The 115,343-nt window shown below is 56.2% G+C and carries 115 protein-coding genes (2 of these 115 cut by a window edge); 99 read left to right on the top strand and 16 right to left on the bottom strand.

The window, feature by feature from the left end:
• The 13 genes from COHPA_RS22920 to glnA form a co-directional block, all read left to right on the top strand.
• Nucleotides 1-183, top strand: partial view of a S41 family peptidase gene (locus COHPA_RS22920; RefSeq protein WP_027084814.1) — the end only. It extends 1,248 nt beyond the left edge of the window; the window shows 183 of its 1,431 coding nt (coding positions 1,249-1,431); the start codon falls outside the window, past its left edge; it ends in the stop codon at nt 181-183.
• A gap of 25 nt (nt 184-208) precedes the next feature.
• A complete protein-coding gene (gene mutL / locus COHPA_RS0103500) occupies nt 209-2,185 on the top strand; it encodes a DNA mismatch repair endonuclease MutL (protein ID WP_027084813.1) in 1,977 nt (658 codons plus the stop codon).
• Nucleotides 2,185-2,961 carry a class I SAM-dependent methyltransferase gene (locus tag COHPA_RS0103495; protein WP_027084812.1) on the top strand — a complete coding sequence of 259 codons (777 nt, stop codon included), beginning with the start codon at nt 2,185-2,187 and terminating at the stop codon, nt 2,959-2,961. Before mutL ends, COHPA_RS0103495 begins: the two co-directional genes overlap by 1 nt.
• Nucleotides 2,954-3,943, top strand: a complete 990-nt coding sequence (miaA, locus tag COHPA_RS0103490; RefSeq protein ID WP_027084811.1) for a tRNA (adenosine(37)-N6)-dimethylallyltransferase MiaA — start codon at nt 2,954-2,956, stop codon at nt 3,941-3,943. Before COHPA_RS0103495 ends, miaA begins: the two co-directional genes overlap by 8 nt.
• 29 nt (nt 3,944-3,972) lie before the next feature.
• On the top strand, nt 3,973-4,215 hold the full coding sequence (gene hfq / locus COHPA_RS0103485; protein ID WP_027084810.1) for an RNA chaperone Hfq: 243 nt from the start codon (nt 3,973-3,975) through the stop codon (nt 4,213-4,215).
• Nucleotides 4,216-4,389: 174 nt separating this feature from the next.
• On the top strand, nt 4,390-6,867 hold the full coding sequence (locus COHPA_RS0103480) for a PBP1A family penicillin-binding protein (RefSeq protein ID WP_027084809.1): 2,478 nt from the start codon (nt 4,390-4,392) through the stop codon (nt 6,865-6,867).
• Nucleotides 6,868-7,006: 139 nt separating this feature from the next.
• Nucleotides 7,007-7,567 carry a ribonuclease FAU-1 family protein gene (locus COHPA_RS0103475; protein WP_027084808.1) on the top strand — a complete coding sequence of 187 codons (561 nt, stop codon included), beginning with the start codon at nt 7,007-7,009 and terminating at the stop codon, nt 7,565-7,567.
• Nucleotides 7,568-8,233, top strand: a complete 666-nt coding sequence (locus tag COHPA_RS0103470) for a YdcF family protein (RefSeq protein ID WP_027084807.1) — start codon at nt 7,568-7,570, stop codon at nt 8,231-8,233.
• Between the two features lie 72 nt (nt 8,234-8,305).
• Entirely contained in the window at nt 8,306-9,280 is a 975-nt protein-coding gene (locus COHPA_RS0103465; RefSeq protein ID WP_027084806.1) for an AAA family ATPase, read from the top strand.
• A gap of 27 nt (nt 9,281-9,307) precedes the next feature.
• Nucleotides 9,308-10,591 carry a GTPase HflX gene (gene hflX, locus COHPA_RS0103460; RefSeq protein WP_027084805.1) on the top strand — a complete coding sequence of 428 codons (1,284 nt, stop codon included), beginning with the start codon at nt 9,308-9,310 and terminating at the stop codon, nt 10,589-10,591.
• Nucleotides 10,592-10,625: 34 nt separating this feature from the next.
• A complete protein-coding gene (locus COHPA_RS0103455; RefSeq protein ID WP_027084804.1) occupies nt 10,626-11,894 on the top strand; it encodes a methionine gamma-lyase family protein in 1,269 nt (422 codons plus the stop codon).
• Between the two features lie 105 nt (nt 11,895-11,999).
• A complete protein-coding gene (locus tag COHPA_RS0103450; RefSeq protein ID WP_027084803.1) occupies nt 12,000-12,413 on the top strand; it encodes a MerR family transcriptional regulator in 414 nt (137 codons plus the stop codon).
• A 29-nt stretch (nt 12,414-12,442) separates the two neighbouring features.
• Nucleotides 12,443-13,771 carry a type I glutamate--ammonia ligase gene (glnA, locus tag COHPA_RS0103445; RefSeq protein WP_027084802.1) on the top strand — a complete coding sequence of 443 codons (1,329 nt, stop codon included), beginning with the start codon at nt 12,443-12,445 and terminating at the stop codon, nt 13,769-13,771.
• Between the two features lie 270 nt (nt 13,772-14,041).
• Here the strand turns inward: glnA and lexA are convergent, their stop codons facing one another.
• Nucleotides 14,042-14,665 (bottom strand): transcriptional repressor LexA, encoded by a 624-nt coding sequence (gene lexA / locus COHPA_RS0103440; protein WP_027084801.1) that lies wholly within the window; start codon nt 14,663-14,665, stop codon nt 14,042-14,044.
• A 161-nt stretch (nt 14,666-14,826) separates the two neighbouring features.
• On the opposite strand from lexA, the gene yneA reads away from it, so the two are divergent.
• The 4 genes from yneA to COHPA_RS0103420 all read left to right on the top strand — a co-directional run bounded on the left by yneA (nt 14,827) and on the right by COHPA_RS0103420 (nt 16,943).
• Entirely contained in the window at nt 14,827-15,243 is a 417-nt protein-coding gene (gene yneA / locus COHPA_RS0103435) for a cell division suppressor protein YneA (protein ID WP_027084800.1), read from the top strand.
• Between the two features lie 135 nt (nt 15,244-15,378).
• Nucleotides 15,379-15,564, top strand: a complete 186-nt coding sequence (locus COHPA_RS0103430; RefSeq protein WP_027084799.1) for a DUF896 domain-containing protein — start codon at nt 15,379-15,381, stop codon at nt 15,562-15,564.
• 46 nt (nt 15,565-15,610) lie between these two features.
• Complete coding sequence (locus tag COHPA_RS0103425; protein WP_027084798.1) at nt 15,611-16,132, top strand: PH domain-containing protein; 522 nt, start codon at nt 15,611-15,613, stop codon at nt 16,130-16,132.
• A gap of 13 nt (nt 16,133-16,145) precedes the next feature.
• A complete protein-coding gene (locus COHPA_RS0103420; protein ID WP_027084797.1) occupies nt 16,146-16,943 on the top strand; it encodes an HAD family hydrolase in 798 nt (265 codons plus the stop codon).
• Between the two features lie 310 nt (nt 16,944-17,253).
• Here COHPA_RS0103420 and COHPA_RS0103415 read toward each other — a convergent pair whose 3' ends face one another.
• Complete coding sequence (locus tag COHPA_RS0103415) at nt 17,254-17,793, bottom strand: 1,2-dihydroxy-3-keto-5-methylthiopentene dioxygenase (protein WP_027084796.1); 540 nt, start codon at nt 17,791-17,793, stop codon at nt 17,254-17,256.
• A gap of 145 nt (nt 17,794-17,938) precedes the next feature.
• Here COHPA_RS0103415 and metH point away from each other — a divergent pair, with 145 nt between their 5' ends.
• Nucleotides 17,939-21,391, top strand: a complete 3,453-nt coding sequence (metH, locus tag COHPA_RS0103410; protein ID WP_027084795.1) for a methionine synthase — start codon at nt 17,939-17,941, stop codon at nt 21,389-21,391.
• A 47-nt stretch (nt 21,392-21,438) separates the two neighbouring features.
• Here metH and tlp read toward each other — a convergent pair whose 3' ends face one another.
• Entirely contained in the window at nt 21,439-21,657 is a 219-nt protein-coding gene (tlp, locus tag COHPA_RS0103405) for a small acid-soluble spore protein Tlp (protein ID WP_027084794.1), read from the bottom strand.
• 269 nt (nt 21,658-21,926) lie between these two features.
• Here tlp and COHPA_RS0103400 point away from each other — a divergent pair, with 269 nt between their 5' ends.
• From COHPA_RS0103400 to COHPA_RS0103340, 13 genes are all read left to right on the top strand, one after another.
• On the top strand, nt 21,927-24,212 hold the full coding sequence (locus tag COHPA_RS0103400; protein WP_027084793.1) for a DEAD/DEAH box helicase: 2,286 nt from the start codon (nt 21,927-21,929) through the stop codon (nt 24,210-24,212).
• On the top strand, nt 24,209-25,564 hold the full coding sequence (locus COHPA_RS0103395) for a ribonuclease H-like domain-containing protein (protein WP_027084792.1): 1,356 nt from the start codon (nt 24,209-24,211) through the stop codon (nt 25,562-25,564). Before COHPA_RS0103400 ends, COHPA_RS0103395 begins: the two co-directional genes overlap by 4 nt.
• Nucleotides 25,565-25,592: 28 nt before the next feature.
• Nucleotides 25,593-26,438, top strand: coding sequence for an HAD-IIA family hydrolase (locus COHPA_RS0103390; RefSeq protein WP_027084791.1), 846 nt, complete (start codon nt 25,593-25,595; stop codon nt 26,436-26,438).
• A gap of 88 nt (nt 26,439-26,526) precedes the next feature.
• Nucleotides 26,527-27,345, top strand: coding sequence for an Fpg/Nei family DNA glycosylase (locus COHPA_RS0103385; protein ID WP_027084790.1), 819 nt, complete (start codon nt 26,527-26,529; stop codon nt 27,343-27,345).
• 5 nt (nt 27,346-27,350) lie between these two features.
• On the top strand, nt 27,351-28,196 hold the full coding sequence (locus COHPA_RS0103380) for a deoxyribonuclease IV (protein WP_027084789.1): 846 nt from the start codon (nt 27,351-27,353) through the stop codon (nt 28,194-28,196).
• The gene (locus COHPA_RS0103375; RefSeq protein ID WP_027084788.1) at nt 28,189-28,539 is read left to right on the top strand and encodes a cyclic-phosphate processing receiver domain-containing protein; all 351 of its coding nucleotides are present in this window, start codon (nt 28,189-28,191) and stop codon (nt 28,537-28,539) included. Before COHPA_RS0103380 ends, COHPA_RS0103375 begins: the two co-directional genes overlap by 8 nt.
• Nucleotides 28,532-28,861, top strand: a complete 330-nt coding sequence (locus tag COHPA_RS0103370; RefSeq protein ID WP_027084787.1) for a thioredoxin family protein — start codon at nt 28,532-28,534, stop codon at nt 28,859-28,861. Before COHPA_RS0103375 ends, COHPA_RS0103370 begins: the two co-directional genes overlap by 8 nt.
• Nucleotides 28,858-29,634, top strand: a complete 777-nt coding sequence (locus COHPA_RS0103365; RefSeq protein WP_027084786.1) for an ABC transporter ATP-binding protein — start codon at nt 28,858-28,860, stop codon at nt 29,632-29,634. Before COHPA_RS0103370 ends, COHPA_RS0103365 begins: the two co-directional genes overlap by 4 nt.
• A 2-nt stretch (nt 29,635-29,636) precedes the next feature.
• Nucleotides 29,637-30,662, top strand: a complete 1,026-nt coding sequence (locus COHPA_RS0103360; protein WP_027084785.1) for a 23S rRNA (cytidine(2498)-2'-O)-methyltransferase RlmM — start codon at nt 29,637-29,639, stop codon at nt 30,660-30,662.
• A 120-nt stretch (nt 30,663-30,782) separates the two neighbouring features.
• Nucleotides 30,783-32,396 carry a serine/threonine-protein kinase gene (locus COHPA_RS24175; RefSeq protein WP_027084784.1) on the top strand — a complete coding sequence of 538 codons (1,614 nt, stop codon included), beginning with the start codon at nt 30,783-30,785 and terminating at the stop codon, nt 32,394-32,396.
• 136 nt (nt 32,397-32,532) lie between these two features.
• Complete coding sequence (gene chrA, locus COHPA_RS0103350) at nt 32,533-33,723, top strand: chromate efflux transporter (protein ID WP_027084783.1); 1,191 nt, start codon at nt 32,533-32,535, stop codon at nt 33,721-33,723.
• Between the two features lie 12 nt (nt 33,724-33,735).
• On the top strand, nt 33,736-34,434 hold the full coding sequence (locus tag COHPA_RS0103345) for a response regulator transcription factor (RefSeq protein WP_027084782.1): 699 nt from the start codon (nt 33,736-33,738) through the stop codon (nt 34,432-34,434).
• Nucleotides 34,431-35,780: a sensor histidine kinase gene (locus COHPA_RS0103340; protein ID WP_027084781.1), complete on the top strand. Its 1,350-nt coding sequence runs from the start codon at nt 34,431-34,433 to the stop codon at nt 35,778-35,780. The genes COHPA_RS0103345 and COHPA_RS0103340 overlap by 4 nt, the downstream gene beginning before the upstream one ends.
• A 91-nt stretch (nt 35,781-35,871) precedes the next feature.
• Here the strand turns inward: COHPA_RS0103340 and COHPA_RS0103335 are convergent, their stop codons facing one another.
• Nucleotides 35,872-36,357, bottom strand: a complete 486-nt coding sequence (locus COHPA_RS0103335; RefSeq protein WP_027084780.1) for a C40 family peptidase — start codon at nt 36,355-36,357, stop codon at nt 35,872-35,874.
• Between the two features lie 281 nt (nt 36,358-36,638).
• On the opposite strand from COHPA_RS0103335, the gene COHPA_RS0103325 reads away from it, so the two are divergent.
• From COHPA_RS0103325 to COHPA_RS22910, 4 genes are read left to right on the top strand one after another with little or no spacing between them, the layout of a single operon-like run.
• Nucleotides 36,639-37,496 (top strand): carbon-nitrogen hydrolase family protein, encoded by an 858-nt coding sequence (locus tag COHPA_RS0103325; RefSeq protein ID WP_027084778.1) that lies wholly within the window; start codon nt 36,639-36,641, stop codon nt 37,494-37,496.
• A 24-nt stretch (nt 37,497-37,520) separates the two neighbouring features.
• A complete protein-coding gene (locus tag COHPA_RS0103320) occupies nt 37,521-38,180 on the top strand; it encodes a GNAT family N-acetyltransferase (protein WP_027084777.1) in 660 nt (219 codons plus the stop codon).
• Nucleotides 38,181-38,212: 32 nt separating this feature from the next.
• The gene (locus COHPA_RS0103315; RefSeq protein WP_027084776.1) at nt 38,213-38,884 is read left to right on the top strand and encodes a hypothetical protein; all 672 of its coding nucleotides are present in this window, start codon (nt 38,213-38,215) and stop codon (nt 38,882-38,884) included.
• A gap of 11 nt (nt 38,885-38,895) precedes the next feature.
• Nucleotides 38,896-39,669 (top strand): MBL fold metallo-hydrolase, encoded by a 774-nt coding sequence (locus COHPA_RS22910; protein ID WP_211237869.1) that lies wholly within the window; start codon nt 38,896-38,898, stop codon nt 39,667-39,669.
• Here the strand turns inward: COHPA_RS22910 and COHPA_RS0103305 are convergent.
• On the bottom strand, nt 39,666-40,328 hold the full coding sequence (locus tag COHPA_RS0103305; RefSeq protein WP_035119978.1) for a thiamine diphosphokinase: 663 nt from the start codon (nt 40,326-40,328) through the stop codon (nt 39,666-39,668). The two genes, COHPA_RS22910 and COHPA_RS0103305, sit on opposite strands and share 4 nt — an antisense overlap.
• A gap of 163 nt (nt 40,329-40,491) precedes the next feature.
• Between COHPA_RS0103305 and COHPA_RS0103300 the strand changes: the two genes are divergently transcribed.
• The 3 genes from COHPA_RS0103300 to COHPA_RS0103290 are packed head-to-tail and all read left to right on the top strand — an operon-like array spanning nt 40,492 to nt 42,120.
• Nucleotides 40,492-41,133, top strand: a complete 642-nt coding sequence (locus COHPA_RS0103300; RefSeq protein WP_027084773.1) for a trimeric intracellular cation channel family protein — start codon at nt 40,492-40,494, stop codon at nt 41,131-41,133.
• A complete protein-coding gene (locus tag COHPA_RS0103295; protein ID WP_027084772.1) occupies nt 41,130-41,624 on the top strand; it encodes a low molecular weight protein-tyrosine-phosphatase in 495 nt (164 codons plus the stop codon). The genes COHPA_RS0103300 and COHPA_RS0103295 overlap by 4 nt, the downstream gene beginning before the upstream one ends.
• Nucleotides 41,599-42,120, top strand: a complete 522-nt coding sequence (locus COHPA_RS0103290) for a hypothetical protein (RefSeq protein WP_027084771.1) — start codon at nt 41,599-41,601, stop codon at nt 42,118-42,120. The genes COHPA_RS0103295 and COHPA_RS0103290 overlap by 26 nt, the downstream gene beginning before the upstream one ends.
• 7 nt (nt 42,121-42,127) lie before the next feature.
• On the opposite strand, the gene COHPA_RS0103285 is transcribed toward COHPA_RS0103290, so the two are convergent.
• Nucleotides 42,128-42,880, bottom strand: a complete 753-nt coding sequence (locus tag COHPA_RS0103285) for an alpha/beta hydrolase (protein ID WP_027084770.1) — start codon at nt 42,878-42,880, stop codon at nt 42,128-42,130.
• 247 nt (nt 42,881-43,127) lie between these two features.
• Between COHPA_RS0103285 and pdhA the strand changes: the two genes are divergently transcribed.
• The 14 genes from pdhA (at nt 43,128) to COHPA_RS24155 (ending at nt 57,456) form a co-directional block, all read left to right on the top strand.
• Entirely contained in the window at nt 43,128-44,234 is a 1,107-nt protein-coding gene (pdhA, locus tag COHPA_RS0103280) for a pyruvate dehydrogenase (acetyl-transferring) E1 component subunit alpha (RefSeq protein WP_027084769.1), read from the top strand.
• A 27-nt stretch (nt 44,235-44,261) separates the two neighbouring features.
• Nucleotides 44,262-45,239, top strand: coding sequence for an alpha-ketoacid dehydrogenase subunit beta (locus tag COHPA_RS0103275; RefSeq protein WP_027084768.1), 978 nt, complete (start codon nt 44,262-44,264; stop codon nt 45,237-45,239).
• An 18-nt stretch (nt 45,240-45,257) separates the two neighbouring features.
• Nucleotides 45,258-46,580, top strand: a complete 1,323-nt coding sequence (locus COHPA_RS0103270) for a dihydrolipoamide acetyltransferase family protein (RefSeq protein ID WP_027084767.1) — start codon at nt 45,258-45,260, stop codon at nt 46,578-46,580.
• Between the two features lie 3 nt (nt 46,581-46,583).
• Nucleotides 46,584-48,005, top strand: coding sequence for a dihydrolipoyl dehydrogenase (gene lpdA / locus COHPA_RS0103265; protein WP_027084766.1), 1,422 nt, complete (start codon nt 46,584-46,586; stop codon nt 48,003-48,005).
• A gap of 102 nt (nt 48,006-48,107) precedes the next feature.
• A complete protein-coding gene (locus COHPA_RS0103260; RefSeq protein ID WP_027084765.1) occupies nt 48,108-48,626 on the top strand; it encodes an acyl-CoA thioesterase in 519 nt (172 codons plus the stop codon).
• Nucleotides 48,627-48,674: 48 nt separating this feature from the next.
• Complete coding sequence (locus COHPA_RS0103255) at nt 48,675-49,637, top strand: thymidylate synthase (protein WP_027084764.1); 963 nt, start codon at nt 48,675-48,677, stop codon at nt 49,635-49,637.
• 365 nt (nt 49,638-50,002) lie between these two features.
• The gene (locus COHPA_RS24170) at nt 50,003-51,622 is read left to right on the top strand and encodes a plastocyanin/azurin family copper-binding protein (RefSeq protein WP_027084763.1); all 1,620 of its coding nucleotides are present in this window, start codon (nt 50,003-50,005) and stop codon (nt 51,620-51,622) included.
• Entirely contained in the window at nt 51,619-52,293 is a 675-nt protein-coding gene (locus COHPA_RS24955; RefSeq protein ID WP_027084762.1) for a cupredoxin domain-containing protein, read from the top strand. The genes COHPA_RS24170 and COHPA_RS24955 overlap by 4 nt, the downstream gene beginning before the upstream one ends.
• An 81-nt stretch (nt 52,294-52,374) precedes the next feature.
• Nucleotides 52,375-52,941: an RNA polymerase sigma factor gene (locus tag COHPA_RS0103240; protein WP_027084761.1), complete on the top strand. Its 567-nt coding sequence runs from the start codon at nt 52,375-52,377 to the stop codon at nt 52,939-52,941.
• Between the two features lie 3 nt (nt 52,942-52,944).
• Nucleotides 52,945-53,730 (top strand): anti-sigma factor, encoded by a 786-nt coding sequence (locus COHPA_RS24160; RefSeq protein WP_027084760.1) that lies wholly within the window; start codon nt 52,945-52,947, stop codon nt 53,728-53,730.
• A gap of 109 nt (nt 53,731-53,839) precedes the next feature.
• The gene (locus tag COHPA_RS0103230; protein WP_027084759.1) at nt 53,840-54,322 is read left to right on the top strand and encodes a dihydrofolate reductase; all 483 of its coding nucleotides are present in this window, start codon (nt 53,840-53,842) and stop codon (nt 54,320-54,322) included.
• 106 nt (nt 54,323-54,428) lie between these two features.
• Nucleotides 54,429-55,919, top strand: coding sequence for a glutamate synthase subunit beta (locus COHPA_RS0103225; protein ID WP_027084758.1), 1,491 nt, complete (start codon nt 54,429-54,431; stop codon nt 55,917-55,919).
• Between the two features lie 98 nt (nt 55,920-56,017).
• Nucleotides 56,018-56,335: a hypothetical protein gene (locus tag COHPA_RS0103220; RefSeq protein WP_027084757.1), complete on the top strand. Its 318-nt coding sequence runs from the start codon at nt 56,018-56,020 to the stop codon at nt 56,333-56,335.
• 77 nt (nt 56,336-56,412) lie between these two features.
• Entirely contained in the window at nt 56,413-57,456 is a 1,044-nt protein-coding gene (locus tag COHPA_RS24155; RefSeq protein ID WP_027084756.1) for a glucosaminidase domain-containing protein, read from the top strand.
• On the opposite strand, the gene COHPA_RS0103210 is transcribed toward COHPA_RS24155, so the two are convergent.
• Nucleotides 57,457-58,191 (bottom strand): HAD family hydrolase, encoded by a 735-nt coding sequence (locus COHPA_RS0103210; protein ID WP_027084755.1) that lies wholly within the window; start codon nt 58,189-58,191, stop codon nt 57,457-57,459.
• Nucleotides 58,192-58,382: 191 nt separating this feature from the next.
• On the opposite strand from COHPA_RS0103210, the gene COHPA_RS25415 reads away from it, so the two are divergent.
• Nucleotides 58,383-58,520, top strand: coding sequence for a hypothetical protein (locus tag COHPA_RS25415; RefSeq protein WP_156926588.1), 138 nt, complete (start codon nt 58,383-58,385; stop codon nt 58,518-58,520).
• A gap of 31 nt (nt 58,521-58,551) precedes the next feature.
• On the opposite strand, the gene COHPA_RS0103195 is transcribed toward COHPA_RS25415, so the two are convergent.
• The gene (locus COHPA_RS0103195; protein WP_027084754.1) at nt 58,552-58,782 is read right to left on the bottom strand and encodes a hypothetical protein; all 231 of its coding nucleotides are present in this window, start codon (nt 58,780-58,782) and stop codon (nt 58,552-58,554) included.
• Between the two features lie 135 nt (nt 58,783-58,917).
• Between COHPA_RS0103195 and COHPA_RS0103190 the strand changes: the two genes are divergently transcribed.
• The gene (locus COHPA_RS0103190) at nt 58,918-59,646 is read left to right on the top strand and encodes a phosphonate ABC transporter ATP-binding protein (RefSeq protein WP_027084753.1); all 729 of its coding nucleotides are present in this window, start codon (nt 58,918-58,920) and stop codon (nt 59,644-59,646) included.
• A gap of 77 nt (nt 59,647-59,723) precedes the next feature.
• Here COHPA_RS0103190 and COHPA_RS26305 read toward each other — a convergent pair whose 3' ends face one another.
• Nucleotides 59,724-59,900: a DUF6254 family protein gene (locus tag COHPA_RS26305; RefSeq protein WP_169733242.1), complete on the bottom strand. Its 177-nt coding sequence runs from the start codon at nt 59,898-59,900 to the stop codon at nt 59,724-59,726.
• 44 nt (nt 59,901-59,944) lie between these two features.
• On the opposite strand from COHPA_RS26305, the gene COHPA_RS26400 reads away from it, so the two are divergent.
• Complete coding sequence (locus COHPA_RS26400; RefSeq protein WP_027084752.1) at nt 59,945-60,190, top strand: GNAT family N-acetyltransferase; 246 nt, start codon at nt 59,945-59,947, stop codon at nt 60,188-60,190.
• Complete coding sequence (locus COHPA_RS0103175; protein ID WP_027084751.1) at nt 60,187-60,858, top strand: MOSC domain-containing protein; 672 nt, start codon at nt 60,187-60,189, stop codon at nt 60,856-60,858. Before COHPA_RS26400 ends, COHPA_RS0103175 begins: the two co-directional genes overlap by 4 nt.
• Before the next feature lie 62 nt (nt 60,859-60,920).
• Here the strand turns inward: COHPA_RS0103175 and COHPA_RS0103170 are convergent, their stop codons facing one another.
• Nucleotides 60,921-63,938 carry an efflux RND transporter permease subunit gene (locus COHPA_RS0103170; RefSeq protein ID WP_027084750.1) on the bottom strand — a complete coding sequence of 1,006 codons (3,018 nt, stop codon included), beginning with the start codon at nt 63,936-63,938 and terminating at the stop codon, nt 60,921-60,923.
• 192 nt (nt 63,939-64,130) lie between these two features.
• Here COHPA_RS0103170 and COHPA_RS0103165 point away from each other — a divergent pair, with 192 nt between their 5' ends.
• The 4 genes from COHPA_RS0103165 to COHPA_RS0103150 all read left to right on the top strand — a co-directional run bounded on the left by COHPA_RS0103165 (nt 64,131) and on the right by COHPA_RS0103150 (nt 68,918).
• A complete protein-coding gene (locus COHPA_RS0103165; RefSeq protein ID WP_027084749.1) occupies nt 64,131-65,048 on the top strand; it encodes a polysaccharide deacetylase family protein in 918 nt (305 codons plus the stop codon).
• 143 nt (nt 65,049-65,191) lie between these two features.
• Nucleotides 65,192-66,196 carry a 2-oxoacid:acceptor oxidoreductase family protein gene (locus COHPA_RS0103160; protein ID WP_027084748.1) on the top strand — a complete coding sequence of 335 codons (1,005 nt, stop codon included), beginning with the start codon at nt 65,192-65,194 and terminating at the stop codon, nt 66,194-66,196.
• Nucleotides 66,197-66,289: 93 nt separating this feature from the next.
• Nucleotides 66,290-68,599: a thiamine pyrophosphate-dependent enzyme gene (locus COHPA_RS0103155; RefSeq protein ID WP_027084747.1), complete on the top strand. Its 2,310-nt coding sequence runs from the start codon at nt 66,290-66,292 to the stop codon at nt 68,597-68,599.
• Between the two features lie 25 nt (nt 68,600-68,624).
• Nucleotides 68,625-68,918, top strand: coding sequence for a hypothetical protein (locus tag COHPA_RS0103150; RefSeq protein ID WP_027084746.1), 294 nt, complete (start codon nt 68,625-68,627; stop codon nt 68,916-68,918).
• Nucleotides 68,919-68,965: 47 nt separating this feature from the next.
• Here the strand turns inward: COHPA_RS0103150 and COHPA_RS0103145 are convergent, their stop codons facing one another.
• On the bottom strand, nt 68,966-69,814 hold the full coding sequence (locus COHPA_RS0103145) for a serine hydrolase domain-containing protein (protein ID WP_027084745.1): 849 nt from the start codon (nt 69,812-69,814) through the stop codon (nt 68,966-68,968).
• A 116-nt stretch (nt 69,815-69,930) separates the two neighbouring features.
• Nucleotides 69,931-70,446 carry a hypothetical protein gene (locus COHPA_RS0103140; RefSeq protein ID WP_027084744.1) on the bottom strand — a complete coding sequence of 172 codons (516 nt, stop codon included), beginning with the start codon at nt 70,444-70,446 and terminating at the stop codon, nt 69,931-69,933.
• 180 nt (nt 70,447-70,626) lie between these two features.
• Between COHPA_RS0103140 and COHPA_RS0103135 the strand changes: the two genes are divergently transcribed.
• The 15 genes from COHPA_RS0103135 (at nt 70,627) to COHPA_RS0103065 (ending at nt 89,241) form a co-directional block, all read left to right on the top strand.
• Nucleotides 70,627-71,142, top strand: a complete 516-nt coding sequence (locus tag COHPA_RS0103135; protein ID WP_027084743.1) for a hypothetical protein — start codon at nt 70,627-70,629, stop codon at nt 71,140-71,142.
• An 89-nt stretch (nt 71,143-71,231) separates the two neighbouring features.
• Entirely contained in the window at nt 71,232-73,196 is a 1,965-nt protein-coding gene (locus COHPA_RS0103130; protein WP_027084742.1) for a tetratricopeptide repeat protein, read from the top strand.
• 38 nt (nt 73,197-73,234) lie between these two features.
• Nucleotides 73,235-74,221 carry a CobW family GTP-binding protein gene (locus tag COHPA_RS0103125; RefSeq protein WP_027084741.1) on the top strand — a complete coding sequence of 329 codons (987 nt, stop codon included), beginning with the start codon at nt 73,235-73,237 and terminating at the stop codon, nt 74,219-74,221.
• A 6-nt stretch (nt 74,222-74,227) separates the two neighbouring features.
• Entirely contained in the window at nt 74,228-74,665 is a 438-nt protein-coding gene (locus tag COHPA_RS25925; protein WP_027084740.1) for a GNAT family N-acetyltransferase, read from the top strand.
• A 127-nt stretch (nt 74,666-74,792) separates the two neighbouring features.
• On the top strand, nt 74,793-76,748 hold the full coding sequence (locus COHPA_RS0103115) for a stalk domain-containing protein (RefSeq protein ID WP_027084739.1): 1,956 nt from the start codon (nt 74,793-74,795) through the stop codon (nt 76,746-76,748).
• Nucleotides 76,749-76,834: 86 nt separating this feature from the next.
• Entirely contained in the window at nt 76,835-77,983 is a 1,149-nt protein-coding gene (locus COHPA_RS0103110; protein WP_027084738.1) for a metallophosphoesterase, read from the top strand.
• 153 nt (nt 77,984-78,136) lie between these two features.
• Nucleotides 78,137-79,108, top strand: coding sequence for a class II fructose-bisphosphatase (gene glpX / locus COHPA_RS0103105; protein ID WP_027084737.1), 972 nt, complete (start codon nt 78,137-78,139; stop codon nt 79,106-79,108).
• A gap of 608 nt (nt 79,109-79,716) precedes the next feature.
• Nucleotides 79,717-81,786, top strand: coding sequence for a bifunctional rhamnulose-1-phosphate aldolase/short-chain dehydrogenase (locus COHPA_RS0103100; protein WP_027084736.1), 2,070 nt, complete (start codon nt 79,717-79,719; stop codon nt 81,784-81,786).
• A 55-nt stretch (nt 81,787-81,841) separates the two neighbouring features.
• Nucleotides 81,842-83,110, top strand: a complete 1,269-nt coding sequence (gene rhaA, locus COHPA_RS0103095) for an L-rhamnose isomerase (protein WP_027084735.1) — start codon at nt 81,842-81,844, stop codon at nt 83,108-83,110.
• Between the two features lie 29 nt (nt 83,111-83,139).
• Nucleotides 83,140-84,612, top strand: coding sequence for a rhamnulokinase (locus tag COHPA_RS0103090; protein WP_027084734.1), 1,473 nt, complete (start codon nt 83,140-83,142; stop codon nt 84,610-84,612).
• An 18-nt stretch (nt 84,613-84,630) separates the two neighbouring features.
• Nucleotides 84,631-85,398: a DeoR/GlpR family DNA-binding transcription regulator gene (locus tag COHPA_RS0103085; RefSeq protein ID WP_027084733.1), complete on the top strand. Its 768-nt coding sequence runs from the start codon at nt 84,631-84,633 to the stop codon at nt 85,396-85,398.
• A gap of 97 nt (nt 85,399-85,495) precedes the next feature.
• Nucleotides 85,496-86,224 carry a (Fe-S)-binding protein gene (locus tag COHPA_RS0103080; protein WP_027084732.1) on the top strand — a complete coding sequence of 243 codons (729 nt, stop codon included), beginning with the start codon at nt 85,496-85,498 and terminating at the stop codon, nt 86,222-86,224.
• On the top strand, nt 86,221-87,747 hold the full coding sequence (locus tag COHPA_RS0103075) for a LutB/LldF family L-lactate oxidation iron-sulfur protein (protein ID WP_027084731.1): 1,527 nt from the start codon (nt 86,221-86,223) through the stop codon (nt 87,745-87,747). The genes COHPA_RS0103080 and COHPA_RS0103075 overlap by 4 nt, the downstream gene beginning before the upstream one ends.
• Nucleotides 87,740-88,498 carry a LutC/YkgG family protein gene (locus tag COHPA_RS0103070; protein ID WP_027084730.1) on the top strand — a complete coding sequence of 253 codons (759 nt, stop codon included), beginning with the start codon at nt 87,740-87,742 and terminating at the stop codon, nt 88,496-88,498. The genes COHPA_RS0103075 and COHPA_RS0103070 overlap by 8 nt, the downstream gene beginning before the upstream one ends.
• A gap of 35 nt (nt 88,499-88,533) precedes the next feature.
• Nucleotides 88,534-89,241 (top strand): FadR/GntR family transcriptional regulator, encoded by a 708-nt coding sequence (locus tag COHPA_RS0103065; RefSeq protein WP_027084729.1) that lies wholly within the window; start codon nt 88,534-88,536, stop codon nt 89,239-89,241.
• Nucleotides 89,242-89,566: 325 nt separating this feature from the next.
• Here the strand turns inward: COHPA_RS0103065 and COHPA_RS0103060 are convergent, their stop codons facing one another.
• A complete protein-coding gene (locus COHPA_RS0103060; protein ID WP_027084728.1) occupies nt 89,567-89,749 on the bottom strand; it encodes a hypothetical protein in 183 nt (60 codons plus the stop codon).
• Between the two features lie 117 nt (nt 89,750-89,866).
• Between COHPA_RS0103060 and COHPA_RS0103055 the strand changes: the two genes are divergently transcribed.
• From COHPA_RS0103055 to COHPA_RS0103005, 11 genes are all read left to right on the top strand, one after another.
• Entirely contained in the window at nt 89,867-91,681 is a 1,815-nt protein-coding gene (locus COHPA_RS0103055; RefSeq protein WP_027084727.1) for an ABC transporter substrate-binding protein, read from the top strand.
• A gap of 31 nt (nt 91,682-91,712) precedes the next feature.
• Nucleotides 91,713-93,935, top strand: a complete 2,223-nt coding sequence (locus COHPA_RS0103050; RefSeq protein ID WP_084760315.1) for a preprotein translocase subunit SecA — start codon at nt 91,713-91,715, stop codon at nt 93,933-93,935.
• A 24-nt stretch (nt 93,936-93,959) separates the two neighbouring features.
• On the top strand, nt 93,960-95,276 hold the full coding sequence (locus tag COHPA_RS0103045) for a deoxyguanosinetriphosphate triphosphohydrolase family protein (protein WP_027084725.1): 1,317 nt from the start codon (nt 93,960-93,962) through the stop codon (nt 95,274-95,276).
• A gap of 70 nt (nt 95,277-95,346) precedes the next feature.
• Entirely contained in the window at nt 95,347-95,700 is a 354-nt protein-coding gene (locus COHPA_RS0103040; RefSeq protein WP_027084724.1) for a MerR family transcriptional regulator, read from the top strand.
• Nucleotides 95,701-95,719: 19 nt separating this feature from the next.
• Nucleotides 95,720-96,031 carry a thioredoxin family protein gene (locus COHPA_RS0103035; RefSeq protein WP_027084723.1) on the top strand — a complete coding sequence of 104 codons (312 nt, stop codon included), beginning with the start codon at nt 95,720-95,722 and terminating at the stop codon, nt 96,029-96,031.
• A 133-nt stretch (nt 96,032-96,164) separates the two neighbouring features.
• Nucleotides 96,165-97,253 (top strand): MBL fold metallo-hydrolase, encoded by a 1,089-nt coding sequence (locus tag COHPA_RS0103030; RefSeq protein WP_027084722.1) that lies wholly within the window; start codon nt 96,165-96,167, stop codon nt 97,251-97,253.
• Nucleotides 97,254-97,302: 49 nt separating this feature from the next.
• The gene (locus COHPA_RS0103025) at nt 97,303-97,650 is read left to right on the top strand and encodes a metal-sensitive transcriptional regulator (RefSeq protein WP_027084721.1); all 348 of its coding nucleotides are present in this window, start codon (nt 97,303-97,305) and stop codon (nt 97,648-97,650) included.
• 17 nt (nt 97,651-97,667) lie between these two features.
• On the top strand, nt 97,668-97,868 hold the full coding sequence (locus tag COHPA_RS0103020) for a copper ion binding protein (protein WP_027084720.1): 201 nt from the start codon (nt 97,668-97,670) through the stop codon (nt 97,866-97,868).
• Nucleotides 97,869-98,265: 397 nt separating this feature from the next.
• A complete protein-coding gene (locus tag COHPA_RS0103015; protein WP_027084719.1) occupies nt 98,266-99,027 on the top strand; it encodes an SDR family NAD(P)-dependent oxidoreductase in 762 nt (253 codons plus the stop codon).
• A 26-nt stretch (nt 99,028-99,053) separates the two neighbouring features.
• Nucleotides 99,054-99,962: an aldo/keto reductase gene (locus tag COHPA_RS0103010; RefSeq protein WP_027084718.1), complete on the top strand. Its 909-nt coding sequence runs from the start codon at nt 99,054-99,056 to the stop codon at nt 99,960-99,962.
• 492 nt (nt 99,963-100,454) lie between these two features.
• Nucleotides 100,455-102,014 carry a family 10 glycosylhydrolase gene (locus tag COHPA_RS0103005; RefSeq protein ID WP_027084717.1) on the top strand — a complete coding sequence of 520 codons (1,560 nt, stop codon included), beginning with the start codon at nt 100,455-100,457 and terminating at the stop codon, nt 102,012-102,014.
• Here the strand turns inward: COHPA_RS0103005 and COHPA_RS0103000 are convergent.
• Complete coding sequence (locus tag COHPA_RS0103000; RefSeq protein WP_027084716.1) at nt 102,011-102,853, bottom strand: alpha/beta hydrolase; 843 nt, start codon at nt 102,851-102,853, stop codon at nt 102,011-102,013. The two genes, COHPA_RS0103005 and COHPA_RS0103000, sit on opposite strands and share 4 nt — an antisense overlap.
• Nucleotides 102,854-102,955: 102 nt before the next feature.
• On the opposite strand from COHPA_RS0103000, the gene msrA reads away from it, so the two are divergent.
• Nucleotides 102,956-103,930 carry a peptide-methionine (S)-S-oxide reductase MsrA gene (gene msrA, locus COHPA_RS0102995; protein WP_027084715.1) on the top strand — a complete coding sequence of 325 codons (975 nt, stop codon included), beginning with the start codon at nt 102,956-102,958 and terminating at the stop codon, nt 103,928-103,930.
• Here msrA and COHPA_RS0102990 read toward each other — a convergent pair whose 3' ends face one another.
• The gene (locus tag COHPA_RS0102990; RefSeq protein WP_027084714.1) at nt 103,931-104,833 is read right to left on the bottom strand and encodes a DNA-3-methyladenine glycosylase family protein; all 903 of its coding nucleotides are present in this window, start codon (nt 104,831-104,833) and stop codon (nt 103,931-103,933) included.
• 153 nt (nt 104,834-104,986) lie between these two features.
• Between COHPA_RS0102990 and COHPA_RS0102985 the strand changes: the two genes are divergently transcribed.
• The 6 genes from COHPA_RS0102985 (at nt 104,987) to COHPA_RS0102960 (ending at nt 109,503) form a co-directional block, all read left to right on the top strand.
• Entirely contained in the window at nt 104,987-105,577 is a 591-nt protein-coding gene (locus COHPA_RS0102985; RefSeq protein WP_027084713.1) for a bifunctional transcriptional activator/DNA repair enzyme AdaA, read from the top strand.
• A complete protein-coding gene (locus COHPA_RS0102980) occupies nt 105,552-106,076 on the top strand; it encodes a methylated-DNA--[protein]-cysteine S-methyltransferase (protein ID WP_027084712.1) in 525 nt (174 codons plus the stop codon). Before COHPA_RS0102985 ends, COHPA_RS0102980 begins: the two co-directional genes overlap by 26 nt.
• 262 nt (nt 106,077-106,338) lie before the next feature.
• A complete protein-coding gene (locus COHPA_RS0102975; protein ID WP_027084711.1) occupies nt 106,339-107,706 on the top strand; it encodes a hypothetical protein in 1,368 nt (455 codons plus the stop codon).
• Between the two features lie 12 nt (nt 107,707-107,718).
• Nucleotides 107,719-107,979 carry a hypothetical protein gene (locus tag COHPA_RS0102970; protein ID WP_027084710.1) on the top strand — a complete coding sequence of 87 codons (261 nt, stop codon included), beginning with the start codon at nt 107,719-107,721 and terminating at the stop codon, nt 107,977-107,979.
• 6 nt (nt 107,980-107,985) lie between these two features.
• On the top strand, nt 107,986-108,429 hold the full coding sequence (locus tag COHPA_RS24950) for an IS110 family transposase (RefSeq protein WP_084760312.1): 444 nt from the start codon (nt 107,986-107,988) through the stop codon (nt 108,427-108,429).
• Nucleotides 108,430-108,570: 141 nt separating this feature from the next.
• A complete protein-coding gene (locus COHPA_RS0102960) occupies nt 108,571-109,503 on the top strand; it encodes a manganese-dependent inorganic pyrophosphatase (protein WP_027084708.1) in 933 nt (310 codons plus the stop codon).
• 65 nt (nt 109,504-109,568) lie between these two features.
• On the opposite strand, the gene COHPA_RS24150 is transcribed toward COHPA_RS0102960, so the two are convergent.
• Nucleotides 109,569-110,420: a helix-turn-helix transcriptional regulator gene (locus COHPA_RS24150; RefSeq protein WP_169733241.1), complete on the bottom strand. Its 852-nt coding sequence runs from the start codon at nt 110,418-110,420 to the stop codon at nt 109,569-109,571.
• Nucleotides 110,421-110,781: 361 nt separating this feature from the next.
• Here COHPA_RS24150 and COHPA_RS0102950 point away from each other — a divergent pair, with 361 nt between their 5' ends.
• The 6 genes from COHPA_RS0102950 to COHPA_RS0102925 form a co-directional block, all read left to right on the top strand.
• A complete protein-coding gene (locus COHPA_RS0102950; protein ID WP_245590281.1) occupies nt 110,782-111,219 on the top strand; it encodes a VOC family protein in 438 nt (145 codons plus the stop codon).
• Between the two features lie 36 nt (nt 111,220-111,255).
• Entirely contained in the window at nt 111,256-112,614 is a 1,359-nt protein-coding gene (locus COHPA_RS0102945) for an ABC transporter substrate-binding protein (RefSeq protein WP_084760309.1), read from the top strand.
• A gap of 70 nt (nt 112,615-112,684) precedes the next feature.
• Nucleotides 112,685-113,566, top strand: coding sequence for a carbohydrate ABC transporter permease (locus COHPA_RS0102940; RefSeq protein ID WP_027084704.1), 882 nt, complete (start codon nt 112,685-112,687; stop codon nt 113,564-113,566).
• 1 nt (nt 113,567) lies between these two features.
• Nucleotides 113,568-114,353: a carbohydrate ABC transporter permease gene (locus tag COHPA_RS0102935; protein WP_027084703.1), complete on the top strand. Its 786-nt coding sequence runs from the start codon at nt 113,568-113,570 to the stop codon at nt 114,351-114,353.
• Nucleotides 114,354-114,376: 23 nt separating this feature from the next.
• The gene (locus COHPA_RS0102930) at nt 114,377-114,742 is read left to right on the top strand and encodes a tautomerase family protein (protein WP_027084702.1); all 366 of its coding nucleotides are present in this window, start codon (nt 114,377-114,379) and stop codon (nt 114,740-114,742) included.
• A 32-nt stretch (nt 114,743-114,774) separates the two neighbouring features.
• Nucleotides 114,775-115,343, top strand: the 5' portion of a protein-coding gene (locus COHPA_RS0102925; protein ID WP_027084701.1) for a Gfo/Idh/MocA family protein. The gene runs 517 nt beyond the window's last position; only the first 569 of its 1,086 coding nucleotides appear in the window; it begins with the start codon at nt 114,775-114,777; its stop codon lies beyond the right edge, outside the window.

The raw sequence follows: 115,343 nt of genomic DNA, 5'->3' as shown, positions 1-115,343 counted from the left end.
GCCGATCGGCATGTCTTCAAGCTGACCAAGGGTACGGAAGCGCGCACGCTGCCTTCCGACGATTCGCATCTTGTCGTGAAGAACGGCAGAACGCTGGTCGAAGTCGACTTTTTGAAACAATGGTATCCCGGACTCAAGTACTCGGTTAAAGACGAGACGTTAAAGCTGTCAAGCGCGGGATAACGAACGTGAAAAGGAGTGAGTCGGCATGGGCATCATTCGTCCCCTCGATGAACATTTGGCGAACCAAATCGCGGCGGGAGAGGTCGTCGAGCGGCCGGCTTCCGTCTTAAAGGAATTAATCGAGAACGCCGTCGACGCGGGCGCTTCCCGCATCGACGTATCCGCGGAAGAAGGCGGGCTGACGCTGCTTCGCGTCGCCGACGACGGGACGGGCATCGAAGCAGACGACATGCTCGTCGCGTTCCAGCGTCATGCGACAAGCAAGATTGCCACCGGCAAAGATTTGTTCCTAATCGCGACGCTCGGCTTTCGCGGCGAGGCGCTGCCCTCGATCGCGGCGGTCGCCAAGGTGAAATGCGTCAGCGCTACCGATAATAGCGGCCTTGGCCGTTGCGTGGAGATCGAAGGCGGCGCTCTCGTAACGGATAAAGAAATCAATGCGCCCAAGGGGACGGAGATGGTCGTCCGCGACCTGTTCTTCAACACGCCCGCGCGGCTCAAGTATATGAAGACGGTACAGACGGAGCTTGGGCATCTGTCCGACGTCGTCTACCGGCAGGCGCTTGCCCGTCCGGACATCGCGTTTACGTTCACCCATAACGGCAACTTGTTGCTGCGGACGCCGGGCAACGGCGATTTGCGGCAAGTCGTCGCCGCCATATACGGCACGGCTTCGGCCAAAGCGACGATCGCGCTGAGCGCCGAGCATCCGGACTATGCGCTGACGGGCGTAACCGCGCTCCCGTCCGAAACCCGCGCGAACCGCAATGCGGTAACCGTGCTCGTGAACGGACGCTACGTGCGCAGCCAAGCGGTCATGCAGCCGCTGCTGCAGGCCTACCACACGCTGCTGCCGCTGCATCGATATCCGCTGGCGGTTATTAGCCTGACGATGCATCCGACGCTCGTCGACGTGAACGTGCACCCGGCGAAGCTGGAAGTGCGCTTCAGCAAGGAGAGCGAGCTACGCGGGTTCGTCGAGCAAGCGGTGAAGGAAGCGCTCGGCGGCAAGACGCATATTCCTTCGGGAGCGAATACGAGGGCGGCGAAGCAGCCAAGCTGGGTGCAGGAGCAGATTCGCTTCCAGTTGCCTCCTTCCGAGGCAACCGAGGCAACCGAGGCATCCCGGGGATCGGAGGCTTCGGCGAACGCTCCCGACTTCGCGCGGGAAGCCGCGGCGGCAGTCGAGAATTCGCTCTCTCGCGATTCGCGCGTATCGGAGCAAAAGCCGAGCTACGGGAATAACAGCTTCGGCGGCATCAACTACGGCAGCGCCGGCAGCTACGCGAAGCCAAGCTCGCAGGCTTCGTCGTCTTACGCGACGCGTCCGTTCCCGACTTCCCAACAGCCGCCGGTACAAATTCCGGACAAAGTATGGGAAGCCGCTTTCGCCGCTCCGCCCGTGAAGCCGGAAACGCCGGCTTTCCCGGAATTGAGCTGGATCGGTCAGCTTCACGGCACGTACATCGTGGCACAGAACGAGAACGGCCTGTATTTGATCGACCAGCACGCGGCGCACGAACGGATACACTACGAATGGTATTACGATAAATTCGGCCGTCCCGAGGAAGCGAGCCAGGAGCTGCTGCTGCCGGTAACGCTGGAATTCGCGCCCGACGAATGCCTCGTGCTGCGAGGCAGACTTGCGGCGTTCGAAAGCGCAGGCGTATACTTGGAGGACTTCGGCGGCAATACGTTCATGATCCGCGCCGTACCGCATTGGTTCCCCGACGGGGACGAAGCGGCGGTCGTCAGGGAGATGGCCGAATGGGTGCTCAAGGAGAAGACGATCGATCTGAAGGCGCTCCGCGAGAAAGCGGCCATTCTGTGCTCCTGCAAAGCTTCGATCAAAGCGAACCAAGCGCAGACGCGCGAAGCCGGCGAGAAGCTGCTGGAACGGCTGGCGGCTTGCAGGCAGCCGTATACGTGCCCGCACGGTCGCCCGATCGTCGTCAGCTTCAGCGCGTACGAGTTGGAGAAAATGTTCAAGCGGGTGACGTAATGATCGTGACGACACCGGAGAACCCGGACGCGCAGGCGGTGGAGAGAGCCCGGGCAATCGCCGAAGAGTGGAGCGCCGCTTTCGTTCCTCGCCTACGGAATACGATCGCCAAGTTATCCCGCACGCACGGCAACGCGGAAGTCGCGGTCGTCGGCCCGAAGGAGATTAAGCTCGTTTCGCCGGATGCGCCTCCGTTCTTTTTCCACCCGAGCATGGCGATGATCCGGATTAAACGGCTCATGGCCGGAGAACCGGATTCCTTGATTGCCGTCAGCGAAGCCGCAAGCGGCGACGTCGTGCTCGACTGCACCGCCGGCTTCGGCTCGGATGCGCTCGTATTCAGCTATGCGGTCGGCAGGGCGGGAGAAGTGATTGCCCTTGAAGCTTCGCCCGTGCTGCATGGCATCGTCCGCGAAGGCTTATCGCTGTACGAGTCCGGGCTGCCGGACGTCGACCGGGCCATGCGGGCGATCCATGCCGTTAACGCCGATTATGAATCGTATTTGCGCCGGATGGCCGACAATAGCGTAGACATCGTCTATTTCGATCCGATGTTCGAACGGCCGATCGAGTCTTCGACCGCGCTCGCGCCGATCCGATCGCAAGCGCATATGGAACCGCTAACGCTTGATTCGGTTCGGGAGGCGGTTCGCGTCGCGCGCAAAGCCGTCGTGCTTAAAGACCACCGGGACAGCGGACAGTTCGCGCGGCTGGGCTTCAGCCTCGCGCGCAAGTCCTACTCCTCGGTTGCATACGGAGTGATTAAGATTGAATAGTAGGGACGCGGACGACCGTCCGCCGCTGCTCGTGCTTGTCGGTCCCACGGCGATCGGGAAAACCGCGCTCAGCCTCGAGCTTGCCAGGCGGTATAACGCCGAGATTATAAGCGGAGATTCGATGCAGGTGTATCGCCGCATGAATATCGGCACGGCGAAGCTGATGCCGGAGGAGCGGGAAGGAATTCCCCATCATCTGATCGACATTTGCGAGCCGGAGCATCCTTTTTCCGTATCCGAGTTCCAGAAGCTTTGCACGGAAGCGATACGGGATATTGCTTCGCGCGGCAAATTGCCGATGATCGTGGGCGGCACCGGCTTATACATCGAATCGGTCTGCTACGGCTTCGATTTTCAAGAGCACGGCGCCGACGAGGCATTCCGCGAGGAACAGCGGAGATACGCGGCCGAACATGGCAACGAAGCGTTGCATGAGAAGCTGGCAGCCGTCGATCCGGTTACCGCGGCGAAGTTGCATGCCAACGATCTCGGGCGAGTCGTGCGCGCGCTGGAGATCCGTCACGTGACGGGCCAACCGCTGTCCGAGCTGCAAGCCGGGGCGCGCGGCGACGAGAAGCGTTCGCCTTACCGGCTATGCATTATCGGGCTGACGATGGATCGCGCGGCGCTGTATCGTCGGGTCGAGCAACGCATCGACGCGATGCTGGAGGCGGGCTTGGTCGCGGAAGTCGGGAGCCTGCTCGATTCAGGGGTGCCTAGAGACGCCATCTCGATGCGGGGATTGGGTTATAAGGAGATCGCCGCTTATTTGGCGGGTGAGATGACTTACGAGACAGCCGTCGACGTGCTTAAACGGGATACGAGACATTTCGCGAAGCGTCAGCTTTCTTGGTTCCGACATATGAAGGCGCTCGAATGGGTCGATATCGACGACGCCGCAAAAAACAACGGACTTTTCGCGGCAACCTGTGCTATAATAGCAGGAAAGTTTCCAATGGACATTGAATATATTTCTTCATAAATATTTGTGGCGATGGGGGTTTTCCGCTAATGAACAAGTCCATCAATATCCAGGATACGTTTCTCAATCAACTTCGCAAAGACAGCATACCGGTAACGGTATACTTGACGAACGGCTTCCAAATTCGCGGCATCGTACGCGCGTTTGACAATTTTACCATCGTCATTGACAGTGAAGGACGCCAGCAAATGGTATATAAGCACGCGATCAGCACGTTCATGCCGCAGCGCAACGTTTCTCTCATGCAGCAGGACAACGCAACGGACAACTAAGCGATCCGCGCCCCCGAGATCGCCGACCGGCGAAACTTTTGCAAGGCGGAATACGTCTAACGGAATAGACCGGCACAGGAGCAACCCGCTAGCGGGTTGTTCTTTATTTAGGAATCATTTACGATGACCATACTTTAGAGAGAGAATGAGAAACGGAGCAAAGGGGAGAACAACATGAATCAGTCCGACGCGTTGGATAGCGCCGTACAGCGTACGAAAGCGAAGAACCCAAGGAACGGCAAAGGCCGAAAGAAAGGGAAGAGGCCTCCCGGAAGCAAGAAGAGAGCACTCATCTGGCTATTTTTCATCCTCTTGTTCGCGGTCGTGCTAGCGGTCGTAGGGTATTTGCTCGTCATCTTGAACGGCGAAAGAATATTGACGGCCAACATTAACAAGCTCAACTTGGATACGGCTTCCATCGTCGTCGACCGGAACGGCAAAGAGGTCGCAAAGCTATATGTTTCCGAAGGCAACCGCGAATTCGTGCCGATCGGCGAGATGCCGAAGCTGCTGACGGACGCGTTCGTGGCGACGGAAGACAAACGGTTCTACGAGCATAGCGGCATCGACCTGCTCGGCATCGGCCGCGCGCTCGTGAAAGACGTCATCGCCCGCAGCGCGGTCGAAGGCGCGAGCACGATCACGCAGCAGCTCGCCAAAAACCTGTTCCTGAACGCCGATAAGACGCTTTTCCGCAAAGGAACGGAAGCGTCGATCGCCTTGGCGCTCGAAAATCATAAAAGCAAAGACGAGATCCTGGAGCTGTACCTGAACAGGATCTACTTCGGCAAAGGCCAATACGGCGTGAAGACGGCGGCGAAGTATTACTTCAACGTCAGCGATCTCAACAAGCTGGAAATTTGGCAGATCGCCACGCTGGCCGGCATTCCGAAGGCGCCTAACGTGTACAACCCGCTCAGCAATCCGGAGAGATCGATGGAACGCCGCGCCGTCGTGCTGAAGCTGATGCTGGATCAAGGTCTCATTACCGAGAAGGAGCGGGACGCGGCCGCCAAAGTCGAGTTCAACCCGAAGAACGTGAAGGAGGCGAACGGCAAATACAGATCGTATCTCGATTATGTCATCGAAGAAGCGAAGGATAAAACCGGCTTGACCGAGGAGGAGCTGCGCAGCTCGGGATACACGATCAAGACGACGATCGACACGAAGGCGCAGACCGCGATGGAGACGGCGTTCGCGAACGACAGCCTGTTCGAGACAAGCAAAGACGGTACGAAGGCGCAAGCCGCGATGGTCATTATGGACCAACACGACGGCGCGATCGTTGCCATGCTCGGGGGACGCGATTACCAAGGCTACAATCGCGTGACCGAACGGCGGCAACCGGGGTCGGCGTTCAAACCGATCGCGGTGTACGGGCCGGCGATCGAGTCGGGCAAGTTCTTCCCGTGGAGCACGGTGCAGGACGTGAAGCAGTGCTTTAACGGCTATTGCCCGACGAACTCCAACGGCAAAAACAAATATCGCGGAGAAATTCCGATGAGCCTCGCGATCAAAGAATCGCGCAACGTATCGGCCGTCTGGCTACTGAACGAGATCGGCGTCAAGACCGGCACGGCTTTCGCGAACAATCTCGGCATTAAGCTCGAACCTGACGACCGCAACCTTGCGATGGCGCTCGGCGGATTGACGTACGGCGCGACGCCGTTGCAGATGGCCGGCGCGTATGCCGCGTTCGCCAACGGCGGCAAGCTGCAGGATCCTCATAGCGTGCTGTCGATTACGGACCGCTACGGCGATGAAGTCTACGTTTACAAAGCGCCGAAGGCGGAGCGGGTCATGTCCGAGACGACCGCTTATTATTTGACGGAACTGATGAAGGGCGTCGTGCAGAAAGGCGGCACGGGCGTGAACGCCGCGATCAGCGGGCGCACGGTAGCCGGGAAGACGGGGACGACGCAGAACCCGAACGGACCCGGCAACAGGGACATTTGGTTCGTCGGCTACACGCCGGAATGGACGGCGGCCGTCTGGACCGGATTCGACAAGACGGACGCCACTCACCATCTTTCCACGAGCAGCGGGGAGGCGGCGAAGATGTTCTCCGCGGTCATGTCCAAGGCGCTCGACGGGAAGAAGAAGCTGTCGTTCCCGGTTCCGGACAATTTGAAGGAGGAAGAGAAGCTGCCGGGCATCGACGGCTTGATGGCCGCATACTCGGAAACGACCCGCTCCGTTCATTTGGAATGGACGAAGGCGGAAGGCGAGGGCCTGACTTACAAAATTTATCGCAAGGAGGCGTCCGAAGCGGGTTTCGGCGAGCTTGGAGAGGTGCCGGACACCGTTCTCGACGACATGACGATCGAGCCCGGCAAGACGTATACGTATTACGTCACCGCCTATCAAGCGGCGAAGAAGCTGGAAAGCGAGCCGTCGGAGCAAGCGACGCTAGACATCCCGGCAGGCGAGGAGATCGTCACCCCGCCGCCGGCCGGCGAAGGAGGCGAGGGCGGGGAAGACGTTCCGCCGATCGAGACGCCGACAGAGTCGCCGGAAGTTCCGGGCAACGAAGGAGAAGACGGCGGCGGAATCGTTCCGCCCGTCGAATCGCCTCCGCCGAGCCCGGACGGAAGCCAAAGTCCGACGCCGGGCGACGTTCCGGCGAGCGCAACGCCGTCCGATAACCTGTAGAACGTAGACGATAAGACCTCGAACAGCCCGTGCGCGAAGGCTGATCGGGGTCTTTTTCATTCGGTAACGCTTGGTTGTCAAAGGTAAGATGTGTTAGACTCTGTATATGTTGGATTGAATGAAAGGATAGGCATTGCTTATGAAACGTAAATTTTCGGATCGAGCCAATTGGCGACGGATTTTGAAGAAGAGCTATGCCTGCATTCCCGTCGATGAGCCGCAGTTCAAAGGATTCGTTACGCTGTATCGCATACATGAGCTAAGGGACCCGCTATGGAAGGAATACAACGGACGCCGGATGTGCCTTGCGGATCGCGGATATTTGTGGATGCAGCATTTTCCGAAGGGCGAGCATTTCGTCGTGACGACGATGTTCAACGATCAAGGTCAAGTCGTGCAATGGTATATCGACATTTGCAAGACGCAAGGGCTGACGGATCAGCAAGTGCCGTGGTTCGACGACCTGTTCCTCGATATCGTCGTGCTGCCGAGCGGAGAGAAGCTGCTTCTGGACGAAGACGAGCTGGAGGAAGCGCTGGACGAGGGCCAGATTACGCCGCGCGATTCCGCCATGGCGCAGCGCACGGCCGCACGGCTGATGGAGCTGATCAACCAGAATAAGTTCCCTTATTTCGACATGAGCCTGAATCACAGACGTACGTTCTTGGACAAACTGGGCTGGGAGAAAGGAAACGGGTAAATGCGGAGGTTGACGGAAGAGGGGCCGCTGGCCTCTCGTTCTGCGAAATCGGGCTTATTGCGCTCTGCGTTCATTCGCCGCGCGCTGCGGGCCGTCTTCATTGGACTGGTGATCGCGGCGATTTGGTGCGGCGTGCTGTATACGAAGATCGTAACGTTCGACGGAACGCCCGAGGAAGCGCAAAGCACGCGCGCGGACGTCGGCATCGTGCTCGGCGCCGGCTTGTGGGGAGAGGAGCCGAGCCCGGCGCTGAAGGAACGGCTGGATTACGCGATCGAATTGTTCAATGCAGGCCTATACTCGCAAATCATCGTGACGGGCGGGCTGGGAACCCCGAATTCCCGGATCACGGACGCCGAAGGAGCGGCCGCGTACGTGATCGCCCGCGGGGTGCCGGAAGAGTCGGTTACGCTCGAGAAGAGCTCCCAAGATACTTACGAGAACTTGCTTTTTGCGCAGCGAATCATGCAGGAGCACGGATGGACGTCGGCCGCCATCGTCACCCACTGGTATCACGGCTCGAGAGCCGCGGATATGGCGCGTACGCTCGATTACGATCCCGTGCGCGTATTCACGATGGACACGAAAATGATGAACAGACGGTTTCACGAGGGCAGGGAAGTGCTTGCCTATACGAAGTGGTTCGTCCGCAAGCTGTTCCTATGACTAGGGGCTGAACATCGCGAATACAATGCTACTGCGGCTTAATCGTACGATAGCCAAGGTAGGGGGAGCGCGATGAACGCGAAAATAGGAACACACGGTGCCAAAGACGCCGCAGCCGCGGCCACACGTCCTTCTCGGCAAATTAACGTCGTTCTTCGCAACGCCGAGCCATCCGCGCACTCCGCGGGACCCGACGGAGCGATCGCGCACCGTTCGCTTCCGCAGACGGGGCCGTGGCTGGAATGGCAGAAAGAGCTGGACCGGATGATCGGTCTGGACAACGTTAAGGAATTGGTGTACGAAATTTACGCCCTGCTGCAGGTCGCGCAATATCGCGGGGAAGCGGGGCTTTCGGCGCCTTCGCAAGTGTACCATATGGTGTTCAAAGGAAATCCGGGCACGGGAAAAACGACGGTGGCGCGACTGATCGCCAAGCTGTTCCAAGGAATGGGGCTGCTGGCGAAAGGACATCTTGTGGAAGTGGAACGCGCCGACCTTGTAGGCGAGTATATCGGGCATACCGCGCTGAAGACCCGGGATCTCGTGAAGAAGGCGATCGGCGGCGTTCTGTTCATCGACGAGGCTTATAGCCTCGCCAGAGGCGGAGAGAAAGACTTCGGCAAAGAAGCGATCGACACGCTCGTGAAGGCGATGGAAGATCACAAAAATCAGTTCGTGCTCATACTGGCCGGCTACACGATGGAAACCGAGGCGTTCTTGATGACGAACCCCGGCTTGCCGTCGCGTTTTCCGATTCAGATCGAATTTCCCGATTATTCGATCGACCAGTTGACGCAGATCGCGGAAGGCATGATGAAGGAGCGGGAGTATACGCTGCTGCCGCAATCGCTGTCCAAGCTACGCCAATTGATCGTGGATGAGAAGAACGAATCGATCTATCATTTTAGCAACGCCAGGTTCGTACGCAACGTATTGGAGAGGGCGATCCGCAATCAGGCGGTGCGGCTGCTCGCGCAACACCCGAGCGGCTCGCCGGGACGGCAGGAGCTCATGTCCCTTAGACCCGAGGACATACGGAGCCTATGATCGAGCGCAGAAAGAAGGTTGTCCCGAATGAAAATGAACACCTACGATACGGAAGCCCAAGTCGCAGAGAAAGCGATACTGGTCAGTCTGGTGACGGACGAAGTAAAGCGTTCCGGCTCGGATCCGGAGCATTCCATGGCCGAGCTCGTGTCTTTGGCCGAGACTGCGGGGGTTGAAGTCATCGCCTCTATCATGCAGAACAAAGACGTTCCCGATTCCAAGTGGTTCGTCGGCAAAGGCAAGGCCCAGGAAATCAGGGAGATGGCCGAGCAGACCGATGCGACGACGGCGATATTCGACCAAGAGCTGTCCGGGGCGCAAGTGAGAAACCTGGAAGAAGCGCTGGATTTGAAAATCATCGACCGGACGCAGCTCATATTGGATATATTCGCAGGCCGCGCGAAGACTCGGGAAGGGATTCTTCAGGTTGAGCTGGCCCAGCTTACGTACTTGCTGCCGCGTCTGTCCGGCCATGGCGTAAATTTATCCCGGCTAGGGGGCGGAATCGGCACGAGAGGGCCAGGCGAGACGAAGCTGGAGATGGATCGCCGTCACATCCGCGACCGGATCAGCGAGCTTAAGCGCCAACTGGAAGCGGTCGTTCAGCATCGCGTTATCCATCGTGAACGCCGGCGCAAAACCGGCGTCATTCAGGTCGCGCTCGTCGGCTATACGAACGCAGGGAAGTCGACGCTGCTTCGTCAATTGACGGCCGCGGACGTTCTCGCGGAAGACAAACTGTTCGCGACTCTCGATCCGACTTCGCGGGGCTTAGCGTTGCCGAGCGGCAAAGAGGTCGTCTTGACGGACACGGTCGGCTTCATTCAGAATTTGCCGCATGATCTGGTCGCCGCGTTCCGCGCGACGCTCGAGGAAGCGAACGAAGCGGATTTGCTGCTGCATGTCGTCGACAGCTCTTCGCCGATGCGCGAGCGCCAGCAGAAGGTCGTCGAGGAAGTGCTGCAGGAGCTCGGAGCCGGCGGCAAACCGACGTTCACCGTGTACAACAAAATCGACCGGTGCGATCCGGAAGTTCTGGATCTTCTGCCGGGCGGTCCCGATATCGTTCGGATGAACGCCTTCTCGGAGGCTGATTTAACGCGGCTGCGCGAAGTCATCGAGGACCGGTTGCTCGGCGACGTGGCGCAGTTCCGGTTTCCGGCGTCCCGCGGCGATCTGGCCGCGCTCGCCTATCGCGTAGGCGAAGTCGTTTCCCAAGATACGGACGAGGAAGAACTGGTGCTCACCGTGAGAATCAATCCTGCGGATATGGAGATGCGCGGTCATGCGCTAACGGAGTATCGGATGTAAACGAAATCGTAAAGGCTGAAGGGGAAGTCAAGTCATGCGGGACGGCAAGCAACAACCATTCGAACAAGCATGGACGCAATGGGAGGAGGCGGCGGAGACGCAGGTCTCCGATCGATTCCGCCGAATCGACCGTATCGTCGAACGGAATCAAAGGAAAGTGATCGAGGCGTTTCAGAAACATAAAGTAAGCGATTTTCATTTTGCCGGGTCGACGGGGTACGGGTACAACGATCGCGGCCGCGAAGTACTCGATCTCGTCTACGCGGACGTCTTCGGGGCGGAGGCGGCGATCGTGCGGCCTCATCTCGTATCCGGCACGCATACGATCTCGGCGGCGCTGTTCGGCATGCTTCGTCCCGGGGACGAGCTCGTGTTCGTAACGGGCAAACCTTACGACACGCTCCATAAAGTGATCGGAAAGCCGGGCGACGGCACCGGATCGCTCGCTGATTGGGGCATTCAAGCGAAATTCGTTCCGCTGCTGAGCAATGGGGATATCGACTGGGACGGCGTGACGGCTGCGGTATCGGACCGCACGAAAGTTTTCGCGATTCAGCGTTCTCGGGGGTACGATTGGCGGCCGTCCTTCGCCGTCGGTCAGATCGGCGACATGGTCAGCCGTCTGAAGGATTTGCGTCCGCAAGCCGTCGTATTCGTCGACAACTGCTACGGCGAATTCACGGAGGAGACCGAACCGACGGAGGTCGGGGTCGATCTGATCGCTGGTTCGTTGATCAAGAATCCGGGCGGAGGCTTGGCTACGAGCGGCGGCTATATCGCCGGCAGGGCGGATCTCGTCGAGCTTGCGGCGTTCAGATTGACCGCCCCGGGAATCGGCGGGGAAGTCGGCGCGATGCTCGGAACGACGAGAGCGATCTATCAAGGGCTGTTCCTTGCCCCGCTGCTCGTGGGCCAAGCCGTCAAAGGCAGCGTGTTCGCTGCGGCGATCTTCGGCAATCTCGGTTTCGAGACGCATCCGAGGTGGGACGATCCGCGGACGGATCTCATACAAGCGATTCGCTTCGGCGACCCCGAGCCGCTCATCCACTTCGTGCAGGCGATTCAATCGGCTGCCGCGGTCGACGCGCACGTCGTGCCCGAGCCTTGGGACATGCCGGGGTACGAGCATCCCGTTATTATGGCGGCCGGAACGTTCATCCAAGGTGGCAGCTTGGAGCTGTCGGCCGACGCCCCGATCAGGGAGCCGTATATCGCATACATGCAAGGCGGACTAACGTATGCTCATGTGAAGTTTGCTGTACAGCGGGTTCTGTCGGATTTCCGCGAACGTGGATATTTATAAGAAACGGCCTATTAAAACCTTACATTCCTTGACATGTTTTTGCGACTTCGTTACAATGTAAGTGATTTCAAAAACATTAGTCAAACTCTGGAAGGTTGGTATTGAATGGGCGACGAGATTCGCAGGAATATGGCGCTGTTTCCGATCGGCATCGTGATGAAGCTGACCGATCTGACCGCCCGCCAAATCCGATATTACGAACAGCACGAACTCATTCAGCCCGCTCGCACGGACGGCAATCAACGTCTTTTTTCCTTTAATGACGTCGAACGTCTGATGGAGATCAAATCGTTGATCGAGAAGGGCGTTAATATCGCGGGGATCAAACAAGTCATGAATCCCGTCGGGCAGAATGAGAGCGACGCGACCGTTATTAACGAGCAATCGGAGGTTAAGCGACGCGAGATGTCCGATTCCCAGCTCCACCGCATGCTGAAGCAGCAGTTGATGGCAGGGAAGAGGCCAGGGCAAGTTTCGCTTATCCAAGGCGAACTATCGAGGTTTTTCAAAAACAAATAATGCGGCATATGCCATTATAGGAGGCAGTCATGGGCTACACTCGCGAGGATATTAAGCGGATTGCGAAAGAACAGAACGTTCGGTTCATCCGCCTTCAGTTCACGGATTTGCTCGGCACGATCAAGAACGTCGAAATTCCGGTAAGCCAGCTGGACAAGGCGCTCGATAACAAGATGATGTTCGACGGCTCCTCGATCGAGGGCTATGTGCGGATCGAAGAGTCCGACATGTACTTGTATCCGGACTTAGATACTTGGGTCGTATTCCCATGGGTTACGCAAGATCGCGTCGCCCGTCTGATTTGCGACGTGTACATGCCGGACGGCACCCCGTTCGCCGGCGATCCTCGCGGCATTCTGAAGCGCGCGCTGGCAGAAGCGGAGGAGATGGGCTTTACGTCGATGAACGTCGGTCCCGAGCCTGAATTTTTCCTGTTCCAGACCGACGATAAAGGCAATCCGACGACGGAGCTGAACGACCAAGGCGGATACTTCGACCTTGCTCCGACGGATCTCGGGGAGAACTGCCGCCGCGACATCGTGCTTATGCTCGAGGAGATGGGCTTCGAAATCGAAGCTTCCCACCACGAGACGGCTCCCGGCCAGCACGAGGTCGACTTCAAATACGCGGACGCAGTCAGAGCCGCTGACCAGATCCAGACGTTCAAGCTCGTCGTCAAGACGATCGCGCGTCAACACGGCTTGCATGCGACGTTCATGCCGAAGCCGCTGTTCGGAATGAACGGTTCGGGCATGCACTGTCATCAATCGCTGTTCCGCGGCAACGAGAACGCGTTCTACGATCCGAACGATAAGCTCGGCTTGAGCGCTACGGCTAGACAATACATGGCGGGAATCCTGAAGCATGCCCGCGGCTACGCGGCGATCACGAACCCGACGGTCAACTCGTACAAACGTCTCGTTCCCGGTTACGAAGCTCCATGCTACGTGGCATGGTCCGCAAGCAACCGCAGCCCGATGGTTCGCATACCGGCGTCCCGCGGTCTTAGCACGCGGATCGAAGCGCGCAACCCGGATCCTACGGCGAATCCGTACTTGGCGCTTGCCGTCATGCTCAAAGCAGGCTTGGACGGCATCGCGAACAAGCTGACGCCTCCGGCGCCGATCGATCGCAACATTTATGTGATGAGCGAAGAAGAGCGCATCGATTCGGGCATTCCGAGCTTGCCGGTCAACCTCCATGAAGCGCTCAACGAAATGCTTCGCGACGAAGTCGTTTGCGAGACGCTCGGCGATCACGCGCTCAGCCACTTTTATGAGCTTAAAGAGATCGAGTGGGATATGTACCGTACGCAAATCCACCAATGGGAACGCGATCAATATTTGACGATGTACTAATGGGAGATAGAAAGAAGCCAACCTTGTTTCGTCCTTGGGACGTGCAAGGTTGGCTTTTTTTGTGAGTCTAGCGAGCGATTCGCGCAATAGCGCGGTGTCATCGTGTTACTGAGGTAGAAGTAGCGGAAGATTGCGAAATAGTGCGGTGTCGTCGAGGTACAGAGGTAGAAGTAGCGGAAGATTGCGAAATAGCGCGGTGTCGTCGAGGTACTGCACATAAACACGCAAGTAAAAATCCCTTGCCGCGGCAAGGGATTCTTACTTGCATGTTTACATGAACGAACGAATCAATCCGATGACTTTGCCGAGGATGCTGACGTTCGGATAGCGAAGCGGCTGCATGCTCGCGTTCTCCGGTTGGAGGCGAATATGGTCGCGTTCCTTGTAGAACGTCTTGACGGTCGCTTCGTCGTCTTCGGTCATGGCGACGACGATGTCGCCGTTCGTGGCGCTAGGCTGCTGACGGACGATGACGTAGTCGCCGTCGTGGATGCCGGCTTCGATCATGCTGTCGCCTCTAACGGATAGCATGAACACCGGCTGGTCTCCGACCATCGTCGCCGGAAGAGGGAAGTACTCCTCGATGTTCTCCGTCGCGGTGATCGGCACGCCGGCCGTTACTTTGCCGACGAGCGGAATTTGGCGAACGGAGGAAGCGAGGCCGAACGAGGCTTCTTCGTCGTCTCCCAGAATCTCGATCGCGCGCGGCTTCGTCGGGTCGCGGCGGATCATCCCTTTCTTCTCCAGGCGATCCAGGTGACCGTGTACGGTGGAGCTGGAGGCTAAGCCGACGGCTTCGCCGATTTCGCGGACGGAAGGGGGGTACCCTTTGTCCCTGACTTCGTTCTTAATGAATTCTAAAATGGCATTTTGGCGATTGGACATCTTGGACACGCCAAGCCCTCCCTATGTATCAGCTCATGATGACAAATTATAACACAGAACTCGAGTTCGCACAAACATTCGTTCTACCGAACAAATGTTCCAAAATCTGTTGACAGGCACATATGTTCGTGTTATTCTCATATCAGAACAAATGTTTGGGGTGAGCGTTCATGGTACATACATGGGTATCCGGTAAATCTGCTCCTGCTTCTTTTCATTATACAATGACGGCTTCTTCGCAGCCTCGCTACGCTTCGAGATCGACGACGCAAGCGGCGTCTCGTTCGCATCGCGGATGGAAAGCGGCTCGTTCCTTATTTATCCTTGTTGCTTTTCTGATTCTGTTCAGCGGCCTGGCGTTCGCGCATACGTTCGCATCAAGCGAAGCGGGCACCCCGGCGAGCGCTGACGAGATCGTTGTTTCCGTTGACAGCGGCGATACGCTCTGGGAGCTTGCCGCAGAGTATAAGAAGGATCGTATGGATACGCGCGATGCGGTACATCTGCTCATGAAACGTAACGGGTTATCGTCTTCGTCCCTGCACACGGGTCAGGAGCTCATCTTGCCTGCGAATATGCTCCCATAAAGACATGCGAACAATATACGAACAACGCTAAGAGACCGGGGGTGCCCGGTCTCTTTTTATAGGTTTCGGTTTCTTGACAAGGCAATGCCGTTAATGTCAAAGTAGAGAAGGTATATTGAAAGGAGTGACAACGCCATGGAAAAGCTGATTCAAAGAATCAACGAATTAGCGCGCAAGAGCAAAGCCGAAGGCTTGACGGAAGCGGAAGTCGCAGAGCGCGATCAGTTGCGGAAGCAATATTTGACTACCTTTAAACAGAACTTCCGACAACAGCTTGATAGCATAGAATTCACGGACGAGAAACCAACGATTGTTCATTAAATAGATCGATGGATTGCCGCAGCCGAATCGACGAGGAGGAGCATGAATGTCCCGATCTTGGGAACGCAAGGTGCAGAAGAATACGACAGAAATCAACAAACGCCGTAAAAAAGAGGGCAAACGATCGATCTCAGAATCGTCCGCTCCGAAAGTCGATAAATTCAAGGGCCGTAACTACGTCGTCCCGGTACTCCTGCTATTGCTGGTCACGCTCTATTTGACGGTAGCAGCGCCTTGGCGCTCCGATTTCGAAACCGATCCAACGTTGTTCTGGGTAACGGTCGGCTGTTACGTTCTGCTAGCCGTATTTTACTTTTTGCGCCGTCCTTATTTGTCCGTTACGCGGGATACGATGGAAACCCGCAAACTAACCGGCTATAAGCAGCTTCGTCCGAGCGACATTCGGAAGATTTCGATACAGCCCGGTTACGTCGTGATCGAGACGATTAAAGGCGGCAACTGGGTATTTTCCAGACTGATGAACCGGTTCCCGATCCAACGGATGGCCGAGCGGCTGAAAGTTTACGCCGATCTGCACCACGTGGAGTGGGAAGAGAAGACGAAGTGAGGAGACCGTAAGAATGACGATCAAGGCCGTATTATTCGATTTGGACGATACGCTGTTATGGGATGACAGAAGCGTATCCGAAGCTTTCAGAAATACTTGCCAGTTAGCCGCGGATGAGACGGGACTTGACGTCGAGGCGTTGGAAGCGTCCGTCCGCAAAGAAGCTAGAGCGATCTACGAGAAGTACGAAACGTTCACCTTCACGCAAATGATCGGCATCAATCCGTTCGAAGCGCTGTGGGGCAATTTCAGGAAAGGCGAGCACGAGATGTTCCGCAAGCTGGAGCAACTCGCGCCGACATACCGCGATAACGCTTGGACAGCCGGACTCGCCGCTCTCGGTGTCGATAATCCTGCACTTGGCCGGAAATTGGCGGAATATTTTCCGGCGCAGCGCCGCAGCTTGCCTTACGTGTACGACGAAACCTTCTCCGTACTGGACGAGCTCCGCAAAGACTATAAGCTGTTGTTGCTGACGAACGGATCGCCGGATCTCCAGCAAGAGAAGCTGGACGGCATGCCTACGCTCATCCCGTACTTCGACGCGATCGTCATTTCCGGCGATTTCGGCGAAGGGAAGCCTTCTCCGCGCCTGTTCTCGCACGCGATGGAACGCATCGGCATAACGGCGGACGAAGGCGTTATGGTCGGCGACAAGCTGACGACGGATATTCTTGGCGCTAACGGTGTCGGCATGACGTCGATCTGGATCAACCGCCATGACGCGAAGCTGAGCGGCGACATCGTGCCGAAGCACGAGATCCGCAGCTTAACCGAGTTGCCGGATTTGATAAAACAGCTTAACCAATAACGACGATTCGACTGTTAATTGGAAAGATTAACGGCAATGATGGAAAATAACAACAAAACGATAGTTATTTATGCAAGATCATGCCGGTTGGCTTAATTTTGCTCCGAATAACTGCGATTTGTTGTTATTTTTGCGTTAACCGTGACTTATTCGAAAATAACTGCAAGTGGTTGTTATTCGTGCAATATCCGTGCAATATACGTATATATAGTCGTGCAATCGCGGCGACGTATCGGCGCAACAGCCAGCCATACCCAAAAAGACTTACAATTCGCAAACGCGAACTGTAAGTCTTTCCTTATTCTTTATCTTATTTCACGAAAGCAGGGTCGTCGTAGTTGTGAGCGATCCAGCCGGCAGGTTCGATGAAGAGGCGAACCGCGACGATCTGGCGGTTATCCATCAACGTAAAGAAGTGAGGATAGTTTTCCGGAACGGAAATAACGTCTCCGGCTTCGAGCTCGACATCGAAGTATCCGGTGTTGTCGTCGCCTTTGATAACGAAGATGCCGCGTCCCGCCGTAATGGCGCGAACTTCGTCTTCCGTGTGCGTGTGGACGTTCTCGAACTTTTTGAGCAGCTCTTCGAGATTAGGCGTCGCGTCCGAAAGCGCGATGACGTCCCACGTTTTGTAGCCGCGTCTGCCGGCAAGATCGCGAATTTCCGCGTCGAACGTGGAAAGGATCTCGCTCTTCTCGTCGTCGGACAGTACGAACTTTTCTTGGAGGCGAGCCGGGAGCTTGGACGCATCCCAGTGTTCGTATAGTACTTCGAACTTGTTCAGAAACTCGCGCACGTTCGCTTCGCCTTTAATGCGTTCGTTCGTGTTGCGGATACGAATTTCAGCCATGGTTAATTCCTCTTTTCCCAATAAGAATTATTGACTTAATTATAGAACATATTCCGACTCGTGTCGATGTGCATCTTTTCGTACCATCTCTATTCTGTTACTATAGAGTTTAATGATTTGACAGACGGGGGAAGCGATTATAAATATGACTTTAACGCATTCTAAACCTTCTCTGCAAGAGGAGCTAACCAAACGCATTCTCATACTCGACGGTGCGATGGGCACGATGATTCAGCAGGCGAATCTGACGGCGGAAGACTTCGGCGGCGAGGAGCTGGACGGATGCAATGAGCTGCTCGTGGTAACCCGGCCCGACGTGATCCGCGACATTCACGAAGCTTACTTGGCCGCGGGCTCCGACATTATCGAGACGAATACGTTCGGCGCGACGAGTGTCGTACTCCAAGAATACGACATCCCGGAGAGAGCAAGGGAGCTGAACCTTGCCGCGGCGAAGCTGGCGCGCGAAGCTTGCGATAAGTATTCTACGCCGGACAAGCCTAGATTCGTCGCGGGAGCGCTCGGACCTACGACCAAGACGTTGTCCGTGACCGGCGGCGTGACGTTCGACGGCCTCGTGGAGAGCTACCGCGAGCAAGTGATCGCTCTTGTCGAAGGCGGAGTCGACGCGATCCTTATCGAGACGAGCCAAGACACGCTGAACGTCAAAGCGGCAGGCATCGCCGTACGCCACGCGTTCGCGGAGACGGGAATCGATTTGCCGATCATGATCAGCGGCACGATCGAACCGATGGGGACGACGTTGGCCGGACAGAACATCGAGTCGTTCTACGTCTCGCTCGAGCATCTGAAGCCGATCTCGATCGGGCTTAACTGCGCGACGGGACCGGAGTTCATGCGCGATCATATCCGCACGTTGTCCGGCATCGCGAACATCGCGGTCAGTTGCTATCCGAACGCCGGCTTGCCGGACGAGAACGGCAACTATCATGAATCCCCGGATTCGCTGGCGAGAAAGCTGCGCGGGTTCGCGGATCAAGGCTGGCTGAACATCGTCGGCGGCTGCTGCGGCACGACGCCCGCGCATATCGCGGCGATGGCGGAAGCGATGAAGGAAGTGGCGCCGCGCAAGCCTGACGGTCAACATCCGCCGGCAGTCTCCGGCATCGATACCGTCTATATCGAGGAAGATAACCGCCCGATCATGATCGGGGAGCGGACGAACATCTCCGGATCGCGGAAGTTCAAGCGCCTGATCAAAGAGGAGAAGTTCGACGAAGCGTCTGAAATCGCCCGTTCCCAAGTGAAGGGCGGCGCGCAGATTATCGATATCAACCTGCAAGACACCGATATCGACGAAACTTACGCGGTCAACCAGTTCCTGCCGATGGTCGCGAAGAAGATCAAAGCTCCGCTTATGCTCGACTCCACCTACGACCATATCATCGAGCTCGGACTTAAATATTCGCAAGGCAAGGCGATCATTAATTCGATTAACCTTGAGGACGGCGAGTCGAAGTTCGAGAAAATCGTACCGCTCATTCATCAGTACGGCGCGTCGGTCGTGTGCATCCTGATCGACGAACGGGGACAAGCCGTGTCCCGCGAAGCGAAGATGGAAGTGGCTACGCGGTCGTACGAGCTGTTGACGGGCAAGTACGGCATGCAGCCGGAGGACATTATTTTCGACCCGAACATGTTCCCGATCGGCTCCGGCGACCCGCAGTATATCGGCTCTGCCGTGGAGACGATCGAAGGCATCCGGATGATCAAAGAGAAGTATCCGCTCGCGAAGACGATTCTCGGTCTCAGCAACATCTCGTTCGGCTTGCCGGACGCTGGCCGCGAGGTGCTGAACTCGGTTTATCTGTACCATTGCACGAAAGCGGGTCTCGACTACGCGATCGTGAACACGGAGAAGCTGGAGCGCTACGCCTCCATTCCGGAGGAGGAGCGAAAGCTGGCGGAAGCGCTCATCTACGATACGAACGACGATACGCTGGCGGCTTTCGTCGCGGCGTTCCGCGACAAGAAGGTCGAGAAGAAGGTCAAGGCGACGAACCTTTCGCTCGAGGAGCGGTTAGCAGGCTACGTCGTCGAGGGCTCCAAGGAAGGCTTGTTCGCGGACCTGGACGAAGCGCTGACGAAGTACGCTCCGCTCGATATTATCAACGGTCCGCTCATGTCCGGGATGGAAGAAGTAGGCCGCCTGTTCAACAATAACGAGCTGATCGTAGCCGAAGTGTTGCAGAGCGCCGAAGTGATGAAGGCGTCCGTCGCCCGCCTCGAGCCGCATATGGAGAAGAACGAGTCCGCCGTAAAAGGCACCATCATGCTCGCGACCGTCAAAGGCGACGTACATGATATCGGCAAAAACCTCGTCGAGATCATCCTTTCGAATAACGGTTATAAAATCGTCAACCTAGGCATCAAAGTGCCGCCGGAGCAAATTATCGAAGCCGCGAAAGCGGAGAAGCCGGATGCGATCGGCCTTTCCGGTCTGCTCGTCAAATCGGCTCAGCAGATGGTCGTAACGGCGCAAGACTTGCGCACGGCGGGCATCGACGTGCCGATCTTGGTCGGCGGAGCGGCGCTGACGCGCAAGTTTACGAAGACGCGAATCGCGCCGGAATACGAAGGCGTCGTCTTGTACGCGAAGGACGCGATGGACGGGCTCGATATCGCGAACAAGCTGGGCGATCCGGAGCATCGGGCGCGCATCGCGGACGAGCATTGGGCCGAGCAGAAAGCGCTGGCCGAGAAGCCGGAGACGCCGAAGGAGCTGCCGGAACAATCGCGCGCCCGCCGCTCGAATATTTCGCAGGACGCTCCGCTGTTCAAGGCGCCGGATTACGAACGGCATGTCATCCGCGATTATCCGTTAACCCATGTGAAGCCGTACGTCAACTTGCAAATGCTGCTCGGCCATCATCTAGGACTTAAAGGAAACGTCGAGGAGCTGCTCGCTTCAGGCGACGAACGCGCGGTCAAACTGAAAACGACGATCGACGACATTCTCGAGCAGTCCGAGCGGAACGGCTGGTTAAAGCCGCAGGCGATGTACCGGTTCTTCCCGGCGCAATCGGATGGCAACGATGTTCTGGTCTACGATCCGGCGGATACGTCCCGCGTGCTGCAGCGGTTCTCGTTCCCGCGTCAGCAGGTCGAGCCGTTCCTCTGCTTGGCGGACTTCCTGAAATCGGTCGAGAGCGGCGTCATGGACACGGTCGGATTCCTGGTCGTGACGGCAGGGCAAGGCGCTCGCGAGCAAGGCGAGAAGTGGAAGGAAAGCGGCGACTACTTGCGCTCCCACGCCATCATGGCGACCGCCCTTGAGGTGGCGGAGGGCCTGGCGGAACGCGTGCACCAGATCATGCGCGACAACTGGGGCTTCCCGGACCCGGCGGAGATGACGATGAAGCAGCGTTTCGGCGCGAGATACCAGGGCATTCGCGTGTCGTTCGGCTATCCGGCTTGCCCGAACCTCGAGGATCAAGGCCCGCTGTTCGAGCTCATGAAACCCGAGGATATCGGCGTAGAACTGACGGAAGGGTTCATGATGGAGCCCGAGGCATCCGTATCCGCGATGGTGTTCGCGCATCCGGAAGCCCAATACTTCAACGTAGAGAAGGCTTAAACGCCATAAACAACCCCGAAGGAATTTTCCTTCGGGGTTGTCGGCGCTTAATATTGATTTTTCTCGTCTAGGATTTCCTCTTGCATGCCTTGAACGGCTTGACGGCGGCGGGCGTTCTTGCCCTCCAGCTGCTGCTTTTCCGTATCGCCGAGCTCAACCGCGTGCTCGTCCAAGTAATGCTCCGTCTGGCTGATGTTTTCCATCGTATTTTCTCTAGCTTCTTGCAGCTTGTTTACGTTGTCGGAACGATCGTCCGGTTTGGCCATGTTCAGCTCTCCTTTTCATCCGTATCGGGCTGGTTGCCCGTCGAATAGGATGGCGCGATAGCAACTCGCCTATACGCGGAGCCGCTGAATTATTTTCCGGGAAAGCGCAGGTAACGACATGAATTGTCGCAAAATTTCGATTACGGATGAAACAATGTGTATCAAGCGAAGAGGAGGCGCTCCGGATGTCGAAAATCGCTTGTCGTTGCCGTTGCTGGGCGAACATATATTCTGTACAATAGAAGGAAACGATCGCAAGGAGCAATGCCATGAATCCGTTGACGGAACGAGCGGAGTCGGTGGAAGAATGGCTCGGCCTGCTGCGAAGCAAGCCCGAGCTGATGGAGAACGTCACGTATTGGCATACGCAGCCGGCGCGCCCTGCGCGAACGGTGCCGTTGCCGCCTAATATACATCCTAAGCTGGCCGAAGCGCTGCGGAGCAAAGGCATATCCGAGCTGTACACCCATCAAGCCGCGTCCTATCAAGCGGTCGCGGAAGGCCGCCACGTCGTCGCCGTTACGCCGACGGCATCGGGCAAGACGCTCTGCTACAATTTGCCCGTGCTGCAGACGCTGCTTCACGACGACAGCGCGCGGGCGCTATATCTATTTCCGACGAAGGCGCTGGCGCAGGATCAGGTAGCCGAGCTTCAGCAGCTCGCCGATCTGATGGAGGTCGACATCAAGACGCACACCTATGACGGGGATACGCCGCCGACCGTGCGGACGGCGATTCGCAACGCCGGCCACATCGTCGTGACGAACCCCGATATGCTGCATTCGGCGATCCTGCCTCACCATACGAAGTGGGTTAAGCTGTTCGAGAATATTAGGTACATTATTATAGACGAGCTGCATGCTTATCGCGGCGTGTTCGGCAGCCATGTCGCCAACGTCATTCGCCGTCTGCAACGGATTTGCAAGTTCTACGGCAGCAATCCGCAGTTTCTATGCGCCTCGGCCACCATCCGCAATCCTCGCGAGCATGCGGAGCGTTTGCTTGGCGCTTCGGTCGCGCTTATCGACGACAACGGCGCCCCGACGGGGGAGAAGCACATGGTGTTCTACAACCCTCCCGTCGTCAATCAGCAGCTCGGCATCCGCCGCAGCAGCGTGCTCGAATCGCAGAAGCTGGCCGCGCTCTTGCTCAAGAGCGGCATCCAGACGATCGTATTCGCGCGAAGCCGCGTGCGGGTCGAAATTCTGCTGACGTATTTGCAGGAACTGATTAAAGGCGAGCTCGGCAAGAAATCGATCCGCGGATATCGCGGCGGATATTTGCCCAAGCTGCGAAGAGAGATCGAGAAAGGGCTGCGAAGCGGGGAAATCCGCGGCGTCGTCAGCACGAACGCGTTAGAGCTCGGCATCGACATCGGTCAGTTGCAGGCTTGCGTGCTGAACGGCTACCCAGGTTCGATCGCGAGCACGTGGCAGCAGTCGGGCCGCGCCGGGCGCCGTCAAGGCAGCTCGGTCACGTTCCTGGTGGCGAGCAGCAATCCGCTCGATCAATATTTAATCCAGAATCCCGATTATTTCCTCGGCCGTCCGCCGGAGGAAGCGCGCATTCATCCCGATAATCTGCTCATTCTGCTCGATCATATCAAGTGCGCGGCATACGAGCTTCCTTTTGAAGAAGGCGATTCGTTCGGGGGCGAGAAGCTGACCGATCTGCTCGAATTTCTCGTCGAAGAGAAGGTGCTTCACCATGTCGGCAATCGCTGGTATTGGATGGAACAGGCTTTCCCCGCGCACAACATCTCGCTTCGGACGGCGGCGCAGGAGAACATCGTCATTATCGATATGACCGAGGGGCATAAAGTCATCGGCGAAGTCGATCGGTTCAGCGCGCCGACGCTCGTGCACGAAGAAGCGATCTACTTGCATGAGGGCGTGCAATACCAAGTCGAAAAGCTGGACTATCCCGAGAAGAAGGCTTATGTTCGCCAAGTAAACGTCGATTATTTCACGGACGCAAGCCTCGCGGTCGAGCTGAAAGTGCTGCACGTCGATCTCGAGACGAAGTCGGGACCGTTGGAACGGCATTTCGGGGAAGTTACGGTGATGGCGAAGCCGACGATTTTCAAGAAAATCCGGCTGCGCACCCACGAGAACATCGGCTCGGGACCGATTCATCTTCCGGAGGAGATTCTGCATACGAGCGGTTATTGGTTCTCGTTCTCCGAGGAGGAGTCGGCGAAACGCAGCGCGAACGACATGCAGATGGCGCTGCTCGGTCTCGCGAACGTGCTAATTCACCTCGCGCCGTTGCATCTGATGTGCGACCCGTTCGATATTCGCGTCGTGCCGCAGGTCAAGGCGACGCATACGAAGCGGCCGACGATCTACTTCTACGACCGTTATCCGGGCGGGATCGGGCTTAGTCAAAGACTGTACGAGATGCACGACGAATTGCTGGAGGAAGCGGAGCGGCTCATCGTCGGCTGCGGCTGTTTGAGCGGCTGTCCGGCGTGCGTCGGACCGATCGAAGAAGTCGGGTTGCTCGGCAAAACGCAAGCGCTGTCGTTATTGCGAGGCGCGAGGGCGGAAGCATGAGCGGGCTGAGGGAGCGGCTGGAGCGCCTTCGCGCGGCGGCTCAGGCTTCGGAGGCGGCTGAAGCCGCCCAGACGGCGGATGCCGAGGTTAAGGCTGAGACGGAAGCCGCGTCGCCGAGTTGCGCGGAACAGGCCGGGAGAACCGCTAGCAAGCTGCATCCGGCTTTTCGAGCGATCGGAGTCGAGGAAATCGAGAACGACGGCGGGAGCTTCCTGCTGCGCAGGCTTGCTTATCCTTTGCCTTATAGCCATGGCCGGTATGGACTCGAGGAACTGCAGCGCAGCGCGGGCTGGTTGGCACCGGTCGCCGCTAGGCAGAACCAGACGAGGGCGACGGCGCCGGTAGACGTAAGCAGGCTGCTCTTCTTGGATACGGAAACGACCGGGCTCGGCGTCGGGGCAGGCAACGTACCGTTCATGATCGGTTTCGGTTATTATGCGGACCAAGCTTTCATCGTCGAACAGACGCTGATCCGGCATCCCGGCGAAGAGCGTGCCATGCTGGAATATTTGCTGACGCACTTGAAGGACAAAGAGCATCTCGTTACTTATAACGGCAGGACGTTCGACTGGCCCGTGATCGTGAGCCGGTATATTATGAACGGCTGGCGCACGAGCGGGGCGGAGCCGGGGCATCTCGATTTTCTGCATCCTTCCCGAGCGCTGTGGCGCAAGACGTTAGCCTCCTGCAGGCTGGCGACGGTCGAGGAGGCCAGGCTTGGATTCGTCAGGGGCGAGGACGTGCCCGGATCGTTGGCTCCGGCCCTGTACGTTCAATTTCTGAATGACGGGAATCCCGAGCATCTTCACGGGGTTTATACGCATAACGAGAAGGACGTGCTGACGCTCGCCGCCCTGGCGGTGCACTTCGCGCAACTGCTTGAGGATCGACCGGGCACGGAGCCGCTTGACGACGAGGACGGCGAAGAGCTATACTGCACGGCGAGCTGGCTGGAGAAGCACGGGCAGGAGGAGCACGCGGAGCGGCTCTTCGCCCGTCTGGCCGATCGGCCGGATGCGGGCGAGCGAGCCTGGTGTCTGGCGCTGGCGACCAGATACAAAAAGCTGGGACGAATGGATCGTGCGGTGCCCCTGTGGGAAGCTGCCGTCGCATGCACGGAGTACGGCCTGTTGCCGAAGACGGACGCTTTCGTCGAGCTGGCGATGCACCACGAGCATCGGACGAAGGATTTAGGCCTGGCATTGGATTACGCCAAGCGCGCGCTGGCGATGCTCGGTCGCCGCGCCCGCATGAATCGCGCGAACGCCTCGCTAAGCGACGACAGAGAGAAGCTGCAACGCCGAATCGAGCGATTGGAAGCGAGAATCGGCCGAGCTGCGGAACGCGGATAACGGCGGATCGGGAGGAGAATCAACAAGATTGAAACCTACTATTGAAGCTGCGAGGCAGCTATTGAAGCCGGATGCCTTCTTATTCGATTTAGACGGTACGCTGTACCGCGGCAGCGAACGAATCGAGGGCGCCGACAGGCTGATCGAGAAGCTGGCTCGCTTGCGATTGCCATGCTGGTTCGTTACGAACAATTCGACGCGCACGCCGGAGGAGGTCGCGGAACATCTAAGGCATCTCGGCATCGACGCGGACAAGGGCCGCGTCGTCACGTCCGCCATGGCTGCAGCCTATTATGTAAAGAATCGTTATCCGAATGCCGATACATTCGTCATCGGGGAGCGCGGACTGCATGAAGCGCTTCGGGAAGCCGGCATGCGCATCTTACAGGATCGAGACGACAAGGCGAACGCGGAGATCGTCGTTCAAGGACTGGATCGGAATCTGACGTACGAACGATTGCGCCTAGGCATTAACCATCTGCTCGCCGGGGCGTCGTTCGTGCAGACGAATCCGGATCGGCTGCTGCCGATGGAAGGAAGCTTCCTCCCCGGTGCGGGTACGATCGGGGCCGCTCTCGAGGCGGCGACAGGCATAAAGCCGGTCGTGATCGGGAAGCCTTCTTCCATCTTAATGGATTACGCGCTAGAGCTCGCCGGCACGTCGTCCGAGCGCACTTGGGTGATCGGCGATAATCCGCACACGGACATCGCTGCGGGCAACAACGCGGGATGCCCGTCAATACTCGTGCTGACGGGGTATTGCAGCGCGGACAGCTGGCAACGGGAATGCGAATCGGCGGGCGCTAGTCCGCATGCCGTATGCGGCAATCTAGACGATTTGGAACAGCTGATCGACGGGATCAGCGCAAGCTAGCAGGGCATGAACGCCCGGCAGCCTTACACAGGGTGAGATCGTTCGAGCCCGACGAAGATTCGATTGTATCGAGGAGGAAGAAGCAACTATGCCGGAATGGCCGGAAATGGAGCATTATCGCACGCAGCTATCATCGCTTCTCGGCGGGAAAAGAATTACGGGTGTCGTCGTCAATCGCGAAGGATCGATTAACGAGCCGCCGGAAGCTTTCGCGAACGCGCTCGCGAACCGAACGATCCTATTCGTGGAACGAAGAGGCAAGCACCTGCTATTCCACCTCGACGACGGCAACCGGCTATTGCTTCATCTGATGCTTGGCGGTTGGTTGTACTACGGAACGGAAGCGAAGAAAGAAGACAGCCGCTTTCAAGTCATCATTCGGCTATTCGACGGCAACAGCTTGTATTTCGGAGGATTGCGTCTGGGCTATTTGCACCTTGTATCGGCCAAGTCGGCACTCGAACAGATGAAGCAGCTCGGACCCGAGCCGTTCGATCAGCGATTGACGCTTGAAGCGTTCCGCAAGCTGTTCTCGGGCAAGCGGGGCCGACTGAAGACGGCCTTGACCGACCAGAAGTTCATTGCCGGCATCGGCAACTGCTACAGCGACGAAATTTGCTTCGAAGCCAAGCTGCACCCGGCTAGATCGGTGCCGGATCTTGATGCCGCCGCAATCGAAAGGCTGTATGCCGCCATGCGTAAGGTGCTGATCGAAGCGAAGGAAGCGGGCGGATACATGGAACATCCTCTGACCGAGAACGACAACGTCACGGGCGGGTATAACTCGCGCTGCCTCGTCTACGATCGGGGAGGAGAACCATGCATCGTATGCGGACATGAGATTCAGCATGAAACGTTGTCAAGCCGTAAAATGTTCTACTGCCCGCAATGCCAAGGAACGGCTTAGACGCTATGCGCATCGGGAGCCATGTGAGCACGCGCGGCAGTTACGCTCAGGCGGCGGAAAGCGCAGCGGCGCTAGGCGCGGACGCGTTTCAGTATTTTCCCAAAAATCCCCGCATGCTTGCGCCGAAAGCTTACTCCGCGCAGGACGCGGAACGTTGCAGACGTTACTGCCGGGAGCGCGGAATCGTCTCGATCGCCCATGGCCCTTATCCCGTAAATCCGGCGGCAACCGGCGAAGCAAGCGAGCGCATGGTCGCGTGCACGCTGAACGATCTGGCCATCGCGGAAGCTTGCGGTTCGATTGGCGTCGTCGTTCATTTCGGCGTTCACAAAGGGAAGGAGCCGCTTGAGGGGTACCGAAATATAATAGAGTGGATCGATAAAGTCGCGTCCGCCTGGCAAGGGAAGGCGCTGATTTTATTGGAAAACCAAGCCGGCGATCACGGTCCGATGGGAACTACGCCCGAAGAATGGGTGCAAATTCGCTCGTTATGCATGGAACCGGAGAAAGTCGGATTCTGCCTCGATACTTGTCACCTGTTCGCCAGCGGCGTATGGAAAGCGGACGGCTGGCAAGCGTTCGTCGAACGCGCTAGGGAGCTGCGCATGTGGGATAGTTTGCGCGCCGTTCATTTGAACGATTCGCTCTATCCGCAGGGCTCGCGCAAAGACCGCCATGCTCCGATCGGAGCCGGATACATTGGCGAGACCGGGTTTAAGGAACTGCTAGCCACGCCCGAAATCAGGAAAGTGCCGTTATTTATGGAAACGCCTACAAGCGAAGGGAGAACTCACCGGGAGCAAATCGGGCTTGTACGGCGTCTGTCGAAGGAGGAAGAGACGGATGATTAACGTGTATTTGGACGACGTAAGACCTTGTCCGCGCGGATTCGTCGCTGCCAGATCGGCCGAAGAATGCTTGTTGCTCCTGTCGGATTGCGAAGTCGACGTTCTTTCGCTCGATTTCGAACTTGGGTACAATCAGCCTAACGGCTTATCCGTCGTGCAAGGCATGATCGCGGGCGGCTTCTACCCGCGCGAGGTATACGTGCATTCCTCCAGCTTAATGGGAAGAGCGCAGATGGTTTGCGCGCTGCGAGACGCGAATCCGCCCGGCGTCGTCATTCACGACGGTCCGATGCCGCAAGCCGTGCTTGAACGAGCGGCTTTATCGGGAGCGAAGCGGGATGCTTGAATGGGAGAACGGCGATTGGGAGCGGGCTTGGACGGACGAGCCGGGCCCGCTTGCGGTTTTCGTGCATACGCCGCTTTGCGGAACGTGCGCCCTTGCGAAGCGGATGCTTGCGGTCGTAGAGCAGATTAGACCGGATTTTCGGCTGTATGCGGCGAATTTGAACGCGATGCCGGGCATCGCCCAAACCTTCCGCATCGAAAGCGTGCCCTGTCTGCTCGTGAAGGGCAAAGACGGCGGATGGGCGAAGCAGTACCGCTTTCCATCCGTTACGGACATCGTGGACAGTCTGGATCAAGCGTATAGAGGGGAAACGTTGTTATGATAGAATTACGAAATCTTACGTTGCGGAGGGGCGACCGGGAAATATTGAGGGGCGTGGATTTGAGCGTGAAGCCCGGCGAGCATTGGACGTTGCTCGGACGTAACGGTTGCGGGAAAACGACCGTGCTCGAAATGATCAACGCCTACCTTTTTCCGACATCGGGAACGGTAGACGTGCTCGGGCATCGTTACGGAACGGTCGATGTCCGCGAAATCCGCAAGCAAATCGGCTATATCGGTCCTTCGCTCATGGAGAAGTTCACGCTTCGGGATCCCGTATGGGAGATCGTCGCGGGCGGCGCTTATGCTTTTCTGCGGATTTACGTGGACGTACCGGACGAAGTTCGCGAACGCGCCATGGGCGAGCTCGGTAAAGTCGGGCTAAGGCACATGGCGGAGCAATCTTTCGGCACGCTGTCCCAAGGCGAACGCAAGAAGGTGTTGCTCGCTCGCACGATGATGGCGAATCCGGAGCTTCTGATCTTGGACGAGCCTTGCGCGGGACTGGACCTGTTCGAGCGGGAAAAGTTTCTGGACGCGCTGACGAGGTTGACGACGAGCCGAATGTCGATGCTATACGTGACCCATCATATCGAGGAAATTATACCCGTATTTACGCACGTGGCGCTGATGGCGGAAGGAAAGATCATCGCATCGGGACCGAAGCGGGATGTGCTGACGGCAGAATGGCTGGAAGCTGCCTACGACGTTCCGTTAACCGTGACGTGGCGCCGCGAGCGGCCTTGGATTCAAGTCGGGAAGGAAGAGGAATAACATTGAATACGTATATCGGAACGGCGAATCCGGGGTTTGCTCCCTATGCGATGGAAGAGCTTCGCCGCCGGGTGCGCGGGACGAAAGTGTCGGGCATCGCGGCGGGAGAGACGTTCAGCTTCACGTCCGGAGATTATGAGCCGGAGCAATTATTGAAAGAGTTTCGCAGAGACGAGCCGGTGTTCCTGCGGCATCTGTTCCCCGTCGAAGCCGAGACGGATGTCAGCGGCGACGAGGAGTTGACGGCTGCCGTACTGCGGGATTATGCGGCGCAGCTAGCTGAGCGAGTACGCGGCAAGAAGGTCGCCATACAAGTCAGGAAGGCGCAAGACAGCCCGTTTCCTTTCGGCTCCGCGGAAGCTAGGGACGTCATGGCGGAAGTCGTTCGCGAGCTAGGGGGCGAAGTCGTCGCTCGGGAATCGGATTGGATCGTCTCCGTCTATTCTTCGCGCAAGAGGCTGTATGCGGGCTGCTCGACGCCAAAAGACAATTTGTCGGATTGGCCGGGGGGAGCGGTGCGTTTCCGCCGGGACGAAGCGCTGATCTCTCGCGCGGCGTTTAAGCTGCTGGAGGCGGAGAAGGCATTCGGGTTGCCGCTTGCCCGGTTCACGAATGCGCTGGATCTCGGAGCGGCGCCCGGAGGTTGGACGTCTGTGCTGCTCGAGCGGGGCATGAAGGTGACGGCGGTCGACCCGGCCGAGATGGACGAGTCGCTCGCGCTCCATCCGAGACTGAGACATATTCGGAAGAATGCCGCAGAGCTGAATTTCGCGCCGGGAACGTTCGATTTGCTCGTCTGCGACATGAGCTGGGATCCGTATCATACGTGCCGGATCGTGTCGGGCTTATCGTCCGCGCTCTCCGCCGGCGGCTCGGGCATTATCACGCTGAAGCTCATGTACCGCAAGCCGTTCCAAAGCATCCAGGACTTGACCGAGGCGTATTCGGAGCATTTCGAAATTCGCAAGGTCAAGCAGTTGTTCCACAACCGCGAAGAGGTTACAATGTGGGTAAGGCGGAAGCCGTAATCGCATAAGTTGAACGGGAAAGCATCCCGCACCGAAGCGTGCCTAGAAATAGGCGTTACGCTTGACGTGCGGGATTTTTTGTTGGGTTCCGTTATCAAAGTCATGGGGAGGCGTGTTCATATGGAATCGGTCGGATTGCTTGGAACGGGGGAGTTATTCGCGGGTCGGTACCGCGTCGGGATGCAGATCGGCAAAGGCGGCATGGGGAGAGTCTATCTTGCCGAGGATATGCGGCTGAACGGGAAGCAAGTCGCGCTTAAGCTGACGAAACCGCTTCCGGAGGAAAGGGATGCGTTCGTGTCGGAGGCGAGGCTCATGTGCGGCTTGTCGCATCCGCATCTGCCGGCCATCGTCGATTATTATCCGCCGGATGCGGACGGGCTTGCTTGCATCGTTATGGACTATATCGCCGGAGATACGCTGGCCGAACGGTTCGAACGCTTCGGCTTGAGGCTGCCCTTCCGACTCGTGCTGAAATACCTCATACAGCTATGCGACGTGCTTGCTTATTTGCATGCTCAGTCTCCGCCGATCGTCTTCCGGGACTTGAAGCCGTCCAACGTGCTGATCGATCGGAACGATCAAGCGGTGCTCGTTGACTTCGGCATCGCCCGGCGGTTTCGTCCCGGCGAGACATCCGATACGTTGCAGCTCGGCACGCCGGGTTTCGCGGCGCCCGAGCAGCTTCGGGGCGAGCAGTCCGACTCGCGGACCGATCTGTACGCGTTGGGGGCGTTAGCTTATTTCCTGTTGTCCGGCGGCCGCTTCGCCATGCGGCATAGCGGAAGCATGCGCTCGGCGTTGCAGGGAGACGTGCCGGGAACGTTCATCGTCCAGTTGGAACGGTTGCTGTCTTCGGATCTGAATAAGCGGCCTCAATCGGCGGGACAGCTTCGAGAAGAATTAATGATCATCGGGCCGCAGGTCGGTAAGGATTACCGACCTGCGGAGACGCCCTATCCCGGCAATAGCGAACTTTCGCAAGGCGAGGAAAGCGTCATCGTCGTCGCGGTCGCGTCGGCTTACCCCGGCGGCGGGGCGACTTTCACCGCTCATGCCGCATCGGCGGCTTTGAATCGCGCCGGATTATCTCATGCGCTAGTCGAATGCCCCGGCATCATCGAAGATGCGGAGCTTTATACGTTGCTCGACGGGGAGAAGCGCATGCCGAAAGTTGCCGTCTTCGCGGACGCGTCCGGCATACAACCATCGGCGCCAGCCTGGCGGGAGGGATCGGCTGCTTATTATCCGATCGATCCGAGCAACCAGAGTGCCGGACAAGAGCCGGGTTCCGCATTCTCTCAGTGGCTTCGCAAACTTGGCGTGCCGATCGTGCTGCTCGACGTGTCCAGCCGATGGACGGACGCCAAGACGCAAGATTGGCTGCGCGATACGGCTGACCGTATCTGGATGGTAGCGGACTGCCTCCCGACGAAATGGACGAGGCTCAGGCAGCAAGCATGCATCTCGTTGCAGGCCGCAGGGGGCAAGGAAGGAAGGCGGCAGGTCGCATTCGATTGGATCGCCAACCGCGATCAGTCTTTCCCAGGGCGTAAAGCTTGGTTGGAGCTGTTCCCCGCGATGCCGGCCGCGTTGGTACCGCAAGTAGACAGCGGAGCCATGCTTGCTGCGCTATGGAGAGGACAGGGTTTGTCCGAAGATCGGAGCATCGCTCAACCTCTTGACGCATCGCTCAAGAGGCTATTGGTCGCGTTAGTGAAGTCGATCGGCTAACCCCGTCGCGTTTTTCGCAACTTTGACAGTCGTGGTACAATAAAGGGGTAACCGTCTTGTACGAAAAGTCGTACAAAGCGGCGCAACATACGCCGCGATATTGTCGTCAGTCGCTGTAGACAAGGGAGAGCACAAGATGGCTGGGAGCCTCTATCGTCCGCTCGAAGCGGGGTTAACCGCGCTGAAGCTCGGGTTGACTTCGTTCGGCGGCCCCGTCGCGCATATCGGATATTTCCGGCGCGAGTTCGTTGACCGCAAAGGCTGGCTTTCCAACGAGTCATTCGCGGAATTGACGGCGTTATGCCAGTTTCTTCCCGGACCGGCCAGCAGTCAGCTAGGGATTGCCGTCGGAATTAGACGGGCAGGCCTGCTTGGCGGGGTCGCCGCATGGCTGGGCTTTACGATCCCTTCGGCGCTATTGTTGATCCTATTCGCCCTTTCCATGAACAACAACGACTTCGCCGATGCCGGATGGCTTCACGGTCTGAAGCTGGCGGCCGTGGCCGTCGTCGCGCAGGCGGTATGGAGCATGGGACGCACGCTAACGCCTGACCGAACCCGAATCTCGATGGCCGCCCTTACCGCCGTTATCGCATTAACGTGGCCGGGCGCGCTCGGACAGATCGTGCCGCTGCTGCTTTGCGGGGTCGTCGGGGCTTATTTCATCCAACCTCAACCTTTAGCGGACGAGCATCATTCGCCGGATAGCGGCATGAGGCCGACGCCTGCGGTTATATGCTTGCTTCTATTCATCGTCCTACTCGGTGCTTTGCCTGTTCTGGCTTCATGGCATCCTAGTATGATGGCGCAGCTCGCGGATATCGGTTACCGTACCGGATCGCTCGTCTTCGGCGGCGGACACGTCGTTCTGCCGATGTTGCACGAAGAGACGGTTCCGCAAGGCATCTTGAACGAGCAGCAGTTTCTGGCCGGTTACGGCGCCGCGCAAGCGGTGCCAGGCCCTTTGTTCACGTTCGCGGCTTATATTGGGGCCGTATCCGCGCCTGGAGGCGAAGGCGTTCTCCGCGCGGTCGTCATGCTCTTATTCATTTTTTTGCCGTCCTTTCTTCTTGTCGCGGGCGTATTGCCGTTCTGGTCCAAGCTTCGCGCGCATCGCCGTACGCGGGCAGTCGTCGCGGGTGTTAATGCGGCGGTCGTCGGCGTGTTGCTTGCCGCACTGTACACGCCCGTATTTACAAGCACGGTTGAGGGCGCAACGGACTTTACGTTCGTCATCATCGGTTTCGTCATGCTTTCGAGCTGGCGTTGCCCGCCGTGGTTAATCGTTCTGCTAGCAGCCGTCTGCGGCTGGATCGTATATTCGTGAGGTGAACGCAAGATGAACAACGAGAAAATATTAATCATTGAAGACGAGGATTCGATCGCGAGAATATTGCAACTGGAACTGGAGCATGAAAGCTATACCGTCGGGCGCGCTGCCGACGGCCGCACCGGTCTCGAGATGGCCGTCAGCGGCGAATGGAGCCTCATTCTGCTCGACGTCATGCTTCCCGAGCTCAACGGAATCGAGGTTCTGCGCCGTCTGCGACAGAACGACCGCGCGGTGCCCGTGATCCTGCTGACGGCAAGGGACACGGTTCCGGACAAAGTAAGCGGATTCGAACATGGAGCGAACGATTATATTACTAAGCCTTTCGCGATGGAAGAGCTGCTCGCCCGCGTCAGAAACCTGCTGCGTATTTTCCAGGCTTCCCGCGAAGGGGAGAACGAGGACGTCATCAAAATCGGCGATTTGACTATCGAGCTGCTAACGCGCAAAGTGTACCGCAAAGACGTTTCCATCGATCTGACCCCGAGGGAATTCGAGCTGCTCCTTTACTTGGCGCGTCATAAAAACACGGAAAAGACGAGAGACGAGATTTTATCGGACGTGTGGGGTTATGAATATATCGGGGATACGAACGTCGTGGACGTCTATATCCGTTACTTGCGCCAGAAGATGGACAAAGGATACCGCCATAAGCTGCTGCACACGGTGCGCGGCGTAGGCTACATGCTGAAGGAGCCGGATGCATGACACTGCGGTCGCGGTTTACGCTATTCACCGTTTTCTGGTTAATCTTCATCCTGATTCTGTACAACATCTTCGTTTATTTCTTCGTCATTCGCGTTACGACGCGCGGCGAACTTGCTCTCATGACGAATAAGACGGACCTCGTCCTGGATTCGATTCGCCAGAAGAACATGCGCGGGCTGGATGATCCGAAGGTGCTTATCGATCTGTATAACGCGAACGAGATGATGCGGATCGTAACGGCGGACGGACAAGTCGTCAATCAGATCGGCGATAGAGAACTGCTTTCGCAACCTGCGATCGCCAGCTCGTCCATGATGTCCGAAACGCGCCAGATCAATGGACAACGGATTATTTATTTGACCGTTCCGCTATTCGATCAAGGACATTTCATCGGGACGATCGAGGCGGCCCGCAGACTTACGGTGCTGGACAGCTATTTGCAAATTCTTGTCGGCGCGCTAAGCGTAACGAGCATCGGAGCGGTCGTGTTCGCGATATTCGGTACGCTATGGTTCACGTCGCGATTAACGGGGCCGATCGGTCAGATGGTGCAGACGATGCGGGAAATCGACCGAAGCGGCAAGCTGCAGGTCGTGAAGCTAAGCGGAAGGGAAGAATCCGTCGAGCTTCAGCAGCTCGTTCGTGCGTTCAACCAAATGATCGAACGGCTGGATCGAACGATCGAGCATCAGAAGCACTTCGTGGCCGACGCTTCCCACGAGCTCAAGACGCCGCTGACGGTCATTTCCAGCTATGCGGATATGCTGAAGCGTTGGGGCAGAGACAACGCCGAGGTGCGCGACGAGGCGATCGAAGCGATCTCGAAGGAAACGCAGCGGCTGCAGAACCTTATCCGGTCGATGCTGACGCTCGCCGAAGCGGAGCAGGACGCTTGGCTCAAGATGGACAGATTCGACGTGTACGGCGTTATCCGCGAGCTGTCCGAGACGCTCGGCACGACGTTCCAACGGGAAATCCGCGTTCATTCGGACGGCAACGTCAAGATGCGCGGGGACAAGGATAAAATCCGCCAGTTGCTTCTCATTCTGATCGACAATGCGATCAAATACAGCAAGGAACCGATCGACGTCCGCGTACGAGCGGCGAAATCCTCCGTCAAGATCGAAGTGACGGATTACGGGATCGGCGTTCCCGAGTACGAAATTCCTTACTTGTTCGAGCGTTTCTACCGCGTGGACGACGCGCGCCGACGCACGACGGGCGGCAGCGGTCTCGGTTTGTCCATCGCGAAGAAGATCATCGATATGCACGAGGGCAAAGTCGACGTGTACAGCAAGCCGGGCAACGGAACGACGATCTCGATCCAGTTGCCCCGCAACCGGTGACAACAACATAGAACGCAAACAAAAACCGGCATTTCGGATTTCCCGAATTTGCCGGTTTTTTCGTGCAACATTGCGCGCAGACTAGACGTTATTAAAGTACGCGACGGGCGGTAACGTAGTGAGCCTTCCAGTAGCTGGAGTTGATGCTCGAATAGGTGACGCCAGGCGCTCCGTACGTGTGAAGCATCTTGCCTTTGCCGGTATAAACGCCGACGTGGCCGATTTTCTTGCCCGTGCGTTTCGTAGAGAAAAAGACGAGGTCGCCTTTTTTCAGATTGGACTTCGATACGCGGTAACCTTTTTTAGCCTGGTCGCTGGAGACGCGAGGCAGCTTAATGCCGTATTTGCCGTAAATATATTGAGTAAAGCTAGAACAGTCGAAAGTGGAAGTTCTGCCGGACGGCGAGCCGAAGCGGTACTTGACTCCGAGATATTTATTGCCCAGGCTGACGATTTTGTCTGCTTTCGTAGCCGCCGCCGCTGGCTGAGCTTGTCCAATCGCGATGCCGGTAAATCCAATTACCGCGCCAAGGCTGACCGTAAGTACTTTACGAATGAGCGTATGTTGAAGATTCATGTTGGAATCCCTCCGTATAGTGAGTTTCGTGTCGCTTGCTCAACCGAGTATAGCAAACTCGAAGTTTCCTAACGTTTCCCAAAGAGAGAAAAAAAAGCGTGAACAGGGCATTCGAAGCCCTTTCTTAAAAAACGATGAGAAAATTCTCATAACCGAGCAGGGCGCCGCGTACGCCGCCAGCTCGGTGTTTTTGACGTTGCCGGCGACCGCGACGCTTGCTGAACGTCTACCATGTAGCTAAGATAATGAGAGATACGCGTAGCAGAAAGGAAGTTCACCCGATGAAAATGAGAGTATCAGCCGTTCAGTTTCAACTGCAGGATTGCGAGACGTTCGCCGAATTTGCGGAGCAAGCGACCCACTACGTTCGCAACGCCTCGGAATACGGCTCGGAATTCGTACTGTTCCCCGAGTTCGTAACGACGCCGCTGCTCGCGATCGGCGACGTAGACGGGAAAGGTCAATCGATCGGCATGCTTTCCGACCATACGGATTCTTATATCGCGCTGTTCAGCGGATTGGCGAAAAGCTACGGCGTCTATATCATCGGCGGCACCCATGTGACGAGAAAAGGCGACCGGCTTCGAAACTCCGCTTTCCTATTCGCTCCGGACGGTACCTATAAGACGCAAGATAAGCTGCATATTACGCCGACGGAGAAAGAAGCGTGGAACGTAGAGCCGGGCGAAGGCGTAGAAGTGTTCGATACTCCTTTCGGAACGATCGGCTTGTTGACTTGCTACGACATCGAATTTCCGGAAATCGTTCGAATGGTGCGGGCGAAGGGCGCGGACGTCATTTTCTGTCCGTCTTGCACGGACGATCGTCACGGTTTCTACCGCGTTCGTTATTGCTGTCATGCCCGGGCCGTCGAGAACCAAGTGTACATCGTGACGACCGGCACGGTCGGTTCGCTGCGCAAAGTCGACTTCATGAGAGCGAATTACGGACAAGCGGCGGTCATTACGCCGAACGATATTCCTTTTCCGCCGCGCGGCATCCTGTGCGAAGGGGAGATCAACGCGGATATGCTAATCACCGCCGATTTGGATTTGTCGCTGCTGGAGGACGTCCGTAAGGCCGGCTCCGTGACGACATGGCGAGACCGTCGAACCGATCTGTATACGGATTGGAAATAAGCGAGTAGGGGAGGCCGCTGCCGCATGCGGAAAACGATCAAAGCGACGGACGGGACGACGATGCGCACGGTTATGATTCGTAACTACGAAGCGTCGGATTTCGGGAAGTTAATCGATTTGCAGGCCGAATGCTTTCCGCCGCCGTATCCGTCCGAGCTTTGGTGGAACGAAGCTCAGTTAACGGAACACGTTACGAGGTTTCCGGACGGAGCGATCTGCGCCGAGATCGACGGAAGAATCGTCGGCTCGATGACGGCGCTGCGCATCCGTCTTGAGGAGTACGAACGGCATGATTGGTCGACGATTTCCGATAATGGATATATTAGAACTCATCAGCCTGACGGAGAAACGTTGTATGTCATCGATCTTTGCGTGTCGCCGGCCTTTCGCCGATTCGGGTTGGGTAAATGGCTCATGCAGTCGATGTACGAGACGGTTGTCCATTTGGGATGCGACAGGCTGCTAGGCGGCGGCCGCATGCCCGGATACGGAGCGTTGTCGGACCGCATGACGGCCGAGGAATACTTGGAGCAGGTCGTGCAAGGCAAGCGGAAGGACCCGGTCATTACGTTCCTGCTGCGCTGCGGGAGGATGCCGGCCGGCGTCGTGCCGAACTACTTGGAAGACGAGCAGTCCGCCGACTACGCGGCGTTGATGGAATGGCGCAACCCGTTCAAACGATAGGGAAACGGTAATATATAGAGGAGGATATTGGAATGGAGTACGTTCGTGTCAAATCGATCGAAGACCCGAATTTCGCGGCGATGCACGGGATGATGACGAAGATTTTCCCGCCGGAGGAAGTGCTGGCGTACGAGTTATGGAAGGAGCCGATCGCCGATCCGTCGATTCATGTCTACGTGGCGATCGAAGGGGGAGAGGTTGTCGGCGCGACCGAGTACCGGTATTATCCGGAATTGCGCGTCGCGATGACGGATTTCACCATCATCAGCGCATTAAGCAAAGGGATCGGGAGATTCCTGTTCGTGGAGCGGCAGAAGGACTTGGTTCGCCTGCAAGCCGCTTCGGGTTCGGTGGCGCACGGTATGTTCGCAGAGATCTATAACCCGCAAGCGACGGCAAGCCATTCGTTCGGCGAAGTGCTCGCGATGCATCCGGCGGTACGCCGCGAAGTGCTGTCCCACTTAGGCTATCGCAAGCTGGACATCACCTACGTTCACCCTTCTTGGGATCACGAGGGCAAAGCGGTTACGGGGCTCGACTTGGGCTTCTTGCCGGCCGACCATGCTACGACGCACATTCCTGCTTCTCTCGTTACCGCGTTCTTGAAAACCTATTACGAGGTGCTGCCGAATAAGCCGAAGGAATGGCTGAATATGATCGCGGAGCTCGAGACGCGAAGCGATATTGAGCTCATGCCGCTATAAGAGGAGATACGATGCGGATAACGGTGCTAGGTAACGGCGATTCCATGGGAACGCCCAGGGTGTACTGCGAGTGCGACGTCTGCATGGAAGCAAGATCGTCGGGGGCTAACAGGCGGTATCGTTCTGCCGTGTGGCTGGAGGAGGATACCCTGCCGCCTCTGCTTCTGGATTGCGGGCCGGACTGGAGGACCCAGATGGAGCGGCTTCGCGCGCGTCGCGTCGAGCATGCGCTCATAACGCATGCGCATATGGACCATATCGCCGGACTTACCGATTGGGCCGACAGCTGCAGATGGCTTGGCGAACCGGCGACGTTATATGCGCCGGAAGAGGTGCTCGCGTTAATCCGCAGCAGATATCCATGGGTAGAGACGCAGCTCGAGCTGGTCGCGAACGACGAAGGGATGGACTACGGACAGTGGGCCATCCGAACGTGGAAAGTGAACCACGGCAAGAACGGATACTCCTATGCGTATCGATTCGACCATAAGTCGAGCGGCAAAGCGTGGGCCTATTGCTCGGACGCGATCAACATGTCCGACGAGCAGATCGAGCCTTTGAAAGGTCTTGATCTGCTCTTCCTCGGGACGAGCTTCGCGGAGGAGCCGTATCCGATGGAGACGAGATCGGTATACGATATGAAGGAAGGAGTCGGGCTCGCGGAGCGGATCAAGCCGAAGAACGTCGTATTTACCCATTTGTCGCATGACGTTGACGCGCGAACGGTTTATCCGCTCCCGCCGTACATCAAGCTTGCCGAAACCGGGATGGTCATCGAGCTTTAGTCCCGGCTGCGGATAACGAGCATAAGCCCGCCGCCGATCGTAATCGTACCTGTCGCCGCGACCAGGACGTTGCTGACGCCGATCGATTGGCCGAGCTTGATCGCGGCGTCGCGAAGCGGGTAACGGAAGCCTTCCAGCGTTACTCCCGTCACGGTCTCTGACAACGGAAGCAGCGAGACGTTCTCGTATCGCGAATCCTCGGCGATCCGCATCGCGGCCTTATTCGTACATAATCGAATTTCATTTTGCTCGTCGATCAAGCGCAGGCTGCATTCCAGCTCCTGCGCTTGTTTGAGCAGATGGACGTTGGCGAGGGTATGATCGAATCTCGTACCGAGAGCGCCGATCATATCGATGTCGCGGAATCCTCGGCTTACGGCTTCGCGGAGCGCAAGCTCCGTGTCCGTCCAGTCTTTGTCCACGGCGTCGAACGACAGAAGCTCGTCCGAAAATTCGCGAACGAGATCCAATCCCCCCTGCGTAACCGAGTCGAAGTCCCCGACGGCAAGCTTCATGCGAAATCCGTTCGAGGCAACGAATTCGGCTCCGCGATCGGCTCCGATGATACAATCATAGGTCGCGAGCAGAGCGGAGGCCCATTCCCCGAGCCTGCCTCCGGACACGATTAAGACACGCGGGTGCGGTTGTTGTACGGACACTTGATGACATCCTTTTCTATTCGGGATAAAAATGCGGAACATTTCCTTTAATCCTCTCAGTATAACGGTAAAAAGAGCGTTGCGGAACAGCCGGACCTGCCGCTACAATGAGAGAGGATTGTCATCAATCGACATCGATCGGGATTATCGGAGGTTATCGGCATTGGAATGGGACGTCTTTCATATTTTCAGCTTGATCGGAACGATCGCATTCGCCGTCAGCGGCGCGATCGTCGCCATGGAAGAGGAGTATGACATTCTCGGCGTATTCGTATTGGGCCTCGTAACCGCGTTCGGCGGCGGCGTTATACGAAATCTTCTCATCGGCGTTCCGGTAACGACGCTATGGAGCCAAGGGCTGTTCCTGAAGACGGCGGGCATCGCCATTCTCATCGTGTTTCTATTGCCGATTCATTGGATTCATCATTGGAAAAGAGGCGAAGCGTTCTTCGACGCGATCGGCTTGGCCGCGTTCGCGATTCAAGGCGCATTGTACGCCGTTCAAGAGCATTTGCCGCTTAGCGCGGTGATGGTCGCCGCGATGCTGACCGGAATCGGCGGCGGGATGGTGCGGGACGTCATGGCCGGCCGCAAGCCGCTTGTGCTGCGCGACGAAATTTACGCCGTTTGGGCGTTGTTGGCGGGACTCGCGATCGGTCTTTTCGATTTGCTGCTCGCCTGGGAATTATTCGCTCTGTTTACGGTCGTCGTGTTGTTCAGGATGCTATCCGTCTATTATAAATGGAAGCTGCCTCGTCGGTCGTTGCACGGGGCGCAATCGAAAGATGTTGGAGGGCAAGCATGAGTTATTCCGTACTATTCGTCTGCTTAGGCAACATATGCCGTTCTCCGATGGCGGAAGCGGTATTCAAGGATCTGGTGCTTCGCGAGGGGTTGGGTGACCGGATCGCGGTCGATTCCGCCGGAACGGGCGACTGGCACGTCGGTCATCCTCCTCACGAGGGGACCCGCAAACTGCTGGATCGCAACGGAATCTCCTATGCGGGCATGAAGGCGCGGCAGATCGCCAAAGCGGATGGAGACCGGTTCGATATGATCGTGGCGATGGATACCCGCAACGAGCGCGATATTCGCGGCGTGCTGGGGGCGTCGCCGAAATCGGAAGTGATCCGGTTTCTATCGCTGATGCCGGAGCAAGGGCTCGCGGACGTGCCCGATCCGTATTACACCGGCAACTTCGACGAGGTTTACGAGCTTGTGAAGGAAGGTTGCGCGAGATTGCTCGCGGTCGTTAAGGAGAGAATGGCGCATGCGGGACATTCCGATGAAGGATAAGCCGAACGCGCCGCTGCCGCTTAGCTTCGCGCGAATGCGGCTTGTGAACGAGGAAGAGTTGACGAGGCGGATCGAAGCCGTGACCACGTTGAACGAGAAGAACGGAGAGTTGTACCGGATCGTCAAAGACGCGGAAACCGGCGAGCATTACTTGCATTACGCGGCGTTGCATTTGAACGTGGCAGGCGGCGGAGCGGAGGAGCATTATCATCATTTGCTCCCCGTGCCTCACGACGAGGTCATCGCGATGGCGCTCGGAGCGCCATGGCCGGAATATCCGTCGCAATGGGAAACCGCCTACTTGCGCAACGGACCGCATGGCGGATTCGTCTGGTACGATCCGGACGGCGCAAGTCTGGACGAGGCGGCTTACGAGGAAGCCGCCGCCATGCTCAAGGAGCAGTTGCTCGCGTTCCGCCGCGGTGGTTCGCATACCGAGGAAGATATTCGACGTTTGTTCGAGTCCATAGAGCGCAAGCTCCCGCCCTCGGTATAATCGAGGGTTATCCGAATACCGCAGGCGACGGCCCGAGAAAGGCGCCGAGCGCTTCCGGTATTTCTTTTTGCCAAAAACCCCATTTATGCTCTCCGTCTTTCTCCGAGTAGATGAGCTTGGCTCCTTTGGCAAGCAGCAGCTCGCGAGCGGTTCGGTTCAAGGATACGAAATCGAACACGCCGCGATCGGTCTCGTATGCCGTTTCCTGCAAGCCTACCGTCATCCATAAGCGCAGCGGTTCAAGCGGCCCGGCCAGTCTCAGCTGTTCGATCGACGAGCCGTAGAAAGCGCCGGAGAAGCTGACGATTTGATGGAACAGCTTCGGATACCGAAGGGCTATCGAGAGAGAGACCGTGCCGCCTAAAGAATCGCCGGCCAGCAAGCGCTGCTCCGGCACGTCGCGAACCGGATAGCGCGATTCCACCCACGGGATCATTTCCTCCGCGAAAAACCGCACATAGGCCTCATGCCGATCGCCGTCCGGGGCGTATTCGTTCGTGCGGCGCGTTTTGTCGACATCGACCCCAACGATTATGAACGGCTCCCATCCTTCTTCGATGATCAGGCGTTGGGCTTGCGTCGCGATTCGGCCGAAATTGAAGAAATCTTCGCCGTCCTGGCAGTAAACGACAGGATAACTGATCCACTCTTGAAAGCCCGGAGGCAAATAAACGCGCAAAGACCGGGTTTGCTCCGGCAGTAATCGGCTTGGCATATCGTGTCTAACGATCGTTCTTCGGAATAACGGGTTGTCGCTCATGGAACGAACCTCCTTGGCAGGTATGGGATAACACGGGCTTGGGTAAACCAATTGAAGACTGACTAAGAACGGAGTGTACTATTGTGTTATACAAATTTCATCACCCTGTTATATAAACATAATTGTCAATGAAGCTATATAAATAAAGGATTTTTGGACATTTTCTTTGACCAAATAGGTTAAACAGGGATATAATAATTCTATAACAGAAAGCCCTCTTCCACAATTCAAGATGAGGTGAACCTTAATGAGCAAAGTATCATTGGAAACGCCGGCGAACCAAACTGCCGGTCATGCAGCGCACGAAGTAAGGTCGGATAATGTCGTTCCGTTGCAAGTATTGTCTCCGGAAGGGGAAGTCGTCAACGCGGAGCGTATGCCGAAGCTGTCCGACGACCAATTGAAAGAAATCATGTACCGCATGGTGTTCACCCGCACGTGGGATGATCGCGCCGTTAACTTGGGCCGCCAAGGCCGCCTAGGCTTCTATGCGCCGGTGTCCGGTCAAGAAGCGACGATGGTAGGAAGCGAATACGCCCTCTCCAAAGAAGACTTTATCGCTCCGGGCTACCGCGACATGCCGCAGATCGTCTGGCACGGTCTGCCGCTGTACCAAGCTTTCCTGTATTCCCGCGGTCACCAGCACGGCGGTCAAATCCCGGAAGGCGTTAACGTTCTTATGCCGCAAATCATTATCGGCGCGCAAATTCTGCACGCTACCGGCGTGGCGATGGCGTTCAAGCTGAAAGGCGAGAAGCGCGTTGCGATTACTTATACCGGCGACGGCGGCTCGTCCGAAGGCGACTTCTACGAAGGCCTTAACTTCGCGGGTTCGTTCAAGCTCCCGGTTATTTATTTCGTGCAAAACAACGGTTACGCGATCACGACCCCGTACGCGAAGCAAACCGGCGCGCAATCGATCGCCCACAAGGCGCTCGCTGCGGGTATCCGCGGCCTTCAAGTCGACGGCATGGACGTGCTTGCCGTAATTTCCGCCGTGCAAGAAGCGGCCGAGATCGCGCGTAACGGCGGCGGCGCGACGCTGATCGAAGGTTTGACGTACCGTTTCCGTCCTCACTCGATGGCAGACGATACGACGAAGTACCGCACGAAGGAAGAGGAAGCGGAGTGGAGCCCTAGAGATCCGCTCGTCCGTTTCGGCAAGTATTTGGAGAAAAAAGGGCTTTGGACGGATGAAGATACGGCGCGCGTCAAAGAGGAAGCGAAGAACGCGGTGAACGAGCACATCAAGAAAGCCGAACAAACGGAGAAAATGACCGTGAACGGCCTGATCGATTCGATGTTCGAACATACGCCTCCGCATCTCGAAGAGCAAAAAGCCGATTTCCAATAAATCGTAAGACGGGAGAGTAGACACAGCATGGCTCAGATGAATATGAAAGAAGCGATCCGCGACGCGATTCGCGTCGAGCTGAAGAACGATCCTAACGTCATCGTGTTCGGGGAAGACGTCGGCAAAGTAGGCGGCGTATTTCGCGCGACGGAAGGTCTACAGGCCGAATTCGGCGAAACCCGCGTATTCGACACGCCGCTGGCGGAATCCGCGATCGGCGGACTTGCGGTCGGTCTTGGCATTCAAGGCTTCCGTCCCGTGGCGGAAATCCAGTTCGTCGGCTTCATCTTCGAAGCGATGGACCAAATGTTCATTCAAGCGGCGCGCATGAGATACCGTTCCGGCGGCCGTTACAACTCTCCGATCGTATTCCGTACGCCGTTCGGCGGCGGCGTTAAAGCGGCGGAGCTTCATACCGACTCCTTGGAAGGCCTTGCAATCCAGACGCCGGGCATCAAAGTCGTCGTTCCTTCCAACCCTTACGACGCGAAAGGCCTTCTCGTATCGGCGATTCGCGACAACGACCCTGTATTTTTCATGGAGCATTTGAACTTGTACCATGCATTCCGCGACGAAGTGCCCGAAGATGCTTACACGGTGCCGATCGGCAAAGCGAAAGTCGTTCGCGAAGGCAAAGACGTAACGATCATCGCATACGGCCTGATGGTTCATACGGCGGTTAAAGCCGCGGAAGAGCTCGAGAAGAGCGGCGTATCCGCCGAAGTTATCGACCTTCGCACGCTGCTTCCGCTCGATATCGATACGATCGTCGCTTCGATCCAGAAGACGAACCGCGCGATCGTCGTGCAGGAAGCTCAGAAAACTTCCGGCGCGGCTGCGGAAATTATCGCGCAAATCAACGAGAAAGCGATTCTGCATCTGGAAGCGCCGGTTCTCCGTTGTGCAGGTCCGGATACGGTATATCCGTTCGCGCAGATCGAAGACGCTTGGTTGCCTACGACGGCGCGCATCGTGAAAACCGTTAATCAAGTGCTGCAGTTCTAATCGGAGGAGGAATGCCAGATGGCTAGATTTGAATATCGGTTCCCCGAGCTGGGCGAAGGACTGCATGAAGGCGAAATCGTCAAGATGCACATCGCGCCGGGCCAAACGGTGACGGACGAAGATATCATCATGGAAGTTCAAAACGATAAAGCGATCGTTGAAGTGCCGTGCCCGGTAAACGGCAAAGTAACCGAAGTCCGCGCGAAAGACGGACAGGTTATGCATGTCGGCGACATCGTTGCGATTATCGAAGCGGAAGGCGACGTTCCGGAGCAAGCGCCGTCGGCCGATAGCCATGCGCAAGCCGAAGGCGGCGCGTCCGGCAATAGCGCGGTAGGCGGCGCGGATACGAAAGGCCAGCCTGCCCAAGAAGCAACGGCTGCCCCTGCGGCAGCAGCTCCGGCTGCTCCTGCGGGCAACGCCAACGTGCTGGCAACGCCAAGCGTGCGCAAGCTTGCTCGCGAGAAAGGCGTCAACATCGCGCAAGTAGCAGGTACAGGCAAGAACGGACGCATTACCCGCGAGGACGTGCTCGGCTTTACGGGCGCCGCTCCTGCTGCGGCTGCAACGTCTGCTGAAGCTCCTGTAGCGGCGGCGACGGCTGCGCCTGCGGCGAAAGCTGCCGGACCTGTCGGTCAGGGCGTAGAAGAGCGCGTTCCGTTCAAGGGCATCCGCAAGGCGATCGCGAACGCGATGGTCAAGTCGGTATATACCGCGCCTCACGTTACGCTCATGGACGAAGTGGACGTATCAGGCCTTGTCGCGCTTCGCAACCGCGCGAAGCCGATCGCCGAGAAGAAAGGCGTCAAGCTGACGTACTTGCCGTTCATCGTCAAGGCGCTCGTAGCGGCTTGCCGCGAGTTCCCGGTCATGAACGCCATGATCGACGAAGCGGCTAACGAGATCGTCTATAAGAAGTACTACAACATCGGCATCGCGACGGATACGGACAACGGTCTGATCGTTCCGGTCATCTTCGACGCCGACCGCAAGAACGTATGGTCCGTGGCGAACGAGATCCGCGATCTCGCCGTGCGCGGCCGCGACGGCAAGTTATCCGCGGGCGAGCTCAAAGGCAGCACGATTTCGATCACGAATATCGGCTCGGCGGGCGGCATGTTCTTCACGCCGGTCATCAACTTCCCTGAAGTCGCGATTCTCGGCACCGGCCGCATTACGGAGAAGGCGGTCGTCAAGAACGGCGAGATCGTGGCCGCTCCGGTGATGGCATTGTCCCTAAGTTTCGACCATCGCATCATCGACGGCGCGACGGCTCAGAACTTCATGAACTACATCAAACAGCTGCTGGCAGATCCAGAGCTGCTCGTAATGGAGGTTTAACCCATGGTAGTAGGAGATGCATCCCTCGATATCGATTTGCTCGTCATCGGCGCCGGCCCCGGCGGTTACGTAGCCGCGATTCGCGCCGCTCAGCTCGGGCAGAAAGTCATGATCGCGGATAAGGGCAAGTTCGGCGGCGTCTGCTTGAACGTCGGCTGTATTCCTTCCAAGGCGCTCATTAACGCCGCGCACCACTACGAAGCGATGCAGCATGCGGACGAATACGGATTGTCGGCAGAGAACGTCAAAGTCGACTTTACGAAAGTACAAGCCTATAAGTCGTCGGTCGTGAACAAAATGACCGGCGGCGTCGAAATGCTGCTGAAGGCGAACAAGGTTCAAATGTTCAACGGCGAGGTCATGTTCATCAACCAGAACGAAGCCCGCCTGTTCAACGACCAAGAAGCGCCTCGCTACCGCTTCAAGAACTGCATCATCGCGACGGGCTCCCGCCCGATCGAGCTGAAGCCGTTCCCGTTCGGCGGCCGCATCCTGTCCTCGACAGAAGCGCTGTCGCTGAATGAAGTGCCGAAGAGCCTCGTCGTCATCGGCGGCGGCTACATCGGTGCCGAGCTTGGCCAAATGTACTCGAAATTCGGCACGAAGGTCACGATCCTTGAGGGCGCGGACACGATCATGCCTGGCTTCGACAAAGACATGAGCCAGCTCGTCGTGAAGAAGATGAAGAAGAACAACGTCGAGATCGTTAACGGCGCGCTTGCCAAAGGCGCTACGCAGACGGACAAAGACGTTACCGTAACGTACGAAGTCGGCGGCGAAGAGAAGTCGGTAACGGCGGACTACCTGCTCGTTACCGTTGGCCGCCGTCCGAACACGGACGGAGAGCTTGGCCTCGACCTGATCGGCGTCAAAGTCGGCGAGCGCGGCCTGATCGAAGTCGACGACCAATGCCGTACGAACATCCCGAACATCTACGCGATCGGCGATATCGTTCCAGGCGCTGCGCTGGCGCACAAAGCTTCCTACGAAGCGAAAGTCGCTGCGGAAGCGATCGCGGGACTGCCGTCCAAAGTCGATTACAAATGCATCCCTGCCGTGGCCTTCTCCGATCCGGAATGCGCAAGCGTCGGATACACCGAGAACGAAGCGAAAGACAAAGGCTATAAAGCGAAATCGAGCAAGTTCCCGTTCGGCGGCAACGGCCGCGCGGTTACGCTCGGCGGCGCGGACGGCTTCATGAAGCTCATCCACGACGAGGATACCGGCCTCGTGCTCGGCGCGCAAATCGCCGGCGTCGAAGCGTCCAACATGATCGCGGAGCTTGGGCTTGCGATCGAGATGGGCGCGACGATCGAGGACATCGCGCTGACGATCCATGCGCATCCTACGCTCGGCGAGATCACGATGGATACGGCGGAGCTCGCGATGGGCCATCCGATCCACACGATGGCGCCTAAAAAATAACCTATTCTTTACCATGCACCTTCCGTGGCGCGGCGATATCGTCGTCAGCGCTTCGGGAGGTGCATATTTTTATACGGAGCCGATGAAGGAGAGTGGAGCGCGATGGATGAACAGACGAATGCGATACCGGTCAGCCAGTCCCGGTCGATCATGACGGAGCTCGTGTTTCCTACGGATACGAATCACCACGGCACGATGTTCGGCGGAACGGTCATGAAGTACATCGATAAGATATCCGCGATCGCGGCGATCCGTCACTGCCGCAAACCGGTCGTGACGGCATCGACGGACAGCCTGGATTTCGTGTCCCCGATCCGGATGGGGGAAGCCGTCGAGCTGGAAGCGTTCGTCACTTGGACGCACCGCAGTTCGATGGAGGTGTACGTCGTCGTCCGCGCGGAAAATTTGTTCACGGGCGAGCGGCGCGTGACCGTTACGGCGTTCTCCACGTTCGTGGCTTTGAACGAGGACGGCAAGCCAACGCCGGTTCCGCCGGTTCAGCCCGAGAACGAGCAGGAGCGCAAGCTGGCGAGCAGCGCGCCTGAGCGCCACGCGCTGCGGATGAAGCGGCGGCACGAACGATTTGCTTCCGCGGAATCGACAGATTCTCGGACCGAATGATAGAATAAGACGTGTTGATCGGGAACATCGAGCGGAGGTACTTGGACGATGAGCGCTAATGAAACGGCTTATTTGAATTTATTGAAACATGTGAAGCAGCACGGGGCAGTGAAGCAGGATCGGACGGGAACGGGGACGATATCCGTATTCGGCTACCAGATGAGATTCGATCTCGAAGAAGGCTTTCCGCTGCTTACGACTAAGCGGGTTCCTTTCCGGCTCATTGCCAGCGAGCTGTTATGGTTCATTAAGGGAGACACGAACATTCGGTATCTGTTGCGGCATAACAATAACATCTGGAACGAATGGGCGTTCAAGAAGTGGGTGGAAAGCGCCGAATACAAGGGACCCGATATGACGAACTTCGGCCTTCGGTCGCAGACCGATCCGGAGTTTAACGCGGAGTACTTGGAGCAGGAGCAGATTTTCAAAAAGCTCGTGCTGGAAGACGACCGATTCGCGAGCGAATACGGGGATTTAGGCAACGTGTACGGCAAGCAGTGGAGACGATGGACAACGTCCCGGGGCGATACGATCGACCAGTTGAAGAACGTGATCGATGAGATTAAGAGAAATCCCGATTCGAGGCGCTTGATCGTAACGGCCTGGTCGCCGGAGGATGCGACGCCTCAGCGTTCGGCGCTGCCGCCATGCCATACGCTGTTTCAGTTTTACGTGGCTAACGGCAAGCTGTCGTGCCAGTTGTATCAGAGAAGCGGGGATATATTCCTCGGGATTCCGTTCAACATCGCCAGTTACAGCTTGTTGACGCATATGATCGCGCAGGAATGCGGGCTCGGCGTCGGGGATTTCGTGCATACGATCGGCGACGCGCACATTTATTCGAACCATCTGGAGCAGATCGACACGCAACTGGCCAGAGACGTCAGGCCGTTGCCGACCTTGAAGCTTAACCCTGCAATCCAGTCTATTTTCGATTACGACGTTGAAGATTTATCGGTTGAAGGGTACGACCCGCACCCGGCGATTAAAGCGCCTGTTGCCGTATAATACAGACCTTTTACAGATGGCGGCACAGATTCCTGTGCCGCCATTCGGCGTTCTGAGTGACTGCCGATATCACACAACTGCAAACATGCAGTAATAAAATGCTGAATTTGTTATCGAGGCAGGAATAGATGCGAAACTGCATGTATGAGGTCAGTATTTCGCCATTCAGGGCAAACGCTCAAGTAATAGCTGTACTTATGTAGGCGTGCCGGTTGATCTTCGCTGAGCAAATGGAATGCCTGCACTTATGCAGGCGTCTATGCTAACTTAGAAATTTCCGCTTTTTTCCTCAGCCGCTCAAACCGAAAAGCCCAATCCTTCGTTTCCTATAAGGAATGACAAGACGGAAGGAGATCGGTTAACGGATGAAGAGAAGGAGCAGGCTGTTATTGACGGTTGTGCTCGCGGCAAGCCTACTGACCCTCCCATGGACCGCGCAGGCGGAAGAGGCGCTCCCGAGCGGCGAAACCGCAGGGCCGGCGATCGTTCATGCGTCGGATCTCGCGGCGCAGTTAGGCGTGCTTGTCGGGGATGGCCAGGGCGTCACTGACGCTTACTCGGCGAAATCGACAACGAGAATTCAAGCGGCGATTTTATATTTGCGGTTGATAGGCAAGGAGCATGAAGCGCACGCTTATACCGGAACGGATACGTTCTTAGACGCGTCGTCCGCTGGAAAAGCGAACGCGCCGGCATTGGCGTACTTGAGGAATCATCCCGAATACGGTTGGAACGGAACGGGCGGCAACCGATTCGAGCCTGCGGCGCTCGTCACGTCCCAGCAGCTGTATAAGGTCATGCTGGAAGCGCTAGGGTATAAGGCGGGCGCGGATTTCGCCTACGACGATGCGCTTGCCTTCGCGGCGGCCAGAGGCTTATACCGCGCTGCTGACGCTTCGCCGTTCACGAACGCGGACCTTGCCGTCGCGTTGATCGAAGCGCTGCAAGCGACGGTCAAGGGCGGCGGAAAGACGTTGGCCTCTCAGCTCGCGGAGCTGAAAGTGATTCCTGCGGGAGCGGCGGATAAGCTGAGCGGCAATCGCATCGATATCGCCGAAGCGGCAGACGGCACGGCTTATTTGACGGACGGACAAGGTAGGGCGCTGTATCTATTCGCGACCGACACCGTCGATCCGGACTCATGCCAAGGCCAATGTCTCGCGAACTGGCCGATTGCGTACTCGGATAACGTTTTGTTGGCTAACGGTTTGGAACGTTCGGATTTCGGTTCGTTCACGCGTTCGGACGGTAAGCGTCAGTTAACGTACAAAGGTTGGCCTTTGTACTATTTCGCTAAAGACACGATGGCGGGAGACCTGAACGGCGAAGGCATGGGCGGCGTTTGGTTTTCCATCAAGCAGCCGTTCTATACGATCGGTTTGGGTACGGACGCGAAGCTTGGCAACTATTTGGTCGACAGCCAAGGGAACACGCTGTATTATTTTGACAAAGACCCGGTCGGCGCAAGCGTTTGTACGGGTAGTTGCCTAGAGAACTGGCCTGCGTTCCACGCGGACGCCATTCAAGTTCCGAAAGCTCTCAACGCGAGCGACTTCAGCGAAATCACGAGGGAAGACGGCACGAAACAGACGATGTTCAGAGGCTATCCGCTGTACTATTTCGTCAATGACGCGAAGCGCGGCGACTTGAACGGGCAAGCGGTTAACGGCGTATGGTTCGTCGTCGATCCGTCCGGATTCGAGGGGACGACGACAGGGCTTGACCAATCGGCTAAGGTCACCATCGAGATGAAGGATTACAAATTCCAATCGGCCGACATTACGGTTAAAGCGGGCACGACGATCGAATTCATCAATCGGGATGCCGATATGAAGCACAACGCCGTCGCGGTGGACGGAGCATTCGAGACTCCGTTGCTGGATGAAGGGGAATCCGCCGCGATCACGCTGACGAAGCCGGGCGTCTATGAATATTTCTGCGAGCCTCATAAATCGTTCATGAAAGGGAAGATAACCGTACAATGAAACGACTGACCTCCAAGGGATTCGCGGCGATACTGGTCGCAGCGTTGCTTCTGGCTCTGGCGGCATGCGGTTCCAACAATGACAATGAACCTGCTGCGGCGCCAAGCGCAAGGGCTTCGGATACACCAGTAAGCAGCGACGTCTCGGCATCTCCGACGGAACAATCGTCAGCTTCCCCGGCAGCTTCTCCATCGGCCGAACCGTCCGCATCCGCCAGCGCCTCGCATGAAGAGGAGCACGAGGCGGAACAGGAAGCCGAATCGACTCCGTCCGCGGAACCTTCATCATCGCCGAAGCCGGTTCAACCAGCGTCGCCGAAGCCGTCGGCATCCGCATCCGCATCCGCATCCGCAGAAGCCTCTGAAGGAGCAACGGCTACGCCGTCCGCTTCACAGGATGACGATGCGGACCAAGCGCAAGAAGTCGTCGTAGAGATCAAGGGCTTCGCCTTCTCCCCCGCGGAAATCACGATTAAGAAGGGGCAGACGGTCACGTTCGTCAATCGCGATAAAGTGAAGCATAACGCCGTGGCTGATGACGGTTCGTTCGAAACCGTTCTGCTAGGCCAAGAGGAGTCCGCGACGGTAACGTTCGACGAGACAGGGGCGTTCGGGTATTATTGCATGCCGCATCCGAATATGAGGGGTACGATCACAGTTACGGAAGATTAATCGTTGGCGGGCGGGGAGCTGAATCCCTGCCCGCCTGTTTCGCTTTTGCCTGGAGAGAAGAGGAACAAGGAGAAGGTGCATATGCCTATACCGTCCGATGCGGAGTTGATGAGACAAATCCGCGAGCAACGCAAAGACGCGCTCGAGCTGCTGTACGATCGATACGTCCGGCTTGTCTACTCGTTCGCGCGCAAAGCCTGCGGCGACGAATCGCTGGCGCGAGAAGTCGTTCAGCTCGTGTTCACGCGCCTCTGGACGACGCGGGCGGAATTCGACGCGGGCCGAGGCGCGTTCTCGAATTGGCTCGTCACCGTGACGAGGAATATCGCCATCGATGTCATGCGCCGAGAGCGGCGTCACAGGCAGACGGTATCCATCGACGAATGGACCGGGAGTAACAGCGAAGATGAGCCGGGCAATCCGGAAGCCGCGGCGTTGCGCAGATCCGCGCAATCGGAACTCGCAAGAGCATCGCGGGCGTTAAGCCAAGCGCAACAGCGCGTTATCGAGCTTCTCTATTGGAAAGGATTCACGCTTCAAGAGATTGCGGAAATGGGCCATGAACCGTTGGGAACGGTCAAAAACAGGCTTCATCAAGCGCTAAAGACGCTGCGCAGACAACTCCAAGGCTTGAGGGAGGAACAGTGAACCATGAATAGTCCGGATACGAATCCTTGCGAAGGATTAATCGATTATATAGCAGGCTGCAGCTCCGACGTAGAGCGCAAACGGTTCGAGAAGCATATGGCTGCCTGCGCGGCTTGCAGGGAAGAAGCGGGCATATGGCGCGACATAGGGGAGAGCGAGGCCGGCAACATGGATTTGATCGAGCCGCCGGCGGACTTGAAAGACGAAGTGCTAGGTTCTTTGCTGCGGGATATGGAGACGGATACGTCATCCTTGATCGGTTCGCGCAAGCCGAAGCAAATGCTGAAGAAAATAAGCATTTACGCGACGAGCGCGGCGCTCATTGCGTTCGTGTTCTTCGCGGGCTGGTTCAGCGCGATCTCCTTGGATGCCGAGAATCGTTCCGCGGAAGTATCCGCGGCCCCGATGCCGGCGACGATCGATACGTTATATCGCCTAACCGCGGTAGAAGAGTCAGGCAAGTTCGAAGGTCGATCGCGCGCTTACGGCGTTGCTTGTAAGGTCAATTCCGGCCGACAGGAGCAACTCGTCGTCTATGTGTTCGATTCCCCGGAAACGCAAGGCACCGAAGCCTATCAGGTATGGCTGTGGAATAAAGGCGAAAGAAGAAGCGCGGGTACGTTCAAAGTAGATTCGACCGGCATCGGCATCATGACGTTGTCGCTCGCGGACACGTCCGACCCGTTCGACGCGATCGGCGTCACGCTGGAACCGGACAACGCTTCGACATCGCCGAGAGGGCCCAAAATGTTCGGGTCCGATCAGGCGGACGAGCCGGAGAAAGCCTAATATTGGAAAGGGGTCGGCCAATAATGTTCGGGTAGGCAACCCTAAATAGGTGTGATATGATAAGGAATAACGATTTTCTAAACCTATTTCCGAACTTGAGAGGTATCCGATGTCGGTAACGCTTATTGCAGCTGTCGCTTCCAACGGCATTATTGGGAACAATAATGAATTGATATGGCGACTGCCTGCGGATATGGCTTTTTTCACTCGCAACACGCTAGGCAAGCCGGTGCTGATGGGGCGCAAAACGTTCGAATCGCTTAAGCGTCCGCTTAGGGACCGCACGAACATTATCGTGTCGAGAACGATGAAGGAGGCTCCCGAAGGCTGCGAGTTGGCGCGGTCGGTTGACGAAGCGCTGGCGAAATACCGCGATTCCGAGCTCATGGTCATCGGAGGAGCGGAAATCTACGCCCTGACGCTGGACGTCGCGGATCGGCTGCTGCTGACGGAGATCGATCAAGCTTTCGCGGGAGACACGTATTTTCCTCCATATGATCGGTCGCAATGGAAGCTCGTATCTCGTACGCCAGGCGTACAGGATGAGCGGAATCTGCTGCCGTATTCGTTCTGCGTATACGAGCGCGCCTAGCGGAATGATGCAAATTAATCGTCGTAAAGTCCATTCTTGCATATGACCCGATTTGATAGGATGATCTATTATTAGCGCGTAACTCACGGCAGATGGAGGAAATGTGATGTCGACACCTACGGGATTCATGGAATATAAACGGGAACTTCCGAGCGATCGCGATCCTCTGGAGCGCATCAAGGACTGGAAGGAGTTCCACCGGATGCTCTCCGACGAGCAGCTTAGAACGCAAGGCGCGCGCTGCATGGATTGCGGAACCCCTTATTGCCATACCGGGATGGAGCTTTCGGGCAACGCTTCCGGATGTCCGATCAACAATCTGATTCCGGAATGGAACAACCTCGTCTATCGCGGTCTTTGGAAGGAAGCTTACGAGCGCCTGAGCAAGACGAACAACTTCCCCGAGTTTACGGGGAGAGTATGTCCGGCCCCGTGCGAGGGCTCTTGTACCGTCGGTCTGATCGGCGATGCCGTAACGATCAAGACGATCGAGCAAGCGATTATCGACCGCGCTTTCGAGGAAGGCTGGGTCGTACCGGAGGTTCCTAAGAACCGGACCGGCAAGAAAGTCGCGGTCGTCGGTTCGGGACCTGCCGGCCTCGCGACCGCAGCGCAATTGAACAAAGCGGGCCATACCGTCACCGTATTCGAGAGAGCGGACCGCATCGGCGGATTGCTGACGTACGGCATACCGACGATGAAGCTTGAGAAACACATCGTGCAACGTCGCGTCGATCTGCTGGCTGCCGAAGGCGTCAAGTTCGTTACGAATACCGAGATCGGCAAGGACATCTCCGCTCGCGAGCTGCAAGAGCAGTACGACGCGGTCGTCCTGTGCGGCGGCGCGACGAAAGCGCGTCCGATCGGCAACGTCGATGGACATCAGCTCAAAGGCATCATCCCGGCGATGGACTATTTGAACAGCACGATCAAGAGCTATCTCGATAACGGGCTGCAGGAAGGCACGTATATTTCGGGCAAAGACAAGCACGTCATCGTGATCGGCGGCGGGGATACGGGGACCGACTGCGTCGCTACCGCCCTTCGTCACGGCTGCGCCAGCGTTACCCAATTCGGCACGCACGCCAAGTCGCCTCTGGAGCGCGACCCGCTCAACAATCCTTGGCCGGAGTATCCTAACGTATATACGCTGGATTATGCCCACGAGGAAGCGAAAGCTCTCTACGGCGAAGATCCTCGCGCATTCTCCGTGCTGACGAAGAAGTTCGTCGGCGACGAGAACGGTAACGTGAAGGAATTGCATACCGTGCAAATCCGCCGCTACGTGGACGAGCAGGGACGCAAAATTTACGAAGAAATTCCGGGCACCGAGAAAGTATGGCCTGCGGATCTTGTTCTCGTAGCCGTCGGCTTCGAAGGACCGGAACGCACGATCATCGACGAGCTCGGCTTGGAAACCGACCGCAGCTCGAACGTTAAAGCTCGTTACGGTAAATACAACACGAACATCGATAAAGTGTTCGCCGCCGGCGACATGAGACGCGGACAAAGCTTGATCGTATGGGCGATCAATGAAGGCCGCGAGGCCGCTCGCGAAGTCGATCGCTTCTTGATGGGAAGCACGATGCTTCCTTAACGAACGGCATATCGATAGAGAGGTTGTTCCCGCGCATCTGGGAACGGCCTCTCTTTTGCGTTAAGATGTAAGGGGCAATAGTCGAAGGAGGATTATAGATGATTCGATACGGAGATGAACGATGGACCGAACTTCGATTCGCGAAGTTCGAATATACGGCGGAACGCCGCGATACGCAGTGGGTGGACGTTGAGCTCAAAGTCGAGACGAGCGAGCAGACGCCGCTGCCGACCGACGTGATCGATTTCTCGATTCTGGCCGTCTGTACCCATAACGGACATCCGATTCAGCTCGTCGCCATGGAAGAAGGCTGCGACAGCGAATATCAGTTGACCGATAGCGAGAAGGAACAGATCGAAGCGTTCGTTCGCAGCCCGGACGTACAAGCTGCCATTCGCGGTGCCGTTCTTGCTTAATCGCCAGTACCCCAAATCTTTCCTCTGTGTTACACTGATGGCATCAAGAGCGATGTCGCCGGGGAGGAGGGGGAGCTTTGAGCAACGCAGATTTGCTAACGCCGAGCGACGTGAACGTCATTCGGCGATACGTCCGGACCAAATATGCTCCCTTACCCGGCAACCGGCAAGCGGAGATCGTGGCGGATGCGATCAAGCGCACGCTGAGGCAGAGGCTGCCCGAGCTGCCCGCCGAACTGAATAATCAGCTAATCAACGAGCTGATCGCTCGCTGTCTGGTGAAAGAGCAGCGAGTCGTGAAGGCCGACGATGTTCTCGATATATGTACGGAGCTTGAGGCGAACGGACATTTCGAAGCGGATCGGCACTTGGATTCGGTCGTTCATTGGGTGAACGAACGCGTGCCCGGGCGGTGGACCGCAGAGCAGTTGGAATCGCGGCTGTCGAGAAGCAGAGGACTTGCCCTCGCGGCTGTTCCGGTTGAATCGACGGTTGACGCGGAACCATCGCAGACGCACTCGCGACGATTGATTACAGCGGCAGGAGCCTCTTTGACAGCGCTTGCAATCGTCGGTGCGATCACGATCGGAGTGCTCGGTCGCGGGGAGCAAGCCGCACGGGAACCGAGTTCGACGCCTAACGCGGCGCCTGTTCCGCAACAAGTCGAGGTCGTCGTCCGCGACGTCGGTTTGCCGGAATTTCTTCAATATACGGACATTAACGCGCCCGCGGTTAAGAGCTTCCTGGAGAAGAGGGACGCGCTGCTGGCCGAAGAGCCGTATTTCGGCGCGATCGTGGCGAGCGCGAAGAAGCATGGCATTCACCCGCTTCTGATGCTAGCCATTACGGGCCAAGAGCAAGGCTTTGTCCCGAGAACGAACAAAAACGCCAAACGGATCGCGAACAATCCGTTTAACGTTTTTCATAGCTGGCAAGATTATAATACGAGCATTCAGGATTCGTCGGACATCGCGGCCAAGCTGCTTGCGAAGCTGGCGGCCAAGCGGCCGGAAGGAGCCGACGCCTTCGATTGGTTCAACAAGACGTACGCCGAGGACGATCAATGGGCGAAAGGCGTGCGAACGCTGTTCGCTCAGTTGAGCGCGGCGGAGCGCTCGTAATTAGTTACCGTCCAAGTAGTTATGAATGGTCGGGGGCACTTGCGGCAACTCGGTCAGCGTGAAGAAAGCGCCTTTGGGCGTCGCGTCGATCGGAACGAGATTATACTTCCATTCTCCGTCTTGCTTCAAATAGACGGCATGAATGCCGCATTTCAAAGCCGGCAGGACGTCCGTACGAACGGAGTTGCCGATCATCCACGTCTGACTGCGATCGAATCCGCCATCGGATAAGATTTGCTCTAATGTCGACGTGTTTTTGTGCATGCGGACATAAATTCGATCCTCGAAGAAACGATCGAGCTTCAAGCTGTCGATCTTCCTGCGTTGAATGGCGTGATCCCCGCCAGTGTATAGATGCAGCTCGTGGCCGCGATCGGCGAGCGCGAACAACGTCTCCTCCATCATCGGATACGGCTCCACATCTAGCTCGAACACGCTGCTCCCCAGCTTCCAAAGCTTCTCTTCTTCCATCGCGGAAGTGGCTCGCCCCGTCAAGTGCGAGAAGTATCTGTACGTATCGACGAACGATTGCGGAAAGTGCTCGCTTTGGAAGCCGACCACGTGCACTCCCGCAATATCGATTTCGGTATGCTTTTTCATAATGCTGTCGCGGCTAATGCCCGCGGATGAAAACCAGGTGGTCATCTCGTCGGCGAATTGCTCGAGAATAAAATGAAAGTATTTGTTGCAGTAGACGAGCGTGTCGTCCAGGTCGAATAAGAGGCGTTGGCTCATGGCTCAATCTCCTTACGCTGCTGCGATGTCCGGCCTGTTTAATATAACCTTCGAAAGTAAAGCCAGGTCGGCGATAGAATGAAACGTGGATTAAATTTCATTATCTCTCTCCGGCACGGGTTTGTAAATGACGGGAATAAGGAAAGCTATGAAGAAACCCCTCGCGAAGGCGAAGGGCGGGAGGTGAATGTATGCCTAAAAATAAAAGTACCACGATCGACGATCAAAGGAACAACGCGCGGTTCAAAGACCGGGAGCAATCGATCAAGTTAAGCAAGATGGCACGCTATCCGGCCAGCTTGAACGGAATCAATAAAAATTTACCATAACCCCGCGAATCTGCCATCTTGACGTTAATGTCTAAGCGTACTTAGCGATCTTCTCCGTTAAGTTGCGCTTGATGCGGCTAAGACGCTGGCGAACATAGAAGTCGTAACTGCCCCCGCTTAACTCGCGGGGGTTCATTGTGTTACCGGTGTCGTTATCGATGATGACGAGCTTGCCGTCGTCGAAAAATTTGAAGGTCAAGTCTATGGACGGCCGTGTTCCTCTCGGAGATTCCACGTAACGGAGATGTTCGCAATTCACCATCCGTCATCCCACCTTTATTAGGATATGCCGGAACGTATGTTCCTATCCTTATTATAGCAAACATTTGTTCGTATGGAAAGCTTTTCTGTAATGCAATACACTAGATTTATATTGGACAGAAGGAGCACGGCGTTCATGATCGTCATTTCAGGCTTAACACGTAAAATTCCCGAGGGCAAAACGATTCTGAATCAAATCAGCGCCCGTCTGGAACCAGCTACTTTTATAGCAGTCGTAGGCGCGAGCGGCAGCGGCAAATCGGCGCTGCTCAAGGCGCTTGCGCTGCGGGAGCATTGGACGGCCGGCGAATACAAAGTTGACGGCAAGGATTTGATGAAAGCAGGATGGCTGGCGCGGATGAAATTTCGCAGGAACGTCGCTTATATCGAGCAGAAGCCTCTGTTGCTGGAGAATAAGAGCGCGCTCAAGAACGTTCTGATCGGCGTAGCCGGACAGACGCCGCTATGGCGCAGGATGATCGGTTCCGTCAGAAGCGACGATTACATGGGCGGCATGGAGATGCTGGAAGCGGTAGGACTGATCGATCTCGCGAAACAGAAGGTGGATAAGATGAGCGGAGGAGAACGCCAGCGGATCGCGATCGCCAGATCGCTCGTCCATGGCGCGCAGTTGGTGCTGACCGACGAGCCGGTGTCCGGACTCGATCCGCACTCCTCGGAAGAGATGATGCGCACGCTCAAGAAGCTTTGCGCGGAGAAAGGAACGACGATCGTCGCCGCGCTGCACCGGTTAGAGCTTGCAGAGAAATTCGCGGATGAAATCTGGGGCATGCAAGACGGCCGTATCGTGCTGCAGGTGAAGGGCAGAAGGCTGACGGCTGCGGAGAAGCTTAGCATTACGTAAGCGATAAAGAATCGCGGGCATATCGCCTTGCAGCGCTTGACCGAAGCTGCGCTGCAAGTGCGACATCGAATGCAGGCTTATTCGTTCGCAGGGTTGGTTTCAATATTGCCGTTGGTTTCAATATTGCCGTTGGTTTCAATATTGCCGTTGGTTTCGTTCGCCAGGTCGTGAAGAGAAGTTATTTTACCATGGATTTGGCTTTGCTGCTTGCGGCTTTTCCAAGCGCTTTCGCGGCGCCTCTTGGATCTGGTCATCGAATCGCTCCTTTCCGTTCGGATGATGGCGGTTCGACCTTATCGTGGCGCTATGGCTTTGGCTTTATACGTCGATCACACGGGGATGGAAGAGTTGTCAATCCAATGAGGAACATCGCGATCGCGGTATCGGCAAAGCGCTTATCGAACGATTGACGGATAGAGCGAAGCAAGCGGGCTGTAGACGAATCGAATTGGATTCGGGATTTCATCGCGAACAGGCGCATCGAACGTATGAACACGTCGGTTTCGACAAGCGAGCGTTTCTATTTTCAAAGGAGATCGTATGAGCGAATTAATTAAGACTGCGGAATATCCTGTCATCTCCGTCAACGTCGGAGTCGCGCGGCGCGGAGAGTATAAAGGGAAAGAACAACGATCGGGCATCTACAAGACGTCTATCGACGGGCCGGTTCGGTTAGGAAAGCTTGGCCTCGCCGGCGACGAACAGGCCGATCTCGTCTTCCACGGCGGACCGGATAAAGCGGTCTGCGTCTACTTGCACAATCATTATCCGCATTGGGAGCAGGTGCTCGGACGCTCGCTCCCTTACGGATCGTTCGGGGAAAATTTTACCGCGGCGGACTTGATGGAAGACGAAGTTTGCATCGGAGATACGTTCGCTATTGGCAGCGCCGTCGTGCAAGTCAGCCAGCCAAGGCAACCTTGCTGGAAGCTTGCCATGAGGTGGGGGCTGGACGCGTTGCCGTTGCTCGTTACCGAGAGCGGGGCGACGGGCTTCTACTTCCGTACCGTTACGGAAGGGGAAGTGCGTCCCGGCGATACCCTGCGCCTAATCGAGAGGCACCCGGCACGGTTTACGGTAGCGGAAGCGAATCGGATCATGCATCGCGATAAACGCGACGCGAAAGGCATTCGCTCGCTGCTGGCGATCGACGCGCTTTCCGAAAGCTGGGTGGCGACGTTGACGGCACGATTGGAGAAGATCAAGGGATAAAAGGAAGGACCTTCAAGCCGGGCGGCTGCGCCGATCGCTTGAAGGTCCTTTTGCATGGTCGCTTATTCCGCCAATTCGGCTGCCGTTTCGGACTTGGCCGCAGCGGATCTGGGCTTTGAAAGGCGTCGCTTGCGGTGCGTTAAGCTGAAGAGTACCGGAACGATAATGAGCGTGAGCAGCGTCGACGTCGACAAACCGCCGATAACGACGACGGCGAGCGCGCGGGAGACTAGGCCGACTTCGGAAGACAACGCGAGCGGGAACAGCGCGCCGATCGTCGCGATCGCAGTCATTAGAATCGGTCGAATACGGGTGGCTCCGGCTTCGAGCAACGCGGCATCGCGGTCCATGCCTTGCTTCAAGTTGCTGCGCACGCGCTCGAGCAATACGATCGCATTCGTTACGACGATGCCGTTAAGCATGAGCAGACCGATCATGGCCGGCATGCCCACGGGCTCCCCGACGATCCACAGTCCGGCAAGCGCTCCGATCAGAGAGAACGGAATCGAGAATAAGATGACGAACGGCGTCAACCACTCTCCGAACGACAGCAGCATGACCAGGTAGACGAGGAAGATGCTGATGCCCAGCGCAAGCCCCATATTGACGAACCCGTCGTTCATTTCTTTGGAAGCGCCGAGCGATTCCCATGTGACGCCGTCAGGCAGGTTCAGCGCGTCCAGCTTGCTTTCGACGGTCGCGATAACGCCTCCGGTATTCGAATCCGTGAAGGTGCCGTTAATTTGCAAATATTCTTTTTGGTTCAGACGCATGATCGAGGAAGGGTTCAGCTTCCGTTCCCAGCTTCCGACGTCGCCGAGACGTACGGGCTGCTGGGCCAGGTTCGTCACCTTGATATCGTTCAGCGATTCGATTGGAGCGGGCTGTTCGGGCGATGCTCCGGTTCGCAACTTAATGTCGGCGCTGCGACCGTCCAGCAGGGCGGTGCCGAGCGTCTCGCCGCCGATCGCGCGGTTGACCGCTTGGGCGACCAGCGCGTTGTTCAACCCGGCGTTAGCCAGCTTGCGGTCGTCTGCGACGAATTGGACCTCCGGCTTTTCGCTCGAGCCGGTATGGTGAACATCTTCCAGTCCCTCGACGTCCTGGATCGCTTCGACCATCATCTGTGCACCCAGGCGTATGGATTCGCTGTCCGGGCCGTTGACGGTAATCATTAGTTCATTGCTGCCGATGCCTTGTTGTCCGGTGAGCGTAATCGTCTTGGCTCCTTGGATGTGCTTGAGCTCTTCGCGAATCGTTCTTTCGAACGCCTCCGAATCGCCGGCGCTCTCGTCAAGCTCAAAGCTAAGGTTGGCGTTCTGGCTCCGCGCCTCGGTCGCCATATCATGAACGGGATGCTGCCTGATCCGCTCCTCGATATCCGCCACGACTTTGTTCGTCGCTTGCAGATTGACGCCTTCTTCCATCGTTACGTCTATCGAAAAGTCGCGGGTAGGCTCCGCCGGCAGGAAGTTGAAGCCAAGCTGACCGGTGACGAGAATCGCCATGCTGCCGATCAACAGAACGAACGCCAGCAGCAGCGTAAGCAGACGATGCGTCAGCGACCAGCTTAACATGCGGCGATAAGCGCGCTGAAGCGCGTTCTCTTGCTGTTCCTTATGCCTCACTTTCAATAAGCTAAGCTTCGACAGCAGAGGGACGACCGTGACCGCTACGAGGAGCGAGAAGAGCAGGGAGACGACGATTGTCCAAGCGAGCGGACGGAAAAACGCGCCTACGATGCCCGGAACGAATGCCATCGGCAGGAATACCGCTACCGTCGTCAACGTCGAAGACGTAATCGCCCGCGACACTTCGTTCGTCGCGTCCTCGACGAGCTGGTCGTCGCGCTGCGTCGTCTTGCGGACGCGCCGGAAAATATTCTCGATGACGACGATCGAATCGTCAACGACGCGTCCGATCGCGACGGCTATACCGGCGAGGGTCATGATGTTAAGCGAGTAATCGAGCTGCTTCAACACGAGCATGGAAGCGATCATCGAAAGCGGGATCGAGATAATCGCGATCAGCGTGGATCTGAAGTTGCGCAGGAACAGCAGCGTGACGAGCATGGCCATGCACGCTCCCAGCAGCACTTCGCGGAGCATGGAATCGACGGATTGCTCGATTTCTTCGGTGCGGTCGGTTGTAATTTTCTTGCTAATGCCCGCAGGCAAAGCAAGCTCATTCTCCGCGTCGATCAATTCGTCCACGAGCTTTACGCTGTCGTAGCCGCCTCTTCCGACGACCGAGATGAACACGGCCGGTTGCCCGTTCATGCGGACTTGTTCGTCTTCGTCTTGTTCATACTCGATATCGGCAATCGCGGAAAGCGGAATGCCGCCTTGCGCGGTCGGAATGAGCAGCGACTTGAGTTCGGCAAGCGAATCGACAGTGCCGCCGACGCGGATCGGCAACCGCTCCCGATCGGTGTCCCAGTTGCCGATCGGAACGGACAACTGAGCGGACGTTACGGCTAGCTTCACTTGATCCGCGTCGAGTCCATGCCGGAGCATATCCGCATCGCGAAGCGAGATTATCGCCGTGTCGTCGACGACGCCGTCCGTATCGATGCGGTCGATGCCGTCGACGCCCCGGTACGCGGGCAGCAACTGATCCTTGACGAACGCTTGGACCGCCGATTGTTCGCTTCCCCAGACGCCGACGGCGTACACGTCGCCGTCCAGTCGATCTTTATAGTAGTCGATTACTTTGGCGGATGCCGGCAGGCTGACTTTGCCGACGGCGGAGCGGGCGTTAACCTCCGCTTCGTCCATCTCATAGCCCATCTCGAAATTCATCGTCGCCAGGAAATAATTCGTTCCGGCGGTTACGTACAAGTTCTCCAGCCGGTCGAGGCGGTTCAGTTCGGCTTCGAGGTCTTTGCCGAAAGTATCCATGACTTGCGTAGGCGATGCGCCGGGATACGCGATTTCCACGGTTAAATACGGAATGTCGACCGCAGGGTATTTCTCCTTTTTCATGCTGCTCATGGCGTATAGCCCGCTGCCGATCATGATCGCGACGATCAGTAACAGCGCTATGCCGTTGTTCATGCTGAATCGAACCCAATATTTCATCTTCTTTATGCTCCTTCTATCTCACTCTGTCCTTTATTATATATAGATTGGGAAGTTACGGAAAAGCGGTCTGCGGAATGGTTCTGCCTTAGACTTAAGTCTAGGTATAAATTGGCAACGGGGCTGTCCAACCGGCTTCCGTCAATGTCGGCGTCACTCCGTCATATAGTGAATGGAAGGAGGCGAGCGTCAATGAATACGGCAACCCAATTGGGCTATGGGAGCGGCGATCGACTGTTGATCGTCAATGCGGATGACTTCGGCCTTTGCAAAAGCACGAACGACGGCATATTGCTTCTATTAGAGGAAAATGCGATCAGTTCGACGACGATCATGATGACGTGTCCTTGGTCCGAGGACGCGGCGGCTTCATACGCCCTGCGGACGCCCTCCGGGGATATCGGGGTTCATTGGACGTTGACGAGCGAATGGAACGGGTATCGTTGGGGACCGCTATGCCGCACGCAGCCGGCCAACACGCTATCGGGCAGGAACGGTTGGTTTCCGGCGACGGTCGGGGAGTTCGAGAAAGCCGCCGCTCCCGAGCAGGTGCGGGCGGAGCTGATCGCGCAGACGGAAGCGGCGCTCGCGATGGGCCTTCCCATTACCCATGCGGATAACCATATGGGCAGCTTATATGGAATTCATACGGGCCAGGACCTGCTGCCCGTCGTCTTCGACGTTTGCGCGATGTACGGATTGCCTTTTCGTCTGCCGCGACAATTGCAGCCTGCCTTGGGAAGGAAGATTCCGAAGGAATTGGAGCGTCGGGCGAGACAACGCGTGAGACAGGCGGAGGATAACGGAATCGTGCTGCCCGACTATCTAACCGGGTTGGAGTTTCATCGCAATAGCGACGAGACGTACGATACGATGAAAGCGGCCGGCATCGAGATGCTTCGCGGGCTGCTGCCCGGCGTAACCGAATGGATCAGCCATCCGTCGCACGTGACGGAGGAGCTTCGCTCCTTTCACGGCGAACCGGACAAACGCGGCATGGAGCTTGCGTTCTGGCGCGATCCGGATGTGAGAGCCGTCCTCGACGAGGAGAAGATTCTGCTGATCGGCTGGAACGAGCTTAAGCGTTTGCAGTCCAGTTTGTCATTTTAAGATGTATCGGGGCGTCATGAGCCCGAATTTGGCCAGAGAGGCAGGAATTGCGCAAATTATCGCGAATATATTAATATTTGCAATCTACGAAATAGTCTGACTCTTTATGTGCCACTACACGCGAAAGGGGATTTCAATGCGCCATGGTCATGCTGCCGAAGGTAAATGAGCTTGGGTTTTTCGAAATTCGTCTGGAATCAATCGGTGGGCTTGGAGCAAACTTGGCCGGCAAAATGCTGGCCGAGGCAGGCGTTATGGGCATAGGACTGAACGGCGTCAGCTTCAGCTCTTACGGCTCGGAGAAGAAAGGCTCGGCCGTTAAGGCGCACATCCGGTTCTGCGACACGAACGCGCTAATCCGCGATACGTCTCCGGTCGAGAGGCCGCACGTCATCGGAATTTTCCACGAGAACCTGTCGAAGACGATCAACGTCATCTCCGGCATGTACGAGGACACGATCGTGCTCGTCAATTCGAAGAAATCGCCGGAGCAGCTCAAGGAGCAGCTCAAGCTGAAGGCGGGAATCATCGCAGTCGTCGATGCGACCGGCATCGCGATGGACGAGAACAACCGCGTGAACATGGCGATGCTAGGCGGATTATTCCGCTTGTGCGATTTCCTGGACGCCGAATTCATGAAAGGCGTCGTCCGCAAGTCGCTAGAGAAGAAATACCCGGGCGCGGTTCAGCCGGCCCTGAATACATTCCAGCGCGGTTATGACGAAATGAAGTTTCAGTCGTTCGCATTGTCCGAAGGAGATGCGATGCCCAGCTATGTCCGGATGGATACGCCGGTGCTCGGTTACGAGACGCAGCCGATCGGCGGCATGATTACGAACCCGGGCAACAGCATCCTGAAGGATCTTAGCATCTCGCGCGCGGGCATGATGCCTCACTTCGCGGATGACAAATGCATTCATTGCGCCGCCTGCGACAACGTCTGCCCGGACTTCTGCTTCGTATGGGAGGAGTTGCCCGACAAGAAAGGCCGACCGCAGATGTTTTTGCAAGGAATCGATTATCAATATTGCAAAGGCTGTTTGAAGTGCGTACAAGCGTGTCCGACCGAGGCGTTGTCCAGCGAGCGGGAAGCGGAAGGCTACGCCGACGAGCATCGCGTTCCGCACAAGTTTCAGTTGGCCCAGTAGTTCCGGCGCCAGGTCGATAGACCGATAGATCGATAGAAAGAGCATGGAGCATTCCGATACTACGAGAAGAACGATAGGAAGGTGGAGTCTGCAATGGCGATCGACATTCGCAAGGAGACGGGCCCGTCCGGAACCGTCGAGCAACGCATCGTCTACGAATCAGGCAATGAGATGGCAGCTTATGCCGCACACCAGATCAACTATCACATCATGGGATATTTCCCGATCTCTCCCTCTACGGAAGTCGCGCAATTTCTTGATCTGATGAAGGCGAACGGCCAGCACGACATCGTGCTTATTCCGGCCGACGGCGAACACGGCTCCGCCGGGGTTTGCTACGGAGCTTCGACGGCGGGCGGACGCGTATTCAACGCCACGAGCGCCAACGGTTATTTATACATGCTGGAGCAGATGCCGGTGCAATCGGGCACGCGGTTCCCGATGGTCATGAACCTCGTCTGCCGCTCGGTGTCCGGGCCGCTCGACATTCACGGCGACCATTCGGATTTGTATTTCGCGCTCAACACGGGCTGGCCGATCATCATGTGCCGCGATCCGCAATCGGTATACGACATGAACATCATCGCGCTGAAGCTGGCGGAGGATCCGGAAGTTCGCTTGCCGGTGCTCGTCGCGCAGGACGGCTATTTCACGAGCCATCAGAAGCGCCGCGTCATGACGTTCGCGAAGCGGGAAGACGTACAGAAGTTCATCGGCGAGAAACCGCCGGAAGGCTTCAAACACGTGCTTGACCGGAACAACCCGATTACGGTCGGTCCGTACATGAACGAGCCGGACTATATCAATAACTGCTACCAGCAAAGCATGGCGATGTATCGCGCAGAAGCGGTGTACGACCGCATTCGCCAAGAATACGCAGTGCTTACGGGACGCGACTATCCGATCCTGGAACTGTACCGGATGGAAGACGCCGAAGTGGCGGTATTCCTGCTGAACTCGTCTTCGGAGATCATTAAGGACGTCGTGGACCAATTGCGCGCGAAAGGCGTGAAGGCGGGAAGCATCTCTCCGAACATTATCCGTCCGTTCCCGGCGAAGCAGATCGCGGAAGCGCTCAAGAACGTCAAAGCGGTGACGGTCGGCGACCGAGCCGATGCTTACGGCGGCCACGGCGGCAACATGTCGCTTGAAATCCGGGCGGCGCTGCAGCAATACGGCAACCATTCGACGATGGTGATCAGCCGGATTTACGGCCTCGGCGGCAAAGATTTCTATGCCGAAGACGGTCTCGCCTTATTCGAATTCGCGATCGAAGCAGTCGGGAAAGGATACGTCGAGAAGCCTTACGATTACCACGGGCATTCGCCGGGCGATCCGAACAAGGCGCCGAAACGCGTGCTCGAGCCGATGAAGTACGAGGACGTGAAGACGGGACTCATTACCGTTACGCCGGATGAGGAGACGGGCAAAGTGAACGTCCGCATTCCGCCGCTTCGCGCTTTGACGAAGAAAGCGAAACGGATCGCTCCGGGCCATGGCGCTTGCCCGGGCTGCGGGATTTTCTCCGGGTTGGAGCTGTTCTTTAAGGGCATCGAGGGAGATATCGTCGCCTTGTTCCATACCGGCTGCGCGATGGTCGTCACGACGGGGTATCCGTACTCCGCGCACAAAGCGACCTACATCCACAATCTGTTCCAGAACGGCGCGGCCACGTTGTCCGGCGTCGTCGAGATGTTCCACGAGCGCAAGCGTCGCGGAGAACTCGATCACCTCGGCTTGCAAGACGACTTTACGTTCGTCATGATTACCGGCGACGGCGGCATGGACATCGGCATGGGTCCGGCGATCGGCGCGGCGCTTCGCAACCACCGCATGATCATCCTTGAGTACGACAACGAAGGTTACATGAACACCGGCGCGCAGTTGTCCTATTCCACGCCGATGGGCCATCGCACGTCGACCTCGAACGTAGGCAAGCATCAAGGCGGCAAAGTGTTCCACCATAAGGACACGGCGCAAATCATGGCGGCAACGAACATTCCGTACGTCTTTACCGGCAGCGAAGCGAGCCCGCAGGACCTCGTGCGCAAAGCGGCGAAGGCGCAATGGTACGCGCAGAACGTAGGCATGGTGTACGGCAAAATCTTGATCACTTGCCCGCTCAACTGGCTGTCCGAGGATAAAGACGGCGCGACGATCATCGATTACGCGGTCAACACCTGCTTCTTCCCGCTTTACGAAGTGGAAAGAGGCGTCACGACGATTACGTACAATCCGGAAGAGAAGGGCAAGCGCGTTCCCGTCGGCGATTGGCTGAAGCTGATGGGCAAGACGAAGCACTTGTCCAAGCCGGAATACGCCGAGACGCTGCGCGAGTTCGAGCACGAGATCGAGCGCCGCTGGAACATGCTGAAGGCGAAGCACGATAACCCTTACCTATAAGAAGTCAGATCGGCGGGATTCGCATATGCCATTCGTCATGAAACATCGCGCAAGCGGAACGATATTGTCTTACGTTCAGCGCAACGGCTACTCGCTCGCCTATTACGGCGTTCGGTTATGGGACGACTCGCCCGACCCCGCGCAAATGTCCGAGGCGCTTGCGGAAGCCGGCGTCTCCGCGACGGACGAAGGAGGAAGGCTTGGCGAGTGGGAGCCGCTGTCGCTGACGGAGCACGAAGCGAAGATGGCGAACGTGAAGCTGCGCAACGATCCGTCGCGCATCGTCTACTACAGGGACGGCGCGATTGAAGCGAAGTGAGTGCTAACCGAATAACCCCCGTTGCTCAGTGCAACGGGGGTTTCGCGTTATACGTCCATCATTTCGCGGAACAGGCGCATCGGAAGGAACGTCGATTTATACAGCGTACTGGCGAACGTGACGACCAATTCCAAATCCGGCACGACGAATATGTATTGGCCGCCGTATCCCATCGCGAAGTAAATGCGAGGGCAAACAGGATTGCGGCGCTCGTCCGTCATGACCCACCAATGCGAGGCGTAGGAGCCAATGTGGTCGTACGTATGATGACGGGGCTCCGTCGTCGCTTCGATCCAGGCGGAAGGGACGAGCTGTTTGCCGTTCCACTGGCCGTTCCGAAGCGCAAGCAACCCGAGTTTCGCGAGATCCGGTCCGACGACTTCGAGTCCGAAACCGCCGATGACGATGTTGTTCGAATCCGCGTACCACCGATAGCGCTCGATGCCGAGCGGATGAAACAAGTGTTGCTCCGCGTAAGCTGACGTCGTGAGGCCGGTCGCCTGCTGCAATATCGCGCTTAGCAGGTGGGAGCTGCCCGAATCGTAAGCCATTCGGGTTCCGGGTTTGTGGGTCATCGGCCGATCGAAGATAAAGCGTACCCAGTCCATGCTGTTGATCATCGGGAACGGCCGGCCGCCCCAATCTCCCATCTCGGGCCACTCCCAACCGGGTGCCATCGTCAGCAGATGCTCGAGCGTGACGTCGGCCTTGTCCGAATGACGGACTTCCGGGAAGTAATCGGCGATCGGCTGGCGAATGCTTGCGATTTCGCCCCGTTCGACGGCGATTCCGATCAGGAGGGAGACGACGCTTTTCGTGACGGAATTGATTTTGTGCAGTTTATGGGCCGACTGATTGTTCCGCGCGTAGGAGAGTAACGTTCTCCCGTGCTGCACGATTTGGCAATGATCGATTTTGTGCCGGGTTAATCGTTGCTCGAACGCTGTCAGCGCAGCTTCGTCGAATCGCTTAGCTGTCGTTATAGCGGCTCGCTCCGTTCTTGTCTAGAGATCTATGAAGTGCTGGGGAAGAACGATTGTTCCGCGCTGCCGCGCACGGCTAAGCAGTGCGTGATCCGTTGCAGGCGCAACAACTCGTTCGGCTTTAATTCTCGTTGAAAATATCCGTATAAATACGCGGCCTCGATGAAAGAGAGTCCCGGATAACAGACGACTTGCCCAGTGGAATAAGGATTGTCGATCAGCACTTGCCATTCGCCGTTGCGCTCGGCGGCGGGAATCGCGGCTATGGCTTCGTTTTTGGCGCGATAGATGCCTTCGAATTCGTCCCATAGCTCGTCGAACGACGGACTGAACCGCGCCGGGTCGGGGAATAGCCCGCGCCCTCTCGCAAGCAAGCGGCCATAAAGTTCGATCCGAGTTTCGTCGTACTGACGCAATCCTTCACGGAACTGCTCCGCGAACGCGTAAAAAGCGAAATAGCCGGAGGCGTTCATCTCGTCCCGGAACAGACGCTCAGACTCCGGGGACTCGATCTGCGTATAATACGCAAAAGACAACTGTGGCATAAGGCGACACCCCTAATCGACGAGAAATATGGTGCGCAATCTTCGAATATTATACCCCAAAGGACGGTCGTTCGTCCCATCATCGTTGTTCGCAAGTACGGCGACAGCCGTCGGCGCATGTGATATAATGAAAGCCAGTCAAACGGCTTCGCGATGTATTATGGGAGGGAATTGCTTAAGATGAGTCGGCGTTTTGTCATCGAGGCGGTCATGATCGCCATCTATGGGCAACTGCTTCTGCCGAAACGGCCAGTCGAATATAGAATTCCATATACGACGGTAATGGAGCTTTACGATATGAAAGACAGTCCGGAACCGGTCATGCCGGAGAAGGACGACGATGCGCACGTGAAGCAGAAAATCGGGGAAATGATCGCGTTCTTCGAGGACCCGTTCAACAAGAAGAAGCTGGAGCGGGCGCTCATCGCGCCATGGAGGGAAAGTCCTCCGTTGCCGATCAACGAGAACGTAACGTTCGTCGTCGTGAACACGTCGGAGAATATGCAGTTCGGGGAAGTATTCGATCCGATCGAGACGGAAGTCATCCTGCTCGCTCAGAGAATGGAAAGCCCGATTCTGACCGATCAGATCGAGTTTCAGGATAAAGTCATTCAGAACGGCATTTCGGTTCAACTGTTCGATATCGACGATTTCGAATTCGCGATCGAGGAAGCAGCCGAGACGTCCGAGAGATAGGAACTCTTTCAGAAGCTGCCGAATCGTTCGGCAGCTTTTGCTTACGGTTACGGGAGTATCTATACGACGCCGACAAGGAGGGGATGCGCATGTTCAGAAGATGGTCCCGGAGAATGGCGAAGAAGCTGCATCGGCAACAAAGGCTGAAGCAAGCGCTCGTATGGTACGAAAGATGGGGCACCGCCTCCATGACGGAGGAGGAACAGATCGAGTACGCCGGGCTGCTTCACGATACCGGGCACTCCGATCAAGCGCTCGTCGTCCTCGGCAAGCTGTTAAGCGCAAGAGAAAACCCGCAGGCTTACGAACGCCGCGCCCACATCTACAATGAGCTCGGCCAGGAGCATCAGGCGATATCCGATCTGAACGCGGCTATTCGCCTTGACCCTAGTCCTTATCTCTATTGGTATACGAGGGCGATCACGCATCATGATCTCGGACAATACGACCAAGCTATTCGCGATTTCGAGGAAGCGCTCCTGCGCCGGGAAGATTCTAGAGCCTCGACGTTCTACGAGCTTGGCAACGTCCATATGAAGCTCGGCCATTACGCCGAGGCGGAGCGCTGCTATCGTCAGGCTTCGCGCGATCCGAACCGGGCGATACCGCATTATTATTATCGGCAAGCGCAGGCGCTGGAGAAGCTGGAGCGTACCGACGAAGCGCTGGCGACGCTGCGGGCGGGAATTGACATGCTGGAGCAGTGGGAGAAGCTAGCCGATCAGGGCGCAGCGCTCATGAAGACCCGCACGAACTATTCCCATGCGGCGGTCGCCAGCTTCATTCAAGGCGCGAAAGCCGAATTCGGCTTTCGCTTGTTCGAATCCCGGCTGCTTGAACTGAACGGGCAGCCCGAGGATGCGTTAGCTTCGATCGAGCAAGCGCTGCTCGTTCACCCGGCTGCCCCGGAGCTGTTGCTCAAGCAGGCGAGCCTGAACCGCATGCTAAGCCGTTATGCGGAAGCGGAGTCGCAGTTGCGGAAGCTCGAAGAAGCTCATCCGCATTGGTTGCCCGCGTCCATGGAGCTTAGCTCGACCTATCGGATGCAGGGCAAGCTGCAGGAGGCGATTCGGACGCTGATTAGGGCAAGGGCTCAAGTACCGGATAACCGCGTCGTCCAATATTGGCTCGCGGACGTCTACCGGGAAGCCGGTATGTCCGAGGACGCCCGGACGTTAAGCCGGGATCTGACGGAGCGGGAACCGGACGATCCGCTGAATTGGAAGCAGCGAGCGGAACTGGCTATCGACGCGGATCAGTACGGGGAAGCCGATGAAGCTTACACGAAAGCGCTCGAGCTGGAGCAATCCGCCGAATTTTATATGCGCAGAAGCTTCGCCCGTTACATGGCGGACCGCCATGAAGAAGCGATGATGGATATCCAATCGGCGATCGCGCTGGATGAACGTCTCGCTCAGGAGAGCCGAACAAGCTTTGCGCTCGGCGAGCTGTACGTCGGCATGGAGAACTGGGAGCTCGCCGAAGCCTCCTATACGCGCGCTCTCGCCTTGGAGCCCGATAATCCGCAAATCTACGAGCGGAGAGCCAGGTGCCGGTTCGCCTCCGGCAAGCTTGCCGAAGCGTTGGAGGATTGCAACCGCGGACTGCAGATCGATCTGAACAACCCGCGGTTAACGTGGTTCCGAGGCTTTATCCATTTCCGCCTCGAAGACTTGGATTCGGCGCTCGCGGACTCCCGGGTCTATGCCCAGCTCGTACCCGACGATCCGCAGGGGCATTATAACCTAGGCGTCGTCTATAATCAGTTGGATCGGCACGACGATGCGATCGCTTCTTTCACGAAGGCGATCGAGATGAACCCGTTCGAGCCTCAACCGTATTTGGAACGCGCATCGCTCTGGTATCATCATTCGTTCGACAGGGGGCGCGCGGCGCACGATCTGGCGCAATGGCTTTTGTACGCCGGCGGAGAGAAAGAAGAGAGCGACCGGTTCGCGCTGCTGAACGATCTCCGCGGGTTCGACGACGAGATGAGAGAGCGGGCGAAAACGTATTTTCTCGATTCTTACGGCAGTACCCGATATCTTTCTTGACGATTACGATGAATGCGAGCAGACAGAAGGAGCTATTCATGAACGAGAACATCGTGCCGGTATCGATTCTGACCGGATTCCTAGGCAGCGGCAAAACGACGCTGCTCAATAAACTCGTCTCGGACGCGAAGGAGCGGGGACTCAAAATCGCCGTTCTCCTGAACGAAGTCGGCGAAGCGAACGTGGAAGCCGAGTTAATCGGCGGAGACGTTCCGATGGCGGAAATGCTCGGCGGCTGCATCTGTTGCCAGCTCAAAGGCGATGTCGCCATGGAGCTCGTGCGCATCGTGCGGGAACACCGGCCGGACGTCGTCTGGATCGAGTCTACGGGCATCGCGCAGCCGCTCGACATTATGGACGGCGTTGCCGAAGCCTCGTTGTACGAGCGCGCGGCGCTTCGCGACATCGTTACCGTCGTGGACGCCCGCCATCTGCTGGATCGCGTCCGCGTCGGCGCGGGCCGAACGCTGAGACTGATGGTCGATCAAATACGCGCGGCGAGCGTGCTCGTCTTGAACAAGACGGATTTAATCGGTCCCGCGGAGCAAGAGGAGCTATTAGAAGCGCTGAAGGATTGGAACGCCAACGCTCCCGTCATTCCAGCGGTTAGGGCGGACGTCGACGCCAAGCTTCTCTATAGCGGCGAGGACCGGGTTCGCCATAGCGAGATAGACGAAGCGCATACGTGCGATGAGCATTGTTCGCATGGTCGCCATTTCCGCGAGCACTCGCACGACCATGTCAACGCTTTAACGTACTATCTGAGCAAGCCGATCGACAGCAGGGCGTTCGAGGCTTTGCTCGCGGGGCTGCCCGAAGGCGTATACCGGGCCAAAGGAATCGTTACTTTCTCGGATACGACGGGTCAGTTCCTGTTCCAATACGCGTACAAGGCAACCGACTTTATGCGAATTACGCCGCAGAAGCCGGTCCATGACGTGGCTGTCTTTATCGGGGAAGGCTTCGCGGAGAGCGAATTGATCAAACAACTGGATCAGCTTGTACATCATGAAGAGAAGGCGTGAAGCGAGATGAAAGTGATGCGAATAACGACAGAAGAGATGCTTCGCCGAGCGCTTGCGATTCGAATGACCGTATTCGTGGACGAGCAAGGGGTACCTGCCGACTTGGAGAAGGACGAGTACGACGCGACTCCGGAAGCGGGAAGACATCATCTGCTTACCGTGGACGGACAAGCCATTGCGACCGGCCGTTGGAAAACGTACGAGCCCGGCGTCGCCAAAATGCAAAGAATCGCGGTATTGAAGTCCTACAGAGGCAGGGGATACGGTTCTAAGCTGCTGGAATCGATGGAAGACGACGCGAAAGCGAGCGGCTACCATTCTTCGCTGCTCGACGCTCAGTGTTCCGCCGAAGCTTTCTATCGGAAGCTAGGATACGACACGGTGTCGGACGAACCTTTCCTGGACGCGGGAATATTGCACGTACGGATGCTCAAAAAGCTGTAATCGCTCCGGTACGAGCGCCGGGGCTTTTTAGCGCGGCCATTTCGTCGAATCTCGCAACTTTGCGACGAATAAACGCGTTAATAGAGTTAACTTCAATGACAAAAGACAAACATGACGGGGACTAAGCATGAACCATATCATTCGAAAAGTTACGCTAGCCGTACTCATCCTACTTATGGCGCCCGCGCCGATTTTCGCCGAACCAAGCCCTACGGGACAAGAACTAATCATTTTGAAGCGCGGAACGAATGTCATCATCCATAATGGCGTTAAAGTCGCGGCAGCTCAGCCGCTCGTCGTCAAGAAAGGCGTGACCTACATTGCCGCGAAGTCGATCGCCAAGGAGCTGTACGGCACGATTACGTACGAAGCGGCATCCAAGCAGTATATTATTCAGCAGGACGCGACCAAGCTCGGCTTCGTTGTCAACGATCGCCATTATCGGTTGAACGGAGTGAAGAAGACCGGTATCGGAGCTCCATACTTAGAAAAAGGGACATTAATGGTTCCGCTGAAAACGGTGGCGAACAGCTTCGGCATCGAGTTGACCGACGTTCCTTCCGCGAAGCGGATCGAGTTGAATTGGAGCATGAAGCCGGTAGCCAAGTTCAGCGTGTCGGACACGAATCCTTACGCGACGCAGACGGAAATCGCCTATAAGGACGAAGCATTCCATCCTCGGGGCTACGCGATCGTGGAAGAAAAGTGGGAGAATCAATACGCGATATTCGATAAGCAAGGCAGCTATACGGTCACCCGTCGCGTGAAGGACGAGAAAGGCGTGTGGAGCGATCCTTATTCGGTCGTTGTTAACGTGAAACCGCCGAACGAGCCGCCGACAGCCATGTTCGCCCTGTTGAAGGGTGCCTACAAGATCGGCGAGTATATCGCGTATTCGGATCGCTCTACGGACGATGAGAACGCGATCGCCAGCCGAGCGTGGACGAACAAGCAGGACGGCTTTTTCCAGCCGGGCGAAAAGACGATTACGCTTCGCGTAACGGATGTTCACGGCGCGACGAGCGAATACTCCAAGACGATTACGATCTTGGACGAAATCGCGTACACGAAGACGGAATTCGACCTGCTGCATACGCCGATCGGCGCTAAACTAACGCTGGACGGAGCAGGCGTGCTTGAGTATAGAATGCTCGATTATCGCTTTACCGATGGAAGTCAATCCACGCTTGTCGTCGACGATAGCCCGGAATCTATCGTAGAGGAAGGGATTTATTACGAGGCGGATCATTTGTCCGGCTACGTCAGGTTTCTCGTGCACAAACAGAATAAACGTTCGACGCCGGCGAAAATTTACGTGATCGCGACGAATACGAGCGCAGCAACCGCTAACGTCACGATGGGTCCGATCGGCATCGGCGGTCCTCATCGGTATGTGTACGTTGCGGGCAAAGCGTCTGTCGGCAAATATTTGGAAGCCAGGAAGTCCGGTCAATCATCGCTTCTTACGATCCCGGCGGGCGAGAGCCGCATTGTATTCCCGGAAATTAGCGCTAAAACGCTTGAGCCGGGACAGGTGTTCTCGAGTTACGCGGACTTGAATTCCGACCAACCGATAAAACTGCGGTTCGTTGCCGTCGACGCTGGCAAGGACGTATTCTCGTCGTTGCCGTCGCTTGCCGTCATGCAGGCGAACGGACATATCCGAGGAACGTTCGAACGAGCTTTCAGAACGATTGAAGTAGATGAACCGCTAGGGGACCAAAGAGCTAGAATGTTATTCGGAGACAACATGATCGATCCTTGGCTGAAGGGAGTCGATCAGGTGGGAGGTTATTCGACATACGACGACGGCAATTACGGCGTCGTCTATTCGATCCGGCTGAATCACGTCCTGCCGAATACGGTGATCGCGATCAATCCGCGAGGCGGGTTTTACGCGGGAGCGTTCGATGTCAACGGCAAAGTGATCTATACGACGACGAATACGGTACTGAACAATTCCAACGAGGCTTCGGTGCTTCATCGGACGGGACTTGACCCGGAGACGGTGACGATTACTTTCACGCCGGCGCCGGGCAGCAATCTGCCTATTAATCTACTATTTCTTCCGATAAAAGAGTAACCGAATACGAGAACTGACGCTTATCTGTGCTATAATATTTGCAGATTATGGTTGCTAAATGATAAATGGCAGGGAGCACGCGGCCGATGGCTTTTCATCCTCGTTTTATCGTCATTTTGTCGCTTGTATTATCGGCATTCGCCGCGTTGAATCTGTTTATCGGATGGAATGCGACGGAATGGTTGGATGCAACGGATTTGCCGTATTCTCCCGGATGGTTCTGGTCGGTTTTGTTCGTGATCGCCTTCGCTTACGTCGTTGCGAGGTTCAAGCTGCCTAAGGCGCTAGCGCCCATCGGACGTCTGCTCAAAATCGTCGGTTCGTACTATATTTTTCTGTTCGAGATGGCCGTAATCTTTGCTTTGGTCGCCGATGTTGCGGGTCTCGCGGTTTATGCGGCAGGCGCCAACGTCGATGCGTACGTCAAGGGTGCAGGCGCCGTCGTTATCGTCCTGTTCGTCCTGCTGCTCGCGGTCGGTACGCGCAACGCGTTCTCGCCGGTCGTTCGCCAGTACGAGCTCGAGATCGACAAAGCAGGCGGCGCGGCGAAGTCGTGGACGATCGCGGTCGCTTCGGACATCCATCTCGGCAACGTGATCGGCAATCGCCATTTGCGAAAGCTGGTCGAAAGAGTAGATGCGATGAACCCGGATTTGATCTTGCTTCCCGGCGACGTGATCGACGATTCGATCGAGCCGTTCCTGCGCAACGACATGAGCAAGACGCTCGGAAGGCTTCGGGCAAAGCATGGCGTGTACGCCGTGCTGGGCAACCATGAGTATTACGGCGGCCATATTCCCGAATATATCGAGGAAATGAGCAAGGTCGGCATACGCGTCATACAGGACGAGACGGAGGAAATCGCCGATTCGCTCTATATCGTCGGCCGCAAGGACAAGACGGCCGAATCGCCGCGGCTCGGAGGACGTAAGGCGGTTGCCGAGCTCGTAGAGGGATTGGACCATACGAAGCCGATCATCCTGCTGGACCACCAGCCGACGATGTTCCAGCAAGCCGCCGACGCCGGGGTGGATCTCATGTTGAGCGGGCATACGCATCGCGGGCAATTCGCGCCGAACCATTGGATCACGAGAAGGGTTTTCGAGCTGGATTGGGGCTATATGCGCAAACATGCGATGCACGTGATCGTCTCCTCGGGCTTCGGGTTATGGGGGCCGCCGATCCGCGTCGGAAGCAGGTCTGAAATCATCCAAGTGACTTTGAACTTCAAATAAATGGAAGAATCTCTCGGCAAAGCACCGGGGGATTTTTTTGTTGTTCGCTCTTAATTAGACACATTAAATAAGGCGAAAATCATTTATATATTGTGTCATAAATAAATATATGATATACAATAAAGATATTAGCGATCCGAATGGGGGATTCTCATGGAGAGGGAATTGGCTTTGGAAATCGTTCGCGTAACCGAGCTGGCGGCACTGGCTTCCGCGCCATGGATGGGCAGAGGGGATAAGATCAACGCGGACGGAGCCGCGACGAATGCGATGCGCAGAATGTTCGATTCGGTCGAAATCCGCGGGGAAGTCGTCATCGGGGAAGGGGAGATGGACGAGGCTCCGATGCTGTATATCGGCGAACGTCTCGGCAACGGCAATGGTCCGGACGTCGACGTTGCTGTCGATCCGCTTGAAGGGACGGAGATCGTGGCGAGAGGATTGAACAACGCGATGTCCGTCATTGCCGTCGCAAGCAAAGGTAACCTGCTTCACGCTCCGGACATGTATATGGAGAAGCTCGCGGTCGGACCCGCGCTCGTCGGCAGGCTGAAGCTCACCGATCCGTTAGAGCTTACGCTTGCGCGGGCAGCGGAAATATTGGATAAGCAGGTGCCCGAACTGACCGTTATGATCCTGGATCGGATCAGGCACGAATCGGTCGTGAAGACGCTGAGGAAAGCCGGGGTAAGGATTAAATTCCTGTCCGACGGCGACGTGGCAGGGGCGATGGCGCCCGCGTTCGCGGAAACCGGCATCGATCTGTACGTCGGTTCGGGGGGAGCGCCGGAAGGGGTGCTCGCCGCCGCCGCTCTGAAATGCCTGGGCGGGGAAATCCAAGGCCGGCTCATGCCGTCCGACGCGAGGGAATACGCCAGATGCATTCGAATGGGCATCGAGGATCCGTACAAAGTGCTTACGATGGAGGATATGGTCGGCAGCGACGACGTTATATTCGTCGCGACGGGCGTCACGCCGGGCGAATTTCTCGGCGGCGTGCGCTACCTGCAGGGCGATCGCGCGGAGACGCACTCGATCGTCATGCGCGCGAAGACGCGCACGATTCGCCGCATCACGGCGTTGCATTACTTGCCGAATAAGGCTCTGCTGCAGCAGTCGGTGTAAGGCGCGGTCTAATGCCAGTTCCGCTTAGGCGGGACTGGTTTTTTATGTTCGATTTTTCATGCAAACTATCCGTACTAAACAATCTCATATGACACTTTGTACGGTATTTCATGTAAATAATCAGCACCGTACAACCTCATAAGACTTTTGAACGGATTTATCACAGGTAATCGCCACTGAGGTGGAAAGAAAGACCTGCAATGATGCAGTTTGCGAGCTTGGTAAATCGCGTTAAATGACCCTTCCTGCAAGTATACAGTCATTACGCGGTGATGACATCAATCTGGTGTTGTACGAAACGAATTACCCGCACTCTTACAGCTATTGTTAGCTTGATTGCGCATTTAGCGCAATTTACCTGCGCATTTGCAGGACTCGGCAATCTGAACGCAAAAAAGCCCCGAACAAGTCGGGGCTGGTGAAATACGTGTGATTACGATTACTCCAATTACCGTGTTGGTAACTCTACCGCTGCAAGCCCATGCTTGAAGCGGAAGGATACAAATCTTTATTTGCGCCCGATTTCTTTATTTTCAAACAAAAACAAATATGATAGACTGAAACCAATCAATTTCAATCATAAACAAACACATTCGGAGGGACATATCGTGGTACAAAGCTCGTGGGAATCATCGAAAGCATCGCAATTGCAATCCGGACTGGAGCAGCTCGTCTATCGATCGAACATCATCGGTGCGGATCGCCGCGTCTGCAACTGGGGCGGCGGCAACACGTCGACGAAGACGATCGAGAAGGATTTTCGCGGCCGCGACGTCGAAGTGATGTACGTCAAAGGCTCCGGCTCCGACCTCGCGTCGATGAAAGCCGGCAATTTCACGGGCTTGCGAATGGACGATATCCGTCCGCTGTTCGAGAAACCGGAAATGTCCGACGAGGACATGGTCGCCTACCTCGCGAACTGCATGATCGACGCGAAGCATCCCCGCGCCTCGATCGAGACGTTGCTGCATGCGTTCCTGCCGTTCAAGCACGTGGATCACACGCATCCGGACGCGATCATCAGCCTTTGCTGCGCGGATAACGGCAAAGCGCTCGCGCGGGAAATGTTCGGCGACCGATTCGTCTGGGTGCCTTACATCCGCCCGGGCTTCGCGCTATCCAAGATGATCGCCGAAAGCGTCCTCGCCAACCCGAAAGCCGAACTCGTACTGATGGAGAAACACGGTCTCGTCACGTGGGGCGATACGAGCGAGCAATGCTACGCGCAGACGATTCGAATCATTAGCGAAGCGGAGGCGTTCATCGAGGCTCGAGTAAACGAAGCGAAGCTGTTCGGCGGTCAGAAGCACGCTGCGCTCCCTGCGGACATTCGCAGAAGCATCGTCTCGCAAGTGATGCCGACGCTGCGCGGCGCGGTGAGCGACGCGAAGAAAATGATCCTGTCGTTCGACGACGCGGACGACGTATTACAATTCGTCGGTGGCGATGATTCCGCGAAGCTTTCCCAAGTCGGCGCTGCTTGCCCGGACCACCTCGTACACACGAAGGTCGTTCCGCTGTTCATCGACTGGACGCCGAACGCCGATGACGTCGAAGGCCTTAAGCAGAAGCTGAAAGAAGGCGTCGCCGCATACAAAGAAGACTACAAAGCCTACTTCGCGCGCAATAAGAACGAAGGCGACGTCATGTTCGAAGCCGCGCCGCGCGTCATCCTTATTCCTGGCGTCGGCATGATCAATACCGGCAAAAGCTGGGCGATGTCGCAAGTAAGCGGCGCGCTGTACCACCGCGCGATCGCGGTTATGCGCGGAGCTACGGCGCTCGGTCATTTCGTGTCGCTGAGCGAGAACGAATCCTACAACGTCGAATATTGGCCGCTGGAGCTTTACAAGCTTTCCCTTGCTCCGCCGGAGGCCGAGTTCAGCCGCAAAGTCGCCTTCATTACCGGCGGCGCAGGCGGCATCGGGAGCGAGACGGCTCGTCGCCTCGTATCGGAAGGCGCGCACGTCGTGCTGGCCGACCTGAACCTTGAAGGAGCGCAGAAAGTCGCTGCGGAGATCAACGCCAAGTACGGCGAGAACCGCGCGCTTGCCGTAAAGATGGACGTCACGAGCGAAGAAGCGGTGCAAGCGGCTTACTCGGAAACCGCGCTCGTCTACGGCGGCGTCGACATCATCGTCAACAACGCGGGTCTCGCCACGTCCAGTCCGTTCGACGAGACGTCGCTCAAGGAATGGAACCTGAACATGAACGTGCTCGGCACCGGCTACTTCCTCGTCGCCCGCGAAGCGTTCAAGCTGATGAAGCAGCAAGCGATCGGCGGCAACATGGTATTCATCGGCTCCAAAAACTCCGTCTACGCCGGCAAGAACGCGACGGCGTACAGTGCGGCTAAAGCGCTGGAAGCGCACCTCGCCCGTTGCATCGCGGCGGAAGGCGGCGAATTCGGCATTCGCGTCAATACGATTCTCCCGGACGCGATTCTGCAAGGTTCGGCGATCTGGAACGGCAACTGGCGTAACGAACGTGCCGCCGCCTACGGGATTGAGCCGGATCAATTGGAAGAGTATTATCGGAAGCGGACGACGTTGCTCGTTAACATTTTTCCTAAAGACATCGCTGAAGGCATCGCGTTCTTCGCTTCTTCGAAAGCAGACAAAACGACGGGCTGCATGCTGACGATCGACGGCGGCGTGCCTGCGGCGTTCACCCGATAATAGCAAAGGGTCGTCGTTTATCCGATTCAACAGAACCGACACGGGGGTAAGGCGCATGTCCGACAATCAACAATTGAAGGCGAATTACGATGCCGCCAAGGCGCAATACGCGAAACACGGCATCGACGTGGAGCAAGTACTGGCCAAGCTCCACGCGATTAAGATATCGATGCACTGCTGGCAAGGCGACGACGTGCGCGGATTCCTGAACCGGGACCAGGATTTGACCGGCGGCATCTCCGTCACCGGCAACTATCCTGGCGCGGCGCGCACGCCGGAGGAGCTTCGCGCGGACCTGGAGAAGGCGTTCTCGCTCATTCCCGGCAAACATAAAGTGAACCTGCACGCGATATACGCCGATACGGACGACAAAGTAGAGATCGATCGGCTTGAGCCGAAGCATTATGAGAAGTGGGTCGCATGGGCGAAAGAGCAGGGGCTCGGGCTGGACTTCAATCCGACGTGCTTCTCGCATGAAAAGTCGAGGGACGGGCTGACGCTCAGCCATCCGGATGACGAAATCCGCGGCTTCTGGATTCGGCATTGCCAAGCTTCCCGCCGCATCGGCGCGTACTTCGGCGAGCAGTTGGGACAAACCTGCGTGACGAACGTCTGGATTCCGGACGGCTACAAGGACGTTCCGGCAGACCGGCTAAGCCCGCGCAAGCGTCTGAAAGCCGCGCTCGACGAAGTGTTCTCGGAGGAGCTGAATCCGGCGCACAACCTGGACGCCGTGGAAAGCAAGCTGTTCGGCCTCGGCTCGGAAGCCTTCGTCGTCGGTTCCCATGAGTTCTATATGGGCTACGGCGTTCGGAACGATAAGCTGATCTGCCTGGACGCCGGCCATTTCCATCCGACGGAAGTGATCTCGAACAAGCTGAGCTCGCTGTCGTTGTTCACGAGCGGCATACTGCTGCACGTCAGCCGTCCGATGCGCTGGGACAGCGACCACGTCGTCGTGCTCGACGACGAGCTGCTCGAGATCGGCAGGGAGCTCGTTCGCGGCGAATTGCTCGACATTACGCATATCGGCCTCGACTTCTTCGATGCGAGCATTAACCGCGTAGCGGCATGGGTTATCGGCACGCGCAACACGATCAAAGCGCTGCTTCGCGCGATGCTCGAACCGATCGAAGCGCTCAAGCAAGCGGAGCGCGATGGCGACTATACGACGCGTCTGGCGTTAACCGAGGAATTTAAATCGTATCCGTTCGGAGCGGTATGGGACTACTATTGCGCCACGCAAGGCGTCCCGGTTCGCGAAGAATGGTTGGCAGAGGTCAAAGCCTACGAACGCGAAGTGCTTTCGAAACGCGGCAATTAATGCGCGAGAGGGGGATGCAAGTGTCCAGCATGATCGCATTCGACCTGGGGGCGAGCAGCGGCAGGGCGCTGCTCGGCCGCTTGAACGAAGGCAAGATCGAAGTCGAAGAATTGCACCGCTTCCCCAACGATCCGGTACAGGTAGGCGACCGTCTGCACTGGGACATTCTGCGGCTGTATCACGAGATCAAGCAAGGGCTGCTGAAAGCGAAGCATCAAGGCGTGACGCCTGCGAGCATCGGCATCGATTCCTGGGCGGTCGATTTCGGCTTCATCGGCCGGAGCGGCGAACTGCTCGCCAACCCGTACCACTATCGCGACCGGCATACGGAAGGCGCGATGGAGAGCTTGTTGACTCGCGTTCCCGCTAACGTTATTTTCGGGCGCACGGGCATTCAATTTCTGCCATTCAACACGATTTTCCAGCTATACGCGCTCAAGACGGCACACTCTCCATTGCTCCAAGAAGGCAGCCGGATGCTCATGATCCCGGACTTGCTTCGCTACTTTCTAACCGGGCAAATGCACAACGAGTTCACGAACGCGACGACGACGCAGCTATACAATCCGGTGTCGGACCGTTGGGACGCGGAATTGTTGAAGCTGCTCGATCTCCCGGCGTCTTGGTTCGGCGGCGCGCCACTTAAACCCGGCGACCATGCCGGCGTATTGCGGGCTTCAGTGTGCGAGGAACTCGGCGTCGGGCCGATACCCGTGACTGCGGTCGCGGAGCACGATACGGGCTCGGCGGTCGTGGCTGTGCCCGCGTTGGAGCGATCTTTCGCTTATTTAAGCTGCGGTACTTGGTCGTTAATGGGCACGGAAGTCGACATGCCGGTCATAGGCGAGATGACGCAAAAGCTGAACTTCACGAACGAAGGCGGCGCGTACGGCACGTTCCGATTGCTCAAGAACATTATGGGCCTTTGGATTTTGCAGGAATGCAGGCGGGAGTGGGAACGGGAAGGGCACGCGTACTCGTTCTCCGAGCTTGTGCTCATGGCAGAGAAAGCGGAAGCGTTCCAGGCGTTCATCGAGCCGGACGACGAGACGTTCCTGCCGCCTGGCGACATGCCGTCGCGAATCGCGGACTATTGCCGGAGAACGGGTCAACAGCTTCCTCGGACGCACTCGCAAATCGTACGGTGCATTATGGAAAGTCTCGCGTTAAAATATCGGTATGTATTGCGAATGACGGAACGGCTGTCGGGGCACCGGTTCAACGGGTTGCATATGGTTGGCGGCGGTATTCAGAATACGCTGCTCTGCCAATGGACGGCGAACGCGATCGGCAAACCGGTATGGGCCGGTCCGGCGGAAGGCAGCGCGATCGGCAACCTTGCGGTCCAGTGGATCGCTCAAGGCGCGTTCGCGGACATTTGGGAAGCGCGGCGGGCGATTCGGGATTCGTTCCCGGTCGCGACTTACGAGCCGCAGGACGGACCGACTTGGAGCGAGGCGTACGATCGGTTCGTTGCGGTTACGAAATTAGCGCACGATTAAACGAGGGAGAGAGACGGAATGCTAGTCGCGGAACGCTACGAGAAAATCGTCGGGATAGTTAATGAGAGAGGCAGCATTCGGGTATCCGAGCTTAGCGAGCTGTGCCGGGTAACGGAGGAGACGATCCGTCGCGACCTGGATAAGCTCGAACAGGGCGGGCGCCTGCGCCGATCCCACGGCGGGGCGGTCAGCGTCAAGGACGGTCAGCTTCTGCATGCCGAGATTCCATACGCGGAGCGCGAGATTACGCACGCGGAAGAGAAGCGGCGCATCGCGCAAGAGGCGATCAAGCTGATCTCGCCGGGCGAGCGGATACTGCTCGATGCGAGCACGACCGCTTGGTACATGGCGGGCAGCGTTCCCGACGTGAAGCTGACCGTGCTCACGAACTCGATCAAGGTCGCGACCGAGCTGAGCGGCAAAGAGAAGATCGAAGTGATCGCTTCCGGCGGCATCGTCGCGCATCGGTCGCTGTCGTTCGTCGGTCCGCTTGCGGAACGCTCGCTCGACGCGTATTACGTCGATAAAGTATTCCTTTCTTGCAAAGGCGTCCACTTGGACCGGGGCATCAGCGAATCGAACGAGCTGCAGGCACGCATCAAGGAGAAAATGATCGGCCGCGCGGAACAGGTGATCCTGCTCGCGGATTCGAGCAAGTTCGGCGTGCAGGCGTTCACGCACGTCGCCGGGATCGATCAAGTCGACGTTGTCATCACCGACCGCAAAGTCGCCAAAGAGACGGTCGACCAGTTGGAAGCCCGCGGTATTCAAGTCATCATGGCTTAAATGAGTCGTATCCCCGTGCTGTCCTGAGCAACGGGGATATGGTAACCTTAACTTGTCTGACAACCTGATCTATTTCATTCGGTGAAGAGGTGTCCCCATGAAGGTGAGCTTGTTCATTACGTGCCTAAGCGACGCGCTTTTCCCGCGAGTCGGGGAGGCGATCGTGCGGCTGCTCGCGAAGCGCGGCGTTAAGGTCGATTTTCCGCCCGCCCAGACGTGTTGCGGCCAGCCTGCGTTCAACAGCGGCTATTGGAACGAAGCCCGCGCTTCGGCGAAGACGATTATCGAGGCGTTCGAGGACAGCGACTTCGTAATATCGCCGTCCGGATCCTGCACGGGCATGATTCAACATTATCCGAAACTGTTCGAGAACGATCCGGTCATGCATGCGAGAGCGATCGGCCTTCAGCGCAAATCTTACGAGTTTACGCAATTTCTCGTGAATGTGCTCGACGTGACCGATGTCGGCGCGTCGTTCCCTTATAAAGTCACGTATCACCCGTCCTGCCACGGCAGCCGCTTGCTTGGCGTTAAAGATGAGCCGATGGCGCTAATGCAAGCGGTCAAAGGACTGGAGTTCGTGCCGCTGCCGTTCGCGGAAGACTGCTGCGGGTTCGGAGGCACGTTCGCGGTGAAAATGGCGGACATCTCCGGCGCGATGGTGACCGAGAAAGCGGATCATGTCAAAGAGACGGAAGCGCAGGTGCTCGTCGGCCTTGATCTGGCTTGCCTCATGAATATCGCGGGCAATTTGCGTTATCGCGGCGAGCCGGTTCGCGTCATGCATCTCGCCGAGCTTCTATATGAGGGGGTGGCTGGCGCATGAGCGGTCACGGGCAAGGTACCGCACCCGCAACGGTCAAAGACAGAGCGGACTTGGCGCTGAACGACGAATTTCTTCGCAAGGCGGTCAAGTTTACGACGGAGAGGCTTCGCGCGGGGAAAAAGAACGCCGCGGAGGACCACGGCAATTGGGACGATTGGCGGGAGAGAGGCAGACAAATCCGGCTGCATACGATCGCCAACCTCGACTATTACTTGAACCTGTTCGCGGATAACGCGAGAGCGAACGGCGTGCACGTGCATTTTGCCGATACGGCCGCGGAGGCGGTAAAGCTTTCGCTGGATATCGCGCGGCATGCGCAAGCGAAGACGGTAGTCAAATCGAAGTCGATGGTTACCGAGGAGCTGCATCTGAATCAAGCCCTGGCGACGATCGGCGTGGAGGCGATCGAGACGGACCTCGGCGAATATATTATCCAGCTCGCGAACGAGACGCCTTCGCACATTATCATTCCGGCCATTCATAAGAACCGCTATCAAATCGCGGAATTGCTATCGAAGGAAGCGGGCGAGACGCTCGCGCCGGACACGCAAATTCTGGCGGGTTTCGTGCGCAAGAAGCTGCGCGAGAAGTTTCTCGAAGCGGACATCGGCATGACCGGCTGCAACTTCGCGATCGCGGAGACAGGCTCGATGGTGCTGTTCGAGAACGAAGGCAACGCGCGCATGGTAACGACCGTGCCGAAGACGCAAATTACGCTCATGGGCATGGAGCGCATCATTCCGTCGTGGGAAGACCTCGAAGTGATGGCGACGCTGCTGCCGCGTTCGGCGACCGGCCAGAAGCTTACCGTCTATATGTCCGGCATTACGGGACCGAAGCGAGCGGCGGACGCCGACGGACCGGAAGAGATGCACATCGTCATCGTCGACAACGGACGTTCGCTTCAACTAGGCGATCCCGAGTTCCAGGAGCTCTTGAACTGCATTCGCTGCGGCGCGTGCTTGAACGCTTGCCCGGTATATCGCCATATCGGCGGCCATGCGTACGGCGGCACGTATAGCGGACCGATCGGCGCGGTGCTAACCCCGGCGCTGAAGAAGAACGTCGCCGAGTGGGACGATATCGCGAACGCGTCCAGCTTGTGCGGCGCGTGCTACGAGGCGTGTCCGGTCAAGATTCCGCTGCACGAGATGCTGATCTATCTCCGCCGCCGCAAAGTCGAAGCCGGGGAGGGCAAGCTGCTAGAGGGACTCGGCATGAAAGGTTTTGCATCGATCATGAAAAACGCCGGCCGTTTCAAGACGGTGCTGAAGCTCGGCAAACTCGGGCAAAAGCTCGTCGCGCGGGGCGGCGAAATTCGGTTGAAAGCGGGTCCGCTCAAGGGCTGGAACAGCTATAGGATTACGCCGAGCTTGCCGAAGCAGTCGTTCCGCGATAAGTGGAAGACGCTCGAGGAAGAGATTCGCCACGGCTTGCAGGAGCTGGATCCGGCGGCGAAAGCGCGTATGGAAGCGCTCGTGAAAGAGCGGGAGCAAGAGGGAGGAGGACATGGACATGGCTGATCGGACGCACACGCGCACGCAATCGCTCTTGCTGTCGCATCAAGAGTGGCTCGCACAGCTTGCCGAGGAGTCGCTTGCGAAGCAGAAGACGTTCATCGACGGCATCTCCTCGAAGCTAAGGCGGCCTCGCGCGCATACGCCTCCGCAGCATCCGTACCGCGGCGCTCCGGACTTCTGGCGGACGTTCGAATGGAGCGAGCAGGAGCGGATCGAGCGTTTTACGGACCATTTCAAGAGCGCGGGCGGTCACGTCGTTAGACTTTCGAACATGGATGCGGTTAAGCAGTTCATTACCGAGAAAGCGACCGAACTAAGCGCGAAATATATCGTCAGGCAAAATCAGCAGGAACTGGATGATCTCGGACTGGAAAAGGCGCTGCCGGACGCCCGGGTGTCGACTTGGAACAGCGATGCCGCGGAAGCTTGGAAAGCGCGGGCCGCGGAAGCCGATATCGGCGTCGTCGTTGCGGACTGCGCTGCGGCGTACACCGGCTCGATTACCGTGATGTCCTCTAAGGATAAGGGGCGGTCCGTCAGCTTGCTGCCGACCGTCCTGCTGGCGATCATCCCGGTAGAGAGATTAAAGACGCGATTAGGCGAAGTGTTAATCCGCTTCGACGAGGCGGGACGCGAGAACTTGCCCGCGGGCATTCACTTCATATCCGGGCCAAGCCGCTCGGCGGACATCGAGAACGACTTGACGATCGGCGTTCACGGACCGGGCATCGTGTATGCGCTGATCGTCGGATAAGCCGGATATTCGGCGAAAGCGGGGGCGACGACAGGATGGAAATTACCCGATTAACGAAAAAGAACCATTACGAGGAAATCGCCTCTCAGCTCCGGCGCCTCATTACGGACGGCAAGCTGAACGTCGGCGACGCGCTTCCGTCTACGAAGACGATGTCCGAGCATTTCGGCGTCGGCCGTTCGACGATGCGCGAAGCGCTTAGCGCGCTTAAGGCGATGGGGCTCATCGAAATCCGGCAAGGCGGAGGCTGCAAAGTGATCCGCCGCGAGCCTGCGGGCGCAGCGATCGATGGATTAGAGTCGCTGCGTATGAACCGGGAGACGTTGATCGAGCTGCTCGAAGCACGTCAAGCGCTAGAGGTGTCCAACGCGTCGATTGCCGCGGTCAAACGAACGGATGATGATGTCGCGGCATTCCGGAAGCTAATGGTCGAGATGGAACGCTCCGTCGGCGTGGAATCCGAAGGCGAACGCACGGACGTTCTGTTCCATCGATTACTGGCTCAAGCGACGCACAACTCGATCATGCTTCGTTTATTCGAATCCATTGCCGGACAGCTGGAACGGGCGATTCGTGACGTGAGGCGGGTGGAAATTTATGCGAACCGCGCGGTCGCGGGACAGCTTTATCGCGAACACTACGCGCTATATGAAGCGATCGCGGCGGGCGATGCGGGTCTTGCCGCCGGACGCATGAAAGAGCATCTGCAGCATGTCGAAACGATTCTGATGAAGTACGTGTAACGGGTGCATCGAGCAATAACAACCATTCGCACATCTTTCACAAACATCGAACGAAGATCGAGCGAAATAACAACCATTTACATTTGTTACGTGCACATCAATCGGTAATCGAGCGAACGAATAACAACCATAAGCATCTATTACACACACTTCGAACGGCGATCGAACGAATAACAACCATTTGCAGTTAATTTCGCGCTAGAGGCTTTAAACTGGCGGCTTGCGAGAAAATAACTGTCGATGCGTTGTTATTTTTTGTGGATCGCTTATTCGCTCCCGAATAACTGTCGATTTGCTGCTATGATAGGCAGTCTGCGCAGGTAGATCAAGAACGCAAATTCAGAACGCGTTGCAACGCGAGCAGTAAGCGGCCGCTCTTCCGTTGGGGTTTCCGGGCAGGCGAGGACAGGAGATGTTCCCTTCTTCTGGCCGTATCCTCCAGATGTCTTTCCAATTCCGCGCGACGGGTTTCCGCTAACACTTCGTAGTCTATGAGATCGGGCAACATGCAACTTCCTCCTTGCGGGGGTTAATGTTTCCCATTATGCTTTTAGAAAAAGGGGAATAAAAGTGAATTTCTAATTGTTGGTTCTTCCCCTTTTAGGGGGCCGAAGGAGGATTGCCTGTGCTGGCGACGGCCGAAAGATACTTGACGATACTGAATGCATGGGATGTCCATCCTAAAGACGGGGAAACCATCGAAGTGACGATCGAGCAGTTGGCGTCCGCGTGGTTCTGCACGACGCGTAACGCGAAGATGATCGTGCGCAAGCTTTGCGCGGAGTCGATGATCGAATGGCATGCCGGACGGGGGCGGGGGAATCGTTCGCGCCTTGTGCTGCTTGCGGAGCGTGATGCCGTATTGCTCGCGTGCGCCCGGGAAATCGCCGGAAGAGGAGAGTACAAGGGGGCTTTCGAATGGCTGGAGGCGTACGGACGAGAGAGCACCGCCAAAGAAAAGTTCGTCTCTTGGCTTAGCGAGCATTTCGGGTACGGAACGGAACGGACGGAAGGCGAACGCGAGACCGACGTCCTCAGGTTTCCGGTTAACAAACCGATCGTATCGCTTGATCCTGCCGATATTCATCTGACGTTCGACGCCCATATGATCCGCCAGCTGTTCGACAGGCTCGTCCAGTACGACAACGCCACGGATCGAATCGTCGGTTGCTTGGCGCACGCATGGAAGAGGAACGCGGACGCCACGGAATGGATTTTCCATCTGCGCAAAGGTATCCGGTTTCACCACGGGCGCGAAGTGAATTCGGACGACGTTCGTTTCACGTTCGAGCGGCTGCGCGAGAGCAAGTCCCACGGGTGGCTCTTCCGCGAGCTGAAGGAGATCGTCTGCGACGGTCCGAGATCCGTGTGCATCCGTCTCAACAAACCCAACACCATATTTCTGAAAGTCGTCGGATATGCCGCGGCGTCGATCCTTCCGCGAGAGCTCGTCGAAGCGGACGAACAACGTTTCTGGAAGCTGCCCGTCGGAAGCGGTCCGTTCCGTGTCGCGCGTTGGACGGAGGATCGGTTCGAGATGGTCGCGAATACCGATTATCATCTCGGCAGAGCCCACCTGGATCGCGTCGTCATCGCTTTCCTGCCCGAGAAGGAGACGACGACGGAAACGTTAAGCGCGGAATGGCTTCAGCAGCTCAACGGGTATGCGCTGGACCAGAGGGTTCCGCAGACGGGATGGAAAACCGTCGAGAGACTCATGGGCGGTTGCATGCTGATGACATGGAACTCGGCAAGGCCGGGGCCGCAGCGATCGAAGGCGTTTCGCAAAGCGATGGCGGCAGTCATCGATCGGATGTCGTTCATCCGCGCCAATGGGCAGAATCGCTATCACCCGGCGATCGGGTTCCACGCCGAGGACAGTCCGGCGTTCGCAGTGGCCGACACGCGCCCGGATATCGAGGCAGAGCGCCTGCTCGCGGATGCGGATTACGACGGGGAGACGCTTCATCTGGCCACGTTCAATGGCTATGCGCGGGAGGTGGAGTGGATCCGCAGCAGATGCGAGCGATTCGGCGTAAACCTTAACGTTCGATTCGTCCGGTTGGAGGAAATCAAAGATGAACGGATGCACGCGGAAGTCGACTGTATCCTATGCAATATTACGATGGGAGAAGACGAGGTTTGGGAAATCGAGAATTACGAGCAAACGAACAATTTCCTGAAAGCGCACCTTCCGTCGGACGTGCTCCGGTGGATCCGCCTTCAGGTCGATGCGATGCTTGCCTGCGACGATCCGGCTTCGCGACGCGCGTATCTCTCGAATATCGAGATGCGCTTGCGTCTAGAACAGCACGTGCTATTCCTCTGGCATAAGAAAATCAGCACATACGTGCATCCCGACGTGAAGGACGCCAGGCTCAACGCGCTCGGCTGGATGGATTTCAAGCAAATTTGGCTGAACGTTCCGGCTAGTCTATAATCGAACTCATATTCTAGTACGTCGAGAGAGGATACCCGTCATGTTTAAATTCGTTCAGAAGGTCAAAGAACGGTTCTCCGGGCATAAGCTTAAGCCCTACTACGACAAGCTCGGCGAAATCCGCCGCATGGACGTCTCGAGTTGGAGCGACGAGCAACTGCAATCTAAATCGAAGCAACTGCAAGACCAAGCTTTAAGCGGAGTATCGCTTGACGAATTGATCGTGCCCGCGTTCGCGGTCGCCTGCGGGGCGGCTTCGCGCACGCTCGGACTGAAGCCTTACGACGTGCAGATTCTAGCGGGTTTGGCTTTGCACGACGGACAACTGGTAGAGATGCAGACGGGCGAGGGGAAGACGCTCGCGGCCGTTCTGCCCGCATACCTGAACGCGCTGCAAGGCAACGGCGTGCACGTGCTTACATTCAACGACTACTTGGCGGAACGCGACGCTTCCTGGATGGGACCGATCTATCGTTACCTTGGCTTGAGCGTCGGCGCGGCGACGGCCGGTATGAGCGTACAGGACAAGCAGCAAGCCTACGCGGCGGACGTTACGTACGTGACGGCGAAGGAAGCCGGCTTCGACTATTTAAGAGACGCGATTCGGATGGACGCCTCCGAGGTCGTCTTGCGGCCGTTTCATTATACGATCGTGGACGAAGCGGATTCGCTGCTCATCGACGAGGCGAGAGTGCCGCTCGTCATCGCCGGCGCGATGCCTAGCTCCGGCAATGACGGCATGCGGATGGCGGAGTTCGCCGTCAAGCTGCGCCAAGGAGAGCACTACGATTTCGACGAGCACCAGCGCAACGTGTATCTGACGGATGCGGGGGTCGCGAAAGCGGAGGCCGAGCTGAACTGCGACAACTTATACGACTCGTCGAACGCTACTTTATTAACGTCGTTAAATTGCGCCTTGCACGCCGAAGCTCTCGTCAAACGCGATGTCGATTACATCATTCGCGACGGCAAACTCGAGCTGATCGATCCGTTTACCGGACGAATCGCGGAGAACCGGCACTGGCCGGACGGCTTGCAGGCCGCGGTCGAAGCGAAGGAAGGGCTGCAGTCGAAGACGAGCGGCAAAATCCTCGGCACGATCACGCTTCAGCACTTGCTTAGCCTATACCCGAAGATCAGCGGCATGACCGCGACCGCTCAAGTGTCGGCGGACGAGTTCAAGGACATTTACGAGCTGAACGTCGTGACGATCCCGCCGAACAAGCCGTGCGTGCGCGTCGATCATCCATCGCTGCTTTTCACGGATAAGGGAGCGAAGCATCGGGCGCTCGTGAAGGAAATCGCCTCCGTCCACGAGACGGGAAGACCGATTCTGATCGGGACGTCCAGCGTCGAGGAATCCGATTCCCTAGCGGCGGCGCTAGCCGCGGCATCCGTCCCGTGCAACGTTCTTAACGCCAAGAACGACGCCGAAGAAGCGGCGATCATCGCGAAGTCGGGACAGCTAGGCGCGGTTACCGTCTCGACGAACATGGCCGGACGCGGCGTCGATATAAGACTCGGAGGCGGCGATCCGAAGCAAGCGGAGGAAGTCGCCAAGCTTGGCGGGCTCTACGTGATCGGCACTCATATGAACGAAAGCCTGCGCATCGACAATCAGCTTCGCGGCCGCGCCGGCCGGCAAGGAGACCCGGGCGCGTCGCGATTCTACGTCAGTCTCGAAGACGAGCTGATCGTGCGCTACGGGACGGAGAAGGCGATCCCGCCTTCGTATAGGCAACTGAAGCAAGACGAACCGCTGGCGGAATCCTCGCTTCATAAAGGCTTGGACCACATCCAGCGCATCGTGATGGGCCAAAATTTCGATATTCGCAGAGAACTGAACCGATACTCGGATATGGTCGAGGAACAACGGCGCATCCTATACGGGGAACGCATGGCGATCTTGAGAGGAGAAATTCCGCTAGGCGCCGCGGAGAAGCGGGCACGATTGTTCTATATCGATAAAGCTTGGGCGGATCATCTCGCTTACGTCAGTTACATCCGGGAAGCGATCCACCTGGAAAGCTTGGCGAACCGCAATCCGATCGACGAATTCCACGTGCGGATCATCCATGCGTTCGAGCAGCTTCCGGATCGAATCGACAAAGATACGGAGAAGTTCCTCGCCAAGCTGGACAAGACGAAGGACGAATACGATTGGGAGCGTCTCGGTTTGCAGGGACCGGCCTCGACTTGGACGTATATTATGAACGACCAACATATCCAGAAACAAATCAACGTTTTCGGTTAACGAGAGCAGGAAGGTTGCATGCCTATGAACGTGCGGAAAATGAGACTATACGATACCGAGAACATCCATTCCGGAGACGATCGCGACGAATACGAGAAGGATTACGCCCGGCTGATCCAGTCGCCGGCGTTCCGCAGGCTGCAGGGAAAGTCCCAGGTGTTCGGCGCGGGCTCGGGGGACTACTACCGCACGCGGTTGACCCATTCGCTCGAAGTATCGCAGATCGCCCGCGAGGTCGCCAGGCGCATCGGCAAAAATTACCCGTTTATCGCCGCTAGGGAGCACCCGGGATTAATGCTCGATCCGGAAGTCGTCGAATGCGCTTCGATCGCGCACGATTTAGGACATCCCCCGTTCGGGCACAAAGGCGAGGAAGTGCTTAACGCGATCCTTCAGAGGGAGCACGGGCTCAAGTACGAAGGGAACGCGCAAAACTTCCGGATATTGATGTTCCTGGAGAAGCGCGCGGGCAGCGGCAGCGGTCTTGATCTGACCGCGTCCGTACTGCTTGCCATCAATAAATACCCGTACTGCATCGACGATCCGGGCAAGCTCAAAGGCGTCTACCGCATGGAATGGGAGGGCATCGATTACCTTCGCCAAGCTTGGGGAATGCCGGCGGGCTGCGCGACGCTGGAAGCCCAGTTGATGGACTTGTGCGACGATATCGCTTACTCTACGCATGATTTGGAGGACGGCATCCGCGCGGGCAAGCTGCAAATGCAGCGAAGCTTCTTCGAAGACGACCGGGTCGTCGCGCAGATCATTAAGCAGATCGAGGACGATCCGAGTTACGCGCCAAGCAACTGGGATCAGATCGACAAGACGGATCTCGTCAAGCAGGTATTGGCGAACTACTTGGAGCAATGGGAGAGCATCTATGCCGAGTGCGACCGGGAGCCTTCGCGAACGAGGCGGGAAATGAAGGCGCGCTGGGTGCGGCGGTTCGCGGGCCAAGTCGGCATTATCGACGATCCGGCGAAAGGTTGGAAGAAGGTCACTTTCGTCCGCGAAGGACGGCAAGACTGGAGCTTGCTTCGCACGATGGAAATTCTGAAGAAGCTCGCATGGGTGACGCTCATTAAGGATTTTCGCGTCCAGCGTCTTCATAAACGAAGCGAAATCATGCTCGAACGGCTATGGGAGAGCTTCCGGGATTACGATACGGGGCGGGATATTATCCCGGCGGACTGGCTGGAAAATTATGAGCGGCATAAGAGCCATTGGCCGTGGGAGCGTCTCGTCGCCGACTACATTGCCGGAATGACGGACGCCTACGCGGAAAAAGTGTATACCGAATTTTTCGCCAGCCGTTCCGGGTCGATTTACGAAAGAGATTAAATTTCCGCTTGACCCTGACATTGATGTCAGGGTTTATTGTTATCCTGTATCGAACAGAGGAGGCATGGGCATGAAAATCGGAGAGCTTTCCGCGGCGACCGGCGTTAGCGTGAGATCGCTTCGTTACTACGAGGATCAGAAGCTTCTGACCTCGATCCGGCTGGACAACGGTTACAGGGAATATTCTCCGCTGGCCATCGAGCAGGTGCAGACGATTCAACTGTATCTGACGCTGGGGTTGTCGACGGAACAGATTTCGAGTTTCCTGCACTGCGTGCTGAAGAACAAGGAGGCTTTCTGCGCCGAGGTGCTGCCGATCTATGAGCGTAAGCTGAAGGAGATCGACGATCGGATCGTGGAGCTGACGCAGCTGCGCACGAATCTCATCGACCGCATCCGTTCGATACGCGATGAACAATCCTAAACGGAGGAGTAGATGAACGATGCTAGAGGTCAATAACGATACTTTTCGGGCGAACGTGCGGCCTAGCGGGTTGACGATGGTCGATTTCAGCGCGACGTGGTGCCCGCCTTGCAAAGTGCTGAAGCCGATCATTCAGGAGTTGGACGAGTCTTACGGAGACATGCTGTCCGTGCTGATGGTCGATACGGACGAATCGCCCGAGCTGGCCGGCGAATTCGGCGTTATGTCGAACCCGACGGTCATTCTGTTCCATAACGGGGAGCCGGTCGAGAAGCTCGTCGGCTTGCGGCCGAAGACCGTGTACGAAACGATGCTGGCGCGTTATATGTAATGGAATGCACCGGGATAGACCGCTCGAATGAAACGTTCGGGCGGTCTGTTTTTGTTTTCGGCCATGCGGATTTGATACACTATGGGGGTAATCATAACCGACTCATCCTATTCGAAAAGAGGCCTGTTCCCCGATGATCGTGCTGCTTTGTCTCGTGCTCGTCGTTCTGATCGCGTATCTCGTCATTAAGCTGCATCCGCCTTTAGGCGCTAGAGCGACCGCCGCCGACCGCATCAAACTCGAAAGCTCCGTTAACCGTCATGGCGGAAAGTTCGTCTACCCGCTGCCGACGCCGATGAATATGCCGCCCGGAACGATGCTCAAAGTGATGGGCGAGATGATCAAAGGCAGCCCGAACCGCAAACCGAGAGGCGCGGTGCCGATGAATAGGCTCGGTCCGCGGCAATTGAAGGATCGGCAAACGCAAGCGATCTGGTTCGGCCATTCCGCTTTCTTGTTGAAGCTTGGCGGTCTGACGCTGCTGCTCGATCCGATGTTCGGCAAGGCGCCTTCGCCATTCCCGTTCATCGGCGGCAAGCGATACGGAGGCAAGCTCCCGTTCGACATCGACGAGCTGCCCGAGATCGATGCGGTCATCCTCTCCCATGACCACTACGATCACCTGGACTACGGCTCGATCCGCAAGCTGCGCGGCAAAGTGAAGCAATTTATCGTTCCTCTGGGCGTCGGCGCCCATTTGGTACGGTGGGGCATTGCCCGCGACCGAATCGTCGAAGCCGATTGGTGGGACGAGCTCGCGTACGAGGGACTGAAGCTGGCGTGCGCGCCCGCTCGCCACTTCTCCGGCCGAAGCGTCAACGATCGGTACGCGACGCTGTGGTGTTCTTGGGTGATCGAGAGCGAGGAGGCGCGAATTTACTTCAGCGGCGACAGCGGGTACGGCCCGCATTTCAAGCAAATCGGGGAGAAATACGGACCGTTCGACCTGACGCTCATGGAGTGCGGCCAATACGATACGAGGTGGCACCTTATTCATATGCTCCCCGAAGAGACGGTTCAAGCCCATCAGGACGTGGGAGGCAAGCTCATGCTCCCGATCCATTGGGGCGCGTTCACGCTTGCGCTGCACGATTGGACGGACCCGATCGAACGAGTGCTGAAGGCTGCGGCAGCGAGCGGCGTAACTGTGACGACTCCGCGAATCGGTCAGTCCGTGCCGATCGGAAGCTCGAATTATCCTTCGGATAAATGGTGGAAGTGACTTGACTTATATACCTACAGGGGGTATATTGACGATAGGAGGTGACACGATGAACGAACGCATTTCCGATAACGATTGCCACGCCAAGGAAAGCGCTCATTGTGCCTCCGACACCGGCGCGCGCAAGAGCCATCATTCCGATCAAGCGAAAGCCTCGCTCATATCCAGGTTGAACCGGATCGAGGGACAAATCCGCGGCATTAAAGGGTTAATCGAGAAAGATACGTATTGCGACGACGTGCTTAACCAAATCGCCGCGGCGCAGTCCGCGCTCGGGAGCGTAGGGAAGTTGCTGTTGGAAGGCCATATGAAGAGTTGCATCGTCGAGCGTATTCAGGCGGGCGAACACGAAGTCATCGACGAGCTGCTCGTCACCGTCAACAAATTAATGAAATAAGAAGGAGAGATGTACAGATGGAGAAAGTAACGCTGCAAGTGAACGGCATGTCCTGCAATCATTGCGTGAATTCGGTCGAGAAAGCCGTGAAAGGCCTCGGAGCGTCAGCTACGGTCGATCTTGGCGCGAAGACGGTAGCGGTAGAATACGACCAATCGGCAACGTCGCTGGCGGCCATCAAGGAAGCCATCGAAGATCAAGGCTACGACGTCGTGTAAAAAAGAGCTTCGGCTCTTTTTTTGTTTGCAGAGAACGCAGAATCGCCGTTATTATGGTTGCGCCTAATTGTACCGAGCACAGTTAAACGATGCAATGAGCTTCAGATATCGGGAATAGATGCGCGAAGTGCATTTCGTTATGACGATAGCAGGTTTTATGAGGATTATTGAGTAGGTACATGTATTTCATGCAGGAGAATCACTTTAAGACGGTGGTCTGAGCCGAATTAACTGCAGTTCATGCAGGTCAGATTCACTACACGAAGCTCCAGAATTTCGCTAGAGCCAGCACCCCCATTTCGATTCCGATAAACGCGCGTTAATTGTTTTATTATCCCAAAACGCCTATGATGATAAAGAGGATACGCATCTATGCGGAGAGGAGCCATACACAACCATGAAGCTGGATTTAACGAATCGAATCGCACTCGTCACCGGCGCGACAGGGGAGCTCGGGCGAGTAATGACCCGTACGCTCGCGCAATGCGGAGCGGACGTCGCGATCCATTACCGCAGCAACGAAGCGCAAGCTCTTAAACTGCAGGATGAGGTGAAGGCGCTCGGAAGGCGCGCCGTAATCGTACATGGCGACGTTACGAGCCTGGAATCGATCCAATCGATGAAGCATCGGATCGAGCAGTCGCTCGGAAGCGTTAACATCGTCGTCGCCAACGCCGTGGCGCAATACCAATGGACGACGATTCTCGAGCAGGCTCCGGAAGACTACGAGAGCCAGTTCGATTCTTGCGTCATGCAGAGCGTCTATTTGGCGAAAACGTTCGCCCCCGCGATGATCGAAGCGAAGTGGGGGAGATTCATCGGAATCAATACGGAATGTTCGATGCAAAACTTCCCGACGCAGTCCGCGTACGTCGCGGGGAAACGCGGCATGGACGGCGTCTACCGCATTCTGGCGAAGGAAATCGGCGAGCATCGGATTACGGTGAACCAAGTGGCGCCGGGGTGGACGATCAGCGATCGGGATCGCGAGAATAACACGGAGCGAAGCGAAGCCTACGAGAGCACGGTACCGTTGAAACGGAGAGGAACCGACCAGGAAATCGCCAACGCCGTTGCGTTCCTGGCTTCCGACCTGGCGAGCTTCATTACGGGCGCTTACATACCGGTTAACGGCGGCAACGTCATGCCGGCAATCTAATACGAGCTAAGGGAGAGGCAGAAGATATGGACAAATCGATATTGGGGAGAACGGGGCTTGAGGTTACGAAGTTAGGCTTCGGCGCGATGGAAATCCGCGGGCCGCGCGTATGGAGCGGCAGGCCGGTCACCGACGAGCAGAGCGAGGCGATTCTGAACGCGGTGCTGGACGCCGGCATTAACTTTATCGATACGGCGTACGACTACGGAAGAAGCGAAGAGCTGATCGGCCGATTCATCAGCCATCGCCGGCAAGAGTACATCCTGGCGACCAAATGCGGCTGCACCCTCGTCGACTGCGGCGATCATGACGAGACTCCGCACGTGTGGACGAGAGACAACCTGCTTCACAACATCGATACGAGCCTGCGCCGGATGAAGACGGACTATGTCGATCTGCTGCAATTGCACGGTCCTACCGTACAACAAGCGGAAGAAGGCCAGCTCGTCGACGTGCTCAAAGAAATCCAAGCGACCGGTAAAGTCCGTTATATCGGCATCTCGTCGTATTTGCCTCATGTGCCGGCATACATACGGTCCGGCGATTTCGATACGTTCCAAATCCCTTATTCCGCTCTGGAGCGCGATCACGAGCAGTTGATTACGGAAGCCGGAGAGGGTGGCGCGGGCATCATCATTCGCGGCGGCGTCGGACGCGGCGAACCGGGCGCGGGGCTCGGCTTGGCCGACCGCTGGGCGACTTGGAACGAAGCGAAGCTGGACGATTTGCTCGAAGAAGGGGAGAGCCGAACGGGCTTCCTGCTCCGGTTCACGCTCACCCACCCGCAGCTATCGACGACGATCGTCGGCACGATGAACCCGGCCCATCTAGCGGAGAACGTTCGGTACGCGGGCAAAGGCGCTTTGCCAGCCGATGTATACGCGGAAGCCAAACGCCGGCTTGATGCCGTCGGCTGCAAGCCTGTCCAATCGTAATCGCAATGCTCGAGCGTCTCTCGCCTAGTGCGGAAGGCGCTTTTTCTATAGGGTGTGACATTGAATACGGCCGCGCAGCGAAGGGGCGAACCCCACTCTCTCCGCCAACCAATAGAACCTGCGATCGTACAGCTATTTTTATAGAACCGATAGGGTGTTCAATCAATAAATGCAAATGTGCAGGTGATAGCTAGCCGCGAGACTCAAATGAAGGTTCGCAGGACTAATACCTGCAAGTTTGCAGGATGAAAGGTTAAACGAGCGATATCGGTTAGGTTTAACAGCAGGATTGCAGGTGTTCTGCCGCATTTGGCGCTAAAAAGCGAACGCCGGGAGACCCGCGGAAAAGAATGGAAACGATACTTCAGCGGATGAGACGCGCACCCCGACCGATCCGAGCAGGATCGCTTTTTTTACGGCCGACAGCAACCTCGGCAAGCTTATGCGCGTCTAATGATTCAAAGTCAGCTAGTCCGATGGAGGAATCAAGCAATGGTCATCGCAAGAAAATTAACGGTATTCCTAATCGCTTTATTTATGGTAATCGGACTTATCGGCGGACCCGTTCGTTCATCCGCCGCGCAGCCGATCAGCATTTACTTGAACGGAGTCAAAATCAAATCCGACGTCGCGCCGTACATCGTTCCGAAGGTTAACGTGACGATGGTGCCGCTGCGCGTCATTAGCGAACACTTGAAGGCGAACATCGGCTGGACGCAGAAGACGCAGACGGCGACGATCGGCCAAGGCGACCTGAAGCTGACGATGAAGGTCGGTCAGAAATACGCCTTGGCAGGCAGCAAGAAGATTCCTCTCGATTACAGCGTTGAACTGAAGAACGGGCGGGCCATGGTGCCGCTTCGATTCGTCAGCGAACAGCTAGGCCTTCTCGTTACTTGGCACGCTTCAGCCAAAACGATCAAGCTGGTGTCCAAAGACGGAATAAGCTCGCTCAGAGGAGTATGGGTGTCGACGGTCTACAATTTGGATTGGCCTTCCGCCGCCTCATACGGGAATGCGGCTCGGCAGCAGCAAGAGTACGCGCAAATGCTGGACGAATTGCAAGCAATGGGGCTTAACGCGGTGTTCGTGCAGGTTCGACCGTCGGCGGACGCCCTATACCCGTCCAAGCTCGTCCCTTGGACGAAGTTCCTGACGGGCGTGCAAGGCCAGGAACCGGGATACGACCCGCTGGCCTTCATGGTAGAGGAGACGCATAAGAGAGGAATGGAGTTTCATGCTTGGTTTAATCCGTTCCGCGCTAACGTTGACGCCAAGACGGACGGATTAGCCGCCAACCACGTGATGAAAGAGCATCCCGAATGGATCGTGAACGCGAACGGAAAGCCGTACATTAACCCGGGTGTCCCGGAAGCGCGTCAGCATATCATCGAGATCGTTATGGAAGTCGTGAAGAAATACGAGGTGGACGGCGTCCATCTGGACGATTACTTCTACCCGACGGACGGCAAGTTCGACGATGCCGCGGCTTATGCCGCTTACAATCCGAATCGAATTGCCGATCTAGGAGATTGGCGGCGCGACAACATCAACCAATTCGTCAGCAAGTTGGGCAAGGCGATCCATAAGGCGAAGCCTGCGCTAGACTTCGGAATCAGCCCGTTCGGCGTATGGCGCAACGTCTCTTCCGACCCTACCGGCTCGGATACGAAGGCAGGAGTCGAGACGTACGACGATATGTACGCGGACGTAAGAAAGTGGATCCGGGAGGAATGGATCGATTACGTCATGCCGCAAATTTATTGGAGCTTATCGTTGTCGGTCGCCAGGTACGACAAGCTAGTCGATTGGTGGACGAGCGAGGTGCGGGGAACGAACGTAAGCCTGTATATCGGTCATGCCGCCTACAAACTCGGCACGAACGAGACGGGCTGGCATACGGCGGATGAAATCATCCATCAGCTCGAATATAACGAGAAGTACCCGGAAATCGGCGGAGACGTATACTTCAGCGCGCAGCAGCTGCGCAAGAACACGCTTGGTCTCGTACCGCTGCTGCAAAGCTATTATAAAGTCGACAAAACGAACTAACGCGCAAGCCGCCCGTCCAGCCAACGGCGGATCGTATCGAACACTTCCTCTCGCCTGAGCTCGTTCATCAGCTCGTGCCGGAATCCGTCCCATCCGATCCATTCGCATAACGGTCCGGCATTGTCCGCGAATTGCTTGCTTGCGACGGAAGACGTTACGCGATCTTCGGTTGCGTGCATCATCAGCGTCGGTACGCGAAGCTCGTTCGCATGCTCGATGGCCCAGCGGCCCGCGCGCAGCATGGAGAAGAAGAACTTCGCCGTTATTTGGCCATGACCTAGCGGGTCGTTCAAGTAGCGCTGGATCATCTCCGGATCCGTGGTCAAATTCGCCGCTTTGAGCGGGCGGTCGTTCGTGTAGCTCGGATAGATCCGTTCGACGATCCTGCCGATCGCGACTTGCAGGGAAGGCGGCTTGAACGCGAGCTTCAGCCATGGACCGGTGACGATGGCTCCCGCAATGTCCGGTTGCTTGCGAAGCAAGTAGTTCAGCGCGACGTTGCCGCCCATGCTATGGGCCAGCAGGAACACCGGAACGCCCGGATAGCCGGAGGCGGCTTCGGTTAACAGCCGATCGACGCCTTCCATCAGCGCTTCGTAAGTCGGGGCATGTCCGCGTTTGCCTTCGGTGCGTCCGTGGCCGCGTTGGTCGAAGCCAATGACCGCATAACCGGCCTCGTTCAGCATCTGCGCCACGTGAACGTATCTTCCCATATGCTCGCCCATGCCATGAACGAGGCCGACGACGCCGCCAATGTTGGACCTTTGTTCCGGATGCCATACGCAACCGTGCATGCGCGTGCCGTCTTCGCACGTCCATGCCAATTCCCGATGTGCCATGAATGAGATCCTCCCGTTCGTTCGCGTAGTGAGTCTAAGTTTTATTTTATATGGAAATCGTGTGTTATTATAGCCTTAAATGCAAAACGCGAGGTGTATCCAATGAGTGAGCAAAAAGAAACGAAGACGCAATTGGCGACGTTCGCAGGCGGCTGCTTCTGGTGCATGGTGACGCCGTTCGAGGAGTTGCCGGGCATTCGCGGCATCGTATCCGGCTATACGGGCGGACATACGGTGAATCCGACATACGAGCAAGTGTGCTCGGAGACGACGGGGCATGCGGAAGCGGTGCAAATCGAGTTCGAGCCGGACGTATTTCCGTATGCGAAGCTGCTCGAGATTTTCTGGCGTTCCGTCGACCCGACGGATGCGGGAGGGCAGTTCCACGATCGCGGCAGCTCGTATCGTCCGGCGATTTTCTATCATACCGAGGAGCAGAGGAAGGAAGCGGAAGCTTCCAAAGCGGAGCTCGAAGCGAGCGGCAGGTTCGATCGTCCGATCGCGGTCGCCGTCGAGCCTGCCTCCGTGTTCTATCCGGCGGAGGAGTACCACCAGGACTATCACCATAAGAACCCGCTGCGCTACAAATATTATCGCGCCGGTTCCGGCAGGGACGCGTTTATTGCCCGCCACTGGAAAACGGACAAAGATCGCGCCGAGCTTCGCAAACGGTTGACGCCGATCCAATACGAGGTGACGCAGAACAACGCGACCGAACGTCCGTTCACCGGCGAATATTACGAGCTCGAAGAAGAGGGGATTTACGTCGACATCGTGTCGGGTGAGCCGCTGTTCAGCTCGAAGGAGAAGTTCGATGCGGGCTGCGGCTGGCCGAGCTTCGCCAATCCGCTGCATCAAGGAAGCATTCAAGAGGTCGAGGACTTCTCGCACGGCATGTTGCGGACCGAGGTGCGCAGCCGGGAAGCCGACTCCCATCTGGGCCACGTGTTCAACGACGGACCGCGCGAGATGGGCGGGCTGCGGTACTGCATCAACTCGGCATCGCTTCGGTTTATCCCCAAAGACAAATTGGAGGCGGAAGGGTACGGCAAGTATGCGTCCCTGTTCAAGAGTTAACTAATAGAGCACCCGCCACAAGTAGAACGTCGCGTACGCCTCCCAGCCCGCCCATCCGGCGGATAGCTGGCGGATGTACGCGATTGTCGGTTTATCTGGCATCCCGTGTACGGCTTTAATGGCGTTATGCAGACCGACGTCGTCGATCGGGAACGCGGTCGGGTACTTGAGACAGCGCATGAGCACGTAGTTCGCCGTCCACGGACCGATGCCGCGAATGCCGGTCAGAAGGCGCTCGGCTTGCTTAACGTCCCGGGCAGTAAGCAGCTTGTCCTTGCTCAGCGTACCTTCGGCGATTAAACGGGCAACGCCGATGAGATATTCAGACTTGCGGCCTGTGATTTGCAGGGTGGTTAAATCTTGTGGAGATATTTGCGCGATCACGGACGGATCGGGAAACGTCCAATGCCTAACGCCGTTATGCACGACGGAGCCGCCGTATTTCTCGACGAAACGGCGTTTGAGCGTGTAGGCGAAGGCGAGGTTAATCTGCTGGCCGAGGATGCCCCAGCATAGCGCTTCGAACAGGTCGGGAATGCCGAGAATGCGCAAGCCGTGAAATGATTTCACGACGTCTGTCAGCGTAGCGTCTTCTTGCGCCATCTCGTAGAAGGGGGTCAAGTCCGTGTCCAAGTCGAACATCTCCCGAACGTAACGGCGGATCGCATGGACTTCTTCGTCGGCGAGCGGAGCGTTCGGATGGCAGGACCGGACTTGAAGCGGTTCGTTGCCTTTGCCGGTAACTTCAATCAGCGGGTTGGAGAGACCGGTCGGGATTCGCTTATACACGGCGTTGCCCGCGATCGCGTGCATGCATTCGTTCGGCGAACGGGACAAGTAGGCGATATTGACGCCGTAATCGAACGTCGTCGGCACATCGATATGAACTGCCTGATTCGACAAGAGCGATTCCTCCTTCCATAACCGGAGTTCGGCCCCGGCAATAATAGTTATAACACAAGGCGGAGTGCGCAATCTTCGTAAACTTGCGGTTCTATTCGCAATCGCTAACGCTTCGCTTCGTCTCGCGCTATACTAGTCGTTAGGAGGTGACCCATGGAAATGAACGAGGAGTATTGGCAAGCGATCGTCCGGTGCGACGCGTCTTACGACGGCCGGTTTTATTACGGGGTGGCTTCGACGGGAATATTCTGTCGCCCATCCTGCAGATCGAGAACGCCGGCAGAGAAGAACGTAACGGTTTTTCGCGAATTCGAAGAAGCGCTCGCCGCAGGCTATCGACCTTGCAAAAGGTGCAAACCGGACGAGCTGACGGCTCCGAGCGAGGCTTGGGTCGCCGCAATGGCAGAGCTGATCGAGCAGCGCTTGTCGGAGCCGTTCACGCTGGACACGTTAGCGGAGCGCATGCATGGCAGTCCGTATCACTTGCAGCGGATGTTCAAGCATTTGCGCGGCGTAACGCCGGCGCAATACGCGCAGGAGAAGCGCATCGAACGCGCGAAGCAACTGCTGTCCGGCACGGGCATGACGGTCGCGGCCGTCGCCGCGCAAGTCGGGATGCCGAATTCGGCCCATTTCGCGACCGTATTCGCTGCCAAGACCGGCGTAACCCCGACCCAATATCGCAGGCAGTCCATCGCTGCCCAGGAGGATACAACCGATGAGCGTATCGAATCGAAAGCCTGAACTCTATTGGACCGGTCTGAGAGAAGGAGATTGGCGTCTTATTGTCGCGGCAACGGAAGAAGGGCTCGCGTTCATCGGCTCACAGGGCGGAACGATAGACGAGCTTGCCAAGTGGGCGAACGCGCAATACAAGGACGGTTGCGAGCTTATCCGCGACGACAACAGGCTAGCGCCCTATACGGAACAGCTCATCGAATATTTACAGGGGCAACGAACTTCGTTCGATCTGGCGACGGCTTTGCGCGGAACGGCGTTCCAGCAATCGGTATGGTCGGCCATGAGCGAGATCGGCTACGGGGACACCGCCACCTACTCGCAGATCGCCGAGCGAATCGGCAAGCCCGATGCGGTTAGAGCGGTTGGGTCGGCCATCGGCCGCAATCCGGCTTTGATCGTGCTGCCGTGTCATCGGATCGTCGGCAAGAACGGAGCGTTAACCGGTTATCGGGGCGGACTGGAGATGAAAGAGCGATTGCTGAGACTGGAGCGGGAATCGTAGGAGTACGCCATAGAAAAAGTGAAAGCTGTCTTTCAAGTCTATCGGACTTATAAGACAGCTTTCGTTATTTGTCAAGTACTTTTCGAGGCCGAAAACAGACATTTCGCGACGCGATTTCGCCATGTTCGAGCGTCCAATACCATTTCGAGGTCGTTTGCTGACATTTCGCGGCAATCTTATTTTAAGGGTGGATAGATTTCCATATACTAGTATAAGAGCGAAGCGCTCCGGATTCGAGCAGAACGAAAGAAGGGAGATCGGGATGTCGCAGATAAAAATTCATGTGAACGACGTGCGGGCCGAGAACAAAGCGTTCAAGCGAATGATCGGGAGGGTCGGCGACGAGAGAGACGAGCTGTCCTCGTTACGCCGTAGGTTGGACAGCGATATTACCCGGAGGCGGAGCATCGACTCGCGGGTGAGTCAAGCGGGTTCGAAACTGGGTGACTTACAAACCCGGCTTCAATCGTTGTATAATTTTATTGAACAAGGAATGGATGCGTACATACAAGCGGACGATAAAGCAAGAGATCATCCGTTCGAGAAGAAGAAGAAAAAATCGATATGGGATAAATTCGGAGGCGCCATCAAATCGGCGGCGGACGGCGTAACAGGATTCGTGGAAGGCGTGGCGGACGCTGTGATCGGCACGGTCGAGGGCATCTATAACATGATTGCCCATCCGATTCAGACGGTTCAAGGACTCGTGTATGTCGTGACGCACCCCGTGGACGTGGCCGTTGGCATATGGACCGCGGTATCCGAATCGTGGAACAACGACGTCGTGAACGGAGACGCCCAGAGCCGCGGCAAATGGTTCGGGCGGATGATCGGCGAAGTCGCCCTGGCAGCCGTCGGAACGAAAGGCGTCGATAAGATCGGCAAGCTGGCCAAGGGATCGAAGATTGTCCAAGAAGCCGCGGGCGTACGGATCGTACCGGATGCCTTGAGAGGCAGGGTGCCGGGGGGCAATTGGAAGTCGGGCACCCCAGGTAAACCGGAGTTCGAGAGGACGACGCCTCTTAGTCCCAATAAACCTGATAAGGGTTCATTCAACTCTAATAATCAGACATTAGACGAGACGATCAAAAAGCGCGTGTTGGATAATATTGGGAAAAGCAAATCCGCCCGAGAATCCTCGAATTACGATATATATTTAAGAAATGAGAAGGAACTACTAACGGCAATAGAGAAGAAGAAGGCTATTGAGGGGACGGGTGAAGGTCTTACTAGAAGTGGTGGGCATTCTACTGGCTCTATAGACCCTGTTAAATTTGATAGGATGAAAACGGCATTTGAAAAACAAGGCGGAGTAATTGACCAGTCTGATGAAGCAATAAGATATTTAGATTACCGTGGAGCAGAGGCAGTCACTTGGAATGAAAAAACAATACAATTAAGGCAGAATCCAACGACTTCTGCGGTATTTGAAGAGTTTATTCATACTGCACAATACAGAGCAGGGAAAATACCCGACCAAACGCCAAGAACAGTGCTAACAGTGGAAATTGAAGCCACCGAAAAGCTCATAAATTACAGAAAAGCGTATGGGATTCCGAATGTTGAGACTAGAGCTACAATTGAAAGATTGAGAAGAATGAGACAAGAATTAGATGAACTAGGCAAATGACGAGGTGAGAATATGTTTTCAATTGAGGTTAAAACAGCTTTCTTTATCAGGGTTGCCAATATAGTTGCTATCGAAGGAAAGCCAAATGGAAATCTTCAAGGTAAAGTTCTACATGATGAAACCGACAATTCAAAATCATATTTTGTTAAAGGAGTTGCTTTAGTTAATAGACAGGAATACATTAGCCCTACAGAATCTATAACTATTCAATTAGAACCGGGCAACTATATTGCTGAGGATTTAATAGGAAAAAAATTGGTGAGCAATGATTGATAGTCTATTGCCCCGTTTGCTACTAACGGGGCTTTTTCTGTCGGTCGGGGGTTACCCAGTACCGATGGATTAGAAGATACGGGCGGCAACGGCAGAGCGTTAGCCGTTCATCTTGTCGAGAAGAAGCAAATCGTCAAGGAAGTTAATTCCGCTCTGTCCTACAATGAACGTATGAGTAATGCAACGATCCAAAAGAGCGACAGTTGGGATGCGTTTTGCATAGCTAATGTTCTGTTTGCAAGGCTAGATGATTTATCGGATGCAAATCCACAGGACATTTATTGGACTATCGGGCAACTGGTGGCAAGACGGAACTCTATCGTCAAACATGCCGCAACGCTCAAAAACCAACTTCATCAGCGGTTAAGCTATGAGTATTTCGGAAATATGTTTTTATTAGCAAATAGTTTTAAAGAATTCTTTGAAAACTTATACGAAAATGAAGCCTAACCTTGCTAAAACCTTGATCGAGTGATCGTCACTCGGTCAAGGTTTTTCTGAGCGTTATCGGAACACCCGCTATTCTCTTGCTTGTCCGTATCTTTATACGGTATACTTTTCTCGCCAATTAACAAGCGAAGGAGCAAGAAGATGAGCAAAGTATTGATTTTCGGCCACAAAAATCCGGACACGGATACGATTTGTTCGGCGATCGCCTATGCCGATCTCAAAACGAAATTGGGCGCGAACGTAGAAGCGGTACGCCTAGGCAACGTCAGCGGCGAAACGCAATTCGCGCTCGACACGTTCGGCTTCAAGGCGCCTCGCCTCGTAGAGACGGTAGCGAACGAAACGAAGGAAGTCATCCTCGTCGACCATAACGAACGCCAACAAAGCGCGTCCGACATCGATCAAGTGCGCGTCATCGAAGTCATCGATCACCACCGCATCGCCAACTTCGAAACTTCAGGTCCTTTGTACTTCCGCGCGGAGCCTGTCGGCTGCACGGCGACGATCTTGAAGAAGCTGTACCAAGAGAACGGCATCGAGATCCCTAAACCGATCGCAGGCCTGATGCTGTCCGCGATTATCTCCGACTCCTTGCTGTTCAAATCGCCGACCTGCACGCCGGAAGACGTCGCGGCCGCTCGCGAGCTGGCGCGGATCGCAGACGTCGACGCCGACCAGTACGGTCTGGACATGCTTAAAGCCGGAGCGGACCTGAGCGACAAATCGATCGCGGAGCTGATCTCCCTTGACGCCAAAGAATTCAAGATGGGCAACGCGAAGGTCGAAATCGCGCAAGTGAACGCGGTCAACGTGAACGACGTACTGTCCCGTCAGTCGGAGCTGGAAGAAGCGATGACGAACATCATCCATTCGAAAGGACTCGACCTGTTCTTGTTCGCCGTTACGGACATCCTGAACAACGACTCGGTCGGGATCGCCCTCGGCAAAGCGGCCGACGCTGTAGAGGAAGCATACGGCGTTAAGCTCAGCAACAACCAAGCGGTATTGAAAGGCGTCGTATCCCGCAAATCGCAAATCGTGCCGGTTCTGACCGATACGTTCAACAAGCGCTAATCGAATCGTTCCAAGAGAAAGAGGGAAGACAACCGGATTGCCGGCTGTCTTCCCTCTTTTTTGACTTATAGATAACTCTGAAAGGCGTTATCGATCATCGTTTCCCTAAATTCGCTAGGGGTAATTCCTTTTATCTTTTTAAATACGCGGTTAAAGGAAGATACGCTTGAAAATCCCGATTCGAATGCAATATCGGTTATACGCGCGTTTGGATTCAGAATCAAAGATTCCGTCCTCTTGATTCGTTCGGTCGTAAGGAAATCGATAAACGTCATATTCGTGTATTTATTGAATATTCGCGAGAAATGGTATTTGCTAACCCCGATGTGATGAGCGACGTCGTCGAGCGTAAGGGGTTGGGTGCAGTTTTGCGAGATGTAAAGGCAAGCTTCCGCCATTAGCTTGGTAGACTTATAATCCGAGCTCGCATCTCCGGTGAAACCTTCTTTCTTGGCATTAAGGCAGTATCGTCCAAGCTTTACGAAAAACTCCAAAAGAAGCGAATAGATCAGCACTTCATTAAATAACGCGTCGGAATAAAAGAGGTCGGGCAATTGCTTGATTAAAAAAATCATTCGATCGGCATCAACGTTCGCCGGGTCGTATTTAATGCAATGATACTGATAATATACGGAAATGTTGTTATTAAATTCACCCATGATCATCAGTAAGTCGAGAGGGAGCTGAACGAGAATAAAAGCGTCTTCATCGACATGAGCGAACGAATGCAAGTCGCCAGGGTAGATGACGACCAGGTCGTTCGTTTTAAGAACATGTTTGGTGAAATTAATCGTTACTTCGATATTATCGTAAAGGCTGACAAGGATTTCAATAAAGGGATGCCAATGCATCTTGCCGGAAAAATTGATATCGATTTTCTTGGATACATTGATTTTCTTACCGTTATTGAAGTTCAACTTCTCGAAATAGTTATTCAAATGCATCGTCGAGAACCTCCTTGGCCTGATCTATCGATGAAGTTTCGGATAGGGTTAGGCTATCATTTGCGACGAAAAAGAGCAATATTTGATAGGTTTACAAAAAGAAAACGCATACAAAATGGCAAGAATGCTGTAATATCAATGTTTTTCCGGGCGCAATATTTGCACGTAGTCCTTGCTATGAAAAATATTTTCAACAAAATTTGCGCAGGTAATAGACAACTTTCAAAGAGTAAGTCGCTTGTAAAATTGATAATTTATTAACAGAAATCATACTGAAATTCAGCAAAGCGCTGAAAGGAGACATCAAATGTCAACAATACTAGGAACGAATATCGTGGCACAGGTCGGTTTGATCGTGAAGGATGTTGAGGAGACGAAGAAAAAGTGGGCCAAGCTATTAGGCGTTGATGTCCCTGTGACGCAACCTATTGGCGACTATGCGGTTACAGGAACCGAGTTTAAGGGCAAACCCGCACCGAACGCTTATTGTTGGATGGCTTTCTTCGACGTTGGTCCGGGACTGCAGCTTGAACTGATTCAGCCTAACGATGAACCTTCGACGTGGAGAAACTATCTCGACGAGAAGGGCGAAGGCATTCATCACATTGCATTCCAGGTTAAAGATTCGAAGACTGCAACCGCGAATGCCGAAGCTGCCGGTTTAAAGCTGGTTCAAAGAGGCGTGTATGGCGATGGCAGCGGCGAATACAACTATTTCGACGCTCCGGATCTGAAATGCGTCATTGAAATTCTCGAAAGTTACCGAAAGTAATACGAGACAAGGGACATCTTAAAAGGGGGCAATAAAATGAAAAAGTCAAAAGTCGTAGGTATGGGCTTAGCTGCTTTCATGTTGATGACGACGACCGTGCTCGCAGGATGCAGCAGCGGCAAAGAGGCAAAAGATACTTCAACCGAAACGTCGGGCGAAGTCGTGTGGTGGGGATGGACGCCGGGTTCCCCGACCAATGAAAAATACATTGAAGCCTTTAACAAAGAATACCCGGACATCAAAGTTACGTGGAAACAAACATCGATTGACGCTTATGACGCGGCGCTCAAACCGGCTTTGGCCAATGGCAAGGGCGTCGATGCTTTCCAGGTTTCGGCGGGTTCGGGCAATGGCGGCATTCAAGTTTTCGGAGGGCAAGCCATTGATTTGACCGACGCTGTCAAAAAGGCAGTAGGCGATGACTTTAAAGACAAGCTCAACGAGGCATCCATCTCCACGATGACGGTCAACGGTCAGTTGAAAGCATTAGGCGTCGGAACGGTATATTCAGGAAATCTTTGGATTAACCAAGACCTTTTCGATAAATATGACGTAAAGATCCCTACTAATCTTGACGAGTGGAAATTAGCTTGCGAGATTTTCGAGAAAAACGGTATTTATGGTTTTGTGCAAGGAGCAGGTCAAGGGGCATTTAACATCGATACTTTCCATGCAATCGCTGACAATGTAAATCCTGGAACTTTTACGAAGGCGACAAGAGGCGAAGTTCAATGGACGGACGATTCGATCGTCAAAGCATTGGAGCTATGGAAAAAGCTGTTCGATGACGGAATCATGCAAGAGGGCGCTCTCGGTCTTCAACAATATCCGGAGGCCAACAATTTATTCATGTCTCAGAAGGCCGCCATGGTTATGATGGGATCTTGGTATACGTCCAACGCTTTGCCGGACACGATGAAGTCGTCTATTGAGTCCGCAGCTTCCAAAGCAGAGCCGTTCACCATGATTCCGATTAACTTCCCTGACATTGCGGGAACAGGGAATACGGGATCTATGTTCGGCGATCTGGACTATTCGACCGCGGTGTCTGCCAAATCGAGCAATACGAAGGCTGCGACTACATTCGCCGTTTGGCTCGGAACCTCGCAGAGCGGTCAACAGATCATTGCGGATTCCTTGAACGTCGTTCCTTCCCTAAAGTCGGCAACTCCGGATTGGGATAATGTAACACTCGTAAATCCCGAAAAACAAAACGATCCTATCAAAGCCTATCTTGCAAATGCAATGAATAGCGGCGACAACCCTCGCTTTGGAGGAATCAATGCAGATATGAACCAAGCGTTGATGGACGTATTGGCCGGCGTGGCGGGAGGAACGATCAAGCCCGCTAACGGCGCCGATCAGCTTGCCAAGACTCAAGCCGATAGCGAGTAGGGGATCATATTCTGATAGGGGCCTAGTTATGCTAGCGCCCCTATTATTTAGAGTTTAGGAGACCAATGACATGAAGAAGAATAAAACATTGGGATCCACGATGACAAACGGACTTCCGTGGATTCTTCCAGCATTTATATTCGTCGCAGGGCTTATCTATTATTCGATATTTTATACGTTCGACTTGTCTACATTAGATTGGAACGGGCTTGACCCCATTCAGACGAATGTGGGGATGAGCAACTACGATAAAGCGCTTTCCGACTGGATTTTCTGGAAAGCGATCAAAAACACGGTTGTATTTTTCCTGGTTACCTTTGTCATTCAAAACTTTTTGGGCTTTATATTCGCCGCCATTTTGCATTCGAACGTAAAGTTGGCGACCTTGCACAAGTGCTTGATTTTCATACCGACGATCTTAGCGCCCGCGACGATGGCACCGGTATTCAGATTGCTGTTCTCGCCTCAGGGCATGCTGCAAGATCTATTCGACGCGCTGCATTTAGGCATAACCGTCGATTGGTTGGCGCAACCGAATTCGGCGCTCTTCATTCTCATGATCGTTACGATATGGCAGTTCACGGGAATGAGTTTCATTCTGTATTACGCGGCGATGAGCCAAATCGATAAAGAAATGCTTGAAGCGTCGCACTTGGACGGTGCAGGCAAGTTCAGAACGCTATGGAGCATCGTATTGCCCAACTGCCAAAGCACGACGGTGTCTCTTGCCATGCTTGGGATTATAGGTTCCTTGAAAACATTCGATGTTCCTTATCTGATTACGACCGGCGGACCCAACCACGCGACGGAATTTTTAGGGACGTATATTTTCAAACAGGGAATAAGGCAATCTCATCTGGGCTATGCGGCTGCCATATCCGTCTTGCTCCTTATACTTGCTATCTGCGGTGCCATACTCATAAGCAGGATGAATAAAGGAGGCGAGAAATAAGATGTTCGAAACGAGAAGTTTAAAAAGCAAAATCGTACTGCAGGTCGTTCTGCTCCTCCTAACGATTCCTTACGCGATTCCGCTTGTTCAAATGTTTCTCGGATCTCTCGGCGGAACGGGCTTTTTAAATTATAAGGCGGTTTGGGACACGGGAGTCGTTCCCGTCTATTTCAGAAACTCGCTCATCATATCGGCCGGCGTCATTGCGTTGGTTTATATCTTCAGTATGACGGCCGGCTTCGGGTTTGCGAAATTACGCATATTCGGCAAAGAAGTGTTCTTCTGGTTGATTCTTGTTGCGTTGACTTTGCCCGAAGTCATTTTGTTATCGCCATTGTTCGTAACGTTTCAAAAGCTGCATATGTTTAACACCTTTTGGGCCGTCATATTACCTACCGCGGCATTGCAGTTGCCATTCACCATTCTCCTTGCCAGAAATTTCAACAGCGGGATTCCCAGTCAGTTAATGGAGGCGGCAAGAATGGACGGCGCGAGCGTTTTTTCGACGTTCTGGCATATCATCCTTCCGCTTACCAAGCCGATTGCGGCATCCATTATCGTACTGACGCTCATCAACTCATGGAACACCTATCTCTTGCCGCTATTGTTCTTGCAAAGCTCGGATATGCAGACGGTAACGTTGCTCCCGCAATACTTCCAAGGCGAATTTACGAACGACCAGACGAAGATCTTGGCGTCGGCCGTGCTCACTGCTATTCCCGTAATTATCGTTTATTTGTTCATGCAGAAGAGTTTTGAGAAGGGCATGAGTGCCGGCGCTCTATAATAAGCGAAAAGAAGGAGTTAACTATGCCGTTGATTCAAGTCGACTTAAACAGGTCGGTGTTCGAGGACAAAGGAAAAGGAATATCCAATGCCATTCATCAATCGTTGATAGCGGGTCTAGGCATGGATCCAACCGATCTGTTCCAAGTGTTTAGACCGCATGGCGAAGGGGAGATTATTTTCTCTCCGACCTATGACAATCGCGATAGACGGGATTTAATCATCATTCGAATTACGATGGTTCAAATGTTTTCGCTTGAGCAGAAGAAAACGACCTATAAAGAATTAACCAAGAGGCTGGTAGACATCGGTATCAGGCGCGACGATATTTTAGTTTGCGTGGTGGAGAACAGCGCTGAAAATTGGTCGCTCGGCGAAAGAGAAGCTTGAACATTTTATACAGGAAGGATTACTTATAACCGATGAAAAACGTCAAAAAAGAATTTTTGCCGGCTAGGTCTTTTCCTGTTCAACTAGACGAAACGATGCCGAATACGCATAGATGGGGTATCCTTGGCGCTGGCTGGATCGCAAGCTGTTTTTCCGCGCAGGTGATCCAAGCCGGAGGAAACATCGCAGCCGTCGGTTCCCGCGACTTGCAAAAGGCGCAAGCTTTTCAACGCGAGTTTCCGTCCATAAACAAAGCGTACGGTTCGTACGAAGAGCTGATGAGCGATCCTGACATTGACGTGATATATATCGCAACGCCGCATGCGCAGCACCATGAGTGGGCGATGAAGTGTTTGCAGCACGATAAGCCTATTCTGGTCGAGAAAGCATTTACGCAAAATTATAAGCAGGCGAAAGAAATTATCGATTTAGCGAAAGAGAAAAATCTATTCGTTATGGAGGCGTATTGGACGCGATTTCTCCCGCATATCATCAAGGTCAAGGAATTGATCGATAAGGGCGAAATAGGGGACATTGTTCAGATCATCGCCGACCATGGGGTCAGCTTTCCTTATGATCCTAAACACCGCCTCTATGCGCC

The sequence above is a fragment of the Cohnella panacarvi Gsoil 349 genome (assembly GCF_000515335.1).
Lineage (GTDB): Bacteria > Bacillota > Bacilli > Paenibacillales > Paenibacillaceae > Cohnella > Cohnella panacarvi.
Note: the sequence above shows the minus strand (reverse complement) of the source record. Positions and strands in the feature narration are given on the sequence as shown.

Coding starts and splice junctions, on each gene's coding strand:
- mutL (WP_027084813.1), top strand. CDS start 209: ATGGGCATCATTCGTCCCCTCGATGAACATTTGGCGAACCAAATCGCG.
- COHPA_RS0103495 (WP_027084812.1), top strand. CDS start 2,185: ATGATCGTGACGACACCGGAGAACCCGGACGCGCAGGCGGTGGAGAGA.
- hfq (WP_027084810.1), top strand. CDS start 3,973: ATGAACAAGTCCATCAATATCCAGGATACGTTTCTCAATCAACTTCGC.
- COHPA_RS0103480 (WP_027084809.1), top strand. CDS start 4,390: ATGAATCAGTCCGACGCGTTGGATAGCGCCGTACAGCGTACGAAAGCG.
- COHPA_RS0103475 (WP_027084808.1), top strand. CDS start 7,007: ATGAAACGTAAATTTTCGGATCGAGCCAATTGGCGACGGATTTTGAAG.
- COHPA_RS0103470 (WP_027084807.1), top strand. CDS start 7,568: ATGCGGAGGTTGACGGAAGAGGGGCCGCTGGCCTCTCGTTCTGCGAAA.
- COHPA_RS0103465 (WP_027084806.1), top strand. CDS start 8,306: ATGAACGCGAAAATAGGAACACACGGTGCCAAAGACGCCGCAGCCGCG.
- hflX (WP_027084805.1), top strand. CDS start 9,308: ATGAAAATGAACACCTACGATACGGAAGCCCAAGTCGCAGAGAAAGCG.
- COHPA_RS0103455 (WP_027084804.1), top strand. CDS start 10,626: ATGCGGGACGGCAAGCAACAACCATTCGAACAAGCATGGACGCAATGG.
- COHPA_RS0103450 (WP_027084803.1), top strand. CDS start 12,000: ATGGGCGACGAGATTCGCAGGAATATGGCGCTGTTTCCGATCGGCATC.
- glnA (WP_027084802.1), top strand. CDS start 12,443: ATGGGCTACACTCGCGAGGATATTAAGCGGATTGCGAAAGAACAGAAC.
- yneA (WP_027084800.1), top strand. CDS start 14,827: ATGGTACATACATGGGTATCCGGTAAATCTGCTCCTGCTTCTTTTCAT.
- COHPA_RS0103430 (WP_027084799.1), top strand. CDS start 15,379: ATGGAAAAGCTGATTCAAAGAATCAACGAATTAGCGCGCAAGAGCAAA.
- COHPA_RS0103425 (WP_027084798.1), top strand. CDS start 15,611: ATGTCCCGATCTTGGGAACGCAAGGTGCAGAAGAATACGACAGAAATC.
- COHPA_RS0103420 (WP_027084797.1), top strand. CDS start 16,146: ATGACGATCAAGGCCGTATTATTCGATTTGGACGATACGCTGTTATGG.
- COHPA_RS0103415 (WP_027084796.1), bottom strand. CDS start 17,793: ATGGCTGAAATTCGTATCCGCAACACGAACGAACGCATTAAAGGCGAA.
- metH (WP_027084795.1), top strand. CDS start 17,939: ATGACTTTAACGCATTCTAAACCTTCTCTGCAAGAGGAGCTAACCAAA.
- tlp (WP_027084794.1), bottom strand. CDS start 21,657: ATGGCCAAACCGGACGATCGTTCCGACAACGTAAACAAGCTGCAAGAA.
- COHPA_RS0103400 (WP_027084793.1), top strand. CDS start 21,927: ATGAATCCGTTGACGGAACGAGCGGAGTCGGTGGAAGAATGGCTCGGC.
- COHPA_RS0103395 (WP_027084792.1), top strand. CDS start 24,209: ATGAGCGGGCTGAGGGAGCGGCTGGAGCGCCTTCGCGCGGCGGCTCAG.
- COHPA_RS0103385 (WP_027084790.1), top strand. CDS start 26,527: ATGCCGGAATGGCCGGAAATGGAGCATTATCGCACGCAGCTATCATCG.
- COHPA_RS0103380 (WP_027084789.1), top strand. CDS start 27,351: ATGCGCATCGGGAGCCATGTGAGCACGCGCGGCAGTTACGCTCAGGCG.
- COHPA_RS0103375 (WP_027084788.1), top strand. CDS start 28,189: ATGATTAACGTGTATTTGGACGACGTAAGACCTTGTCCGCGCGGATTC.
- COHPA_RS0103370 (WP_027084787.1), top strand. CDS start 28,532: ATGCTTGAATGGGAGAACGGCGATTGGGAGCGGGCTTGGACGGACGAG.
- COHPA_RS0103365 (WP_027084786.1), top strand. CDS start 28,858: ATGATAGAATTACGAAATCTTACGTTGCGGAGGGGCGACCGGGAAATA.
- COHPA_RS24175 (WP_027084784.1), top strand. CDS start 30,783: ATGGAATCGGTCGGATTGCTTGGAACGGGGGAGTTATTCGCGGGTCGG.
- chrA (WP_027084783.1), top strand. CDS start 32,533: ATGGCTGGGAGCCTCTATCGTCCGCTCGAAGCGGGGTTAACCGCGCTG.
- COHPA_RS0103345 (WP_027084782.1), top strand. CDS start 33,736: ATGAACAACGAGAAAATATTAATCATTGAAGACGAGGATTCGATCGCG.
- COHPA_RS0103340 (WP_027084781.1), top strand. CDS start 34,431: ATGACACTGCGGTCGCGGTTTACGCTATTCACCGTTTTCTGGTTAATC.
- COHPA_RS0103335 (WP_027084780.1), bottom strand. CDS start 36,357: ATGAATCTTCAACATACGCTCATTCGTAAAGTACTTACGGTCAGCCTT.
- COHPA_RS0103325 (WP_027084778.1), top strand. CDS start 36,639: ATGAAAATGAGAGTATCAGCCGTTCAGTTTCAACTGCAGGATTGCGAG.
- COHPA_RS0103320 (WP_027084777.1), top strand. CDS start 37,521: ATGCGGAAAACGATCAAAGCGACGGACGGGACGACGATGCGCACGGTT.
- COHPA_RS0103315 (WP_027084776.1), top strand. CDS start 38,213: ATGGAGTACGTTCGTGTCAAATCGATCGAAGACCCGAATTTCGCGGCG.
- COHPA_RS22910 (WP_211237869.1), top strand. CDS start 38,896: ATGCGGATAACGGTGCTAGGTAACGGCGATTCCATGGGAACGCCCAGG.
- COHPA_RS0103295 (WP_027084772.1), top strand. CDS start 41,130: ATGAGTTATTCCGTACTATTCGTCTGCTTAGGCAACATATGCCGTTCT.
- COHPA_RS0103290 (WP_027084771.1), top strand. CDS start 41,599: ATGCGGGACATTCCGATGAAGGATAAGCCGAACGCGCCGCTGCCGCTT.
- COHPA_RS0103285 (WP_027084770.1), bottom strand. CDS start 42,880: ATGAGCGACAACCCGTTATTCCGAAGAACGATCGTTAGACACGATATG.
- pdhA (WP_027084769.1), top strand. CDS start 43,128: ATGAGCAAAGTATCATTGGAAACGCCGGCGAACCAAACTGCCGGTCAT.
- COHPA_RS0103275 (WP_027084768.1), top strand. CDS start 44,262: ATGGCTCAGATGAATATGAAAGAAGCGATCCGCGACGCGATTCGCGTC.
- COHPA_RS0103270 (WP_027084767.1), top strand. CDS start 45,258: ATGGCTAGATTTGAATATCGGTTCCCCGAGCTGGGCGAAGGACTGCAT.
- lpdA (WP_027084766.1), top strand. CDS start 46,584: ATGGTAGTAGGAGATGCATCCCTCGATATCGATTTGCTCGTCATCGGC.
- COHPA_RS0103260 (WP_027084765.1), top strand. CDS start 48,108: ATGGATGAACAGACGAATGCGATACCGGTCAGCCAGTCCCGGTCGATC.
- COHPA_RS0103255 (WP_027084764.1), top strand. CDS start 48,675: ATGAGCGCTAATGAAACGGCTTATTTGAATTTATTGAAACATGTGAAG.
- COHPA_RS24170 (WP_027084763.1), top strand. CDS start 50,003: ATGAAGAGAAGGAGCAGGCTGTTATTGACGGTTGTGCTCGCGGCAAGC.
- COHPA_RS24955 (WP_027084762.1), top strand. CDS start 51,619: ATGAAACGACTGACCTCCAAGGGATTCGCGGCGATACTGGTCGCAGCG.
- COHPA_RS0103240 (WP_027084761.1), top strand. CDS start 52,375: ATGCCTATACCGTCCGATGCGGAGTTGATGAGACAAATCCGCGAGCAA.
- COHPA_RS24160 (WP_027084760.1), top strand. CDS start 52,945: ATGAATAGTCCGGATACGAATCCTTGCGAAGGATTAATCGATTATATA.
- COHPA_RS0103230 (WP_027084759.1), top strand. CDS start 53,840: ATGTCGGTAACGCTTATTGCAGCTGTCGCTTCCAACGGCATTATTGGG.
- COHPA_RS0103225 (WP_027084758.1), top strand. CDS start 54,429: ATGTCGACACCTACGGGATTCATGGAATATAAACGGGAACTTCCGAGC.
- COHPA_RS0103220 (WP_027084757.1), top strand. CDS start 56,018: ATGATTCGATACGGAGATGAACGATGGACCGAACTTCGATTCGCGAAG.
- COHPA_RS0103210 (WP_027084755.1), bottom strand. CDS start 58,191: ATGAGCCAACGCCTCTTATTCGACCTGGACGACACGCTCGTCTACTGC.
- COHPA_RS25415 (WP_156926588.1), top strand. CDS start 58,383: ATGCCTAAAAATAAAAGTACCACGATCGACGATCAAAGGAACAACGCG.
- COHPA_RS0103195 (WP_027084754.1), bottom strand. CDS start 58,782: ATGGTGAATTGCGAACATCTCCGTTACGTGGAATCTCCGAGAGGAACA.
- COHPA_RS0103190 (WP_027084753.1), top strand. CDS start 58,918: ATGATCGTCATTTCAGGCTTAACACGTAAAATTCCCGAGGGCAAAACG.
- COHPA_RS26305 (WP_169733242.1), bottom strand. CDS start 59,900: ATGACCAGATCCAAGAGGCGCCGCGAAAGCGCTTGGAAAAGCCGCAAG.
- COHPA_RS0103175 (WP_027084751.1), top strand. CDS start 60,187: ATGAGCGAATTAATTAAGACTGCGGAATATCCTGTCATCTCCGTCAAC.
- COHPA_RS0103170 (WP_027084750.1), bottom strand. CDS start 63,938: ATGAAATATTGGGTTCGATTCAGCATGAACAACGGCATAGCGCTGTTA.
- COHPA_RS0103165 (WP_027084749.1), top strand. CDS start 64,131: ATGAATACGGCAACCCAATTGGGCTATGGGAGCGGCGATCGACTGTTG.
- COHPA_RS0103160 (WP_027084748.1), top strand. CDS start 65,192: ATGGTCATGCTGCCGAAGGTAAATGAGCTTGGGTTTTTCGAAATTCGT.
- COHPA_RS0103155 (WP_027084747.1), top strand. CDS start 66,290: ATGGCGATCGACATTCGCAAGGAGACGGGCCCGTCCGGAACCGTCGAG.
- COHPA_RS0103150 (WP_027084746.1), top strand. CDS start 68,625: ATGCCATTCGTCATGAAACATCGCGCAAGCGGAACGATATTGTCTTAC.
- COHPA_RS0103140 (WP_027084744.1), bottom strand. CDS start 70,446: ATGCCACAGTTGTCTTTTGCGTATTATACGCAGATCGAGTCCCCGGAG.
- COHPA_RS0103135 (WP_027084743.1), top strand. CDS start 70,627: ATGAGTCGGCGTTTTGTCATCGAGGCGGTCATGATCGCCATCTATGGG.
- COHPA_RS0103130 (WP_027084742.1), top strand. CDS start 71,232: ATGTTCAGAAGATGGTCCCGGAGAATGGCGAAGAAGCTGCATCGGCAA.
- COHPA_RS0103125 (WP_027084741.1), top strand. CDS start 73,235: ATGAACGAGAACATCGTGCCGGTATCGATTCTGACCGGATTCCTAGGC.
- COHPA_RS25925 (WP_027084740.1), top strand. CDS start 74,228: ATGAAAGTGATGCGAATAACGACAGAAGAGATGCTTCGCCGAGCGCTT.
- COHPA_RS0103115 (WP_027084739.1), top strand. CDS start 74,793: ATGAACCATATCATTCGAAAAGTTACGCTAGCCGTACTCATCCTACTT.
- COHPA_RS0103110 (WP_027084738.1), top strand. CDS start 76,835: ATGGCTTTTCATCCTCGTTTTATCGTCATTTTGTCGCTTGTATTATCG.
- glpX (WP_027084737.1), top strand. CDS start 78,137: ATGGAGAGGGAATTGGCTTTGGAAATCGTTCGCGTAACCGAGCTGGCG.
- rhaA (WP_027084735.1), top strand. CDS start 81,842: ATGTCCGACAATCAACAATTGAAGGCGAATTACGATGCCGCCAAGGCG.
- COHPA_RS0103090 (WP_027084734.1), top strand. CDS start 83,140: ATGATCGCATTCGACCTGGGGGCGAGCAGCGGCAGGGCGCTGCTCGGC.
- COHPA_RS0103085 (WP_027084733.1), top strand. CDS start 84,631: ATGCTAGTCGCGGAACGCTACGAGAAAATCGTCGGGATAGTTAATGAG.
- COHPA_RS0103080 (WP_027084732.1), top strand. CDS start 85,496: ATGAAGGTGAGCTTGTTCATTACGTGCCTAAGCGACGCGCTTTTCCCG.
- COHPA_RS0103075 (WP_027084731.1), top strand. CDS start 86,221: ATGAGCGGTCACGGGCAAGGTACCGCACCCGCAACGGTCAAAGACAGA.
- COHPA_RS0103070 (WP_027084730.1), top strand. CDS start 87,740: ATGGCTGATCGGACGCACACGCGCACGCAATCGCTCTTGCTGTCGCAT.
- COHPA_RS0103065 (WP_027084729.1), top strand. CDS start 88,534: ATGGAAATTACCCGATTAACGAAAAAGAACCATTACGAGGAAATCGCC.
- COHPA_RS0103060 (WP_027084728.1), bottom strand. CDS start 89,749: ATGTTGCCCGATCTCATAGACTACGAAGTGTTAGCGGAAACCCGTCGC.
- COHPA_RS0103045 (WP_027084725.1), top strand. CDS start 93,960: ATGAACGTGCGGAAAATGAGACTATACGATACCGAGAACATCCATTCC.
- COHPA_RS0103040 (WP_027084724.1), top strand. CDS start 95,347: ATGAAAATCGGAGAGCTTTCCGCGGCGACCGGCGTTAGCGTGAGATCG.
- COHPA_RS0103035 (WP_027084723.1), top strand. CDS start 95,720: ATGCTAGAGGTCAATAACGATACTTTTCGGGCGAACGTGCGGCCTAGC.
- COHPA_RS0103030 (WP_027084722.1), top strand. CDS start 96,165: ATGATCGTGCTGCTTTGTCTCGTGCTCGTCGTTCTGATCGCGTATCTC.
- COHPA_RS0103025 (WP_027084721.1), top strand. CDS start 97,303: ATGAACGAACGCATTTCCGATAACGATTGCCACGCCAAGGAAAGCGCT.
- COHPA_RS0103020 (WP_027084720.1), top strand. CDS start 97,668: ATGGAGAAAGTAACGCTGCAAGTGAACGGCATGTCCTGCAATCATTGC.
- COHPA_RS0103015 (WP_027084719.1), top strand. CDS start 98,266: ATGAAGCTGGATTTAACGAATCGAATCGCACTCGTCACCGGCGCGACA.
- COHPA_RS0103010 (WP_027084718.1), top strand. CDS start 99,054: ATGGACAAATCGATATTGGGGAGAACGGGGCTTGAGGTTACGAAGTTA.
- COHPA_RS0103005 (WP_027084717.1), top strand. CDS start 100,455: ATGGTCATCGCAAGAAAATTAACGGTATTCCTAATCGCTTTATTTATG.
- COHPA_RS0103000 (WP_027084716.1), bottom strand. CDS start 102,853: ATGGCACATCGGGAATTGGCATGGACGTGCGAAGACGGCACGCGCATG.
- msrA (WP_027084715.1), top strand. CDS start 102,956: ATGAGTGAGCAAAAAGAAACGAAGACGCAATTGGCGACGTTCGCAGGC.
- COHPA_RS0102985 (WP_027084713.1), top strand. CDS start 104,987: ATGGAAATGAACGAGGAGTATTGGCAAGCGATCGTCCGGTGCGACGCG.
- COHPA_RS0102980 (WP_027084712.1), top strand. CDS start 105,552: ATGAGCGTATCGAATCGAAAGCCTGAACTCTATTGGACCGGTCTGAGA.
- COHPA_RS0102975 (WP_027084711.1), top strand. CDS start 106,339: ATGTCGCAGATAAAAATTCATGTGAACGACGTGCGGGCCGAGAACAAA.
- COHPA_RS0102970 (WP_027084710.1), top strand. CDS start 107,719: ATGTTTTCAATTGAGGTTAAAACAGCTTTCTTTATCAGGGTTGCCAAT.
- COHPA_RS0102960 (WP_027084708.1), top strand. CDS start 108,571: ATGAGCAAAGTATTGATTTTCGGCCACAAAAATCCGGACACGGATACG.
- COHPA_RS0102945 (WP_084760309.1), top strand. CDS start 111,256: ATGAAAAAGTCAAAAGTCGTAGGTATGGGCTTAGCTGCTTTCATGTTG.
- COHPA_RS0102940 (WP_027084704.1), top strand. CDS start 112,685: ATGAAGAAGAATAAAACATTGGGATCCACGATGACAAACGGACTTCCG.
- COHPA_RS0102935 (WP_027084703.1), top strand. CDS start 113,568: ATGTTCGAAACGAGAAGTTTAAAAAGCAAAATCGTACTGCAGGTCGTT.
- COHPA_RS0102930 (WP_027084702.1), top strand. CDS start 114,377: ATGCCGTTGATTCAAGTCGACTTAAACAGGTCGGTGTTCGAGGACAAA.